General features: G+C 59.2%; 74 protein-coding genes, 1 tRNA gene and 3 pseudogenes. 50 read left to right on the top strand and 28 right to left on the bottom strand.

What is annotated here, in order from left to right; translation table 11 throughout:
- The 5 genes from KHQ28_RS16255 to gsiD form a co-directional block, all read left to right on the top strand.
- Positions 1-233, top strand: a 233-nt coding sequence (locus tag KHQ28_RS16255) for an isoaspartyl peptidase/L-asparaginase (protein ID WP_211777636.1), incomplete at its 5' end; no start/stop codon positions are given.
- Between the two features lie 17 nt (positions 234-250).
- Positions 251-2,110, top strand: a complete 1,860-nt coding sequence (gene gsiA, locus KHQ28_RS16250; RefSeq protein WP_004151710.1) for a glutathione ABC transporter ATP-binding protein GsiA — start codon at positions 251-253, stop codon at positions 2,108-2,110.
- A gap of 32 nt (positions 2,111-2,142) precedes the next feature.
- The gene (gene gsiB, locus KHQ28_RS16245; protein ID WP_012737705.1) at positions 2,143-3,684 is read left to right on the top strand and encodes a glutathione ABC transporter substrate-binding protein GsiB; all 1,542 of its coding nucleotides are present in this window, start codon (positions 2,143-2,145) and stop codon (positions 3,682-3,684) included.
- 46 nt (positions 3,685-3,730) lie between these two features.
- On the top strand, positions 3,731-4,651 hold the full coding sequence (gene gsiC / locus KHQ28_RS16240) for a glutathione ABC transporter permease GsiC (protein ID WP_002892997.1): 921 nt from the start codon (positions 3,731-3,733) through the stop codon (positions 4,649-4,651).
- A 1-nt stretch (position 4,652) separates the two neighbouring features.
- Complete coding sequence (gene gsiD / locus KHQ28_RS16235) at positions 4,653-5,564, top strand: glutathione ABC transporter permease GsiD (protein WP_032419152.1); 912 nt, start codon at positions 4,653-4,655, stop codon at positions 5,562-5,564.
- A gap of 681 nt (positions 5,565-6,245) precedes the next feature.
- Here gsiD and rimO read toward each other — a convergent pair.
- Positions 6,246-7,571 carry a 30S ribosomal protein S12 methylthiotransferase RimO gene (gene rimO, locus KHQ28_RS16230; RefSeq protein WP_032419151.1) on the bottom strand — a complete coding sequence of 442 codons (1,326 nt, stop codon included), beginning with the start codon at positions 7,569-7,571 and terminating at the stop codon, positions 6,246-6,248.
- A 232-nt stretch (positions 7,572-7,803) separates the two neighbouring features.
- Complete coding sequence (locus tag KHQ28_RS16225; RefSeq protein WP_023316603.1) at positions 7,804-9,045, bottom strand: oligosaccharide MFS transporter; 1,242 nt, start codon at positions 9,043-9,045, stop codon at positions 7,804-7,806.
- Between the two features lie 377 nt (positions 9,046-9,422).
- On the opposite strand from KHQ28_RS16225, the gene bssR reads away from it, so the two are divergent.
- Positions 9,423-9,806 (top strand): biofilm formation regulator BssR, encoded by a 384-nt coding sequence (gene bssR, locus KHQ28_RS16220; RefSeq protein WP_032419150.1) that lies wholly within the window; start codon positions 9,423-9,425, stop codon positions 9,804-9,806.
- Between the two features lie 115 nt (positions 9,807-9,921).
- A pseudogene (locus KHQ28_RS16215) lies at positions 9,922-11,038 on the top strand (PQQ-dependent sugar dehydrogenase).
- Between the two features lie 2 nt (positions 11,039-11,040).
- On the opposite strand, the gene KHQ28_RS16210 reads toward KHQ28_RS16215, so the two are convergent.
- Positions 11,041-11,667, bottom strand: coding sequence for a glutathione S-transferase family protein (locus tag KHQ28_RS16210; RefSeq protein ID WP_009485545.1), 627 nt, complete (start codon positions 11,665-11,667; stop codon positions 11,041-11,043).
- A gap of 1,532 nt (positions 11,668-13,199) precedes the next feature.
- Between KHQ28_RS16210 and KHQ28_RS16205 the strand changes: the two genes are divergently transcribed.
- The 3 genes and pseudogenes from KHQ28_RS16205 to yiaA all read left to right on the top strand — a co-directional run bounded on the left by KHQ28_RS16205 (position 13,200) and on the right by yiaA (position 14,599).
- Positions 13,200-13,328: a hypothetical protein gene (locus tag KHQ28_RS16205; RefSeq protein ID WP_020806119.1), complete on the top strand. Its 129-nt coding sequence runs from the start codon at positions 13,200-13,202 to the stop codon at positions 13,326-13,328.
- 589 nt (positions 13,329-13,917) lie between these two features.
- A pseudogene (locus tag KHQ28_RS16200) lies at positions 13,918-14,121 on the top strand (YiaA/YiaB family inner membrane protein); the annotation flags it as partial.
- A 31-nt stretch (positions 14,122-14,152) separates the two neighbouring features.
- Positions 14,153-14,599: an inner membrane protein YiaA gene (yiaA, locus tag KHQ28_RS16195; RefSeq protein ID WP_004188180.1), complete on the top strand. Its 447-nt coding sequence runs from the start codon at positions 14,153-14,155 to the stop codon at positions 14,597-14,599.
- Positions 14,600-14,625: 26 nt separating this feature from the next.
- Here yiaA and KHQ28_RS16190 read toward each other — a convergent pair whose 3' ends face one another.
- Positions 14,626-15,621 (bottom strand): acyltransferase, encoded by a 996-nt coding sequence (locus KHQ28_RS16190; RefSeq protein WP_004889304.1) that lies wholly within the window; start codon positions 15,619-15,621, stop codon positions 14,626-14,628.
- A gap of 179 nt (positions 15,622-15,800) precedes the next feature.
- Between KHQ28_RS16190 and KHQ28_RS16185 the strand changes: the two genes are divergently transcribed.
- The 5 genes from KHQ28_RS16185 (at position 15,801) to KHQ28_RS16165 (ending at position 21,617) form a co-directional block, all read left to right on the top strand.
- On the top strand, positions 15,801-16,100 hold the full coding sequence (locus KHQ28_RS16185; RefSeq protein ID WP_002922129.1) for a YsaB family lipoprotein: 300 nt from the start codon (positions 15,801-15,803) through the stop codon (positions 16,098-16,100).
- A gap of 127 nt (positions 16,101-16,227) precedes the next feature.
- Entirely contained in the window at positions 16,228-17,139 is a 912-nt protein-coding gene (gene glyQ, locus KHQ28_RS16180) for a glycine--tRNA ligase subunit alpha (protein WP_002922128.1), read from the top strand.
- Positions 17,140-17,148: 9 nt separating this feature from the next.
- Entirely contained in the window at positions 17,149-19,218 is a 2,070-nt protein-coding gene (glyS, locus tag KHQ28_RS16175; protein WP_002922127.1) for a glycine--tRNA ligase subunit beta, read from the top strand.
- Between the two features lie 325 nt (positions 19,219-19,543).
- Positions 19,544-19,696 (top strand): type I toxin-antitoxin system toxin HokA, encoded by a 153-nt coding sequence (gene hokA, locus KHQ28_RS16170; RefSeq protein ID WP_032418275.1) that lies wholly within the window; start codon positions 19,544-19,546, stop codon positions 19,694-19,696.
- 301 nt (positions 19,697-19,997) lie between these two features.
- The gene (locus KHQ28_RS16165; protein WP_032418276.1) at positions 19,998-21,617 is read left to right on the top strand and encodes an ATP-binding cassette domain-containing protein; all 1,620 of its coding nucleotides are present in this window, start codon (positions 19,998-20,000) and stop codon (positions 21,615-21,617) included.
- Positions 21,618-21,715: 98 nt separating this feature from the next.
- On the opposite strand, the gene cspA is transcribed toward KHQ28_RS16165, so the two are convergent.
- The 3 genes from cspA to KHQ28_RS16150 form a co-directional block, all read right to left on the bottom strand.
- A complete protein-coding gene (cspA, locus tag KHQ28_RS16160) occupies positions 21,716-21,928 on the bottom strand; it encodes an RNA chaperone/antiterminator CspA (protein WP_000014594.1) in 213 nt (70 codons plus the stop codon).
- Positions 21,929-22,180: 252 nt separating this feature from the next.
- A complete protein-coding gene (locus KHQ28_RS16155) occupies positions 22,181-22,471 on the bottom strand; it encodes an HTH-type transcriptional regulator (protein ID WP_002921931.1) in 291 nt (96 codons plus the stop codon).
- 245 nt (positions 22,472-22,716) lie between these two features.
- On the bottom strand, positions 22,717-24,072 hold the full coding sequence (locus KHQ28_RS16150) for an aromatic acid/H+ symport family MFS transporter (protein WP_004181511.1): 1,356 nt from the start codon (positions 24,070-24,072) through the stop codon (positions 22,717-22,719).
- Between the two features lie 440 nt (positions 24,073-24,512).
- On the opposite strand from KHQ28_RS16150, the gene KHQ28_RS16145 reads away from it, so the two are divergent.
- A complete protein-coding gene (locus KHQ28_RS16145) occupies positions 24,513-25,223 on the top strand; it encodes a DUF3053 domain-containing protein (protein WP_002921929.1) in 711 nt (236 codons plus the stop codon).
- A 108-nt stretch (positions 25,224-25,331) separates the two neighbouring features.
- On the opposite strand, the gene ghrB is transcribed toward KHQ28_RS16145, so the two are convergent.
- The 6 genes from ghrB to KHQ28_RS16115 all read right to left on the bottom strand — a co-directional run bounded on the left by ghrB (position 25,332) and on the right by KHQ28_RS16115 (position 31,295).
- Entirely contained in the window at positions 25,332-26,303 is a 972-nt protein-coding gene (ghrB, locus tag KHQ28_RS16140) for a glyoxylate/hydroxypyruvate reductase GhrB (protein ID WP_032418277.1), read from the bottom strand.
- 24 nt (positions 26,304-26,327) lie between these two features.
- Complete coding sequence (locus KHQ28_RS16135; protein WP_002921927.1) at positions 26,328-27,608, bottom strand: MFS transporter; 1,281 nt, start codon at positions 27,606-27,608, stop codon at positions 26,328-26,330.
- A gap of 104 nt (positions 27,609-27,712) precedes the next feature.
- A complete protein-coding gene (locus tag KHQ28_RS16130) occupies positions 27,713-28,648 on the bottom strand; it encodes a sugar kinase (protein ID WP_002921921.1) in 936 nt (311 codons plus the stop codon).
- Between the two features lie 3 nt (positions 28,649-28,651).
- Entirely contained in the window at positions 28,652-29,401 is a 750-nt protein-coding gene (locus KHQ28_RS16125; RefSeq protein ID WP_002921919.1) for a sugar phosphate isomerase/epimerase, read from the bottom strand.
- Between the two features lie 111 nt (positions 29,402-29,512).
- Positions 29,513-30,529 carry a LacI family DNA-binding transcriptional regulator gene (locus tag KHQ28_RS16120; protein WP_002921918.1) on the bottom strand — a complete coding sequence of 339 codons (1,017 nt, stop codon included), beginning with the start codon at positions 30,527-30,529 and terminating at the stop codon, positions 29,513-29,515.
- Between the two features lie 103 nt (positions 30,530-30,632).
- Entirely contained in the window at positions 30,633-31,295 is a 663-nt protein-coding gene (locus KHQ28_RS16115; protein ID WP_002921917.1) for an OmpA family lipoprotein, read from the bottom strand.
- A 167-nt stretch (positions 31,296-31,462) separates the two neighbouring features.
- On the opposite strand from KHQ28_RS16115, the gene KHQ28_RS16110 reads away from it, so the two are divergent.
- Positions 31,463-33,793, top strand: a complete 2,331-nt coding sequence (locus tag KHQ28_RS16110; RefSeq protein ID WP_060578937.1) for a molybdopterin guanine dinucleotide-containing S/N-oxide reductase — start codon at positions 31,463-31,465, stop codon at positions 33,791-33,793.
- Here the strand turns inward: KHQ28_RS16110 and KHQ28_RS16105 are convergent.
- Together KHQ28_RS16105 and tag are read right to left on the bottom strand one after the other, a co-directional pair.
- Entirely contained in the window at positions 33,762-34,202 is a 441-nt protein-coding gene (locus tag KHQ28_RS16105) for an N-acetyltransferase (RefSeq protein WP_032418279.1), read from the bottom strand. The genes KHQ28_RS16110 and KHQ28_RS16105 overlap by 32 nt on opposite strands.
- Positions 34,180-34,761, bottom strand: a complete 582-nt coding sequence (gene tag, locus KHQ28_RS16100) for a DNA-3-methyladenine glycosylase I (protein WP_004145213.1) — start codon at positions 34,759-34,761, stop codon at positions 34,180-34,182. The genes KHQ28_RS16105 and tag overlap by 23 nt, the downstream gene beginning before the upstream one ends.
- A 205-nt stretch (positions 34,762-34,966) precedes the next feature.
- Here tag and KHQ28_RS16095 point away from each other — a divergent pair, with 205 nt between their 5' ends.
- The 18 genes and pseudogenes from KHQ28_RS16095 to KHQ28_RS16010 all read left to right on the top strand — a co-directional run bounded on the left by KHQ28_RS16095 (position 34,967) and on the right by KHQ28_RS16010 (position 59,028).
- Positions 34,967-35,548, top strand: a complete 582-nt coding sequence (locus KHQ28_RS16095) for an autotransporter outer membrane beta-barrel domain-containing protein (protein WP_072198332.1) — start codon at positions 34,967-34,969, stop codon at positions 35,546-35,548.
- Positions 35,549-35,789: 241 nt separating this feature from the next.
- On the top strand, positions 35,790-36,995 hold the full coding sequence (locus KHQ28_RS16090) for an MFS transporter (protein ID WP_002921907.1): 1,206 nt from the start codon (positions 35,790-35,792) through the stop codon (positions 36,993-36,995).
- 242 nt (positions 36,996-37,237) lie between these two features.
- Positions 37,238-38,911, top strand: coding sequence for a kdo(2)-lipid A phosphoethanolamine 7''-transferase (gene eptB, locus KHQ28_RS16085; protein ID WP_004152427.1), 1,674 nt, complete (start codon positions 37,238-37,240; stop codon positions 38,909-38,911).
- A gap of 191 nt (positions 38,912-39,102) precedes the next feature.
- Entirely contained in the window at positions 39,103-40,497 is a 1,395-nt protein-coding gene (locus tag KHQ28_RS16080) for an ankyrin repeat domain-containing protein (RefSeq protein ID WP_004188216.1), read from the top strand.
- Positions 40,498-40,616: 119 nt separating this feature from the next.
- A tRNA-Pro gene (locus tag KHQ28_RS16075) sits at positions 40,617-40,693 on the top strand.
- 716 nt (positions 40,694-41,409) lie between these two features.
- Positions 41,410-43,017 carry a dipeptide ABC transporter periplasmic-binding protein DppA gene (gene dppA, locus KHQ28_RS16070; RefSeq protein WP_002921789.1) on the top strand — a complete coding sequence of 536 codons (1,608 nt, stop codon included), beginning with the start codon at positions 41,410-41,412 and terminating at the stop codon, positions 43,015-43,017.
- A 134-nt stretch (positions 43,018-43,151) separates the two neighbouring features.
- Positions 43,152-44,171: a dipeptide ABC transporter permease DppB gene (gene dppB / locus KHQ28_RS16065; RefSeq protein WP_002921786.1), complete on the top strand. Its 1,020-nt coding sequence runs from the start codon at positions 43,152-43,154 to the stop codon at positions 44,169-44,171.
- A 9-nt stretch (positions 44,172-44,180) separates the two neighbouring features.
- Positions 44,181-45,083 (top strand): dipeptide ABC transporter permease DppC, encoded by a 903-nt coding sequence (dppC, locus tag KHQ28_RS16060; protein ID WP_004145207.1) that lies wholly within the window; start codon positions 44,181-44,183, stop codon positions 45,081-45,083.
- Between the two features lie 10 nt (positions 45,084-45,093).
- On the top strand, positions 45,094-46,077 hold the full coding sequence (gene dppD / locus KHQ28_RS16055; RefSeq protein ID WP_002921785.1) for a dipeptide ABC transporter ATP-binding protein: 984 nt from the start codon (positions 45,094-45,096) through the stop codon (positions 46,075-46,077).
- Entirely contained in the window at positions 46,074-47,087 is a 1,014-nt protein-coding gene (gene dppF / locus KHQ28_RS16050; protein WP_032418281.1) for a dipeptide ABC transporter ATP-binding subunit DppF, read from the top strand. Before dppD ends, dppF begins: the two co-directional genes overlap by 4 nt.
- Before the next feature lie 18 nt (positions 47,088-47,105).
- A complete protein-coding gene (locus KHQ28_RS16045; RefSeq protein WP_032418282.1) occupies positions 47,106-47,285 on the top strand; it encodes a hypothetical protein in 180 nt (59 codons plus the stop codon).
- A gap of 317 nt (positions 47,286-47,602) precedes the next feature.
- The gene (locus tag KHQ28_RS16040) at positions 47,603-48,142 is read left to right on the top strand and encodes a cellulose biosynthesis protein BcsO (RefSeq protein ID WP_032418283.1); all 540 of its coding nucleotides are present in this window, start codon (positions 47,603-47,605) and stop codon (positions 48,140-48,142) included.
- Position 48,143: 1 nt separating this feature from the next.
- A pseudogene (locus KHQ28_RS16035) lies at positions 48,144-48,936 on the top strand (cellulose synthase operon protein YhjQ/BcsQ).
- A gap of 19 nt (positions 48,937-48,955) precedes the next feature.
- Positions 48,956-51,067 (top strand): UDP-forming cellulose synthase catalytic subunit, encoded by a 2,112-nt coding sequence (gene bcsA, locus KHQ28_RS16030; protein ID WP_004186066.1) that lies wholly within the window; start codon positions 48,956-48,958, stop codon positions 51,065-51,067.
- Entirely contained in the window at positions 51,064-53,490 is a 2,427-nt protein-coding gene (gene bcsB, locus KHQ28_RS16025; protein ID WP_032418284.1) for a cellulose biosynthesis cyclic di-GMP-binding regulatory protein BcsB, read from the top strand. Before bcsA (KHQ28_RS16030) ends, bcsB (KHQ28_RS16025) begins: the two co-directional genes overlap by 4 nt.
- Positions 53,487-57,539 carry a cellulose biosynthesis protein BcsC gene (locus KHQ28_RS16020; RefSeq protein ID WP_032418285.1) on the top strand — a complete coding sequence of 1,351 codons (4,053 nt, stop codon included), beginning with the start codon at positions 53,487-53,489 and terminating at the stop codon, positions 57,537-57,539. Before bcsB (KHQ28_RS16025) ends, KHQ28_RS16020 begins: the two co-directional genes overlap by 4 nt.
- Positions 57,539-58,015, top strand: coding sequence for a cellulose biosynthesis protein BcsD (bcsD, locus tag KHQ28_RS16015; RefSeq protein WP_002921529.1), 477 nt, complete (start codon positions 57,539-57,541; stop codon positions 58,013-58,015). Before KHQ28_RS16020 ends, bcsD begins: the two co-directional genes overlap by 1 nt.
- Positions 58,016-58,026: 11 nt before the next feature.
- Positions 58,027-59,028 carry a glycosyl hydrolase family 8 gene (locus KHQ28_RS16010; protein WP_004181503.1) on the top strand — a complete coding sequence of 334 codons (1,002 nt, stop codon included), beginning with the start codon at positions 58,027-58,029 and terminating at the stop codon, positions 59,026-59,028.
- A 107-nt stretch (positions 59,029-59,135) separates the two neighbouring features.
- On the opposite strand, the gene bcsG is transcribed toward KHQ28_RS16010, so the two are convergent.
- Genes bcsG through bcsE form a run of 3 tightly spaced genes read right to left on the bottom strand, consistent with a single transcriptional unit; the run spans position 59,136 to position 62,562 of the window.
- Positions 59,136-60,815, bottom strand: a complete 1,680-nt coding sequence (gene bcsG / locus KHQ28_RS16005; RefSeq protein WP_004173944.1) for a cellulose biosynthesis protein BcsG — start codon at positions 60,813-60,815, stop codon at positions 59,136-59,138.
- Positions 60,812-61,009, bottom strand: a complete 198-nt coding sequence (gene bcsF / locus KHQ28_RS16000) for a cellulose biosynthesis protein BcsF (protein ID WP_002921518.1) — start codon at positions 61,007-61,009, stop codon at positions 60,812-60,814. The genes bcsG and bcsF overlap by 4 nt, the downstream gene beginning before the upstream one ends.
- The gene (gene bcsE / locus KHQ28_RS15995) at positions 61,009-62,562 is read right to left on the bottom strand and encodes a cellulose biosynthesis protein BcsE (protein ID WP_017879901.1); all 1,554 of its coding nucleotides are present in this window, start codon (positions 62,560-62,562) and stop codon (positions 61,009-61,011) included. Before bcsE ends, bcsF begins: the two co-directional genes overlap by 1 nt.
- A 168-nt stretch (positions 62,563-62,730) precedes the next feature.
- On the opposite strand from bcsE, the gene bcsR reads away from it, so the two are divergent.
- From bcsR to KHQ28_RS15950, 9 genes are all read left to right on the top strand, one after another.
- A complete protein-coding gene (gene bcsR, locus KHQ28_RS15990; protein WP_002921513.1) occupies positions 62,731-62,919 on the top strand; it encodes a cellulose biosynthesis protein BcsR in 189 nt (62 codons plus the stop codon).
- A gap of 11 nt (positions 62,920-62,930) precedes the next feature.
- Positions 62,931-63,662, top strand: a complete 732-nt coding sequence (gene bcsQ / locus KHQ28_RS15985) for a cellulose biosynthesis protein BcsQ (RefSeq protein ID WP_023342307.1) — start codon at positions 62,931-62,933, stop codon at positions 63,660-63,662.
- Entirely contained in the window at positions 63,659-66,277 is a 2,619-nt protein-coding gene (gene bcsA, locus KHQ28_RS15980) for a UDP-forming cellulose synthase catalytic subunit (protein ID WP_032418287.1), read from the top strand. Before bcsQ ends, bcsA (KHQ28_RS15980) begins: the two co-directional genes overlap by 4 nt.
- Before the next feature lie 10 nt (positions 66,278-66,287).
- Positions 66,288-68,633, top strand: coding sequence for a cellulose biosynthesis cyclic di-GMP-binding regulatory protein BcsB (bcsB, locus tag KHQ28_RS15975; protein ID WP_004901208.1), 2,346 nt, complete (start codon positions 66,288-66,290; stop codon positions 68,631-68,633).
- Positions 68,634-68,636: 3 nt separating this feature from the next.
- Positions 68,637-69,746, top strand: a complete 1,110-nt coding sequence (gene bcsZ, locus KHQ28_RS15970) for a cellulose synthase complex periplasmic endoglucanase BcsZ (RefSeq protein ID WP_032413110.1) — start codon at positions 68,637-68,639, stop codon at positions 69,744-69,746.
- On the top strand, positions 69,728-73,207 hold the full coding sequence (bcsC, locus tag KHQ28_RS15965; RefSeq protein WP_032418288.1) for a cellulose synthase complex outer membrane protein BcsC: 3,480 nt from the start codon (positions 69,728-69,730) through the stop codon (positions 73,205-73,207). The genes bcsZ and bcsC overlap by 19 nt, the downstream gene beginning before the upstream one ends.
- Before the next feature lie 242 nt (positions 73,208-73,449).
- Complete coding sequence (gene hmsP / locus KHQ28_RS15960) at positions 73,450-75,456, top strand: biofilm formation regulator HmsP (protein ID WP_004151429.1); 2,007 nt, start codon at positions 73,450-73,452, stop codon at positions 75,454-75,456.
- 156 nt (positions 75,457-75,612) lie between these two features.
- Entirely contained in the window at positions 75,613-76,899 is a 1,287-nt protein-coding gene (locus KHQ28_RS15955; protein WP_002921438.1) for a dicarboxylate/amino acid:cation symporter, read from the top strand.
- A gap of 219 nt (positions 76,900-77,118) precedes the next feature.
- Complete coding sequence (locus KHQ28_RS15950) at positions 77,119-78,621, top strand: pitrilysin family protein (RefSeq protein ID WP_002921436.1); 1,503 nt, start codon at positions 77,119-77,121, stop codon at positions 78,619-78,621.
- Positions 78,622-78,675: 54 nt separating this feature from the next.
- Here KHQ28_RS15950 and KHQ28_RS15945 read toward each other — a convergent pair whose 3' ends face one another.
- The gene (locus KHQ28_RS15945; protein WP_002921434.1) at positions 78,676-79,605 is read right to left on the bottom strand and encodes a sugar kinase; all 930 of its coding nucleotides are present in this window, start codon (positions 79,603-79,605) and stop codon (positions 78,676-78,678) included.
- Positions 79,606-79,799: 194 nt separating this feature from the next.
- Here KHQ28_RS15945 and KHQ28_RS15940 point away from each other — a divergent pair, with 194 nt between their 5' ends.
- Complete coding sequence (locus tag KHQ28_RS15940) at positions 79,800-81,851, top strand: AsmA family protein (RefSeq protein ID WP_004901194.1); 2,052 nt, start codon at positions 79,800-79,802, stop codon at positions 81,849-81,851.
- A 37-nt stretch (positions 81,852-81,888) separates the two neighbouring features.
- Here KHQ28_RS15940 and KHQ28_RS15935 read toward each other — a convergent pair whose 3' ends face one another.
- The 3 genes from KHQ28_RS15935 to KHQ28_RS15925 form a co-directional block, all read right to left on the bottom strand.
- On the bottom strand, positions 81,889-83,211 hold the full coding sequence (locus KHQ28_RS15935) for an MFS transporter (protein WP_004150118.1): 1,323 nt from the start codon (positions 83,209-83,211) through the stop codon (positions 81,889-81,891).
- A gap of 271 nt (positions 83,212-83,482) precedes the next feature.
- A complete protein-coding gene (gene yhjD / locus KHQ28_RS15930; RefSeq protein WP_002921337.1) occupies positions 83,483-84,514 on the bottom strand; it encodes an inner membrane protein YhjD in 1,032 nt (343 codons plus the stop codon).
- A gap of 106 nt (positions 84,515-84,620) precedes the next feature.
- Positions 84,621-85,520, bottom strand: a complete 900-nt coding sequence (locus KHQ28_RS15925; RefSeq protein ID WP_004145179.1) for a LysR family transcriptional regulator — start codon at positions 85,518-85,520, stop codon at positions 84,621-84,623.
- A gap of 119 nt (positions 85,521-85,639) precedes the next feature.
- Here KHQ28_RS15925 and KHQ28_RS15920 point away from each other — a divergent pair, with 119 nt between their 5' ends.
- Positions 85,640-86,398 (top strand): SDR family NAD(P)-dependent oxidoreductase, encoded by a 759-nt coding sequence (locus tag KHQ28_RS15920; RefSeq protein ID WP_160904639.1) that lies wholly within the window; start codon positions 85,640-85,642, stop codon positions 86,396-86,398.
- A 34-nt stretch (positions 86,399-86,432) separates the two neighbouring features.
- Here the strand turns inward: KHQ28_RS15920 and KHQ28_RS15915 are convergent, their stop codons facing one another.
- From KHQ28_RS15915 to KHQ28_RS15905, 3 genes are all read right to left on the bottom strand, one after another.
- Complete coding sequence (locus KHQ28_RS15915) at positions 86,433-86,966, bottom strand: GNAT family N-acetyltransferase (protein WP_002921333.1); 534 nt, start codon at positions 86,964-86,966, stop codon at positions 86,433-86,435.
- 66 nt (positions 86,967-87,032) lie between these two features.
- On the bottom strand, positions 87,033-88,685 hold the full coding sequence (locus tag KHQ28_RS15910) for an alpha,alpha-trehalase (protein ID WP_004150117.1): 1,653 nt from the start codon (positions 88,683-88,685) through the stop codon (positions 87,033-87,035).
- Between the two features lie 239 nt (positions 88,686-88,924).
- Positions 88,925-90,073, bottom strand: coding sequence for an iron-containing alcohol dehydrogenase (locus KHQ28_RS15905; RefSeq protein ID WP_032418290.1), 1,149 nt, complete (start codon positions 90,071-90,073; stop codon positions 88,925-88,927).
- A gap of 126 nt (positions 90,074-90,199) precedes the next feature.
- Here KHQ28_RS15905 and KHQ28_RS15900 point away from each other — a divergent pair, with 126 nt between their 5' ends.
- Positions 90,200-90,823, top strand: coding sequence for a glutathione S-transferase family protein (locus tag KHQ28_RS15900; protein ID WP_002921273.1), 624 nt, complete (start codon positions 90,200-90,202; stop codon positions 90,821-90,823).
- Positions 90,824-90,876: 53 nt separating this feature from the next.
- On the opposite strand, the gene gorA is transcribed toward KHQ28_RS15900, so the two are convergent.
- The gene (gene gorA, locus KHQ28_RS15895) at positions 90,877-92,229 is read right to left on the bottom strand and encodes a glutathione-disulfide reductase (RefSeq protein ID WP_002921271.1); all 1,353 of its coding nucleotides are present in this window, start codon (positions 92,227-92,229) and stop codon (positions 90,877-90,879) included.
- Between the two features lie 72 nt (positions 92,230-92,301).
- Entirely contained in the window at positions 92,302-93,144 is an 843-nt protein-coding gene (locus tag KHQ28_RS15890; RefSeq protein ID WP_002921269.1) for a 23S rRNA (adenine(2030)-N(6))-methyltransferase RlmJ, read from the bottom strand.
- Positions 93,145-93,337: 193 nt separating this feature from the next.
- Here KHQ28_RS15890 and KHQ28_RS15885 point away from each other — a divergent pair, with 193 nt between their 5' ends.
- The 3 genes from KHQ28_RS15885 (at position 93,338) to rsmJ (ending at position 97,594) form a co-directional block, all read left to right on the top strand.
- Positions 93,338-94,609 (top strand): phosphatase PAP2 family protein, encoded by a 1,272-nt coding sequence (locus tag KHQ28_RS15885; protein ID WP_032418291.1) that lies wholly within the window; start codon positions 93,338-93,340, stop codon positions 94,607-94,609.
- Positions 94,610-94,791: 182 nt separating this feature from the next.
- The gene (gene prlC / locus KHQ28_RS15880; protein ID WP_032418292.1) at positions 94,792-96,834 is read left to right on the top strand and encodes an oligopeptidase A; all 2,043 of its coding nucleotides are present in this window, start codon (positions 94,792-94,794) and stop codon (positions 96,832-96,834) included.
- A 7-nt stretch (positions 96,835-96,841) separates the two neighbouring features.
- Positions 96,842-97,594 carry a 16S rRNA (guanine(1516)-N(2))-methyltransferase RsmJ gene (gene rsmJ, locus KHQ28_RS15875; protein ID WP_032418293.1) on the top strand — a complete coding sequence of 251 codons (753 nt, stop codon included), beginning with the start codon at positions 96,842-96,844 and terminating at the stop codon, positions 97,592-97,594.
- 127 nt (positions 97,595-97,721) lie between these two features.
- Here the strand turns inward: rsmJ and KHQ28_RS15870 are convergent.
- A partial coding sequence (locus KHQ28_RS15870; RefSeq protein ID WP_211777635.1) for an oligopeptide:H+ symporter occupies positions 97,722-98,327 on the bottom strand: 606 nt, incomplete at its 5' end.

Genomic DNA, 98,327 nt, shown 5'->3' with positions numbered 1-98,327 from the left:
TGCGCACCCTGGCGGCCTACGATATCGCCGCCCTGATGGAGTATGGGCAGCTCAGTCTCTATTCCGCCTGCGAGCGGGTGGTGATGGAGAAACTGCCGGCTCTCGGCGGCAGCGGCGGGCTGATAGCCGTCGATCGCGAAGGCAACGTCGTTTTACCGTTTAACAGTGAAGGCATGTACCGCGCCTGGTGCTATGCCGGCGATACGCCGACCATTGGCATTTATCGCGAATAGAACAAGGGAGAGGGCGAGTGTCGCAAACTCACGAAACCGATACCTGCGAAGTGCTGGTGGTGCGCAACCTGAACGTGGCGTTCCGCCAGCAGGATGCGCCGGAGGTGCAGGCCGTGCGTCAGCTTTCCTTCAGCCTGCGCCGCGGCGAGACGCTGGCGATAGTGGGTGAGTCCGGTTCGGGAAAATCGGTGACCGCGCTGGCGCTGATGCGTCTGCTAGACGCGGCCAGCAGCGAGGTGAACAGCGAGGGGCTGTGGTTGCGGCGGCGTAACCGGCAGGTGATCGCGCTCAATGAGCAAACGGACGCTGAGATGCGCCGGGTGCGCGGCGCGGATCTGGCCATGATTTTTCAGGAGCCGATGACCTCGCTGAATCCGGTTTTTACCATCGGCGAGCAGATTGCCGAATCCCTGCGCCTGCACCAGGGGCTGGGGCGCGAAGAGGCGCTGCGCGCGGCGAAAAAGATGCTCGATCAGGTGCGTATTCCCCAGGCGGAAGAGATGCTCTCGCGCTATCCGCACCAGCTCTCCGGCGGCATGCGCCAGAGGGTGATGATCGCCATGGCGCTCTCCTGTCGGCCGGCGGTGTTGATAGCCGATGAGCCAACCACGGCGCTGGATGTCACCATCCAGGCGCAAATTCTGCAACTCATTGCCGTTCTGCAAAAGGAGATGGCGATGGGGGTGATCTTTATCACCCACGATATGGGCGTCGTGGCCGATATCGCCGATCGGGTGCTGGTGATGTATCGCGGTGAGGCGGTAGAGACCGGCAGCGTTGAGGAGATCTTTCGTTCGCCGCAGCACCCGTATACGCAGTCGCTGCTGGCGGCGGTCCCGCGGCTGGGGGAGATGCGTGGCCAGGATCTGCCGCGCCGTTTTCCGCTGCCGGGCCAGCCGCTGGCGGAGAGCGAAACGCCCGATACGGTAGTCGCCGGCGAGCCGATCCTGCAGGTGCGTGACCTGGTGGCCCGTTTTCCGGTGCGCGGCGGGCTGCTCAATCGCGTGACGCGCGAAGTGCATGCGGTGGAGAAGGTCAGTTTTGATCTCTGGCCGGGAGAGACCCTGTCGCTGGTGGGCGAGTCCGGCTGCGGCAAGTCGACCACCGGCCGGGCGCTGCTGAGGCTGGTAGAGACCCAGGGAGGCACCATTACCTTCGACGGTCAGCGGATCGATACCCTCGCCGGCGGCAAGCTGCAGGCTCTGCGGCGCAATATTCAGTTTATTTTTCAGGATCCTTACGCCTCGCTTGATCCGCGTCAGACGGTCGGCGATTCGATTATGGAGCCGCTGCGGGTGCATGGCCTGCTGCGTGGGGAAGCAGCGCGTGAGCGGGTCGCCTGGCTGCTGAAGCGCGTGGGGTTGCAGCCGGAGCATGCCTGGCGCTATCCCCATGCCTTTTCCGGCGGCCAGCGGCAGCGGATCTGCATTGCCCGCGCGCTGGCGCTGAATCCGAAGGTGGTGATAGCCGACGAGTCGGTGTCGGCCCTGGATGTCTCCATTCGGGCGCAGATTATCAATCTGATGCTCGACCTGCAGCGCGAGATGGGCATCGCGTTTCTGTTTATTTCCCATGATATGGCGGTGGTGGAGCGCATCAGCCACCGCGTAGCGGTGATGTATCGCGGTCGCATTGTCGAAATAGGCCCGCGCCGCGCGGTGTTTGAAAACCCGCAGCACCCCTATACCCGTAAGCTCATGGCCGCCGTACCGGTGGCCGACCCGGGCCACCGTCATCCGCAGCGGGTCCTGCTGTCTGATGACGTCCCGGGCAATATTTATAAGCGGGGCGAGGAGATCGCCAGCGTGCCGTTGCAGCAGGTTGGGCCGGGCCACTTCGTCGCCCGCGAATCCGCCGATGTGCTGGGCAGAACATAACAACACATAACGCATCTTTTCAGGAGAACACGATGACACAACCTGTTTCACGCAAATGGTGGCTGGCGCTGAGTATCGCGGCAGCCCTGGCGAGCGCTCCCGCCTTTGCCGCCAAAGATGTGGTGGTGGCGGTCGGGTCTAACTTCACGACCCTCGACCCCTATGATGCCAACGATACCCTGTCGCAGGCGGTGGCGAAGTCCTTTTATCAAGGCCTGTTCGGCCTTGATAAAGAGATGAAGCTGCAAAACGTTCTTGCTGAGAGCTATACCGTGTCACCGGACGGCCTGGTGTACACCGTTAAGCTGCACAGCGGGGTGAAATTCCAGGATGGCACTGACTTTAACGCCGAGGCGGTAAAGGCTAACCTCGATCGCGCGAGTAACCCGGATAACCATCTCAAGCGCTATAACCTGTATAAAAATATTGCCAGTACCGAGGCGGTCGATCCGACTACGGTCAAAATTACCCTGAAGCAGCCCTTCTCGGCGTTTATTAACATTCTCGCCCATCCGGCGACAGCGATGATTTCGCCGGCGGCGCTGAAAAAATATGGTAAGGATATCGGCTTCCACCCGGTGGGCACCGGGCCGTATAAGCTCGACACCTGGAACCAGACGGATTTTGTGAAGGTCAGCAAGTTCGATGGGTACTGGCAGCCGGGGCTGCCAAAGCTGGATTCTATCACCTGGCGTCCGGTGGTGGATAACAATACCCGGGCGGCGATGCTGCAGACCGGCGAGGCGCAGTTCGCCTTCCCGATCCCTTACGAACAGGCGCCGCTGCTGGCGAAAAACAGCAAACTGGAGCTGGTGGCCAGCCCGTCGATCATGCAGCGCTACATCAGCATGAACGTGACGCAGAAGCCGTTCGATAATCCGAAGGTACGGGAAGCCATCAACTATGCGATTAACCGTCAGGCGCTGGTGAAGGTAGCGTTCGCCGGCTACGCCACCCCGGCGACCGGAGTGGTGCCGCCGTCGATCGCCTATGCCCAGACCTACCCCGCCTGGCCATACGATCCGGCGAAAGCGCGCCAGCTGCTGAAAGAGGCGGGCTACCCTAACGGTTTCAGCACCACGCTGTGGTCATCACATAATCACAGCACCGCGCAGAAAGTACTGCAGTTCACCCAGCAGCAGCTGGCGCAGGTGGGGATTAAGGCGCAGGTGACGGCGATGGACGCTGGTCAGCGGGCGGCGGAAGTGGAAGGTAAAGGGCAGAAAGAGAGCGGGGTACGGATGTTCTATACCGGCTGGTCCGCCTCCACCGGTGAAGCCGACTGGGCGCTGTCGCCGCTGTTCGCCTCGCAAAATTGGCCGCCGACGCTGTTTAATACCGCGTTTTACAGCAACCCGCAGGTGGATAACGCGCTGAGCGAGGCGCTGAAAACCACCGATCCGCAACAGAAAACCAAACTCTATAAAGAGGCGCAGGATATTATCTGGAAAGAGTCGCCGTGGGTGCCGCTGGTGGTCGAGAAACTGGTCTCCGCCCACAGCAAGAACCTCACCGGTTTCTATATCCAGCCGGATACCGGCTTTAGCTTCGAACAGGCGGACCTGACGCCGTGATCATGTTCATCTCCATGCGTCCTCTCTCCCGGAATGGGAGGGAGCGATGCTGAATTATGTGATTAAGCGCCTGCTGGGCCTGATCCCCACTCTGCTTATCGTCGCGGTGCTGGTGTTTCTGTTCGTCCATATGCTGCCCGGTGACCCGGCGCGGCTGATTGCCGGACCTGAGGCCGATGCCCAGGTGGTGGCGATGGTGCGCCAGCAGCTGGGGCTTGACCAGCCGCTGCATGTCCAGTTCTGGCACTATATCACCAACGTGCTGCGCGGCGATTTTGGCATTTCCATGGCCTCGCGGCGTCCCGTTGCCAGTGAGATTGCCAGTCGCTTTATGCCCACGCTGTGGCTGACGCTGGCCAGCATGAGCTGGGCGGTACTGTTCGGGATGGCGGCGGGGATTGCGGCCGCGGTGTGGCGCAATCGCTGGCCCGACCGTCTGGGAATGGCGCTGGCGGTGAGCGGCATTTCGTTTCCGGCTTTTGCCCTTGGTATGCTGCTGATGCAGGTGTTTTCGGTTGAGCTGGGCTGGCTGCCGACGGTGGGGGCCGACAGCTGGCGGCACTATATTTTGCCGTCGTTGACCCTTGGCGCGGCGGTGGCGGCGGTCATGGCGCGCTTTACCCGCGCGTCATTCGTCGATGTGCTGCATGAAGACTATATGCGTACCGCCCGGGCGAAGGGGGTGAGCGAAACGCGGGTGGTGCTCAAGCATGGTCTGCGCAATGCGATGATCCCGGTGGTGACCATGATGGGGCTGCAGTTCGGCTTTCTGCTCGGCGGGTCGATCGTTGTGGAGAAGGTGTTTAACTGGCCGGGGCTTGGGCGCTTGCTGGTCGATTCGGTGGAGATGCGCGATTACCCGGTGATTCAGGCGGAAGTGCTGCTCTTTTCGCTGGAGTTTATTCTTATCAATTTAGTGGTGGATGTGCTGTACGCGGCCATAAACCCGGCTATCAGGTATAAGTAAGGTGCGATTGCTTAACTGGAGAAGGCAGGCGGCGCTGAACGCCATGCCGGGCATCAGACCCGGCGAGATCCATACCCCCTGGCATGAGTTCTGGCGGCGCTTTCGTCGCCAGCCGGTGGCGATGGGCGCTGGTATTTTCGTGCTGTTGCTGATTGCGGTAGCCATCGTTGCCCCATGGATAGCGCCGTATGATGCGGAAAATTATTTCGACTACGACCGTCTGAACGAGGGACCTTCGCTGGTGCACTGGTTCGGAGTCGACTCCCTGGGACGGGATATTTTCAGCCGGGTGCTGGTCGGGGCGCAGATCTCGCTGGCCGCCGGGGTACTGGCGGTGCTGATTGGCGCGGCCATCGGCACGGTGCTTGGGCTGCTGGCTGGCTACTATGAGGGCTGGTGGGACCGGCTCATTATGCGACTTTGCGACGTGTTGTTCGCCTTTCCGGGGATCCTGCTGGCGATCGCGGTGGTCGCCGTCATGGGCAGCGGGATGACCAACGTGATCATCGCCGTGGCGATCTTCTCGATCCCGGCGTTTGCTCGTCTGGTGCGCGGCAATACGCTGGTTCTGAAGCAGCAGACCTTTATTGAATCGGCGCGCAGCATCGGCGCCAGCGACGCCACCATTCTGTTCAACCATATTCTGCCGGGGACGGTGTCATCGATCGTGGTTTATTTCACGATGCGCATTGGGGTATCGATTATTTCGGCGGCCAGTCTGTCGTTTCTTGGCCTCGGCGCGCAGCCGCCCACCCCGGAGTGGGGCGCGATGCTCAACGAAGCGCGGGCGGATATGGTGATGTCTCCGCACGTGGCGCTCTTTCCGGCGGTGGCGATTTTCGTGACCGTGCTGGCGTTTAATCTGCTGGGAGATGGCCTGCGCGATGCGCTGGATCCGAAGTTAAAGGGGTAGGATGAGGGAAAGCTCCGCCGGGAGTCCTTTATGTTATCTGCGGCTTCAGCGCACATTGCGCTTCCGGATAATTTTCTGCGTTAGGTCTCTCATGGCGCAGGGAGCGGTGTGAGGCGGAAACGACCGCCGGACGGTTCCCTCTCCTCCCGGGAGAGGGCCAGGGTGAGGCGAAGCATCGCTGGAAAGTCCTTTATGTTATCTGTGGCTTCAGCGTAGTTTGCGCTCCCGGTTAATCGTCTGCGTTATGTCTCTTATGGCGCAGGGAGCGCACAGGGGGCGGCCAGTCGCCGCCGCCCCCTGTACCCCCGGGCTCCGGCCAGCAACATCGCCACTGCGTGGTGCCTTCGACTTATCCCTGCAGGCTTCGGGTCGGGCCGAGGCAGCGCCCCTGCAAAACACGGCCCTCAGCCCGCATCCATGCGGGCTGCCCCGGCCTTCCGGGAACGTCTCAGCGATGTTGAGGCCGCCAGCACCGGCAGTTTCAGCAACAATGGTGAATAAATTAACGGCAGGCCGCACGAACTGTAGGCCGGGTAAGGCGTTAGCCGCCACCCGGCAATATGAAGGCATGATGACTGATAAATTACCCGGCGGCGCTGCGCTTGCGCGGACCTGGGGGTGAGCCTACGGGAGGACTCCGTAGGCCGTGGAATGCGCTAAGCCGCTATCCGGGAAGCTGGACTAGACCCGGGTACCCCACAGGTCGTATTCGTCGGCATGCTCGACTTTCACCCGCAACACGTCGCCCGGCTTAACGCGGGTTTCGCCGTTCAGGTACACCGCGCCGTCGATTTCCGGAGCGTCGGCCATGCTGCGTCCGATAGCGCCTTCTTCATCAACTTCATCTACCAGCACCAGGATTTCGCGCCCCACTTTCTCCTGCAGACGCTCGGCAGAGATCTGTTGCTGCAGCTGCATAAAGCGGTTCCAGCGCTCTTCTTTCACCTCTTCCGGCACCTGGTCCGCCAGCTCGTTGGCGGTAGCGCCTTCAACCGGGCTGTACTTGAAGCAGCCGACGCGGTCGAGACGCGCCTCTTTCAGGAAGTCGAGCAGCATCTGGAAATCTTCTTCCATTTCGCCCGGGAAGCCCACAATAAAAGTGGAGCGCAGGGTCAGATCCGGGCAAATTTCACGCCACTGCTTAATGCGCGCCAGCTGACGGTCCGCAGAACCTGGACGCTTCATCAGCTTCAGAATACGCGGGCTGGCGTGCTGCAGCGGAATATCGAGGTACGGCAGAATCTTGCCTTCCGCCATCAGCGGGATCACATCGTCAACGTGCGGGTACGGGTAGACATAGTGCAGGCGTACCCAGATGCCGAGCTTCGCCAGCTCTTCGCACAGACTGACCATGCTGGTCTTCACCGGCATACCGTTGTGGAAGCCGGTGCGGTGCTTGACGTCGACGCCGTAGGCGGAGGTGTCCTGCGAAATCACCAGCAGCTCTTTCACGCCGGCGTCAGCGAGGCGTTTGGCTTCGGCCAGCACTTCGCCAATCGGACGGCTCACCAGATCGCCACGCATGGACGGGATGATGCAGAAGGTGCAGCGATGGTTGCAGCCTTCAGAAATTTTTAAGTAGGCGTAGTGGCGCGGCGTCAGCTTAACCCCCTGTTCCGGCACCAGGCTCAGGAACGGGTTGTGCTTCGGCTTCGGCGTATAATGGTGGACATGCTCCAGCACCTGCTCATAGCTGTGCGGACCGGTGATCTCCAGCACCTTCGGATGCACTTCGCGGATCTGATCCTCTTTCGCGCCGAGACAGCCGGTGACGATTACCTTGCCGTTCTCTTTCAACGCTTCGCCGATCGCTTCCAGCGATTCCTGCACAGCGCTATCAATAAAGCCGCAGGTGTTAACGATCACCATATCGGCGTTGTCGTAGGTCGGTACGACGTCATAACCTTCGGTGCGCAGTTCGGTCAGGATACGCTCTGAGTCCACGAGGTTTTTCGGGCAGCCCAGGGAGACGAAGCCGATTTTCGGCTGATGCGTGACATTGCTCATAGCTTAAAAAGTGTTCAATTATTGGAGTGGTCAGGGCAGGAATTCTACAGATCTTTGCGAAAAAGAGTATAGCTCCGTCGCGGTTAATGGTGAAAAAGCGCCCCCGACCTGTCTTTTACGCCCCCGACCGCCAGAGCGGATCCCACACGCCCCGGAGCAGAGGGGCGGGACACGCTTCTGACAAGCCGCGCGCGCAGGTGGCTCAAGCCCGGCGTGGCTGCCGGGCAGAGACTTATTGCGCCGGGTTAATGGCCGCGGAGGGGGTGGCGCCGGGTTTTTTCGGCTCGCGCTTATCCTGCAGCGTGAAAATAGAGATCAGGGTAAAGAGCCCGGCGACGCTGCCGAGAATCAGATAGGTGTTGGCGAAGCCAATGGTATCGTACAGATAGCCTGCCAGCGGAGAGTAAATAGCGGTGGCGATCGAGGCGACGAACAGCACCAGCAAATAGACCGTCGAAGAGAGCTTGTGGTCGAAGTTGGCGGCGATGAATTTAAAGACCGATACCAGAATCAACGGCTTCTCCAGAGCATGCATCATTTTCACCGCACCAATCCACACCGGGCCGAGGGGCACGGCTGAGCCGACAATACGTACCGACATGATCAGCCCGGCGATGATCAGCGCCCATTTGGCGCCGGTCCGGTTAACAAACCATGGCATCAGGCAGAGGAACAGGGTTTCACCGCAGACCTGAATAGACGCGAGGATCCCGTACCAGCGGTTGCCTTCCTCCGGCGTCGGGAACTGTAGCGAGAAGTACTGGGCAAACTGCTGATCGTAGGTGTCGTAAATCTGCGTGACGAACAGGGTAAAGAGCAGCAGCATCCAGAACTGACCATTCTTCGCCAGCTCAAGGGCATGAGAGACCTTCAGCGATTCGCTTCGCGCCACATCGGCGTCGGTTAATTCAATTTTGGTTAGCATAAAGCAGATGGCGGCGATGACAATGGCGAGGCTGGCGAGCCAGAAGGCCAGATTAGGATTGCTGTCGATATATTTACCCACAATCCAGGCCGCCGCTGCCCAGCCTAACGAGCCCCACATCCGCACACGACCATATTCGAACTGATAGCGCCGGGAAATCTTATCGATATAAGAGTCGATTACTCCGCAGCCGGAGTTAAAGATGATCCCCAGATAGATCCCTCCCAGCAAGGCGCCAAACCAAAAGTTGTGCACCAGCAGCGGCGCGTAAACGTAGATAAAGAAGGGGCCCACCGGCAGGAGCAGGGCGACCAGCAGCCAGATAAGCCGTTTTTTCAGGCCGAACTTGTCAGAGATAAAGCCGAAGAAAGGCTGCATCAGCAGGGCGATAAAGGCGTTGACCGAGTAAAGCAGCCCGGTCTTCGTGGCGCTGATGCCAAGATGCTGGGTGGTCCAGATAACGAAGAAAGCCATGGTCGACGACCAGGCGAACAGGTAGAGGAAATCGAAAAGACTCAACAGAAAGTAGTTTCTTTTACCGGACGTCATGTTTCAGTTCCTTGCAAATGGGCAGAGAGAATTTCAGCGATTCGCGGGCCGCGTTCGCTGTTTTCCTGACATGTTATACGTATTACATTAATTATTTGTTATGACATCCTAATTGACGATGGTGCAACAGGTCATATGAGGTATTGTGATCATTGCTGCACTAATTTTGTCTCTTATTGCCATTTTCTGTTTATTAATTTCATATTGAAATTAATTGTGATCGTATAACATTTTTTTGTTATACACCCTACAATGCGTTAAAGTTGCCACATTGTAAATGATGTTAAAGAACTGGGGATTATTGACCTGGCGCATCATTTTGCACAAAAAATAACCGTATTATGGAAAGGGTAAAGGACGACAGAGGAGGAACCGTGATGACCGTTGACAGACTATACCGCCACCTTCTGCAGAAGCTTATTAACGCCAATATCGATATTGACACCTATCTGCAACTGCGAAAGGCCAAAGGCTACATGTCAGTCAGCGAAAATGACCATCTGCGTGATAACTTGTTTGAGCTTTGCCGTGAAATGCGTGCGCAGGCGCCGCGCCTGCAGAATGCCATTTCACCGGAGGAGAGGGATGTCCTTCGCCTGGCCGGCGAATCGGTCGCCGCCGCTGCACTATGCCTGATGAGCGGGCATCATGATTGTCCGCTATACATCGCTGTTAACGTAGAGAAGCTAGAACGCTGTCTGACAGGATTGACCTCAAATATTCATAAATTGAATAAATTGGCGCCAATCACTCATGCCTGATCGGCTGAAACCCAGGGGAAGTGAACGCTTCCCCTGTTAAAGGTTATGTAAAAATCCCCGCGCAAATTTCCCCGCTGGCTACCCTTTAGCCCAGAGCTGACGAAAGGAGAATGCCATGCGTCCGATCCCACTGCTGTTGATATTGAGCGCCTTAGCGCTACCAGCCCTGAGCCAGGCCGCGGTGCGGGTGGAGGTATTGCAAAACCGGCTGGCCCAGCCGTGGGGCATGGCCTTTCTGCCTGACGATCAGGGCATACTGATCACCCTGCGCGGCGGCGAGCTCAAGCGCTGGCAGCCGGGTAAAGGTCTGTCGGCGCCGATAGCCGGCGTGCCGCAGGTATGGGCCAACGGCCAGGGTGGCCTACTGGACGTGGCGCTGGCCCCGGATTTCGCCCAGTCGCGGCGGGTGTGGCTGAGCTNNGAGCTATGCGGAAAGCGACGCCAGCGGTAAGGCGGGCACCGCGGTGGGCTATGGGCGGTTGAGCGAGGATGCCACGCAGCTGACGAACTTTACCGTGGTCTTTCGCCAGCAGCCGAAGCTCTCCGTCGGCAATCATTTTGGCGGCAGGCTGGTGTTCGACGGCAAAGGATATTTGTTTATCGGGCTGGGCGAAAATAATCAGCGCGCCACCGCCCAGGATCTCAGCAAGCTGCAGGGGAAAGTGGTCCGCCTGACGGAGACCGGAGGTGTACCGCCGGATAACCCTTTTGTCGGCCGGGCTGACGCCAGGCCGGAGATCTGGGCTTACGGCATCCGTAATCCGCAGGGCATGGCGATGAATCCCTGGAGCGAGGCGCTGTGGCTGAACGAGCATGGCCCGCGTGGCGGAGATGAAATTAATATTCCGCAGGCGGGGAAAAATTACGGCTGGCCGCTGGCGACGCACGGTATTAACTACAGCGGCCTGCCCATTCCGGAAGCAAAAGGCAAAACGGTTCCGGGGACCGAACCTCCCCTGTATGTCTGGCCGGTCTCTCCCGGGGTGAGCGGGATGGCCTTTTATTCGGCGCCGACCTTTCCCCAGTGGCAGCATAAGCTGTTTATCGGCGCGCTGAAGGAGACATCGCTGATTGTCCTGGCGGTGGACGGTAATCAGGTCCGCGAGGAGGGGAGATTACTGGAGGCGCGCGGAAAACGCATCCGCGATGTTCGCGTGGGACCCGACGGCTATCTGTACGTTTTAACCGACGAGTCTAACGGCGAGCTATTGCGGTTGAGTCCCGAGGCTTAGCCTCAGGTCACCGGGATCTGCACTACTTCGCGCCAGGCAGGACGTTGGCTAATCTGCTGATACCAGCGCTGCAGATGGGGCCGCGGTTGCCAGCTGTCGAGGATCGACAACAGATTGTAGACGAAGGGAGCGACGGCAATATCGCCAAGGCCGAACTGCTCGCCGGAGAGCCACGGCATTTTGGCCAGTTCGTCATCCAGCATGGCGAACAGCGCTTCGCAGGCGCTGATCCCCGCGGCGATGGCCGCCGGGTCGCGCTGCTCCGGTGGCGTTCTCACCAGGCCCATTAATACCGGGCGATGGGCGGGTGAGAGGGTGCCGTTGGACCAATCCATCCACTTTTCCCCTTGCGCGCGCTGCGCCGGCGCGGCCAGCCACAGACGGTCAACGCCATACTGGGCCGCCAGGTAGCGAATAATCGTATTTGATTCCCACAATACTACCCCGGTGGCATCGTCCTTTAACAACGGCACCAGCCCGTTCGGGTTCATCGCCAGATATTCCGGGTCATGATTGAGACCAAACTCCAGCCCGGCGAGGATCTGCTGATAAGGCAGATCCAGCTCCTCCAGCACCCAGCGTACTTTCTTCACGTTGGTCGAGTTATTACGTCCCCACAGTGTAATCATTTTCGCTCCTGAGTTTGTTTCACTGCCGTTGCAGCGCGATCGGCGATCATGTTGGGATAAAGTTAAAAATCCGGCAAGCTTTTTTATTTGGCTGTTATTAAAGGTTTTTATGCTTACTCCCTTCAGCCAGGGGCACTCCTGGGTTACAGGGCCCGGAAAGTGTTTTTACTATTTTACAGGAGTAATATCTATAGGGTGTTACGCTACGAAGGAAAGGGCGTGAATATGGTGTATATTATTGATAATTAAAGCTTTAAATCATGCATGCATCTATAAAAACGCTCCCTCTCCGTCTCGGTTAAAATCTCAATGTCGCCTGAGGGTATAATTTGATGCTGATTATTGCATCGCAATCATCTGAGGAACACAGGTTAATATTAATAAATAGAAAGTCAGTGAAAGAATTATATTTTTACAGGGATGAACTGTTGTTTTTATCGATCGGATATACATCTTTTTCATCCCACCCAGAAAAAATAGACCATGAGAGGCGCCGACTGGCTGGAAGATATTCTGAAAAATAGCAAAAAAAACCCAGTGACTGGCACTGGGGAGTAAATTTACTCAGGGTTGCATGCTGTTCTCAAGATAATATTCGAGTCTCGAAGTATGGGTTAACCAAAGGTAACCATCAACTTCCATACAGACTACATGGGAAATATACTGTATTAAATAACCAGGAATCCACCCTTACTTTTGTGCTATTTATCTTACCTGGGTAATCACGGCGGGGGTAAGTGGTATATAATGCAATAATCAGTATTTGAATCTATAGCGTTAAACGAGCAGAGCCTGGTAGAGGACTTTACTTTCCCCGGAAGGATTTGAAAAAGGCGGTTAAAATGAATGACTGATAAGGATGGCCAGCATACTATCGCGGTGCTATCAAAACATCCCTGCAAAACGAAATAGGGATAAAAGAAGCACTGGCGAACTGCAGTCTGGAAGAGCGAGTCGTAGAGCTCGATATGGCATCGGACGAGAAGGGTAGGAGATTACCCGGGAAGAGATGTTAACCTTTTCATCAAACCGGCGTGATTAATAACGGGCAACAGAATCAGAGCGGCCCGGGGTTTTGAGAGCAATACTTCTGTAAAGGCCACGGCTGTGGATGCGCTGTTATGAATGTATTTGTAAAATTTATCACCATCCAGAGTCGCCTTGAAAAAAAAAGCCCAGCGACAGGCTGGGGTGTAATTACACGCATAAAGGGATATGCCATTTTCAACACAATATGCGAATCTTAATTTATGGAATAACTGCGGGTGAGCTACCCGCTTCCATAAAGATTGCAGGGGAAACTATACTGTATTTAATGACCAGGAATCCATCCTTATCGATGTGCTATTTTTCTTACTTGTGTAATACGGAAAGGGAAAATAGCCCGATAAACTATCTTTTACCGATATGCCGACTAAAACAGGAAAGCCGTCTGCCTGCTTATCCAGTGGGCGAATAATTCATATCATTAGCGGGAGGCTCTCCCTTCCTGACCTCAATTCCTGATGGTGGCGTATAGAGGGGATAGCTGATTGATATCCTTTATCAAGGAGATTGCGCCTCCATCGGCGGAATGCTATGGCAATCGAAGCCCTGCTGAACATGGCGATCAGGCAGGCCCGATGGAGAGAAAAGTGCGGGCGTTGTTGCTAATTTCCTGAGACGGGCGTAATGACCGTCTCAAGCATAGCCCGGGAGTTCTCAACTGCATTTCAGGCGTAAATACGGCCTACAGAACCTTCAGGTTTATATTTAAGCGTCTGAGACTTCTACAGCAGCAAGCCAGATGTGGTTATTGTGAGTTCGGAAGTTGAACTGGGCCTCATGGAATGCAACCGGGCCGACATTTTGAGTTTTGTGAAGGGTATCAGCAGTAACAACCATCCCCGGTTCTCAGGTGAAGGGGGTAGGGGCGACGCGACTGGATATCACTGGCCAGGCTTTCGCTTACCCCACACGGCCCCGCCATAATGTGAATCTATGACCAGGCAAACCACAATGAAAGACACGCTTGCGACGTCTCTTTAGTAGCATTTTCCCCGAAGAGAAGTGAGCTATGTCATTGAAATTTCGGTGACTAATTGGTTTTGAAAGGCGATTTTTTTCTTGCCATAATAAAGTTAACATTAAGGCGATTACGATCAAAAAAATTGTTCTGATTAAAGCACAGCGGCATGTTATTGCGTAAACTTTAAAAACTTTACCAACTCGCTGTTTCTTTAAGGTCATTTGTACGCTTTACTCACCGGGCAGGAACAGGACGACGGTTTTATTGCCTTATGCCGGCTGGTGCTGCTGCTATCGGTCGGCCTGCTGCTGGTCGGCGCCTGGTATGTACCGGCAGACTGGCATGAAAAAGCCGTCTATATCGCGGCATGGTTTGTCTGCTTATATGGCGCATCGGCAACCCCCGAACGGACCCGCATCGCCCGCGCGATGCAAAAAACGGAATAAGCGCCGCCCCGAGGCGCGTAAAAGGTAAAAAGTGATGGAAAACAAGCACGCGACGTATTCTCCTGCGTTTCATTTGATCTCCTGGATTGCCCTGATCGGCGGCATCGTCACCTATCTGGTGGGGCTGTGGAATGCCGATATGCAGTTGAATGAGAAAGGCTATTATTTTGCCGTCCTGGTACTGGGGCTGTTTGCCGCGGCATCTTATCAAAAGACGGTGCGCGATAAGTATGAAGCCATTCCGACCACCGCGCTGTACTACACCACCTGTCTGGTGGTCTTCGTTATCGCTGTAGGTCTGCTGGTTATCGGACTGTGGAATGCCACTCTGCTGCTCAGCGAGAAAGGGTTCTATGGGCTGGCGTATTTTTTGAGCCTGTTTGGCGCTGTTGCGGTACAGAAAAACGTGCGTGATGTCTGGGACCCGACGCGCTTACGGGAACCTCTCAGCGTGACGGAAGAGGGGCCTGAGACGTAAGTCGGGCCCCTCCGGGCGGCGGACCGTTAGCTGACCAGCCGGCGGCTATCAATCCGCTGCACCAGGCCTGACAGCAGCAGGCTGCCGAGCAGGGCGGCGCTAAATATCCACACAATATCCAGCAGCGGCCAGCGGGATAGCTCCAGATGGCTGGCGCGCAGCGCATGCACTATCAGGGCATGAAAGCCGTAGATCCCCAGCGAATGTCGCGCAATGCAGGCGATACCGGGCAGGGGACGCGCGTTAAGCCAGTTTTTGGCCAGCGTCAGCAGGGTGACCGCGCAAACAAACACCGCCGGTCCGCAGTAGAGATACCAGGTGTCGCCGAAGTCTCCGCGCCAGCGCAGCTCATGCAGCGTGCCGCGGGAAATGACCCACACGGCGGCGATGAACAGCGCGGCGCAGAGCGGTGTTAGCCATTTTTTATCGGTGTCCAGGGCGCCAATGGCTCTGCCCAGCACGCCGTAGAGCACGTAGTAGAAGGTGTCGCCGTTGATATAGAGGTTGACTGGCAGCCACTCAATCCCGGCGGCTTTAACGCTGACCATATTGGGGTTGGCCAGAATGCCGAGGATCGCCATCAGCGCCAGCAGCATTGTGCTACTGGTGGACTTAACCTGAAGCAGCGGCGAGAGCAGGTAGATGACGGTGATAGCAAAGAAAAACCACAGATGGTAGAAGACGGGCTTCTGCAGCAAATTCTTTAACGACAGCTCGACGTTGATATGGGTAAACAGCGTGATATACAGCAGAGATAGCGCGCTATAGAACGCAATGCACAGGCCAATCCGCCAGAAATGGCGCGGCTGGGCGCTGCGTTCCCCAAAAAAGAGGTAGCCCGAGATCATAAAAAACAGCGGCACGCTGACGCGGGAGGCGGAATTGAGCAGATTGGCGATATCCCATTGCAGCAGGGTAATCGCATGGGGGTGAGTGATATACCAGCTGGTGCTGTGGATCATCACCACCATCATGCAGGCGATGCCGCGCAGGTTGGTGATCCAGTGTATCTTTTCTTGCATCAGTCCCTCAATGTCTGCTGGCGAAATAAGATATGACCTGCCCGGTTTCCCGGTGTCGCAATAGATTAGTCTGAGTTTTCGGTCACAGACTTGTCGCAGTTTCATGATATTCGCAAAATACCTGTAATACTGAATCTTTAAGATAACAACTTGCTAACAAGGCGGTGGAGGAGAACGTGGTGAAAGGTGTTGTTTCCGTCATGCTGGTGCTGCTCCTCGCGGGCTGCAGCGAGACCGTCTCCCCGCCGACGCAAAAAGCGCAGCGCGCTCGTATTACGCCGCAAACCACGCTCAATATGGCGCAGCTTTGCAAGGATCAGGCGGCTATCCGCTATAACACGCAAACGCAGCTCGTTGACGTGAACCACTTTGAACAATTCCAGGCGAGCTATGAGCTTTCTGGCCGTACCGGCAAGAATGAGCGTTTCATCTGTTCCTTTGACCCGGACGGCCAGTTTATGCATCTTTCGATGCGCTGAATCGACCCCGCCTGGCGTAAATTTCGTCCGTTTTCCTGAAACAACGCCGTTTCGTACTGTATATCTCGCAGCCAGCGGGTATACTGACTCCTTCCTTTAAATCCACACGTATCCAGCACGAAATCATATGCAAAAGTTTGATACCAGGACCTTCCAGGGCCTGATCCTGACCTTACAGGATTACTGGGCTCGTCAGGGCTGCACCATTGTTCAACCACTGGACATGGAAGTCGGCGCCGGCACCTCTCACCCGATGACCTGCCTGCGCGCGTTAGGACCGGAGCCGATGGCGACCGCCTACGTGCAGCCTTCCCGTCGTCCAACCGATGGCCGCTATGGCGAAAACCCGAACCGTTTACAGCACTACTATCAGTTCCAGGTGGTGATTAAACCCTCTCCGGACAACATCCAGGAGCTGTACCTCGGGTCGCTGAAAGAGCTGGGTATGGACCCGACTATCCACGACATTCGCTTTGTCGAAGACAACTGGGAAAACCCGACGCTGGGCGCCTGGGGTCTGGGCTGGGAAGTGTGGCTCAACGGCATGGAAGTGACGCAGTTCACCTACTTCCAGCAGGTCGGCGGCCTCGAGTGTAAGCCGGTGACCGGCGAGATCACCTACGGTCTGGAGCGTCTGGCGATGTACATCCAGGGTGTGGACAGCGTCTATGACCTGGTCTGGAGCGATGGCCCGCTGGGGAAAACCACCTATGGCGACGTGTTCCACCAGAACGAAGTGGAGCAGTCCACCTATAACTTCGAATATGCCGACGTCGACTTCCTGTTCACCTGCTTCGAACAGTATGAGAAAGAGGCCCAGCAGCTGCTGGCGCTGGAGACCCCGCTGCCGCTGCCGGCCTACGAGCGTATTCTGAAAGCGGCTCACAGCTTCAACCTGCTGGATGCGCGTAAAGCCATCTCCGTCACCGAGCGTCAGCGCTATATCCTGCGCATTCGCACCCTGACTAAAGCAGTGGCGGAAGCGTACTACGCTTCCCGTGAAGCGCTCGGCTTCCCGATGTGCAACAAGAATAAATAAGAGGCGGCCATGTCTGAGAATACTTTTCTGGTGGAAATCGGCACTGAAGAGCTGCCACCAAAAGCGCTGCGCAGCCTGGCGGAATCTTTTGCTGCGAATGTGACCGCGGAGCTGGATAACGCTGGCCTTGCGCACGGTAAAGTGGAATGGTTTGCCGCCCCGCGTCGTCTGGCGCTGAAGGTGGCCAACCTGGCGGCGGCGCAAGCCGATCGCGAAGTGGAAAAACGCGGCCCGGCTATTGCCCAGGCGTTCGATGCCGAAGGCAAGCCAAGCAAAGCGGCCGAAGGCTGGGCGCGCGGCTGCGGTATCACCGTCGATCAGGCCGAACGTCTGACCACGGACAAAGGCGAGTGGTTGCTGTATCGCGCCCATGTGAAGGGCGAAAGCACCGAAGCGCTGCTGCCGAACATGATTGCCAGCTCGCTGGCGAAGCTACCGATCCCGAAACTGATGCGCTGGGGCGCGTCTGACGTCCACTTCGTGCGTCCGGTACACACGGTGACTTTGCTGCTGGGTGACAAAGTGATCCCGGCCACTATCCTCGGTATTCCGTCCGATCGCGTGATTCGCGGGCATCGCTTTATGGGCGAGCCGGAGTTCACCATCGACCATGCCGACCAGTACCCGCAGATCCTGCTGGAGCGCGGTAAAGTCATCGCCGATTACGAACAGCGTAAAGCCAAAATCAAAGCTGATGCGCAAGAGGCGGCGCGTAAGATTGGCGGTCAAGCCGATCTGAGCGAAAGCCTGCTGGAAGAGGTCACCTCGCTGGTGGAATGGCCGGTGGTGCTGACGGCGAAGTTCGAAGAAAAATTCCTCGCGGTGCCGTCTGAAGCGCTGGTTTACACCATGAAGGGCGACCAGAAGTACTTCCCGGTCTACGACAACGCCGGCAAACTGCTGCCGAACTTTATCTTCGTGGCCAACATCGAGTCCAAAGATCCGCAGCAGATCATCTCCGGTAACGAGAAGGTGGTCCGTCCGCGTCTGGCCGATGCCGAGTTCTTCTTCAATACCGACCGTAAAAAACGTCTGGAAGATAACCTGCCGCGTCTGGAAACCGTGCTGTTCCAGCAGCAGCTGGGCACCCTGCGCGACAAGACCGATCGCATCCAGGCGCTGGCGGGCTGGATTGCCGAACAGATTGGCGCTGACGTGAACCACGCAACCCGCGCGGGCCTGCTGTCCAAGTGCGACCTGATGACCAACATGGTCTTCGAGTTCACCGACACCCAGGGCGTGATGGGGATGCACTACGCGCGCCATGACGGCGAAGCGGAAGACGTGGCCGTGGCGCTGAACGAGCAGTATCAGCCGCGATTTGCTGGCGACGCGCTGCCGTCTAATCCGGTGGCCTGCGCGGTAGCGATTGCCGATAAGATGGACACCCTGGCGGGTATCTTTGGTATCGGTCAGCATCCGAAAGGCGATAAAGACCCGTTTGCGCTGCGTCGCGCCGCGCTGGGCGTGCTGCGTATCATCGTTGAGAAGAACCTGGATCTCGATCTGCAGACGCTGACCGAAGAAGCGGTTCGTCTGTACGGTGAGAAGCTGACCAACGCCAACGTGGTTGATGATGTGATCGACTTTATGCTGGGCCGCTTCCGTGCCTGGTATCAGGACGAAGGCTACGGCGTCGACACGATCCAGGCGGTACTGGCGCGTCGTCCAACCCGCCCGGCGGATTTCGATGCGCGTATGAAGGCGGTATCGCACTTCCGTACTCTGGAAGAGTCCTCCGCGTTGGCGGCGGCAAACAAACGTGTCTCTAACATCCTCGCGAAATCCGATGAGACGCTGAACGACATCGTTCACGCTTCAGTGCTGAAAGAAGCGGCGGAAATCAAGCTGGCGGGTAATCTGGTGGTGCTGCGCGACAAGCTGCAGCCGTATTTCGCCGCAGGCCGTTATCAGGATGCGCTGATTGAGCTGGCCGCGCTGCGCGAGCCGGTGGATGAGTTCTTCGAGAACGTGATGGTTAACGCTGAAGACAAAGATGTTCGCATCAACCGTCTGACGCTGCTGTCCAAACTGCGTGAACTGTTCCTGCAAGTGGCGGATATTTCTCTGCTGCAGTAAGCGTATCGGTAATAATAAAGACCTGCCTCAGGGCAGGTTTTTTTATACGTGAAATATAAATAGGTGAACCGTTAATAATTCTGTCATTGATATCTTCATTATTTGCATTCATCGATGAGAAATGTTTTAGGAATATATAAACATAATTCCGAGAGGTATTTACGCTAGAATGGCGGCGGGTGCTTGAGACTGTGTGTCTCAGGTATTCAGCGGGAGACAGACAGAGAAAAGCCCCACCTGATAGTAATCAAAGTGAGGCTCCCCTATGCATGAACACCATAAGAGTAGCCTCTTACTTGTTGAAAATCAACACTGGAGGTGAGGAATGCCGCAAAAGTATCTGTTGTTTGGCTTAGTAGTGATTTGCTTCACTATTTTATTATTGACCTGGATGGTTCGTGATTCGCTATGTGAATTACAGCGCAGGCAGGAAAATATTGAGCTGTTGGCATTCTTAGCCTGTGATATTAAACAGTAAGAGCATCCGGTGGGGATCTATCCCCACCATGCTTGCGGTGTCAGGCATTCTCAATGCACCCTTTCATTGTTCACCAAATAAATCCTTTGCCTCCTGATATCAGGAGGCCTTTTTATTTTTACAAGATCGTTGAATAAAACAGGCTTGCAACGCATACCGGAGTGTGGCTATCCTATGTCCCGACGAATCCCTCGTCTCACCGGAGCGCGCCCCACAAATGAACAAACACGACTGATGAATTTCACGCCTTACCTCGCAGACCTTGCGGGTAGGGGAGTATTGATTTCATTCAGGAGTGCTTATGGCTCATTGCGCCCACATCCCCGCTTTTGTTTTACATCAGGTCACCTGTCAGTTTGCGACGGGGCAGACCCTGTTTGGTCCGCTCAGCGTCTCGCTGGAACCGTCCCTTTGCGGCCTGGTCGGCCGGAACGGCGTCGGCAAGACGCGTCTGCTGCGTCTGCTGGCGGGCCTTGATTCTCCTGCCGGCGGCCATATTGAGCGCGCCGCCGCCGTTGCCTGGGTAGCGCAGCAGCCGACGCTCACGCCGGAGACCACCCTCGCTACGCTGCTGGGCTATGCGTCGGTTTTTGCCGCCTTGTCTCGCCTTGAACAGGGCCAAGGGCTGGCCGACGATTTCGATCTGTTAGATGGTCACTGGGATCTCACCGATCGCTTGAGTTTAGCGTTCCGTGAAGCCGATCTCCCGCCGTTCTCTGCCGATCGCCCCGCGTTTTCACTCAGCGGCGGCGAGCGGATGAAGGCTCTGCTGTGCGGCGCCTTCGTCTCGGGCGCCGATTATCTGCTGCTGGATGAGCCTACCAACCATCTGGACCGCCAGGGGCGGGAGTGGCTCTATCACCAACTGGAAAGCTGGCAGGGCGGGGCTCTGATCGCCAGCCACGACCGCGAGCTGCTGACGCGGATGCCGAGGATTATTGAGCTGACGCCGACGGCGCTGCGCAGCTACGGCGGCAACTATGCTGAATATCAGCGCCAGCGTATGGCGGAGCAGCAGGCCGCGCGCGCGGCGCTGGAGCATGCCGTGACCGACCGACGGCGCACCCGCGCGCGAATGCAAAAGGAGCATGACGCCGCCCAGCGGCGCTCGGCTCAGACGCTGCGTACCGTTGATACGCTAAATATCGCCTCCTTCGAACGCGTGAAGTACAAAGGCGCGGCAAAAGAGCGCCCGGGAGCGCTGCGCCGTCAGCATCGTGAACAGAACAGCAGTCTGAATGCCGCCGTGCAGCAGGCGCGGGAGCGGGTTGAGGAAGAGACCCCAGTGATGTTTACCCTGCCGGGTAGCGAAGTGGCCGCCGGCAAGCAGGTGCTGGTGGTGGAGTCATTACAGCTCGACCATGCGCCGGCTGCGCCGCTGAACTGGCGTATCGATGGTCCGATGCGCATCGCGCTAAAGGGGCCAAACGGCTGTGGCAAAACCACTTTGCTGAAAACGCTGTTGGGGCTGGAGCAGGCCGCGTCAGGCGATGTCCGGCTTTCGGTGAGCGCCGCTTACCTCGATCAACATCTGACGCAGCTGGATTTATCCCTGTCGGTAATGGCGCACCTGAGCCTGGAAGATACCCCGTTGGATGAGGGCCTCCTGCGCACCCGCCTGGCGCAGCTCCAGCTGGGCGCGGATAAGGTCACTCTGCCGCTGTCGGCGCTCAGCGGCGGCGAGCGCCTGAAAGCGGCGCTGGCGTGCGTGCTCTGGCGACGCGAGCCTGCCCAGCTGCTTTTGTTGGATGAGCCGACCAACCATCTCGATTTAGCATCGACGCAGGCTATTGAAAGCGCGCTGGCGGCGTTTCCCGGCGCGATGCTGGTGGTGTCGCATGATGAGGCGTTTTTACAAGGTCTGAAGCTGACCCATAGCCTGGCGTGGCGGGAGACGGGCTGGCACTTTTCCCTGCTCTGAATGCCCGGTAGCCGCCATCTTATGCTGGCGGCTACTGGCGACAGATAAAAAAAATCCCCGCCATCAGGCAGGGATTCTCGATTCTTAGCGGCTTGAACTTACAGAGAAGTTACGTTGCCAGCTGCCGGGCCTTTAGCGCCGCTTTCGATGGTGAAGGATACTTTCTGACCTTCGTCCAGGGATTTGTAGCCATCGTTCTGGATAGCAGAGAAGTGTACGAACACGTCTTTAGAGCCATCGTCAGGAGTGATGAAGCCGAAGCCTTTGTCAGCGTTGAACCATTTTACGATACCAGTCATTTTACCGGACATAGTGAATTACCTTTAAAAAAATAAGTGAGCCTTGCGGCGTAGGGGTCTGGACTACAGATTTAAAGCGATAAAGGGAAAGTTCACTACGGGGGTATCTTTGGATAACCTTAGAAGGACTGCTCTATTCGACTGCTCTGTGGTCTGTACATCAAACCTGCGAGCATTAACGCACGTTCAGCACCTGATAGCAAACTTTTTTTTACGGTGCAGCGGCAAAAGCTCCCTTACTGGCCTTTGCCGCTGCGCGCGAGATTAATCGAGTAATTGTCGTGAAAGCTGTGGATTGGCCTGAATCAGGCGCATCAATTTCAGCTCGGTGGGAGACGGTCTGACCCGTCTCGACTCCCACTCTCTTACCATGGCGACGCTCACGCCCATGACGTTGGCAAAGTCGTCAATCTTAAGTCCAGTGCCTTTACGCAGTTGCTCAAATTCACTAAACACAGTGGACTTACGGTTTGAGGTAAGTTTCTGATTATCATCCTTAAAAACGATGTGTTCCAGGCTGCTCAGCAGTTCAAACACGGGATCTTTATATTCCATTGAGAACTCCTTTTATCACACAGCGGAAAAGATTTTTCTATAGCTCATTAAGAATAGTCAGAAAATGGCGCAAGGGATGGTAACGTCGGTGATTATTTGCCAACAGGCTATCGAATCTGCCCCGACAGCCAAACGGCAGCGTAGCCTAAAAGAATGATTATTAACGCGATGAGGTGGCTTCGAAAATTTTTGTAAACGGATAAGAAAAAAGCGGCAAAGCCGGCGCGGGGCGCCGGCTTATAGGGTTAGGCTTTCTGCAGGCTTCTCGCCTCATCTGTCGTCGCCGGCACGGATTTACTGACCCGGTACTTGATCAGCAGCGCAATGGCTGACAGGAACGCCGGGATGGCCAGCAGGGTGAAAATGGTCTCAAAGGAGAGCTGAGCCTGCATCAGGAAGGCGCCGCTGAACGCGCCGAGGATGCCGCCGAAGCGGCCGATACCCAGCATCCAGGCGACGCCGGTGGCGCGCCCCTGCGTCGGATAGAAGCCAGCCGCCAGCGCCGGCATCGACGACTGCGCGCCGTTCATAATGCTGCCGGCGATAAAGACCATCACTCCCATTAGCGCCAGGCTGCTGGTGGAGAACCCCACCAGGCAGACAAAAACGCCGGTCAGCAGCCAGCCGACGGCCACCACTTTATTGGGGTTGATCTTGTCCATCAGGGCGCCGAGGATCAGCACGCCAATCCCGCCGCCGAGCGGGAACAGGGCGGTGATAATTGAGGCCTGACTCATCGAGGCGCCGGTTTCACGGATGAGCAGCGGCAGCCAGCTGGTCAGCAGATAGAAAATCAGCAGACCCATAAAGTAGGTCAGGCACAGCATCACGGTACCCACCGCGTAGCGAGGAGAGAAAATGACGCCGATCGCGGATTTCTCTTTCACCTGGCCTGCTTCGCGTAGTACAAATTCCACTGTCTTCGGCAGCGGCGCGATATGGCGCAGAATAGCAGCAATGCGCTGCGCCGGGTGCTGCTTCACTACCAGATAGCGGACGGACTCTGGCAGCAGGAATATTAATGCCACCGCCAGCAGGAGGGGCATCACGCCGCCCAGCACCAGCACGCTCTGCCAGCCATAGTGCGGGATCATCCAGGCGGATAAAAAGCCGCCCAGCGAAGATCCCATCGGAAAGCCGACAAACATCAGGTTCACCAGCAGCGCCCGACGGCGCTCCGGCGCATATTCACTCATTAGCGTCGCGGCATTCGGCATCGCCGCGCCAAGGCCCAGACCGGTCAGGAAGCGCAGCAGCGTCAGCTGATTAAGGCTGGTGGCGAAGGCGGTGAGCAGGCTGAATCCGCCGAACACCACGATCGACATGATCAGCACTTTTTTGCGGCCGATGCGGTCAGCCAGCGGCCCTGCGGTTAAGGCGCCGACCGCCAGGCCCACCAGCGCGGCGCTCATCACCGGGCCGAGGGCCGATTTTTCCACGCCCCACTCTTGCACCAGGTCGGAGGCGATGAACCCGATAATTGCGGTATCGAACCCGTCCATCGCGACGGTGATAAAGCAGAGCGCAAGGATCATCCACTGGTAGCGGGTGAAGGGGTGCTCGTTGATAAAGGCCTGAATGTCGATGGTTGTCTTAGTCATACGGCTTTCCTGGCAGACTGAGCGAGGGACAGAGGTTTATTATTATCGTCGCCTTCGCGTCGTTGAGTTTGATTTGTGCGATAATCGAACATGTCGCCGTTAATCGCTCATTCATCAAATCATTGAAGTGCGAGGCAGGCAATCCAGACGCGTGCCAAAGCGTGCGATTATCGTCCGCTTTAAGGCGCAGTGCCGGGTTGTGGCTTTTTATTTATATTAATATCAATGGCTTATGAGATTCTGGCCCACCTGTTCTTAAGACCATATTTGTGATGCGCATAACAGACGTTCTACAGCGCGACGATGGCGTGCAAAATGGTGTTTTTCCCGCGTAAGATTAGCAGGAAAGGGTATCCTGCGAGGCCGAGCTGGACTATCCTTGTCAGCGTCTGGCACGTGTGTGCCGTTGTGCGCTTTTTTTGGCTGAAAGGAGTAAAAAAATGGCGACAGGAAAGTCCTGCTCTCGCTGGTTTGCGGCTATGGCGGCCTTATTGATGGTGGTTAGCCTGAGTGGGTGTTTTGATAAAGAGGGCGATCAGCGCAAAGCGTTTATCGACTTCCTGCAGAATACGGCGATGCGTAGCGGTGAACGTCTGCCGACGCTGACCGCCGATCAGAAAAAACAGTTTGGGCCTTTTGTCTCTGACTACGCGGTGATCTACGGTTACTCGCAGCAGGTGAGCCAGGCGATGGACGCTGGTCTGCGCCCGGTGGTGGACAGCGTCAATGCGATCCGCGTCCCGCAGGATTATATGACCCAGCGTGAGCCGCTGCGTCAGGCGAACGGCGCGCTGGGCGTGCTCAGCCAGCAGCTGCAGAATGCGAAAATGCAGGCCGATGCCGCGCATGGCGCGCTGAAGCAGGCTGACGATCTCAAGCCGGTCTTCGATCAGGTTTACGCCAAGGTGGTGACGGCGCCAGCCGACGCGCTGCAGCCGCTGATCCCGGCCGCGCAGATCTTTACCCAGCAGCTGGTTCAGGTTGGGGATTTTGTCGCTCAGCAGGGGACGCAGGTGAGCTTTGTCGCCAACGGCATTCAGTTCCCAACCTCCCAGCAGGCCAGCCAGTACAATGCGCTGATTGGGCCGCTGGCGGCGCAGCATCAGGCGTTTAATCAGGCATGGACGGCGGCGGTGAACGCCACCCGTTAATGCTTCATCTGGCTGACGTTGGCTGCGGCGAACGGGCAGGATGATGGACAGGATGCAAAAAGAACCCGGGGAGGGCGGTTGCCGCCGTTACCCGGGTTTTTTTATGGCTTATTTTACCTGCGGATTGACGCAGTTTTTCTCTACGTTGCCGTTCAGGGCGTCGATCAGGTTGTCCACCGCACAGGCCGCCATGTTGTAGCGCGTCTCATGGGTGGCGGAGCCGATATGCGGCAGCGCGACGACGTTCGGCAGGCTCAGCAGCGGTGAGTCCTTGGCCAGCGGTTCGTGTTCGAACACATCGAGACCGGCAGCGTGGATCTCACCGTTCTGCAGGGCGGCGATCAGCGCCTGCTCGTCCACTACCGGGCCACGCCCGGCGTTAATGAAGATGGCGGAAGATTTCATTTTGGCAAACTGCGCCTGACCGAACAGATGGTGAGTCTCTTCGCTCAGGGGCAGGATCAGGCAGACAAAGTCAGCCTCCTGCAGCATGGTATCGAGATCGCAATAGCGGGCATTGAAGCGTTCTTCCGCCTGCGGATGCTGGCGACGCGCGTTATACAGGATCGGCATGCCGAACCCGAAGTGGGCGCGCTGCGCCAGCGCCATACCGATGCGGCCCATGCCGACGATGCCTAAGGTTTTATGGTGAACATCCGTGCCGAACCAGTCCGGACCAATGCTCTTCGTCCATTCACCCGCTTTGACGCGCTCCGCCACTTCCACTACCCGACGCGCGGTACTCAGCACCAGCGCCATGACCGTATCGGCGACGGTCTCGGTCAGCACGGTCGGGGTATGCATCAGCAGCACCCGGCGGGCGTTCAGCGCCTCGACGTCGAAGTTGTCATAGCCAACGGAAACGGTGGAGGTCGCACGCAGCTTCGGCATCTTCTCCAGCAGCGCGGCGTCAACCTTTTCGCTGGAGCCCAGCAGGCCTTCAGCCTGGGCGAAGGCCTCAGCGTGCTGCGAAACGGTCTCCGGCCGCAGGTTTTTCACCTGAGTGACGGAAAAGTGCTCCTCCAGACGCTGTAGCAGGTCGTCGGGAAGCGTTTTATAGAGAATGACAGACGGCTTCATGCGAATCTCCGTAGTATGAGTCGTTCAGGCGTGATGAGCGCCAAGTGGAAGGTTTTGATTATTAGCAGGCTTAACAATCAAAGTCAGCCATACTGAGGCGAAAAGCGCTACCCCCATAAAAATATAGGACGCTGCGGGGCTGCCGGTGGCGCCGTTCAGGTAGCCGACAAACCACGAGCCGCAGAAGGAGCCCAGCGCGCCCATGCTGTTGATCAGCGCCATGGCGCCCCCGGCGACGTTGCGCGGCAGCATTTCCGGAATAATGGCGAAGAAGGGGCCGTAAGGCGCATACATTGCCGCCCCGGCCACCACCAGCAGGGTGTAGGAGACCCAGAAGTGGTTGGCGCCGACCGCCCAGGAACCGATGAAGGCCAGTCCGCCAATCAGCAGCAGCGGCCAGACGAACAGCTTACGGTTTTGCAGTTTATCCGAGGCCCAGGAGACGACGATCATGGCGATGGTGGCCGCCAGGTACGGGACAGAAGAGAGCCAGCCCACTTCCACCATCCCCATATTTTCACCGCCGCTGCGGATAATCGACGGCAGCCACAGTACAAAGCCGTATACGCCGATACTCCAGGCAAAATACTGCGCGCAGAGCAGGATCACGTTGCGGGAGCGGAAGGCTTCGCCATAGTTACGCACCGCTTTGATGCCTTGCTGTTCACGATCCAGTTGTTCCTGCAGCGCCGCTTTTTCACTCTCCGCCAGCCAGGACACCTGCGACGGCTTATCTTTCACCAGCACCCACCAGCAGAAGGCCCAGATCACCGCCGGCACCCCTTCGATGATGAACATTTCCCGCCAGCCGAAGGCCTGAATCAGGTAGCCGGAGACTACCGACATCCACAGGACCGTCACCGGGTTACCGAGGATCAGGAAGGTGTTGGCGCGAGAGCGCTCTGATTTGGTGAACCAGTTGCTGATATAGATAAGCATCGCCGGCATCACCGCGGCTTCGACGACGCCGAGGATAAAGCGGATCGCCGCCAGCGCCGGGATATTATGCACAATACCGGTCAGGGAGGCGCAACCGCCCCACAGGATCAGGCAGATAAAGATCAGTTTGCGAACGCTGCGGCGCTCCGCATAGATAGCGCCGGGGATCTGGAAGAAGAAGTAGCCGAGGAAGAACAGCGCCCCCAGCAGGGAGGAGATCCCCTTGGTGATGCCCAGGTCTTCGGTAATGCCTGCCGCGGAGGCGAAGCTGAAGTTGGCGCGGTCGAGGTACGCCAGGCTATACGTGATAAACACGATAGGCATGATGTACCACCAGCGTTTCGTTGCATTTGTTGAGCTATTCATAGGCTTGCCTCTGTCAATGAGGAGACATACGTCCGTCGAAACGGACGCTGCTGTGCCGCGCTGCAGGTAGGGTACAGGACGGCTGTTATCGTTGCGTAGAAAAGTTACTCGCCCAGCGCGTCGCGAGTGGGCAGCCCCTCGCTGTCGCCCTGGACCTGAATCGCCAGCGAACCGATTTTATTGCCGCGGTTCACCGCCTGAAGCAGGGTTTTGCCTTCCAGCAGGGCGCTAATCACCCCGACGGCAAAGCCGTCGCCGGCGCCGACGGTATCGACGACGTTATCGACTTTAATGGCATCGACCGTTCCCTGTTCGCCGCTGGCGCTCTTGAACCAGGCGCCGTCGCAGCCGGTTTTAATGACTACCGCCTTGACGCCGCGGGAGAGATAGAAATCGGCAATCCCTTCCGGGGTCTGCTGGCCGGTAAGAATCACGCCCTCTTTTAAGCCTGGCAAAACCCAGTCAGCCTGGAAGGCGAGACGGTTGAGTTTCTCCACCATCTCGGCTTCGCTTTTCCACAGCACCGGGCGCAGATTGGGGTCGAAAGAGAGGGTTTTTCCTTCGGCTTTCATTACCTTCGCCGCATGCTCCAGCAACGCGTAAGAGCTCTCAGAAAGGGCCGCCGCGACGCCGCTCAGGTGCAGATGGCGGGCGCTTGTGAAGTAGTCGGCGCGAAAATCGTCCGGCGAAAGATGGCTGGCTGCGGATCCTTTGCGGAAATACTCCACAATGGGATCGGTTCCATTTTCGACTTTCGATTTCATCTGGAAACCGGTAGCGAAGCGGTTGTCGATGGCCACAGCGTGGCTATCGATCCCCTCTTTCGCCAGCGATTGCAGTACGAAGCGGCCAAAGCTGTCGTTGCCGACGCGGCTCACCCAGCCGACTTTCAGACCCAGGCGCGCCAGGCCGGTGGCGACGTTCAGCTCGGCGCCGGCGACACGTTTCATGAAATGCTCCACCTCGGCCAGATCCCCGGTTTCGGTAGCGACAAACATGGCCATAGCTTCGCCGATGGTGATGACATCTAAATTTTCCACGACTTAATCCTCGCGTAACAGGTTGACGTAGCGGCGGGTCACGGCCGTCAGGTCATGGCCAGTCAGCGGAAACTCGATTCCACGCGGCGCGTCGGCGGGAAGATTATCGAGCAGGGCCAGCCAGCGTTCGGCGGCCTGATCCGGCGGTACAGCGCGGAATTTCTCATGATGAGGCTCCGCCGCTTTAACATGAATATAGCTGACCGCCGGCGCAAGATGACGTGCCGCCTCTTCCGGCGAATCGCCAACCCACAGCCAGTTGCCCATATCAAATGTTAAGGTGATCGGCAGCTGATGGACCCGGCAGGCGGCTTTGAAGCGCTGCATCGGCGCCAGCTGGCCGCAGTCGGTCTGGTCATTCTCTACCACCAACGCCATGCCGCTGTCGCTGAGGATATCGCGCAGCTCATCCAACTGCTGATTGTGGAGGAAATGGCCAAGGGAGAGCTTCAGCCACAGAGCGTTCAGGGTTTGCGCTTCCGCGAGCAGCGTCGGGAGATCCGGGTTAAGCTCGCCGTTGTCGGTGAACAGCGCCTGCGGCGCGGAGTAGCAGGCCAGCAGGCCGTGGCGCTCAATAGTGGCCGCCAGCGAGGGCAGAGCGTTGAGTTCTTCCGCGCTGCACAGCTCGCGGCGGATTTCGACGCCGTCCGCGCCGGCGTTGGCGATAAACGGCAGGACGGCGGCCTGCCCGCCTAAGGATTTAACATGATCATTACCATACGCAGCGGTAACGACAATAATTTTTCTGGCCATCGCGCTCTTACTCCCGGCGTTTGTTGCTTAATCTCCTTAATACGCTAGATGGTATCGGTTCCATAAGAAAGGGCGAGATGTTTAATTTATGATCGGCATCACGAAGGATCGTTAACGGGAGGTTGATCCGCGGACGATAAGCTCGCCGGAAAAGACCCGTTCGCGGATGGGGTCGTTAGTGCCGGCAATGCGCCGAATAACCTGTTCGACCGCCGCGTAGCCGATCTGCCACGTCGGCTGTTTGAGGGTGGTAATACCGACGCCGGCCAGCTCCGCCCACTCCAGTTCGTCGAAGCCCAGCAGGCCGATATCGCTCCCCCAGATCAGGCCGACGCGCTTCAGGGCGCGGGCTACCTGCAGCGTCAGCGCGCCGTTGGCGGAGATGACCGCTTTGCGCATCCCGCGGTGGCGGGCATGGAACTGACGCAGGACGTTGTCCAGCATCGCGCCGTCGTTAAGCTGCACCTCGGCGTTTTCGGCCACCACGCCGTGGTGGCGGGCAAGCGTGGCGCGAAAGGCGCTCAGGCGCTCGCGACGGGTATTCACCGAGCCCAGCGGTTCGCTGAGAAACAGGATGGCCTCGAATCCTTTTTCCACCAGATGTTCGGTGGCGGTGGTGGCGGCCTGGGCGTTATCAAGCCCGACCACATCGCAGGCGAAGTCGGGGATTTTACGGTCGATCAGCACCATCGGCAGGGCCGACTGCTGCAGGCGGTTCAGGCCATCCTCCCGCATACCGACTGCGTTGACCACGATGCCTTCCACCTGGTAGCTGCGCAGCAGGTCCAGGTAGTGCAGCTCCTGATCGAGCTCGTTATTGGTATTACACACCAGCAGGGTGAAGCCCTTTTCCCGGCAGGCTGCTTCAATGCCGCTCATGACGTTGACCGAGTAGGGATTGGTGATATCGGCGATGATCAGGCCGATGAGGCGGGTTCGGCCGTGTTTGAGGCCGCGGGCCATCAGGCTGGGGCGGTAGTCGAGTTCGGCAATGGCTTTTTCAATACGTGATAACAGGTCGTCGGAAAGCAGATGCTTCTCGCCGTTAAGATAACGTGAAATGCTGGTTTTGCCGGTCTTTGCGGCTTTCGCCACATCGCTAATAGTTGCACGCGCCGCTTTCGCCATGGTGGCTTCCTTTGCTGAAAATCTGCCAACACCTTAGCGCGAAAAATAGCGATATCAAGCATTTTGCCCGGCAGAGCGGCTGCCGGGCGACATGAGGTTGCGCTTACTGCAGCGGGCTGAGGGTAATTTCTACGCGACGGTTCTGCGCTTTGCCTTCCGCCGTGCTGTTGCTGGCGATCGGGTTCGCCGGGCCCATGCCGGTGGTGCGAATGCGATTGGCCGCCACGCCCTGGGTGATGAGCGCGCTGGCGACGCTGTCTGCACGCTGTTGCGACAGACGCATATTCAGATCCTTGCTGCCGGTGCTGTCGGTGTAGCCGACCACGTTAACGGCGGTTTTCTCATACTCTTTCAGCACCATGGCCACGCCGGTCAGGGTGTTGGCGCCGGCCGGCTTCAGGTTGGCGCTATTGCTGTCGAAGGTGACGTTATTCGGCATGTTCAGCACGATATTGTCGCCATTTCGCGTCACGCTGACCCCGGTTCCCTGCATTTTGTCGCGCAGCTTCGCTTCCTGCACGTCCATGTAGTAACCAATGCCGCCGCCGAGCGCCGCGCCTGCCGCTGCGCCAATCAGCGCGCCTTTGCCGCGGTCATGTTTGGAAGAGGAGAGCGCGCCGACGCCAGCGCCCACTAAGGAGCCAATACCTGCGCCAATACCGGATTTGCCTGCTTCACGTTCACCGGTATAGGGGTTGGTGGTGCAGCCAGAAATGGCCAGAGTGCCGCTGACCAGCGCCGCAATCATAAGTACGCGTTTTTTCATTTAATATCCTTAATCCTTTTTATTCTTTGTCACAGCGAACGTGACGGTTGATTATGACGCGCGATTACGGAGAAAATTCCCCGGATACCATCTCTTTTTGTAAATAACATTGAACGGTTGCCCATCACGCCGTCATGACACCTGCATTCGCTGACCAGGAGCCGCCCTTGCCAACCTCATCTGCAACCAAAACCATCTTAACCGCCGCCCACTGGGGACCGATGCTGGTGGAAACGGACGGGGAAAACGTCCTCTCTTCCCGCGGCGCGCTGGCGACACCGTTTGCCAACTCGCTGCAAACGGCAGTGCGCGATCAGGTGCACAGCAAAACCCGCGTGCGCTATCCAATGGTGCGTAAAGGCTTCCTTGCTTCACCGGACAAGCCCCAGGGGGTCCGCGGTCAGGATGAATTCGTTCGGGTGAGCTGGGAGCAGGCGCTGGATCTGATCGATGCCCAGCATCGGCGGATCCGCGACAGCTACGGTCCGGCCTCCATTTTTGCCGGCTCCTACGGCTGGCGCTCTAACGGCGTATTGCATAAGGCGGCGACGCTGCTGCAGCGCTATATGAGCCTGGCGGGCGGCTATACCGGCCATCTTGGCGATTACTCCACCGGCGCGGCGCAGGCGATCATGCTTTACGTCGTTGGCGGCAATGAGGTGTATCAGCAGCAGACCAGTTGGCCGCTGGTGCTCGAGCACAGCGAAGTGGTGGTGCTGTGGAGCGCCAACCCGCTGAACACGCTGAAAATTGCCTGGAATGCCTCCGACGAGCAAGGGATCCCGTGGTTTGATCGGCTGCGCCAGAGCGGTAAGCGGCTGATCTGCATCGATCCGATGCGATCGGAAACCGTCGATTTCTTTGGCGATTCGATGGAGTGGATCGCGCCGCATATGGGCACCGACGTCGCGTTGATGCTGGGGATCGCCCATACGCTGGTGGAAAATGACTGGCAGGATGATGCGTTTCTTACCCGCTGCACCAGCGGCTACGATATTTTTGCCCGCTATCTGACCGGCGAAAGCGACGGCGTAGCGAAAACCGCTGAGTGGGCAGCAGCGATCTGCGGCGTTAAAGCAGATAAAATCCGCGAACTGGCGCAACTTTTCCACGAAAATACCACTATGCTGATGGCCGGCTGGGGCATGCAGCGTCAGCAGTATGGCGAGCAGAAACACTGGATGCTGGTCACTCTGGCCGCCATGCTGGGACAGATCGGCACCCCCGGTGGCGGGTTTGGTCTTTCCTATCATTTTGCCAACGGCGGCAACCCGACACGCCGCGCGGCGGTGCTGGGCTCGATGCAGGGGAGCGTGGCCGGAGGCGTGGACGCGGTGGAGAAGATCCCGGTCGCACGAATTGTCGAGGCGCTGGAGAATCCGGGGGCGGAGTATCAGCACAACGGCATGGCGCGGCGCTTTCCCGATATTCGCTTTATCTGGTGGGCCGGCGGCGCCAACTTTACTCATCATCAGGACACCAACCGACTGATTCAGGCGTGGCAGAAACCGGAGCTTATCGTCATTTCCGAATGCTTCTGGACCGCCGCCGCGCGCCATGCCGATATCGTCCTGCCGGCGACCACCTCGTTTGAGCGCAACGATCTGACCATGACCGGGGACTACAGTAACCAGCATCTGGTGCCGATGAAGCAGGTGGTTGCCCCGCGAGATGAAGCGCGCGACGATTTCGCGGTCTTTGCCGACCTCAGCGAACGCTGGGAGGCGGGTGGCCGCGAACGCTTCACCGAAGGGAAGAGTGATTTGCAGTGGCTGGAGACTTTCTATCAGATGGCCGCCCGGCGCGGCGCCCAGCAGCAGGTGACGCTGCCGCCATTTGCCGAATTCTGGCAGGCTAACCAGCTGATTGAGATGCCGGAGGAGCCGGAAAATGCCCGTTTTGCGCGTTTCGCCGCCTTCCGCGCCGATCCCCAGGCCAACCCGCTGAAAACGGCGAGCGGTAAAATAGAGATCCACTCGCCGACCATCGCCGCTTTTGGTTACGCCGACTGTCCGCCGCATCCGATGTGGCTGGAGCCCGACGAGTGGCATGGCAACGCAGAGGCGGGGCAGCTGCAGCTGCTGTCGGCCCATCCGGCCCACCGTCTGCACAGTCAACTGAACCACACCGCGCTGCGCGAGCGCTATGCCGTCGCCGGGCGCGAACCGGTGACTATTCATCCGCAGGATGCGCAGGCGCGCGGGATTGTCGATGGCGATTTGGTGCGGGTATGGAACGCCCGCGGTCAGGTGCTGGCCGGCGCCGTGGTGACGGAGGGGATCCGCTCGGGGGTGATTTGCCTGCATGAAGGAGCGTGGCCCGACCTGGATCCGCAGGTCGGCATCTGCAAAAACGGGGCGGTGAACGTCTTAACCAAAGATATTCCGACATCCCGGCTGGGCAACGGCTGTGCCGGGAACACCGCCCTGGCGTGGCTGGAGAAATATACCGGCCCGGCGCTGCCGCTTACGGCATTTGATCCGCCGGCCAACGCATAATCCACGTCGGGTGCTGAGTATCGTCCTGCCATGCGCAGTCTTCAATCCGGAAGCCCTGCGCATGGTAGAAACTGACCGCCCATTCGTTCTTCTGATAAACCTCAAGGCTCAGCCAGGCGTAGTGCCGTTTGACTTCATCCAGCAGCGCCCGGCCAATGCCCTGGCGGGTGGCGCCCGGCGCGACAAACAGCGCGCCGACGAAACGGGAGTCCAGCACGCTGACAAAGCCTTTTAACTCGCCATCCTGCTCCCAGACCCAGGTGCTGGCGGCGGGAAGATAGACATCCCGTACTACCGCGACGCTGTCGCGCCAGTAGCTTTCGCTGATAAAAGGATGGGCATGAATCGTGCTGTCCAGCCACAGCGCCAGCAGCGGCGCGGTATCTTCAGTGTCCCACTTGCGGATCATCCTGACCTCCAGGGTGACAGAAGCAGCCGGTGACATGGTCGTTGACCAGCCCACAGGCCTGCATAAAGGAATAACAGATTGTCGAGCCGACAAACTTAAAGCCGCGTTTTTTCAATGCCTTCGACAGCGCATCGGAGGCCGGCGTCGTGGCGGGAATTTCCGCCAGCGTCGCAGCGCGGGTCACCTGTGGCGCATTGTCGACGAAGGACCAGACAAAATCAGTGAACGACTCGCCATTTTCTTCCATCGCCAGATAGGCGCGGGCGTTGCCGATAATGGCCTGGATTTTTCCCCGATGGCGAATGATGCCGGTATCCTGCAGGAGTCGCTCGATATCGTCATCTCCCATCGCCGCCACGCGCACCGGATCGAACTGGTGAAAAGCCTGGCGGTAGTTCTGCCGTTTTTTTAACACCGTGATCCACGATAAACCGGCCTGCTGGCCCTCAAGGCAGATCATTTCAAACAGCTGGCGACCCTCTTTTTGCGCCACACCCCATTCGGTATCGTGATACTCGATGTATAACGGATCCTGACTCACCCATCCGCAACGCTGCATAGCTGTTTCTCCCTCTGCGCTAAAAAAGTGGACGCCCGCCTTGACGGCTGAAAGATAAAGATAATAGTTAATACAGGGAAATCGTATCCCCACTAAAAACACAGCAATATTGCCGATTCGGCTCTTTTCTGGAGTCGCATTAATGATAATAAAGAAATGCAATGGCCTCCGGGGGTTCTTGATCCCGGCGAGCGTATCCGTCTGGGTGTCATGTGTCTCTGGAGCGAATGCCTGGCAACAGGAATATATCGCTATCGATACAAAAAGTAATACGTCGGAACGCTATACATGGGATAGCGATCACCAACCACGTTATGAAGATATTCTCGCCGAGCGGCTGAAGTCCTCTGAGACGCCCGGCGGGCTGGCGTTAAACCAGGGGCTGGCGCCGCCGGACAGCGGCCGTGGCCTGAGCGTTGGCTGGAATTACCCGCTAGCAAACGGCGTAACCTCCGGGCCGGTGGCCAGCCTGCGCAGCGACGTCACCGCGCCGACGGTGAGAAGCGCAGGCGAGGCGGGCTACGTTAACACGCTCGGCTGGCGCATGGATTATCAGGCGCTGTGGGGCGTGCATCCCTGGGCGCAGGTGAGCTATAACCAGTCGCTCGCCAGCGATGTCTGGGCGCCGATGACCCGTGCCAGGGAGGGAGGCTGGAGCGATGTCACCCTGGGCGCTGATATGCGGTTGGGATCCCACGTGGCGGCATGGGCAACGCTGTCGCAGGCGGATAACCTGCCGTCAGGGGAAAATACGCTCTATTTGATGGGGGTCAGCGCCAATTTTTAATCGGGAATTGTTACGCATTTGAAACGATGTGGTTATTGTTAAAACTCAGCAATGGCGCATTTCTGTGAGATAGCGCACACTAACTTTTTGCCTGTAATTTACGGAATGAATGTTATGCAATGCCATTCATTCCAACATTAATGCATTTCATTCCCCGCTGATGGCAGTTCATGCCTTTTTCCCCCACTGGATGAGGGGCCTTCGCTATTGTGGCGGCAGTTAATTTATCAGGACAACTGCTATGAACGCTGCAAACCGTCAATCGACCCGCTGGCTGACACTGATCGGCACCATCATCACCCAATTCGCTCTCGGTTCGGTTTATACCTGGAGCCTGTTTAACAGTTCGCTGTCTGACAAACTGGGCGAGCCGGTCAGTCAGGTGGCTTTTTCCTTTGGTCTGCTGAGCCTCGGGCTGGCGCTCTCTTCGTCGGTCGCCGGCAAGCTGCAGGAGCGCTTTGGCGTGAAGCGCGTCACCATGGCCTCCGGGATCCTGCTCGGCCTGGGCTTCTTCCTGACCGCGCACTCCAGCAGCCTGATGATGCTGTGGCTGAGCGCGGGCGTGCTGGTGGGGCTGGCGGACGGCGCCGGTTACCTGCTGACCCTGTCGAACTGCGTGAAATGGTTCCCGGAGCGTAAAGGGCTGATCTCCGCCTTCTCCATTGGCTCCTATGGTCTCGGCAGCCTGGGGTTCAAATTCATTGATTCCCACCTGCTGGCCACCGTTGGCCTGGAAAAAACCTTCGTTATCTGGGGCGCTATCGTGCTGGTGATGATCGTCTTTGGCGCGACCCTGATGAAAGATGCGCCAAATCACCCGGCAGCCACCGCGGCCAACGGCGTCGTGGAAAACGACTTCACCCTCGCCGAATCGATGCGTAAACCGCAGTACTGGATGCTGGCGGTGATGTTCCTGACGGCCTGCATGAGCGGTCTGTACGTAATTGGCGTAGCGAAAGATATTGCCCAGGGAATGGTCCACCTGGATGTCGCCACGGCGGCCAACGCGGTAACGGTTATCTCGATTGCGAACCTCAGCGGTCGCCTGGTGTTAGGTATCCTGTCTGATAAAATCTCCCGCATTCGCGTGATTACCATCGGTCAGGTCGTGTCGCTGGTGGGGATGGCCGCGCTGCTGTTCGCCCCGCTGAATGCCTTGACCTTCTTCGCCGCCATCGCCTGCGTCGCCTTTAACTTCGGCGGCACCATTACCGTCTTCCCGTCGCTGGTGAGTGAGTTCTTTGGTCTGAACAATCTGGCGAAAAACTATGGCGTGATTTATCTGGGCTTCGGTATCGGCAGCATCTGCGGCTCTCTCATCGCTTCGCTGTTCGGCGGTTTCTACGTGACCTTCTGCGTGATCTTCGCCCTGCTGATCCTCTCGCTGGCGTTATCCACCACCATTCGTCAGCCGAAAAGCACGGTATATAACGAGGCGCACGCCTGAAACCTGCGGCGTGAAACGTGCCCCTGGTTATTTCCCTAAGCAAATAGTGCCAATCCAGCCAAATGTTTTGTAAATGTTTGGCTGGATCACATTCCCTCCTGATACTTTTCTCGTTCCCTGTGGTCTACTTATCGCGGTTTGTAGAGGTTTCTGATAACCAACCCTAACGCACCCTATTAGCCTACTGACTCGTGCCACAGCGTCAGGCGGTGTTTTATTCTTCTTTTTCCAGGTTTGCTTGCATGAAATATATTAGAACGATGACGCAGCAGAAGCTTAGTTTTTGGCTGGCGCTGTACATCGGCTGGTTTATGAACGTCGCCGTTTTTTTCCGGCGTTTCGATGGTTATGCTCAAGAGTTCACTTTCTGGAAAGGGCTTTCCGGTGTTGTTGAACTGGTTGCCACGGTATTTGTCACCTTCTTCCTGTTACGTCTTCTGTCGCTGTTCGGCCGCCGTATCTGGCGCATTCTGGCGACGCTGATTGTCCTGTTTTCCGCCGCGGCGAGTTACTACATGACGTTCCTCAATGTGGTGATTGGCTACGGGATTATCGCTTCGGTGATGACCACCGATATCGACCTGTCGAAAGAGGTCATCGGCTGGCACCTGATCCTCTGGCTGGTGGCGGTGAGCGCGCCGCCGTTGCTGTTCATCTGGAGCAACCGCTGCCGCCATACGCTGCTGCGCCAGCTGCGCACCCCGGGCCAGCGGGTTAAAAACGTGCTGATCGTGGTGCTGGCCGGACTGATTGTCTGGGGACCCATCCGCCTGCTAGAGCTGCGCCAGCATGATGTGGAGCGCCATTCGGAAGTGGATATGCCGAGCTATGGCGGGGTGATCGCCAACTCTTACCTGCCGTCGAACTGGTTGTCGGCGCTGGGACTGTACGCCTGGGCGCAGGTGGATGAATCCTCAGACAACAAATCGCTGATTAACCCGGCGAAGAAGTTCACCTACGTCGCGCCGGAAGGTCTGGATGATACCTACGTGGTGTTTATCATTGGCGAAACGACCCGCTGGGACCATATGGGCATCCTCGGCTATAGCCGCAATACCACGCCAGAGCTGGAGAAAGAGAAGAATCTCGTCGCCTTCCGCGGTTACTCGTGCGATACCGCTACCAAACTGTCGTTACGCTGCATGTTTGTGCGCGAGGGCGGGGCGGAAGATAACCCCCAGCGGACGCTCAAAGAGCAGAATGTCTTTGCCGTGCTGCATCAGCTGGGCTTCAGCGGCAATCTGTACGCCATGCAGAGCGAGATGTGGTTCTACAGCAACACGATGGCCAACAATATCGCCTACCGCGAGCAGATTGGCGCCGAGCCGCGCAACCGCGGTAAGAGCGTTGACGATATGCTGCTGGTGGATGAGATGAAGCGCGGTATGGCGCAGGGCAACGCCTCCGGTAAGCATCTGATCATTCTCCACACCAAAGGCTCCCACTTTAACTACACCCAACGCTACCCGCGCAGCTTCGCCCAGTGGAAACCGGAGTGCGTCGGCGTCGACAACAAGTGCTCGAAAGCGGAACTGATCAATTCCTACGACAATAGCGTGACCTATGTCGATCACTTTATCGTCAGCGTCCTCGACCAGCTGCGGGATAAGAAAGCGATTGTGTTCTATGCCGCCGACCACGGGGAGTCGATTAACGAGCGTGAACACCTGCACGGTACGCCGCGCAAGATGGCGCCGCCTGAGCAGTTCCGCGTGCCGATGATGGTGTGGATGTCGGATAAGTACCTGGAAAATCCCGATCACGCCGCCGCGTTTGCCCATCTGCAGCAGCAGGCTGCGATGAAGGTGCCGCGCCGTCACGTCGAGCTGTACGACACCATTATGGGCTGCCTCGGCTATACCTCGCCGGATGGCGGGATCAATGAGAACAACAACTGGTGCCGGTGGAAAAAGTAAGGCCCGATAGTTTTCAGATTCTCGGGTCTGTTTTCCTTTCCTGAGCCCAGGATAAGCTAATCCCTCGCCGGCCGACGCCGCGCGAGGGATTTTTTTCGCACAGTGGACGTGTCTGGCAGGTGACCTCTTCTTCTTTGATTACCCCTGTTTCCTCGCTTCCCCTGTGCATGAACTTTTCATGGAGAGAAAGGATGAAGGTGATAAAGGGGTTGGTCCTACTGTGCCTGATGATGCTCGCGGGCTGCCAGTCTGAGGAAGAGACCAGCCAGTTCCTGCTGGCCTGTAAATACGATGCGCCAGCGACGATCGCAGCCATGCTGGATAACGGCATTGATGTGGATGGTCAGGATAAAACCGGCTTAAGCGGCCTGATGGTCGCTGCTGCGGAAAATCGACGCGATGTGGTGGAATTGCTGCTTAAGCGTCGGGCGAAGCCGAACCTCCAGACGCGCCAGGGCGTCACGGCGCTGATGCTGGCGGCGGCGCGTGGCAGCGATACCGCGATTATCGGCGATCTTCTCCAGGCGGGAGCGTCGGTGAATCAGACCTCCATCGACAAGAGTACGGCATTGATGTCCGCCATCTCCGACGGCGGGGACGTCAGAAACGACTATCAGCATATTCTGGCGATGAAAAAGCCCGATGCGCCTGTCGAAGAGGAGAGTACGCTGGACAAGATAGTTGGCGCAACGGCGGCGAAATCGCTGGCGACGGGCAATCGCGCGCTGATGACCGAAGACATGGCGTTACAACTGGCGCCCGGCGCGTTTAAGAAGAACGTCGACGAGATAGTGGCGCTGCTCCTCAAGCACGGCGCGGACGTGAAGGCCGTCAACGCGTCCGGGGAATCGGCCTTTTTCCTCGCTGTCGATCACGCGCGATCGGCGGAAACCATCACGACGTTGGCCAACGCCGGGGCGGACACCAGCCTGGCGGATAAATCCGGCACCACACCGCTGATGCTGGCGGCGGCGGGGGATGATCCCGATCTGGTGCTGGCGCTGTCGGCCTCCGGGGTGGAAGTGGATAAGCCGAACCGTGAAGGACTCACGGCGCTGCAGGTGGCGGCGGGGCAGGGGGCGCCTGCGGTGATCGCGGCGCTGGTGCAGCGCGGCGCAAAGGTGGACCAGCTTTCCGCCAACGATCTCAGCCCGCTGATGCTGGCGGTCAAAATGAATAATAAAGCCAATGTCGAGGCGCTGCTTGCGGCTGGCGCCAGCGTCAACCTCAGCAATAAGGCCGGCTATACGGCGATTGGCTACAGCCGGGCCGGCGAGGTTCGCCAGCTGCTGCTGGCACAGCATGCCGAGCTGAAGGGGCAGGCCGCGCATATGGCGCAAAGCGAACTGCAGTTTTGTGCTAATGCCTTTGCTGACAAGCTGGCATACAGCGACATCGCCCGGGCGGTGAATAACGATACCCGCCCGGATATTATGCGTCATCAGCAATCCTGCCCGGAGCTGGGGGAGCTGACGATGCTACTGGGAGAGTTTACATTCACCCCGGCGGGCGCGACCTATCTCGGCGAGCCGGTGACATGTAAGGTATCCGAGTATCGCAAAACGTTTGAGGTGAACTGCCGCTAAAAACGTTGAGCAACCGGCGATTCGCTGCTCAGGCTGCTGAGTTTCTCGCCGGTTGAGCGATTTTTTGAAAATAAGGCATTGACGGGTAGGCATCCCAGCAGTAAGATGCGCCCCGCATTCGGTGATTGGCGCAGCCTGGTAGCGCACTTCGTTCGGGACGAAGGGGTCGGAGGTTCGAATCCTCTATCACCGACCAAATTCGAAAAGCCTGCTCAATGAGCAGGCTTTTTTGCATCTGGGGCCTGTGAGGATGAGAACCTCCGGGGGCAGGAGGTTCGACTCGCGTTTCGTAGGCCCGCGCAAGCGCAGCGCCGCCGGGCATCATCAGTGCACAACTGGCCAAAAATACCACCAAAATCACAATAAACGTCTTTACTCAGGTTTTCAGCCGGCTATTCGCTATTTTGTGACATCTTCCATTGCATTTTTTTATCGATGAACAGATCTTTTTTCGCGAAGCTTATGGCTGAATGCAGCATTTTCCGCTGTGCGTTTTAACGTTCACGCTATTAATCGCTCACATATTGGTCACACAGCAAGAAATTTTTCTCATTTGCTGGCATTGTTTCCCACTGGGTGTTGCAAATTAATAAGGTCTTTATTCTGCTGAATTGCCAGTAGCATAAATTTCTCTGCTGAAAATAGCGTCCTGAAGTTTTTTTAATCTTTGCCTGCCGTTTCTCACGCTGGATGTAAAACCCGGCTGGCTGTATTGACGTTTCCCCATTCTGTTGACAGATTGTAGGGCATGAGGGGCATTTCATGGAGAATCCGTACTGCAACTCAGTCGTTTTTGCGAAAGGAATCCCCATCTCTCTCTACGCCTTCGGGCACCACCGACCGGACCGGGTAAAAAATAAATAAAGGTCCGGCGGATATATGCAAACAACATCACAATTTTGGAGCAGAATAATGAGTATTTCCTTGAAGAAATCAGGGATGCTGAAGCTTGGTCTGAGCCTGGTCGCCATGACCGTCGCCGCCAGCGTGCAAGCGAAAACCCTGGTTTATTGTTCTGAAGGCTCGCCGGAAGGATTTAACCCACAGCTCTTCACCTCTGGCACCACCTATGATGCCAGCTCCGTACCGATCTATAACCGCCTGGTCGAATTTAAAACCGGTACGACGGAAGTTATTCCAGGACTTGCTGAGAAATGGGAAGTTAGTGCGGATGGCAAAACCTATACTTTCCACCTCCGTCAGGGTGTGAAGTGGCAGGATAATAAAGACTTTAAACCAACCCGTGACCTGAACGCCGATGACGTGGTGTTCTCCTTCGATCGCCAGAAGAATACTAATAACCCGTACCATAAAGTTTCTGGCGGCAGCTATGAATACTTTGAAGGGATGGGCTTACCGGACCTGATTAGCGAAGTGAAGAAAGTGGACGATAATACCGTCCAGTTCGTCCTGACCCGTCCGGAAGCGCCGTTCCTCGCTGATCTGGCCATGGACTTCGCCTCCATTCTTTCGAAAGAGTATGCTGACAACATGCTGAAAGCCGGCACGCCGGAAAAAGTGGATCTCAATCCTATCGGTACCGGCCCATTCCAGCTGCTGCAATACCAGAAAGATTCCCGCATTCTGTATAAAGCCTTCCCGGGCTACTGGGGTACCAAGCCGAAGATCGATCGTCTGGTCTTCTCCATCACCCCGGACGCTTCCGTGCGCTATGCCAAGCTGCAGAAAAACGAGTGCCAGGTGATGCCGTACCCGAACCCGGCGGACATCGCGCGCATGAAGGAAGATAAGAACATTACCCTGCTGGAACAGCCGGGTCTGAACGTTGGTTATCTCTCCTTTAACACCGAGAAGAAACCGCTGGACGACGTCAAAGTACGTCAGGCGCTGACCTACGCGGTCAACAAAGAAGCGATCATCAAAGCGGTTTACCAGGGCGCAGGCCAGGCGGCGAAGAACCTGATCCCGCCGACCATGTGGGGCTATAACGACGACGTTAAGGACTACACCTACGATCCGGAGAAGGCGAAGCAGCTGCTGAAAGAAGCGGGCCTGGAAAAAGGCTTCACCATCGATCTGTGGGCGATGCCGGTACAGCGTCCGTACAACCCGAACGCCCGCCGCATGGCGGAGATGATTCAGGCTGACTGGGCCAAGATTGGCGTCCAGGCCAAGATCGTCACCTACGAGTGGGGCGAGTATCTGAAGCGGGCGAAAGCGGGCGAGCACCAGAGCGTGATGATGGGCTGGACCGGCGACAACGGGGATCCGGATAACTTCTTCGCGACCCTGTTCAGCTGCGCCGCGGCGAAAGACGGCTCCAACTACTCGCGCTGGTGCTATAAGCCGTTTGAAGATCTTATTCAGCCGGCCCGCGCTACCGACGACCACAACAAGCGTATTGAACTGTACAAACAGGCTCAGGTAGTGATGCATGACCAGGCTCCGGCGCTGATCATTGCTCACTCCACCGTCTATGAGCCGGTGCGTAAAGAAGTCAAAGGCTATGTGGTGGACCCGCTGGGCAAACACCACTTCGATAACGTCTCTGTCGAATAATAAGCACGATGCCTGACCCCCTCTCCCCGCGTGGGAGAGGCGGGGGGCGTATTCCCGCTATTCCGGGGAATGCTTTTGTGAGCAATACAGACGCCCTGTCGCCAGGCGGGGCGTCACTAGAGAGAATCCGGGTTATGTTGCAGTTTATTCTCCGACGTCTGGGACTAGTCATCCCGACATTTATCGGTATCACCCTTCTCACCTTTGCTTTCGTCCATATGATCCCCGGCGATCCGGTGATGATTATGGCGGGCGAACGTGGTATTTCCCCCGAACGTCACGCGCAGCTGCTGGCCGAAATGGGCCTTGATAAGCCGCTGTGGCAGCAATATGCCCACTATATCTGGGGCGTGCTGCACGGCGATTTAGGCATCTCGCTGAAAAGCCGCATTCCCGTGTGGCAGGAGTTTGTCCCACGCTTTAAAGCCACCCTTGAGCTGGGCGTCTGCGCGATGATCTTCGCCGTCGCCGTCGGCATTCCGGTGGGCGTGCTGGCTGCGGTAAAACGCGGCTCCATCTTTGACCACACCGCGGTGGGCCTGGCGCTGACCGGCTACTCAATGCCTATCTTCTGGTGGGGCATGATGCTGATTATGCTGGTTTCGGTGCAGCTAAACCTGACGCCGGTCTCCGGGCGCATCAGCGATACGGTGTTCCTTGACGATACCCTGCCGCTGACCGGCTTTATGCTGATCGACACCGCCATCTGGGGCGAGCAGGGCGACTTTATTGACGCCTTAATGCATATGATCCTGCCCGCTATCGTGCTGGGCACCATCCCGCTGGCGGTGATCGTGCGTATGACCCGTTCGTCGATGCTGGAAGTGCTTGGCGAAGACTATATCCGTACCGCGCGCGCCAAAGGCCTGACCCGGATGCGGGTGATCGTGATCCACGCGCTGCGTAACGCGATGCTGCCGGTGGTCACGGTGATTGGTCTGCAGGTGGGCACCCTGCTGGCGGGCGCCATCCTGACGGAAACCATTTTCTCATGGCCTGGTTTAGGTCGCTGGCTGATCGACGCGCTGCAGCGTCGCGATTATCCGGTGGTGCAGGGCGGGGTGCTGCTGGTGGCGACGATGATTATCCTCGTTAACCTGCTGGTCGACCTGCTGTACGGCGTGGTGAACCCGCGTATCCGGCATAAGAAGTAAGGGGCCATCATGTCACAAGTTACTGAAAATAAAGTTATCGCTGCGCCGGTACCCATGACTCCGCTGCAGGAGTTCTGGCACTATTTCAAACGCAACAAAGGGGCGGTCGTCGGGCTGGTATACGTGGTGGTGATGATCGTCATCGCGGTATTCGCCAACTTCCTCGCCCCCTATAACCCGGCGGATCAGTTCCGTGATTCGCTGCTGGCGCCGCCGTTCTGGCAGGACGGCGGCAGCATGGCGCATCTGCTCGGCACCGACGACGTGGGCCGCGATATTCTGTCGCGCCTGATGTACGGCGCCCGCCTGTCGCTGCTGGTGGGCTGCCTGGTGGTGGTTCTGTCGCTGATCCTCGGCGTGGTGCTCGGCCTGGTGGCGGGCTATTTCGGCGGAGTGGTGGACTCAATCATCATGCGCGTCGTCGATATTATGCTGGCGCTGCCGAGTCTGCTGCTGGCGCTGGTGCTGGTGGCTATCTTCGGGCCCTCCATCGTCAACGCCTCGCTGGCGCTAACCTTCGTGGCGCTCCCGCACTATGTGCGTCTGACGCGCGCCGCGGTGCTGGTGGAGGTCAACCGTGACTACGTGACCGCCTCCCGCGTAGCGGGCGCCGGCGCGATGCGCCAGATGTTCGTTAATATTCTCCCTAACTGTCTCGCGCCGCTGATCGTTCAGGCGTCGCTGGGCTTTTCCAACGCCATTCTCGACATGGCAGCGCTGGGGTTCCTCGGCATGGGCGCGCAGCCGCCGACGCCTGAGTGGGGCACCATGCTTTCCGACGTGTTGCAGTTCGCGCAAAGCGCCTGGTGGGTAGTCACCTTCCCGGGCGTGGCGATCCTGCTGACGGTGCTGGCATTTAACCTGATGGGTGACGGTCTGCGTGACGCGCTCGATCCCAAACTGAAGCAGTAAGAGGTTCGAGATGGCGTTATTGAATGTAGATAAATTATCGGTGCATTTCGGCGATGAAAACGCGCCGTTCCGCGCCGTAGACCGCATCAGCTATAGCGTGAAGCAGGGTGAAGTGGTCGGTATCGTCGGAGAGTCCGGCTCCGGTAAATCCGTCAGCTCGCTGGCGATTATGGGGCTGATTGACTATCCCGGCCGGGTGATGGCGGACAAACTGGAATTTAACGGCCGCGATCTGCAGCGCATCTCTGAAAAAGAGCGGCGCCAGCTGGTGGGGGCGGAAGTGGCGATGATCTTCCAGGATCCAATGACCAGCCTCAACCCGTGCTTCACCGTCGGCTACCAGATTATGGAAGCGATTAAGGTCCATCAGGGTGGTAATAAGCAAACCCGCCGCCAGCGGGCCATCGACCTGCTGAACCTGGTGGGCATTCCCGATCCGGCCTCGCGGCTGGACGTCTATCCGCATCAGCTTTCCGGCGGCATGAGCCAGCGCGTGATGATCGCGATGGCGATTGCCTGTCGGCCAAAACTACTGATTGCCGATGAACCGACCACCGCGCTGGACGTGACCATTCAGGCGCAAATCATTGAGCTACTGCTGGATCTGCAGCAGCAGGAGAATATGGCGCTGGTGCTGATCACCCACGACCTGGCGCTGGTGGCGGAAGCCGCGCATAAAATTATCGTTATGTACGCGGGTCAGGTGGTGGAGACCGGTGACGCGAAAGATATCTTCCGCGCGCCGCGCCATCCTTATACCCAGGCGCTGCTGCGCGCGCTGCCGGAATTCGCCCAGGATAAAGCGCGTCTGGCCTCGCTGCCGGGCGTGGTGCCGGGGAAATATGACCGTCCCAACGGCTGCCTGCTTAATCCGCGCTGCCCCTATGCCACGGATAAATGCCGTAGCGAAGAGCCGGCGCTCGCGGATCTGACCGGCGGCCGCCAGTCTAAATGTCACTACCCACTCGATGATGCCGGGAGGCCTGGATTATGAGTACGCAAAAGGCCGCCACGCCACAACCGCTGTTGCAGGCCATTGATCTGAAAAAACACTATCCGGTGAAGAAGGGGTTATTCGCCCCGGAACGGCTGGTGAAGGCGCTGGACGGCGTCTCCTTTACCCTTGAGCGCGGTAAAACGCTGGCGGTAGTGGGGGAGTCGGGCTGCGGCAAATCGACCCTCGGTCGTCTGCTGACGATGATTGAGATCCCCACCGGCGGCGAGCTCTATTATCAGGGGCAGGATCTGCTTAAGCACGACCCGCAGGCGCAGAAGCTGCGGCGGCAAAAAATCCAGATTGTGTTCCAGAACCCGTTTGGTTCGCTGAACCCGCGTAAAAAAGTGGGGCAGATTCTGGAGGAGCCGCTGCTGATTAACAGCAGCCTGAGCAAAGAGCAGCGGCGTGAAAAAGCGCTGGCGATGATGGCGAAAGTGGGCCTGAAAACCGAGCATTACGATCGCTACCCGCATATGTTCTCCGGCGGTCAGCGTCAGCGTATCGCTATTGCTCGCGGGCTGATGCTGGATCCAGATGTGGTGATTGCCGATGAGCCGGTCTCCGCGCTGGACGTTTCGGTACGCGCCCAGGTGCTGAACCTGATGATGGATCTGCAGCAGGATTTAGGGCTGTCCTACGTGTTTATCTCCCACGACCTGTCGGTCGTCGAGCACATCGCCGATGAAGTGATGGTGATGTATCTCGGCCGCTGCGTGGAGAAGGGCACCAAAGACCAGATCTTCAACAATCCGCGTCATCCGTACACCCAGGCGCTGCTGTCGGCGACGCCGCGTCTGAACCCAGACGACCGGCGCGAGCGGATCAAGCTGACCGGCGAACTGCCGAGCCCGCTAAATCCGCCACCGGGCTGCGCCTTTAACGCGCGCTGTCGCCGTCGCTTTGGCCCCTGCACTCAGCTCCAGCCGCAGCTGAAGGATTACGGCGGCCAGCTGGTGGCCTGCTTTGCCGTCGACCAGGATGAGAATCCGCAAAAGTCCCACGCCTGATGGCGCGCTCCCGGTCCCATGGCCGGGAGCTTCTCTCCCGCCGTGGATAAAACCTGGCGCTTATGCATATTGCCGCAGTTTATGTCACGCTCTCAGAGCATTCTTCGTAGATTATCCGAAAAAATAAGCCTTTCAGTCCATTTTTATAGAATTAAAGAGAAATTAAAATGGTTCAGGTTTATTCTTTCGCTGATCTGACGCTATGATTTCATCATGACCTAATACTTTTATATAAAAACGACTGGGAAGCGTGGTGATTGCGGGAAGTTAAGGATGTACGCATACCTAAAAAATGGGGCTACCCTTCTGCAAGGGAAATGTTAGTGTAGCGATACTTCTGCCGTGGAATCATCCCGAAAATCAAATTCTAAACTATTATAACCCTGTCAATCGTGTGTATTGGTACGTCACCATCGGCGCGTTATCTGACATCCCAGAAGCGTCACGATATTTTTAATATACCCAGAAAATAACAACAAACTTAATATGAAATTTTTAAAATCATGAGGTTATCAATGAACCATTATGATGATCTGCAGCGCTTTCAAGAAAAAACGCGGACGCAAAACCTCAACTTTCAGGATCTTTCTTCGCAAGCCGCCACGCGGGAACACGGCGATTGGGCGATCCTCAATCAGCTAAATCCCGGCGCCGAGAAACCCTCTTCTCTGGCGCTGGGAGGCTCGGTCTCCGCGCCGTTGCCGCAGTCGGTGCCCGCGGATCTGTTCCGCCAGGTAGAGGCGGCCGTAGCAGCGGCGCCAACCTCTGATCCTGTTGTGTCTGCCGCTTCGGTCGCGCCTGCTACCTCCCAGCCGGTCGTGGAGACCGCCGCAGCCGCACCGGATCCGGTCAGGCAGGAGCCTGCGCTGACCCCTGCGCCTTCAATTCCGGCGTCGGAACCGGCCATGGCGCCGCCGCCGAGAATGGCCCCCCGACCCGCGCCCGCCGCTGAGAACTATGCCCACCTGTTCGCCGCGAAAAGCGCGGAGCCGGTGGCGAAAAATAAAGACCAGCCTTTGAAATCACTTCTGGAAAGGATCGCGACATGCCGTTGATTTGCGTCTGTTCACCGAAAGGCGGCGTAGGGAAAACGACCCTGGCGGCCAATTTAGCCTATTCGCTGGCGCGGACGGGCAGCAAAGTTCTGGCGCTGGATTTTGATGTCCAGAACGCGCTGCGTTTGCATTTTGGCGTACCGCTGAACGATGAGCGGGGCTATGTGGCGAAGGCGCTGGAGCTGCACGACTGGAGCCAGTGCGTGTTGAGCGCCGGCAGTAATATTTTCGTCCTGCCATATGGCGAAGTGAGTGAGGCGCAGCGTCAGGCGTTTGATGAGCAACTGACCCATAATGACCATTTCCTCCAGCGCGGTCTGTCCGCGCTGCTTAATTATCCCGGGCTTATCACCATCGCCGATATGCCCCCTGGACCTTCGCCCGCGCTAAAGGCGCTGACGGGGCTGGCGGACCTGCATCTTATCCCGCTGCTGGCGGATACCGCCTCGATGTCGACCCTGGCGCACGTAGAAAAGCAGCGCCTGACCGGCGCGGCGCTGAATCATAAGCACGGGCACTATTTCGTCATTAACCAAAGCGATAGCCGTCGCCAGGTCAGCCGGGACGTCACCAGCCTGATGGAAGAGAAACTGGGCGAGCGACTGCTTGGCGTGATCCATCGTGATGAAAGCGTGGTGGAGGCCAATGCCTCGCAGAAGTCGATCCTGGACTTTAACGCTTCCTCGGCAGCGGCCTTCGATATTGAAATCATGGCTAAAAAAATATCTTCGCTGTTGGGTATTCATATTGGCGATGGCACGGTGCACAGCCAGCCACGCATGTCAGGGCGTTAACTTTTTGCAGGGCTGCTGCATGAAAAAATCTCTTTTTTGGTTGCTGGCGCTGGTGCTGTCACCCGTCGCCGTGCTGGTGGTGATCACGCCGATGGACAGCCAAAAGCAGTATATTTTTGGTCTGTTAAGTATCGGTATTCTCTTTCTGATGGGCTTCAGCAAGCGCCGCAGCGTATCGGTCATTATGGTCGTCACGTCGCTGCTGATGTCCACCCGTTACATGTATTTTCGCCTCACGCAGACCCTGCACTTCAACTCGTCCATTGAAGCTATTCTCGGCATGGGACTCTTTCTGGCGGAAGTCTATATCTGGGTGATGCTACTGCTTAACTATCTGCAGACGGTCTGGCCGCTGAAGCGCGGCATTGTTCCGCTGCCGGATGATATGAGTAAGTGGCCGACGGTCGATATCTATATTCCGAGCTATAACGAACCGCTGGAGGTGGTGCGCGATACCGTCCTGGCGGCACAATGCATTGATTATCCAAAAGATAAAATGAAAATCTATCTTCTGGATGACGGTAAGCGCAGCGAGTTTGCCGTCTTCGCCGCCGACGTTGGGGTGGGTTATATCACCCGCAATGACAACAAGCACGCCAAAGCGGGGAACCTTAACCATGCGCTGACCCTGACTCAGGGGGAGCTTATCTGCGTTTTCGACTGCGACCACGTCGCCACGCGCGTGTTCCTGCAGGCCACCGTCGGCGGCTTCCTGAAAGACCCGATGCTGGCTCTGGTGCAGACGCCGCACTACTTCTATTCCCCGGATCCATTTGAACGTAACCTCTCCGTCGGACGCAACATTCCCAACGAAGGGATGTTGTTCTATGGCCCGATTCAGCAGGGGAACGACAACTGGAACGCCACCTTTTTCTGCGGCTCCTGCGCGGTGATCCGTCGCGAGGCGCTGGCGCAGATCGGCGGTTTCGCCGTCGAAACGGTGACCGAAGATGCTCATACGGCGCTGAAGTTTCAGCGTCTGGGGTGGAAGTCGGCCTTTCTCGATATCCCACTGGCCGCAGGCCTCGCTACTGAACGCCTGGTGGTGCACGTCATCCAGCGTACCCGCTGGGCGCGCGGGATGACGCAGATTTTCCGCGTCGATAATCCGCTGTTTGGCCGCGGGCTGACTTTTCAGCAGCGCTTGTGCTATCTCAGCGCCATGCTCTACTACCAGTTCGCGCTGCCCAGGGTGGTGTTTGTCACCGCCCCGCTGGCTTACCTGCTGTTTAACCTCAATATTATTTACTCGTCGGCGAGCCTGATCGTCTCCTATGCCCTGCCGCACCTGTTCCTCGCTATTTACGTCGGTTCGCGAATGAACGGCCGCTATCGCTACAGCTTCTGGGGGGAGATCTACGATATTGTGCTGGCCTTCCACCTGGTGCTGCCGACCCTGGTGACGATGATTTTCCCCAAACGCGGCAAGTTCAACGTCACCGATAAGGGGGGGCTGCTTGACGTCGGCTACTTCGATTTCACCGTGGTGCGCCCGCACCTGGTGGTGGCCTGCCTGCTGGCCCTGGGGGTGATCGTCGGCATCGTCCGGGCGATTGGCCATGACTATTTTGGCTCGGATCCCAACGTTATCGCCCTCAACGTCGGGTGGGGGATCTACAGTCTGATCTTCCTGCTGGCGGCGATTGCCGTGGCGCGCGAAACGCGGCAGGTGCGAAAAACCATTCGTATCGATGTCGATATTCCGGTGGTGATCCATTACGCCAGCGGCATCGTCTCGCGCAGCCATACCGCGGACCTGTCGATGGGCGGCTGCCGCGTGGTCGCGCCTGATAATCGCCATCTGGAGGATGACATCGAAGAGATTGAGCTGATCCTGCAGTCCGGGGCTATCTCGATCCCGGCCCAGCTGGTCACCTCTGACGAGCGCTTCCTGCGCCTCAAGTTTGATGAAGATATTCCGCTTTCGCGCCGCCGTGAACTGGTGCGCGTGGTGCTGGCCCGCGCGGATGCGTGGATTAATCCGCCGCGCCCGCAGGATAACCCGTTCCGCTCCTTCTTCACCATTTTACGCTGCGTGTTCGAACTGTTCTGGCTGACGTGGAAAACCCGTCGCAGCCAGCGCAATCGGGCAACAGTGGCGAAAACGGCGCAGGAGGATGGGACGTTATGAAGCGATTAACCACGCTGGCGCTGCTGGCAGGGATGCTCTCTGCGCCTGCGCTACACAGTGAAGAACCGGGCTCCGGCTCCGCTGCCCCGCTGAGCTTCCCGCAGCTCAACGACGCGGCGGACAGCGAGCCAGGCGACGAACCTCCGGCTGCCTCGCCGGAGGAGGGCGCCTCTCCGGCAGCCGCCGGCGATGCGGCGGCGACGGCCCCTGCGCCGGTTATGCCGGACTTACCCCCGCCGGTGAGCGGCACGGCCGCGACGGAGGTCATTCCTGTCGCTCCGGTCTGGGGAGGCGATCTGAATCTGGCGCAGATGGGGATGCCGGACGGGATTATCCTCAGCGGCGGCCAGCGACAGGGTGGGGTCAGCTTTACCCTGCCTGCCGATCAGGTGGTGATCCATTCGCAGCTCAGCCTTGCCGTTCGCGTATCGCCGGAGATGGCGAGCCGCAACGCCACCCTGCAGCTGATGCTCAACGGTCAACCGCTCGGCACGCTGCCGCTGGGCGCCGATGGCGAGGATGTCTCCCATTATCAGCTGGATATTCCGCCCGCGCTGATGGTTTCCAGCAATAACCTGAGCGTGAAGATCAATGATGGCGATACCCTGCAGTGCCAGCGTGACATTCATGATACGTCGCGGGTGACGGTGCTGCCCACGTCGCATTTCAGCTGGGAAAGCCAGCAGCTGAACATCAGCGACGACCTGAGCCACTTCCCGCGGCCCTTCTTTGACAGCATGCAGATGACCCCGGCGGACATTGCGGTCGCCTATGGGGCCAAGCCGTCGGCGGACGTCTTCAGCGCCGCGGCGCTGATCTCCTCCTGGCTGGGTATCCAGGCGGACTATCGCGGCATCGCCTTCAGCGCTCTGCGCGACCGCCTGCCGGAACGCCACGGCATCGTGATTGGCCATCCGGGGGAGCAGGTGGGCGGCATGATGCTGCCGGAAACCGATAAGCCGCTGCTGCGCATCATCGCCAACCCCGCCAATCCGGCCTATAAACTGCTGCTGATTGTCGGCAAAAACGATACGGCGCTGCGCATGGCCGCCTGGCGGTTAACCCGCGGCAACTTTGCGCCGCAAACCGCGACGCTGGATGTCGAACCGCAGACCATCCCGGTTGGCAAAGCATATGATGCCCCGCGCTGGATCCCCACCGATCGTCCGGTCAAGCTCAGCGAGCTGCTGCGTAAGGATCAAAGCCCGACCGTCAGCGGCGTCTGGCACGAACCTTTACGTATCGCCTTCCGCGCCGCGCCCGATCTCTATCTGTGGGATGGAGAGACCATTCCGCTACAGGTTGGCTACCGCTTCCCGTCGGAAAGCTGGATTAATGAGGACAAGTCCTTGCTGAGCGTCACGCTCAACGGCACCTTCCTCAACAACCTGCCGATGAACAAGCAGGGGCCGCTGGAGAAAGTCTGGCGCTACCTCGGGGGCGATGCGCGCCAGGAGCGCTTTACCATTCCGCTGGCGCCCTACCTGATTTACGGCGATAACCAGCTGTCGATGTACTTCAATGTGGTGCCAAAGGACGATGTTCCGTGTTCGGTGCTGCTGAATAACAATATCAAGAGCCGGATCACTGACGACTCCTGGATCGATTTGAGCAAGACGCGTCACTTCTCGCTGTTGCCCAATCTCTCCTACTTTGTCGGCGCCTCGTTCCCCTTCTCGCGGCTGGCTGACTATTCGCAGACGACTCTTCTGCTGCCGGCGGACCCGTCTGAAACCCAGGTGGCGACCCTGCTGAATCTGGCGGCACGCTCCGGGAACGCGACCGGCACCGCGCTGGCGAATAACCGCGTCGTGCTCGGGATGCCCACCGGCGGGGGGGATTTGCAGTCGCTGCGTGAACGTGACGTGCTGGCGGTCACCGCTCTCGATCAGCAGGCCTTTAACCAGAGCCTGCTGGCCGACTCACCCTATCGCCCGGTAGATAATGTGCTGAGCGTCCGCGAGCCAGACCTGTGGCAAAAAGTCCAGCGCCGGCTCACCGGCGACTGGACTTCCGCCAGCCTCGACGCCGATCGCTACTTTTCGTCGAGCAGCGCCTGGCGCGGGTTCATCAGCTATCGCTCGCCGTGGAATTCCACCCGCCTGGTGGTGGTGGCGCTGGCCAGCAATGATGACCAGCTGGCGCGACTGAAGACCGATCTGGAATCGCCGCGCATTAACGCCGGGATCCGCGGCGATACCGCGGTGATCACCAGCGATAACGGGGTGCGCAGCTTCCAGGTGAGTACGCCGTTCCCCAGCGGTCAGATGCCGTGGTACATGATGGCGGTCTGGTATGCAAGCCAGCACTCAGGTTTCCTGGCGGTGCTGGGGCTGATTGCCACCTCGATAATGGGACTGGCGCTGACCGCGATGTTTAAACGTCACGCCCGTAAGCGTCTGGGTTCGGGGGATAACCAATGAAAAGAAAAATAATAATAACGATGAAGACCTCCCGTCGGCTTACCACGTTCTGCCTCACCGGCGCGTTGACTCTCGCTGCCTCGGGCGGCGCGCTGGCGGCGGGGAACGACGCGGCGCTACAGGCGCTGTTCGCTCAGGCCAACTACTGGCATGAGAAATCTCATGACGAGCTGGCGATGGAGTCCCTGCAGAAGGTGCTCTCGGTGGATGCCAACAACACCCAGGCGCTGTATCTGATGGCGCTCTGGTCGCAGCAGGGCGGCGATATGCAGGCGGCGGCGCAGTGGCGCGCGCGGCTGGCGAAAGCGGCCCCTGACAGCCCGGGATTACAGGATCTGGACAACGCCAAAAAGATGTCGCAGGTGCCGCAGGGCCAGCTCAGCCTGGCCCGCCAGCAGGCGCGCGGAGGCAATATCCCCGGGGCGCTGGCGACCTGGCGCAGCATGTTCAATGGCAATACGCCGCCTGCCGGGCTGGCGGCGGAATATTACCTGACCATGGCCAGCGACAAATCGCTCTATCCGCAGGCTATCAGCGAGCTGCGCCAGTACGTGGCGCAGCATCCGCAGGAGAACGCCCCGCGGGTGGCGTTGGGCAAAGCGTTAACCTGGCGGGAAGAGACTCGCCGGGAAGGGATCGCCCTGCTCGAGCCGATGGCCAGCGGCAATAAAGAGGCGGACAGCGGCTTGCGCCAGGCGCTGCTCTGGCTGGGCCCGCAGGCCGGGGATGAGCAGTATTACGACACCTGGATGCAGCGGCATCCCCAGGACAGCGAAGTTCAGAATTACTTTCGCGAACGGCGCAGCGGTCAGGCGCGCGGCCAGGGCTACGCCAACCTCAACAGCGGCAATACCGCCGCCGCGAAGCAGCAGTTTGAAGAGGTATTGCAGACTAACCCCCAGGATGCCGATGCGCTGGCGGGCATGGGCTATATCGCCCAGCGCAGCGGCGACTACCAGGCCGCGTCGCAGTATCTGAGCCGGGCCGCGGACCTCGGCGGCGACGCCTCGGCGACCCGTCGTCAGCAGGCGGCCGATGCGCTGTTCTACGGCCAGCTGGCGCAGGCCCAGCAGGCCTATAAGCAGGGCAATATCAGCCAGGCGCTGGCGCTCTCCGCGCCGTTGGCGCAGCAGAGCGGGGCGCAGGGCGCCTCGGCGAAGCTGTTCCGCGCCGATGTGCTGCGGCACAACAAAGATTTGCCCCAGGCGGAGCAAACGCTGCGCTCACTGTTAAATGACGATCCGCAGAACGCGGCGGCGCGGGAAAACCTCTATTACGTGCTGCGCGAGCAGAATAAATCCGCCGAGGCGCAGGCGATGCTGCAGACGCTCCCGCAGAGCCTGCGGCAAAAACTGCAGCCGCGGGTGGTGGCCGGTATGCCGGGCGATGCCCTGCGCCGTCAGGCCCAGGCGCAGGTCAGCAGCGGTAACCCAGCCGGCGCCATTGCCACCCTGCGCGAAGGCGTCGCCCGCTATCCGGACGATCCCTGGCTGCGCCTCGACCTGGCCCGGCTGCTGCAAAAATCGGGTAACGGCAGCGAGGCCTCTTCGCTGATGTCGGCGGCCTATCGCCCCGGCGCCAGCAACAGTGCGCTGTATGCCGCCGCCCTGTTTGCCAGCGAAAACGGCGCCTGGCAGCAGGCGCAGACGCTGCTGGCGCGCATTCCCGGCGGCAGCCAGACCAGCGACATGCGCGATTTGCGCCAGCGGGTGAACTACAACCTGCAGTTGGTGACGGCCGAAAACTACCTGGCGCAGGGCAATACCATCGCCGCCAGCAATACCCTGCGGGCGATGGCCTCCACGCCGCCAAAAGCCCCGGCGGACGCCGGCAAGCTGGCGCGTCTGCTGGCCGAGAGCGGCGACCTGACCACCGCGGTCTCGCTGGTGCGCAACAATATCAGCAGCGGCGTATCCGGCAATGCCGGGGATTACGCCGATCAGATCGCTGTCCTGAATCAGGCCGGGCTGACCGGCGAGGCGCAGAACCTGATCAGCAATCCGCAGCTGCAGGCCAGCAGTACGCCGACGCAGCTGGCGAGCATTCGCAATGGCTATGTGATCAACGAAGCCGACCGCCTGCGCGAGCAGGGCAATTACGCTGCGGCGTATGACAAGCTGATCCGCGCTATGCAAAGCGATCCGCAAAATACCGATCTGATGTTCGCCATGGCGCGGCTGTACCAGAGCGGCAAAATGAACAAAGAGGCCGGGGTGGTCTATGACTACCTGATGACGCGCGATACGCCGAACCAGGATGCGCGCGCCGGGGCCATCGACGTGGCGCTGTCGGCGGGGAACAACGATCGCGCTGAACAGCTGGCCGGCGGTTTGCGCCAGGATAACTCCCCGGATCGCCTGCTGCTGCTGGCGAGAGTGGCGGAGGCCCAGGGACATCATCAGCAGGCGATGACCTATCTGCGCAGCGCCCGCGGCAAACTGCTGGGCATGCAAAGCACCAACAGTAGCGAAACGCCGACCGTCGGCGGGGTGCTGGCGGCGGATAACCCCTTTATCGGCGTGTCGCAAACGTCGGCGCCGACGCGGACGGCCTCCGCCTACGGGCAGTACATGCCGTGGCAGGTTGCCCAGTCGGCCGCCGCGCCTGGTTCCACGCTGCCGGGGATCCAGCGCACCGATCTGCCGGTGGACACCGCCCAGACGCGGATGCTGCGTCAGGTGGACACCATGATGGAGTCGCTGCAGGAGAAAACCGGCAGCTGGCTGCAGGGGGGAATGGACGTGCGTGGACGCGACGGCGAATCGGGCACCAGCAAGCTGACGGAGCTCCGGACGCCGCTGACCTGGTCATCCTCGCCGTTTGGCGACTCGCGCTTTGACTTTACCGTCACCCCGGTGTCGTTGAACGCCGGGACCGCCAGCGGCGACGCCTGGCGTCGCTACGGCGCCAACCCGCTGGCTAACGCGGTCTCCAACATGGTGAGTACCGCCACCAGCGAGCAGGCGGCGATCGCCTCGATGACCGAGGCGGAGCGGACGGCCTATTTCGCCAGCAATCCAGGGGCCGAGGCGTTAAGCGGCCTCGGCACCCTGAACGCGGCAGATTTCAATCCGACCACCAACAGCGGGATGGAAAACCTGGCGAAGCTCGGGAGCTATGATGCGGGGCAGGTGGCCAGCTATCTCTCTTCGTCCAGCCGCAAGCCGAACGTTGACCAGACCAGCGGCTCGACCGATTCGCAGAAGGCCAACGGCGTCGAACTGGCGCTGGCGTTAAGCGGTGACGATTACCGGGTCGATATCGGCAGCACGCCGTTGGGCCAGGATCTTAATACCGTAGTCGGCGGGGTGAAATGGTCGCCCAAGCTGACCAACTATCTGTCGCTGATCCTCACCGGCGAACGCCGCTCGCTAACCGACAGCCTGCTTTCCTACGTGGGTCTGAAAGACGCCTATTCCGGGAAAACCTGGGGGCAGGTGACGAAAAACGGCGGCACCCTGCAGCTGAGCTATGACGACGGCGACGCGGGCTTCTATGTCGGCGGCGGTGGATACAGCTATCTGGGGCAGAACGTCGCCAGCAACACCAGTATCAACGCCAATGCCGGGGTCTATCTTCGTCCCTACCATGACGAATACCGCCAGCTGCAGGCCGGGTTGAGCATGAGCTATATGGATTACTCCAAAAACCTCAGCTACTTCACCTATGGTCAGGGGGGCTACTTTAGTCCGCAAAACTACGTCAGCGTATCGCTGCCGGTCAGTCTGACGGAGAAATATGATAACTGGACCATGAAGCTCGGCGGCTCGGTGGGCTATCAGTCTTACAGTCAGGATAAGAGCGCCTATTTCCCGACCAATTCGGAGTGGCAACAGACCCTGGAGACGGCGGTGAGCAATGGGTTTGCCAAGGAAGCCTACTACTCCGCGACCTCGAAGAGCGGCATAGGGTATACCCTGCGCGCCGGGGCGGATTACAAGGTCAACAAACAAATGACCCTGGGGGGCCAGATTGGCTATGACACCTTCGGGGATTATAACGAAAGCACCGCTGGGCTCTATATTCGCTATATGTTAGGAGATCATTGATGATGACGGAGAACAATAACCCGGTGGTGATGACCTGGTTTCAGCAGCAGCAGACGCCTGCCGGATGGTTCGATCTGTTGATTATTATGATCGAAGGTATGCTAAATAATGCCGGCGAGCTGGAAAGCCAGCCCTTCCTGCGTCAGATGGGCGCCTCGCTGGCGGAGACCCATCCGCTGCCGGCGTCGGAGACGGTGGGGGATCTGGAGGCCAATATCAACCGGCTGCTGACTCATTTTCACTGGGGCGTGGTGACCATCGATGTCGGTGAGGACGGCCTGCGCCTGCGCCATCAGGCGTTGCCGGTCAGCCGCGACGAAGCGGGGCGCGTGCGCTGGTGCAACGCGTTCTGTGCCATACTCGAGGGGTTATATTCTCGCTGGCTGCAGAGTCAGGGAGGCAGTGCCCACGTGATACTGCAGCGTGAGCGGGTGTTCTCCGTCTCTGACGTTCAGTTTCTCTACTACCATCCATAAAGAGTGAATTTATGCCCCTGCGTGCTTTAGTGGCGGTGATAGTGACGACGGTAGTGATGCTGGTGCCCAGGGCGTGGGCGGATACGGCCTGGGAGCGCTATAAGGCCCGTTTTATGATGCCGGATGGTCGTATCATTGATACCGCCAATGGCAATGTGTCGCATACGGAAGGTCAGGGCTTCGCCATGCTTCTGGCGGTGGCGAATAACGATCGTCCGGCGTTCGACAAGCTGTGGCAGTGGACGGACAACACCCTGCGCAACAAGTCTAACGGGCTGTTTTACTGGCGCTATAACCCGGTGGCGCCGGACCCTATCGCCGATAAAAACAACGCCTCCGATGGCGATACCCTGATCGCCTGGGCGCTGCTGCGCGCGCAAAAGCAGTGGCAGGATAAGCGCTATGCGATTGCCTCTGACGCCATCACCGCCGCCCTGCTGAAGTCTACGGTGGTGTCTTTCGCCGGTCGCCAGGTAATGCTCCCGGGCGTGAAAGGGTTCAACCTCAATGATCACCTGAACCTTAACCCTTCCTATTTCATCTTCCCGGCCTGGCGCGCCTTCGCGGAGCGGACGCATCTCACCGCCTGGCGGACATTGCAGAGCGACGGACAGGCGCTGCTGGGGCAGATGGGCTGGGGGAAATCACATCTACCCAGCGACTGGGTGGCGCTGCGGGCGGATGGCAAGATGCTGCCAGCCAAAGAGTGGCCGCCGCGGATGAGTTTCGATGCGATCCGTATCCCGCTGTATCTCTCGTGGGCCGATCCGCATAGCGCCTTGCTCGCGCCCTGGAAGGCCTGGATGCAGAGTTACCCGCGCCTGCAAACCCCGGCGTGGATCAACGTCAGCACCAACGAGGTGGCTCCCTGGTATATGGCCGGCGGCCTGCTGGCGGTGCGCGATCTGACGCTGGGTGAACCGCAGGAGGCGCCGCAGATTGACGACAAGGATGATTATTACTCTGCCAGCCTCAAGCTGTTGGTCTGGCTGGCGAAACAGGATCAGCGCTAAATACGGTGATTGATTTGCCGCCTTCCCCGCCCGTATGCCTGCGGGCTGAGAAGGTAGAATGGGAACGTCTCACGATGTAAGGCCGCCAACATAGGCGGCCTTGTCGCTTATTGCGGATAAGGCACCCAGCTACCGCCATTCAGCTGGACATAAGGCTTGCCCTGATACTGGATGACGATGGCGTTGGCGTTCTCGGACACCGCCGCGCTCTGCGGCAGGTTGGCGACATACTGCTGCCAGTTGACGCTGTCCTCGCTGAACATTTTGCCGTCGAGGGCGCGCACCACCAGCTCCGACACCGCCAGATAACTGCTGGGCTGATCGATGATAATCGGCGCCCCTTCATGCGGCGCCTTCATACCGAAGAATTTCACCGCCGTCGGGACGTTAGTGATCGACGGGCTTGGAATATCGCGCAGGCCAGATACCTGCATCTTATCGCCCTTCAGCGCGCCGCCGTGTTCCGGCACCACCACCACCATCACTTTCCGCCCCGATTTCTCCAGCTCGGTGAAGAAGTTATCCAGGTCATCAAACAGCTTCTGCGCCCGCACTTTGTAGTCTGCGGTTTTGCTTTGTCCCGGGAAGTGGTTGCCGTCATGCAGCGGCAGGGTGTTATAGAAGGTGGCGTTCCGCGGATTGCTGCTGGCCTCTTCGGTCTTCAGCCAGCGGTTGAGGACCGCCAGATCCTCATACACCGGGGAGCCGTCAAACGCCTGCAGGCTGACCGGCAGGCCGGTCTGGTCCATCAGCGGACTCTGCATACCGCCCAGCGAACGCAGCTCTTTCAGGAAGTCGCCGAACAGACCGTTATGGCCGAGCATCAGCTGCTGGTTGAAGCCGAGCTTTGCCAGGTTTTCAAACAGGTAGCAGTCGGCGCCGGACGGCTGATACAGATTAGTATGCGACAGCTGGCCGCAGCTGGCGCGCAGCAGGCGCACCGCCGCCGGGCCGCTGTAGGAGGTCGCGGAGTTAAAGTTTTTGAAGACAATATCAAAGTGCTTCCATAGCGGATGATCCATCAGACCGGCGGCTTCAATATCCGACCAGGAGAGGGAGCAGATGTTGATCACCAGCAGGTCAAACGGCTGCGCATCCGCCGGCAGCTGGTCCGGGAACGGCGTCTTGCGCTTCTGCTCGGCGGCATAGAAAGCGTTCAGCCAGTTGGTCAGGTTGGCTGAGGTCGGCGGCTCGGTCTGCGGCGGAATATCGCTGTTGGCGGGGCTGGACGCGGCGCCAGCGGCGGCGTTGGCCCCGGTATTGGCCTGTGCGGTCGTGGCGGCGGCCGTGGTGGGCTGACCGGAGGGCCATAGGGTAAAGGCCGGCAGCAGCGGGCTGACCGCCAGCCAGACGACCATTGCCGAGACAAACACGGTGACGCGCAGCCACTGGCTGATAAACAACCATAGCACCAGCAAAACAAAGAAGGCGCCAACCATGCTCCAGTTGATAAAGCGGACAATCAGATCCCAGATATAGCTGGCGCTGAAGCCGGCGATTTGCGACCCCTGGCTAAAAATCGACTCTGGCCCGGGCAGCCAGGTATCGTGCCAGAACAGCGCGAATCCCAGCGGAATAGCGATCCAGTGGCGGATACGGTGTAGCTTTTCGCGCGGGATCGGCACCAGCAGAAAGGCGAGAAATACCAGGTTCAGCATCGGATGGAAATTGAGATACCCGGCCCACAGCAGGGCAAACTTGACCAGAAAGTAGAAGTTCCAGCCGCCAAGGCCGCGCCAGTACTGCCAGAGCGGAAGCGGTGCCGCGGTCGTTTTTTTATTTGTCATTTGTTCGCTTTGCCTTGCTTAACCGTTGTTCCCCGGCGTAATACCCCTGCCGGTTTCACGTAACGGGGTTTAAAGAACATCAGTCTTAACGTCGTGCGGATCCGGCGCTGATAGTGGCGCGTCAGGTAGCCCAGCGGAAAAAACAGCAGGGCGCAGAGCACCACCAGTTGCAGAATATCGGCGAGAGACATCATCAGGCTTGCTCCTCGCGGGTGGTTAACCGGTGTGGTTCGGGGTAGCGTCGCCAGTGGCGTCCATCGTGGGTGGCGTTAATGGTCTCGTTTTTACCGACCGAGAGAGGCAGCGGCGTGTTCCAGCGCGCCGGCTCGACGCCGCGCATGATTACGATTTCCGAGAGGATTTGCTTGTCTTCAAACCACACCATACGGTTAGAAAAAATATCGCCGGTCGGCAGCGGGAAAATGTGGTTTAGCGCGGTATCGAGGTCATTGATCCGGCAAAACGACAAAAACAGCACCAGCCGGTTATTGCCGATGGTCATGATGTCGCCCATCCGGTTAGGTTTGCATAACGTCAGCGCCTGCTCAACGCGCAGCCCCGGCGCCGGGCGCAGGGCCACCATCACGCCTTTGCTGTCGGGTGGAAGCAGGGTATTGGTCATCACGTTGTGCACCGCTTCGCAGAAGGCATCCCACTTCTGGTAGCCGCGCAGCTTTAACGGCTGGCTCCAGGTCAGCAGGGTGGCAAAATCTTCCGGGATATGGCGGGAGAACTTTTGGTTCTGTACGCTTTCGATTAGCGTCAGGCAGCGGGAGAGCGATGCGCTGCTGGGGATCACCAGGCTGGCGCCGCTGCTGAGCAGTAGCCGCTCATCGGTCGCGCGCAGGCTCGGGGTTTGTTCACGGACGATGATTTTCAGCGCCGTACCGCGCTGGCGACGCAGGGTATGAATATAGCGGCCCAGCTGTTCAATTTGCGTATTTTGGGTAATGGAGAAGAGGATCGTCGCCGCTTGCGCGGTGCGCCCGGCGTTGAAGACCTCGTCGTTGGTGTCAAACAGCGTCCAGTATTCCGACAGCGGCGGGGCGCCTTCCAGCACGCGCACATGGCTGAGGATCGCTTTTTCGTCGCTGCGCGGCTGCACGCTGGTTTCAGCGTCCTGCGCTAATCGCCAGCCAGCGTCATCATGTTGCACCATCAGCTGCTGTTGGGCGCTGATACCCTTATCGCTTCCCCACCAGGCAATATCAAAGATATGCCGGTCGCCCTGGTAACGAATACTTGCCAGTCCGGAAAGGGAGCGGTACTCACGTAATAAGGGAGTCAGCTGCCGATCGATTTCCTGCGCGGAATTGATCGCTAAGAACGCGCAACGGTGATATTGCGCCCAGCGGCTGGTCTTTTCTACCCAGGCGCATAACTTTTCATTATTTATATTTTGCCAGGCATTTTCAGCGCATAGCAGAATAAACAAATAATTGCCAGGTTCGAGGGAGCAGACTAAATCGCGGTGTATTTCCTCCAGCGCCTGCGGGCGATTCGGCAGGGTGAATAGCGCGATATTATCCGGACCGTGAATATGATCTAATGAAATGATATCCTTGGGTTTGTTTCCCATAACCAGCGCGGCAACGTGGCTGTTTTTCGCCTGCGCGGCCAGTGTCTGATTAAACAGGCTGACGGCATCGGCATAACGGTCGACGTTGAGCCACCATACTCCGCCGACCGGCATATGGCACACTTCATCCCATAATGATGAAATACCCAAAGTAAATACATTATCCACGGCATCCCTCGTGCGCCCTGATTGACACTGAATAAGTTTACTAGCGAAACCGACAGAGTAAACCTAACATTGAAATTAAAGGTCATCAGTTTTAGCATGTACACCTGCTTTTAAGGATGAGCTGTATACGTCCTCTGGTTTAATAATAAATTTCGAACGGACAGAGATATGCCAGCAAAAGATCCTGCGGTACCCACGGACGCCACGCTGGGGTACACCTTTCAAAATGATTTTCTGGCGCTTAGCCGGGCATTTTCCCTGCCGGATATTGATTATCATGATATTTCCAGGCGCGAACAGCTGAACGCGGCGCTGAAGCGCTGGCCGCTGCTGGCAGAGTTTGCAGAGAAAAAATAAGGAAGCCGGAGATGGCTATTCTGGGATTACAGGGCGTGCGCGGGGGAACTGGCGTCACGTCCATTACGGCTGCACTCGCCTGGGCCCTGCAATTGCTCGGTGAAAGCGTGCTGGCGATCGACGCCAGCCCGGATAATATGCTGCGCTTTTTCTTTAATACCGATATCCATCATCAGGACGGCTGGGCGCGGGCGCTGCTCGACGGCCGGGACTGGCGTGACGCGGGCTTGCGCTATACGCAGCATATCGATCTACTGCCGTTTGGCCAGCTCAGCGCCGGCGAAAGAGAAAATGTCGACCAGCTGCAGCCCACCCTGGGGGCGATAGCGGAGGCAGTACAGCAGCTACAGGGCCAGTACCGCTGGCTGCTGCTGGATCTGCCGGCGGGTTATTCGCCGTTGACCCGCGAGCTGCTGACGCTTTGCGATCGCTCGCTGGTGGTGGTTCATCCCGACGCCAATAGCCATATCCGTCTACACCAGCAGCCCCTCCCGGCCAACAGCGATATTCTGATTAACGATCTGCGGGTCGGCAGCCAGCTGCAGGAAGATCTCTACCAGCTGTGGCTGGAGAGCCAGCCGCGCATCCTGCCGGTGACGATTCACCGCGACGAGGCGATGGCCGAGTGCCTGGCGGCGAAACAACCTCTTGGGGAGTATCGTCAGGATTCGCTGGCGGCGGAAGAGGTGCTGACCCTGGCGAACTGGTGCCTGATCCACTATTCCGCCGGGAGAGCGGCATGATCCGCCTCAGTACGCTGCTGCTGGCCCCGCCGGTGGGGGAGCGGCTGCGTGCGCGCTATGATGACTATCGGCAGCACGGCGCTTCGTGGCTGTCGGCGTCGCTTGGCTGTCTGTGGGCGTCGCTGGTCTGGGCGCTGATGCCGCTGGAGACGCCGCGCTGGCAGGCGATTCTGGCCCGCCATGAAACCTATTTTCCCCACATAAATCCGCATCGCCCGCGTCCGCTGGATCCGCTGCGCTACCTGCTGCAATCCCTGTGGTTACTGACGACGCGCGTGCCGGAGCCGGAGAAAAAGGTCAACTGGCGTTCGCTGGCGGCGCTGGAAGGGGTGCACGGTCGCTATACGCAGTGGCTGGAAAAATTGCCTGAGCAGATGAACGCCCGCACCGGCCATCTGGATAAACAGAAAGAGCTGGCGCACCTCAATCCTAAACTGCGCCGGGCGATCCTTGGGGGGGTGACCTTCTGCTCGCTGGTGCTGGCGCTGATGTGTATTACGCAGCCCTTTAACCCGCTGTCGCAGGTTATCTTCCTGATGCTGCTGTGGGGCGTGGCGCTGCTGGTGCGACGCATCCCGGGCCGTTTCTCGGCGCTGATGCTGATCGTGCTGTCGCTGACGGTGTCGTGCCGCTATATCTGGTGGCGCTATACCTCGACGCTGAACTGGAACGACCCGGTAAGTCTGGTGTGCGGGATCATTCTGCTGTTCGCAGAGACCTACGCCTGGGTGGTGCTGGTGCTGGGCTACTTCCAGGTGGTCTGGCCGCTGAATCGCCAGCCGGTGCCGCTGCCGGAGGACATGGATTTGTGGCCAACTGTGGACATCTTCGTCCCCACCTATAACGAAGATCTCAACGTGGTGAAAAACACCATTTACGCCTCGCAGGGCATCGACTGGCCGAAGGACAAGCTGAACATCTGGATCCTCGACGACGGCGGACGGGAAGCGTTTCGCCAGTTTGCCAAAGATGTTGGGGTGCACTATATCGCCCGCACCAGCCACGAACACGCCAAGGCCGGCAACATCAATAATGCGCTGAAATATGCCAAAGGGGAGTTCGTCTCGATCTTTGACTGCGACCATGTGCCGACGCGCTCGTTTCTGCAGATGACCATGGGCTGGTTTCTGAAAGAGAAAGAGCTGGCGATGATGCAGACCCCGCACCACTTCTTCTCGCCCGATCCCTTTGAGCGCAATCTTGGTCGTTTTCGCAAAACGCCGAACGAAGGGACGCTATTCTACGGCCTGGTGCAGGACGGGAACGACATGTGGGACGCCACCTTCTTCTGCGGCTCCTGCGCCGTTATCCGCCGCGGCCCGCTGGATGAAATTGGCGGGATAGCCGTCGAAACGGTGACCGAAGATGCCCACACCTCGCTGCGTCTGCACCGGCGGGGATATACCTCCGCCTATATGCGTATTCCGCAGGCGGCGGGGCTGGCGACGGAGAGTTTATCCGCGCATATCGGCCAGCGCATCCGCTGGGCGCGCGGAATGGTGCAGATATTCCGCCTCGATAATCCGCTGTTTGGCAAAGGCCTGAAGCTGGTGCAGCGCGTCTGCTACGCCAACGCCATGCTTCACTTTCTCTCCGGTATTCCGCGCCTCATCTTCCTCACGGCGCCGCTGGCCTTTTTGCTGCTCCATGCCTATATCATTTATGCGCCAGCGCTGATGATCGCGCTATTCGTGTTGCCGCACATGATCCACGCCAGCCTGACCAACTCGAAGATTCAGGGCAAATATCGCCATTCGTTCTGGAGTGAAATTTACGAGACGGTGCTGGCCTGGTATATCGCGCCGCCCACTTTTGTGGCGCTGATCAACCCGCATAAAGGCAAGTTCAACGTCACCGCGAAGGGCGGGCTGGTGGAAGAGGAGTATGTCGACTGGGTGATCTCCCGGCCCTATATCTACCTGGTGCTGCTCAATCTGGTCGGCGTCGCGGTGGGGATCTGGCGCTTCATGTACGGCCCGGAAAATGAAATCCTCACCGTCTGGGTGAGTATTGTCTGGGTATTCTACAACCTGATTATTCTTGGCGGCGCGGTGGCGGTCTCGGTTGAAAGCAAGCAGGTTCGCCGTTCGCACCGTGTCGAAATGAGCATGCCGGCGGCTATCGCCCGCGAAGATGGCCACCTGTTCTCCTGCACCGTCCACGACTATTCCGACGGCGGACTGGGGATCAAAATTAACGGCGACGCGCAGGTGCTGGAAGGCCAGAACGCCAGGCTGCTGCTCAAACGGGGACAGCAGGAGTATGCCTTCCCGGTCAGGGTCGCGCGGGTCAACGGCAGCGAAGTGGGGCTCCAGCTGCTGCCGTTAACCAACCAGCAGCATATCGATTTTGTGCAGTGTACGTTTGCCCGCGCTGATACGTGGGCGCTTTGGCAGGATAGCTTCCCGGAAGATAAGCCGATGGAAAGCCTGCTGGATATCCTCAAGCTGGGCTTTCGTGGCTATCGTCACCTGGCGGAGTTTTCGCCGCCGTCGGTGAAGGTGGTTTTCCGCGCGCTCACTTCGCTGGTGGCCTGGATAGCGTCGTTTGTACCCCGACGCCCTGAACGCGCCGCGCCGACGCTCTCCGCAGACCCGGCAATGGCTCAACAATGATGATAATGCGATGAAAAGAAAACTTTCCTGGATGTGTGCAGTAGCGGTGGGCATGTGCAGCTGGTATCCACTGGCCTCTTACGCGGCGCCGGCCGCGGTGGCGAACGCTGCCCCTGGCGTTCAGCCGCAGGCCGCGACCCCGGCTGCGCCGATCGTGGTGGGCGAGCCGACGGCGACCCTCGCCGAACCGACCGCTCCGGCGGCGCTGGCCGAGAACGTGCCGCAGCGGGAGGTGAAGCTGAGCTTTGCCACCATCGCGCCGCCGCCCGGCAGCATCGTGCTGCGCGGCTCACGGCCTGACGCGTCGGTCGAATTCGGCATGCGCAGCGATGAGCTGGTCGCCAACGCGCTGCTCAATCTGGAATACACCCCATCGCCCTCGCTGCTGCCCGTGCAGTCGCAGTTGAAGGTCTATCTTAACGATGAGCTGATGGGCGTCCTGCCCGTCACCAAAGAGCAGCTGGGGAAAAAGATCCGCGCGCAGCTGCCGATTGACCCGCTGTACATCACCGACTTCAACCGCGTACGGCTGGAGTTTGTCGGCCACTACCGCGACGTCTGCGAAAACCCGGCCAGCAGTACGCTGTGGCTGGACGTCGGACGCGAAAGCTATCTGGATCTCACCTACCAGTCGCTGAAGGTAAATAACGATCTGTCACACTTCCCGGTGCCGTTCTATGATCCGCGCGATAACCGTCCGCTGAAGCTGCCGATGATTTTCCCGGGCTCGCCAGCGGTCACCCAGCAGCAGGCGGCGGCGATAGTCGCCTCCTGGTTCGGCAGCAAGGCCGGCTGGCGCGGCCAGCAGTTCCCGGTCTATTTCAATGAACTGCCGGATCGTAACGCCATTGTCTTCGCCACCAACGACAAGCGTCCGGACTTCCTGCGCGATCATCCGCCGGTCAAGGCGCCGACCATCGAAATGATCGACAACCCGAACGATCCCTACGTCAAGCTGCTGGTGATTTTCGGCCGCGATGATAACGACCTGCTGCTGGCGGCGAAGGGGATTGCTCAGGGCAATATTCTGTTCCGCGGCAGCAGCGTCACCGTGGACGGCATCAAAACCCTGCAGCCGCGTCAGCCTTACGACGCGCCGAACTGGGTGCGCACCGACCGTTCGGTCACCTTTGCTGAGCTGAAAACCTATGAGCAACAGCTGCAGTCCAGCGGCCTGGTGCCGGATGCCATCACCGTGGCGCTTAACCTGCCGCCGGATCTCTATCTGCTGCGGGCCAACGGCATCGATATGGATCTGAAATACCGCTACACCATGCCGCCGGTGAAGGACAGCTCGCGGATGGATATCAGCCTCAACGACCAGTTCCTGCAGTCGTTCAGCCTTAACAGCTCCCAGGACGTGAACAAACTGATCCTGCGCCTGCCGGTGCTGCAGGGGCTGCTGGACGGCAAATCGGAGGTCACCATCCCCGCGCTGCGTCTTGGGGCGGTCAACCAGCTGCGCTTTGACTTCCAGTATATGAACCCGATGCCCGGCGGCTCCATCGACAACTGTATTACCTTCCAGCCGGTGCAGAACCACGTGGTGATTGGCGACGATTCGACCATCGACTTCTCGAAGTATTATCACTTTATCGCCTTGCCGGACCTGCGCGTCTTCGCCAATGCGGGCTTCCCTTACAGCCGTATGGCGGACCTTTCCGACACGCTGGTGGTGGTGCCGAAGGCGCCGACCCAGGGCCAGGTGGCGACGCTGCTGCAGGCGCTGGGGGGCATCGGTTCGCAGACCGGTCTGGCGGCGATTAATCTGCAAATGACCGACGATGGCAACCAGATCAAGAATAAAGACGCGGATCTGCTGCTGATCGGCGCGATCCCGTCGTCGCTCAAGGACGACACCAAAATCAACCTGCTGGTCGAGGCGACCAAAAGCTGGGTGAAAATGCCGATGCGCCACTATGACCTGGCGAGCATTTATCCCGACGATGAGGCCCGCACGCCCAATACCCGCACCGACATTACCTCTTCCGGGCCGATGGCGGCGGTGATTGGCTTCCAGTCGCCGTATAACGATCAGCGCAGCGTGGTGGCCCTGCTGGCCGACAGCCCGCGCGGTAATGAACTGCTGACCAACGCCCTCAACGACAGCGGTAAGCGGGCGGCGATGTTTGGCTCGGTGGCGGTGATCCGCGAATCCGGCGTCAACAGCCTGCGGGTGGGGGATATTTACTACGTGGGTCATCTGCCCTGGTTCGAGCGCATCTGGTTCGCGCTCTCTAACCACCCGATACTGCTGGCGATCTTCGCCGCCATCAGCATTGTGCTGCTGGCATGGGTGCTGTGGCGCATGCTGCGCATCATCAGCCGCCGCCGTCTTAGCCTGGATGATGAGTAAACCATGATGAAAGTACTTTGTGGCGCGGTGCTCTCGGCGCTGCTGCTGGCGGCGGGCCAGGTGGGCGCCGCCTGCCAGTGGCCCGCCTGGGAGCAGTTTAAACAAGCGTACGTCAGCCCCGAGGGACGGGTGATTGACCCCAGCGATGCGCGCAAAATCTCCACCTCCGAAGGGCAGAGCTATGGCCTGTTTTTCGCCCTGGCGGCCAACGATCGCGCGGGGTTCGACAAACTGCTGACCTGGACGCAGAACAACCTGGCGGAAGGCGATCTGAAACAACATTTGCCGGGCTGGCTGTGGGGCAAAAAGGACGATGAGCAGTGGACCCTGCTGGACAGCAACTCGGCGTCCGACTCGGATCTGTGGATAGCCTGGGCGCTGCTGGAGGCGGGGCGCCTGTGGCAACAGCCGCAGTACACCGAGACCGGAAAAGCCCTGCTGGCGCGGATTGTCGCTGAAGAGACGGTGGCGGTGCCAGGCCTCGGCACGATGCTGCTGCCGGGAAAAGTCGGTTTTGCCGATGACAGCGGCTGGCGGTTTAACCCCAGCTATCTTCCGCCGCAGCTGGCCACCTACTTTGTGCGTTTTGGCGCGCCGTGGCCCGCTCTGCGCGACAGTAACCTGCGCCTGCTGCTGGAGACCGCGCCGAAAGGCTTTACCCCGGACTGGGTGCGCTATGAGAAAGGGAAAGGCTGGCAGCTGAAAACCGAAAAGCCGCCGATCGGCAGCTATGACGCGATTCGCGTCTACCTGTGGGTGGGCATGCTCCATGATGGCGATAAGCAGAAAGCGCGTCTGCTGCAACGCTTCGCGCCGATGGCGGCGCAGACCACGGAGCAGGGGATACCCCCGGAGAAAGTGAATATCGCCACCGGCAAAACCAGCGGCCAGGGGCCAGTGGGCTTCTCCGCGGCAATGCTGCCGTTTTTACAGGACGACGAGGCCCGGTCGGTGCAACGCCAGCGCGTCGCCGATAACTATCCCGGCGCGGATGCCTACTACAGCGCAGTTCTGACGCTGTTCGGCCAGGGTTGGGATCAACACCGTTTTCGTTTCACGGCGAGTGGTGAATTACAACCTGACTGGAACCAGGAATGCGCAAGCTCACACTAAGTTTACTCATGCTGTCCCTCGGCGTTGCGCTGCTGCCGTTAGCGCAGGCGACGACGACGCCTGCCCAGGAGCATCTGCTGGAGCAGGTGCGCCTCGGCGAGGCCAGCAATCGTGAAGACCTGGTGCGCCAGTCGCTGTACCGTCTGGAGCTGATTGATCCCAACAACCCGGAGCTGATTGCCGCGCGGATGCGCTATCTGCTGCGTCAGGGGGATGCCGCCGGGGCGCAAAAAGAGCTGGAACGACTGACGAAGCTGGCGCCGGACTCCCCGGAGCTGAAGGCGTCGCGCAATGAGATGAAAAGCAACACCGGCGAGGGCCGCCAGGCGCTGCAGCAGGCGCGACTGCTGGGCGTGGCCGGGAAGGTCGATGAAGCCATCGCCGCCTATGAAAAACTGTACGGCGGGGTGCCGGATGACGTTGACGTCGCCATTGAATACTGGACGCTGGTGGCGCGCCTGCCGTCCCGCCATAGCGAAGGCGTCAGCCAGTTGAAAAAACTGAACGCCAGCGCGCCGGGCAACGTCAGCCTGCTGACTTCGCTGGCGAAGCAGATGTTCGCCGATAACAAACCGCAGGAGGGGTTCGCCTATCTGGCGGAGATGGCCCGATCGGCCTCGGGACGCGGTATCGCCGCCGATATGTGGTTCAGTGAGGTGAAAAGTATGCCGGTGAGTAAGGCCAGCGTGCAGGCGTTGCAGCAATTTCTTCTGCAGTTTCCCACCGGCTCGGTGGCGGCGAACGCCCGCGTTCTGCTCGACCAACAGCAGGCGCAGCTGCAGGATCCGACTTTCCGCGCCCGCTCGGAAGGGCTGGCGGCGGTCAAGTCCGGGAATACCACGCAGGCGGTCGCGGATCTGCAGAAAGCCGTTCAGGCCGACAGCCGCGACAGCGACGCGGTGGGCGCTCTCGGCCAGGCCTATTCCCAGCGCGGCGACCGCGCGCGGGCAGTGGCGCAGCTCAGTAAAGCGATTGCCATGGACCCTGACAGCCCGAACCGCGGCAAGTGGGACAGCCTGCTGCAAACTAACCGCTACTGGCTGCTGATAAAGCAGGGGGATAACGCCCTGAAAGCCGGCCAGCTTTCGCAGGCGCAGAACTATTATGCCCAGGCGCAGCGGGTCGATCGCACCGACAGCTATGCCGTGCTGGGGCTGGGGGACGTCGCGGCGGCGCGCAAAGAGGCGGCGGCGGCGGAGCGCTATTACCAGCAGGCGTTGCGCCTGGATCGCGGCAATAACCTGGCGGTGCGCGGCCTGGCCAACCTCTATCGCGCCGAATCGCCGGAGAAAGCCAGCGCCTGGATCGCCGGCCTCCCTCCCGCTCAGCGGCGCAGTATCGATGATATTGAGCGCAGCCTGACTAACGACCGGCTGGAGAAACAGGCGCAGGCTCTGGAGAGCCAGGGCAACTGGGCGCAGGCGGCGGAAGTTCAGCGTCGGCGCCTGGCGCTGGATCCGGACAGCGTCTGGATAACCTACCGTCTGGCGCGGGATCTGGTCAGCGCCGGCGAACGCCAGGAGGCCGACGCGCTGATGCGGACGATGGTCAACCGCCAGCCGCAGGACGCCGAACGGGTCTACGCCTCGGGACTCTACCTGTCGGGGAACGACCAGGACGATCTGGCTCTGGCGCAAATCGCCGCTCTGCCGCGCAGCGCGTGGACGGATAACATTCGTGAACTCGAAGCGCGTCTGCAAAGCGACCGGGTGCTGCGCCAGGCCAACCAGCTGCGCGACAGCGGCGACGAAGCGCAGGCGATCGCCCTCATCAAACGGCAGCCCGCCTCGGTGCGCTATGATCTGACGCTGGCCGACTGGGCGCAGCAGCGCGGAGACAGCCAGACGGCGATTGCCGACTATCAGCGGGTGCTGCGTCAGGAGGCCGACAACGGCGATGCGCGCCTCGGCCTTGCGGAAGTCTACCTGGCCGAGGGCGATAAACCGGCCGCCCGGGCGCAGGTCATGCAGCTGAAAGGCGCAGAGACCGAATCCATGAACATGCAGCGGCGGGTGGCGCTGGCGCGAGCTGGCCTTGGCGATACCGCTGACGCGCAACGGATTTTTAATCAGATTGTGCCGCAGGCGAAGGCGCAGCCGCCCTCGATGGAGAGCGCGCTGGTGCTGCGCGATGCCGCGCGCTTTGCCACCCAGAGCGGGGCGCCGCAGCAGGCGCTGACGCACTACCGGGAAGCGATGGTGGCCTCCGGCATTACCCCCGCGCAGCCGCAGGATAACGATACTTTTACGCGGCTGACGCGCAACGACAGCCATGATGACTGGCTGAAGCGCGGGATCCGCAGCGATGCCGCCGACCTTTATCGTCAGCAGGATCTGAACGTCACCCTGGAACATGACTTCTGGGGTTCCAGCGGCACCGGCGGCTATTCCGACCTGAAGGCGCATACCACCATGCTGCAGGTGGATGCTCCGCTGGCGGATGGCCGGATGTTCTTCCGCACCGACCTGGTCAATATGGATGCCGGCAGCTTTTCCACCCACAGCGACGGGAGCTACTCGCCCAGCTGGGGCACCTGCGGGGAGATCGCCTGTACCAGCGGCAGTAAAAATCAGACCGACAGCGGGGCCAGCGTGGCGGTCGGCTGGAAGAATGACACCTGGAGCGGGGATATCGGCACCACGCCGATGGGCTTCAATGTCGTCGATGTGGTGGGGGGGCTGAGCTACAGCAGCGACGTCGGGCCGGTGGGGTACACGGTCAACGTCCACCGGCGGCCTATCTCCAGCTCGCTGCTCTCCTTTGGCGGGCAGAAGGACAGCAGTAGCCATACCGGCGCCACCTGGGGCGGCGTCCGCGCCGACGGCGGCGGCCTGAGCCTGAGCTACGATCGCGGGGAGGCTCACGGCATCTGGTCCTCGCTGGGCGCCGACTCGCTGACCGGTAAAAACGTGGCGGATAACTGGCGCGTGCGCTGGATGACCGGGTACTACTACAAGGTCATCAACGAGAATAATCGTCGCCTCACCGTCGGCCTCAACAATATGATCTGGCACTACGACAAAGATCTCAGCGGCTACACCCTCGGCCAGGGCGGCTATTACAGCCCACAGGAGTATCTCTCGTTCGCCGTGCCGGTGACCTGGCGTCAGCGCACCGAGAACTGGTCCTGGGAGCTCGGCGGGTCGGTGTCATGGTCCCATTCGCGCACCCAGACGCAAGCCCGCTATCCGCTGCTGAACCTGATCCCGTCCGACTACCGGCAGCGCGCCAGCGAGCTGACGGAGGAGGGGAGCAGCAGCCATGGATTCGGTTACACCGCCAGAGCGCTGGTGGAGCGGCGGGTGACCAGCAACTGGTTCGTCGGCGCCGCGGTCGATATTCAGCAGGCGAAGGATTACACCCCGAGCCATGCGCTGCTTTACGTCCGCTACTCGGCGGCCGGCTGGCAGGGGGATCTGGATATGCCGCCCCAGCCGCTGGTGCCCTACGCCGACTGGTAGCAGAATAGGCTGAATTACGTTACAGAGCGCCACTCCGCGACGCGCTTCGCGTATACTCGTGAGGCGTTGCCCACCGTTGGCCGTCGGGGATGTATCCCGGCGTCCGCGCCACCGCGCGGAAATATCCCGTCACTTCATCCCTCGCGGGCGTGGGCGAAGGATTTAAGTATATAATCAGCCTGAAACGACCGGGATTGAAGGATTGATACCGGGTATGTATTCAGTATCAGTGGAGAACACCGTTGCGCGTCAGCCGTTCACTTACAATCAAACAGATGGCGATGGTCGCGAGCGTGTCCATGGCCTTTGTATTGGTTTTTTGCACTATTTTGCTGTTTCACTTTGTGCAACAGAGTCGCTTTACCACGGCCACGCAGTTAGAAAGTATCGCGCGATCCGTTCGCGAACCGCTGTCTGCGGCTATTCTGAAAGCCGATATTCCGGAAGCGGAAGCCATTTTAAGCCGTATCCAGCCTGCTGGCATCGTCAGCCGGGCGGATGTGGTATTGCCGAACCAGTTCCAGGCGCTGCGGATGCGATTTATCCCCGAGCGGCCGGTGCCGGTAACCGTCACCCGGCTGTTTGAGCTGCCGGTGCAGATTTCGCTGCCCATTTATTCGCTGGAGCGACCGGCCAACCCGCAGCCGCTGGCCTATCTGGTGCTGCAGGCCGACTCCTATCGCATGTATAAATTCGTCATGAGCGCCCTTGCCACGTTAGTGACTGCTTACTTACTTCTGGTGCTGATGCTGACGGTGGCGCTCACCTGGTGCATCAACCGGCTGATGGTTCGCCCTCTGCGGCGTATCGCCCGCGAGCTGAACGATCTCTCCCAGCAGGAGCGTCTTGGCCATCAGCTGACCCTCCCGCGCCTGCACCATGACGACGAGATCGGTATGCTGGTGCGCAGCTATAACCGCAACCAGCAGAGCCTGGTCCGCCAGCATGATGAGCTGTCCATCCAGTCGACCCGCTTCCCGGTCTCCGAGCTGCCGAATAAAGCCTTTTTGCTGGCGATGCTGGAGCAGACGGTGGCCCGCCCGCAGAGCGCCGCGCTGATCGTCGTCGCCTGTGAAACCCTGCAGGACGCCGCCGGGGTCCTCAAGGAGAGTCAGCGCGAAATGCTGCTCCTGACGCTGGTGGAGAAGCTGCGGGCCGCGATCCCGCCGCAGATGGTGCTGGCTCAGGTGAGCGGGTATGACTTCGCGATTCTCGCCGATGGCCTCGCCGAACCGTGGCAGGCGGTAACGTTAAGTAAGCAAGTGCTCACTATTATTAATGAGCGTTTACCGCTGCATGGGCTGCAGCTGCGCCCCTACGCCAGCGTCGGGATCGCCATGTTCCATGCCGGGCTCAGCGCCGAGCAGTTTTACCGGCGCGCGGTGTCGGCCGCCGTCACTGCACGACGTAAAGGCAAAAACCAGATCGAGTTCTTCGATCCCGAGCAGATGGAAAAGGCTCAGCGCCGCCTGATGGAAGAGCACGACATTATGACCGCGCTCGATAACCAGCAGTTCGCGATCTGGCTGCAGCCGCAGGTGGCCTGCGCCAGCGGCGAGATCTGCGGCGCCGAGGTACTGCTGCGCCAGCGGCAGGCGGATGGCAGCTGGTCGCTACCGCCGGCGCTGATTGAGCGCATTGAGTCCTGCGGGCTGATTATCCCGGTCGGCTACTGGGTGATGGAAGAGGCCTGCCGCCAGCTGGCGGCCTGGCAAAGCCAGGGGATTATGCTGCCGCTGTCGGTCAATGTTTCCCTGCTCCAGCTGCTGGAACACGACCGCGGCGAGGAGATGCTAAAGCTGATCGCCCGCTACCGCATCGCCCCGGGCACCCTCATCCTCGAGGTGACGGAGAGCTGCCGGATGGACGATCCGCAGGATGTGATGGCGCGGTTGCGACCGCTGCGCGAGGCCGGGGTACAGATTGCGCTGGATGATTTTGGCATGGGTTATGCCGGGTTGCACCAGCTGCAGCAGATGAAAGCTCTGCCGGTGGATATTCTGAAAATCGATAAAGTATTCATCGATATGCTGCCGGAGGATGTCAGCATGGTGCCGGCGATGATCCAGCTCGCGCGCGGCCTGTCGCTGCGTATCGTGGCGGAAGGGGTGGAGAACGACGCCCAGCGCCGCTGGTTGCAAGCCGCCGGCGTCGAGGTGCTCCAGGGCCATCTGTTCGGTTGCGCTTTGCCGCAGGAGGCATTCAGCGCGCGCTATCTCTCCCCGGTTCGGGAGGATGAAAATTTGTAAATGTTTTGTTGACTTGTGCGAGTCAGCTCAAAGATTTTAACAATTGCGTTGCACTTTCGGCGTTAGTTATTTCTGAAATGTTTCCAGGGTGTTATTTTTAAGCCACAGACGTCAAATATCCCTTCTTGCTCTGTGGTTATTCCCAAAGGACACCCTATGAAAACCTCTATCTTTAAAAGCCTCTATGTCCAGGTGCTGACGGCCATAGCGATCGGTATTCTGCTGGGCCATTTTTACCCGGAACTGGGCGCGCAAATGAAACCCTTTGGCGACGCCTTCGTTAAGCTGATTAAAATGGTGATTGCTCCGGTTATCTTCTGTACCGTCGTGACGGGGATCGCCGGGATGGAAAGCATGAAAGCCGTTGGCCGTACCGGGGCGGTGGCGTTGCTCTATTTCGAAGTGGTCAGCACCATCGCGCTGATTATCGGTCTGATTATCGTCAACGTGGTGCAGCCGGGCGCCGGGATGAACGTCGACCCGTCGACGCTCGATGCGAAAGCGGTGGCGGTGTACGCTGAGCAGGCTAAAGATCAAGGGGTAGTGGCCTTTTTACTGGATGTGATCCCGGGCAGCGTCATTGGCGCCTTCGCCAGCGGCAACATTCTGCAGGTTCTGCTGTTCGCCGTCCTGTTTGGTTTTGCCCTGCACCGTCTGGGCAGCAAGGGCCAGCTGATTTTCAACGTCATTGAAAGCTTCTCCCAGGTTATCTTCGGCATCATCAATATGATCATGCGCCTGGCGCCGATCGGCGCCTTCGGAGCCATGGCCTTTACCATCGGTAAATATGGCGTCGGCACCCTGGTGCAGCTGGGGCAGCTGATTATCTGCTTCTATATCACTTGTATCCTGTTCGTGGTGGTGGTGCTGGGGAGCATCGCCCGGGCCACCGGCTTCAGCATCTTCAAATTTATCCGCTATATCCGGGAAGAGCTGCTGATTGTGCTGGGGACCTCCTCATCAGAATCGGCGCTGCCGAGAATGCTCGACAAGATGGAGAAGCTGGGCTGCCGTAAATCGGTGGTGGGCCTGGTGATCCCGACCGGCTATTCGTTCAACCTCGATGGCACCTCTATCTATCTGACGATGGCCGCAGTCTTTATCGCCCAGGCGACCAACAGCCATATGGATATTTTCCATCAGATCACCCTGCTGGTGGTGCTGCTGCTCTCCTCGAAAGGGGCGGCAGGGGTGACCGGCAGCGGCTTCATCGTGCTGGCGGCGACCATCTCGGCCGTCGGTCATTTACCGGTGGCTGGCCTGGCGCTGATCCTCGGTATCGACCGCTTTATGTCCGAAGCCCGCGCGCTGACTAACCTGGTGGGTAACGGCGTTGCCACGGTGGTGGTGGCGAAATGGGTGAAAGAACTGGATGCCAAACAGATGGATGACGTTCTGAATAACCGTGTTCCGGCGAACAAAACGCACGAATTATCCTCTTAAATCCTCCTCTTAGGCCCGTACTCCCTTGCTGGAGTACGGCCTCCTGCGCATAATTAGAGGTCATTCCCGCCCGGCGGGAATGACACGAAATGATTATTTTACGTTGTCATGCGACATTTTCGTCTCCGTGTGGTCTAACCGACGTATTTCACTCTCACTTTTTTCGGCAGCCCGTCAGTGGGGTGCTGTTGTAACCAGGAATGTTCATCAGGGGTTCACATGCAGGGCACAACAATTAAACTCTTAACGGGCGGTTTGCTGATGGTAGCGGCGGCCGGTTATGTGCAGGCAGAAGCGCTCCAGCCTGATCCGGCCTGGCAACAAGGGACCTTAGCGAATGGTTTGTCGTGGCAGGTATTGGCCACGCCGCAACGTCCCAGCGACCGTATCGAAGTCCGTTTGTCCGTCAATATTGGCTCTCTGAGCGAAAGCACTCAGCAGAGCGGTTTCAGCCGCTTTATTCCCCGCCTGGCGTTGACGCAAAGCGGCAGCCTGCCGACGATGCAGGCGCGCTCTTTATGGCAGCAGAGTATTGACCCGAAGCGTCCTCTGCCGCCGGCCATCGTCTCCTACGATTACACGATGTTTAATCTCAGCCTGCCCAATAACCGCAACGATCTGTTGAAAGAGGCGCTGAGCTGGCTGGCGGACGCCAGCGGTAAACTGGCCATTACGCCTGAATCGATCAATCATGCGCTGCAGGGCAGCGACATGGTGGCGACCTGGCCACTGGATACCAAAGAGGGTTGGTGGCGCTATCGCCTGAAAGGGTCCACCATGCTGGGCCATGACCCCGCCGCGCCGCTGAAGCAGCCGATCGACGTGGCGCAGCTGAAAGACTTTTATCAAAAATGGTACACCCCCGACGCCATGACGCTGATCGTGGTGGGGAATGTCGACAGCCGCAGCGTTGCCGAGCAAATCAATAAGACCTTTGGCGATCTGAAGGGCAAGCGGGAAACCCCCGCAGCGGTGCCGACCTTATCGCCGCTGCCTACCGTGCCGGTCAGCATCATGACCAACGCGGTGCGTCAGGACAAACTGTCCATCATGTGGGATGCGCCATGGCAGCCGATCCGCGACTCCGCGGCGCTGCAGCGCTACTGGCGTGACGATCTCGCCCGTGAAGCGCTGTTCTGGCACGTGCAGCAGAGTCTGAGCAAAAATAACGTGAAGGATATTGGCCTTGGCTTTGACTGCCGGGTGCTATATCAGCGTGCGCAGTGCGCCATCAACATCGATTCACCGGGCGAGCGCCTGAACAACAACCTGAGCGTGGTTTCGCGCGAGCTGGCGAAAGTGCGGGACAACGGCCTGCCGCAGGAGGAGTTTGACGCGCTTATCGCCCAGAAAAGCCTCGAGCTGCAGAAGCTGTTTGCCACCTATGCGCGCACTGACACCGACATTCTGATGAGCCAGCGCATGCGCTCCCTGCAGAATCAGGTGGTGGACATCGCGCCGGAGCAGTACCAGAAGCTGCGTCAGGAGTTCCTCAACTCCCTGACGGTGGACATGCTGAACCAGTATCTGCGCCAGCAGCTCTCGCAGGACATGGCGCTGGTGCTGCAACAGCCGAAGGGCGAACCGGAATACAATATGAAGGAACTGCAGGCCACCTGGGAAAAACTGATGGCGCCGAATCCGGCGGCCACGGCGGCTAGCGGCAGCGCCGATACGGTTGACGCCCACAGCGAGGCCAGCGACATCCCGCCGGGGCAGTAACCTAACGCCTCTCCGGCGCGCCAGCGGCGGCCGGAGAGCGCTTTGTGCGGAGAATTACTGCGGCATCGCTTCCCGCGGGATGATCGCCCCGCGATACTGGATCACCGTGCTGGCGGTCAGGTGTCCGCGTCTGGCGGCGGATTCGGCATCGCCGCCGGTCAGGCGAACGGCCAGGTAGCCGGCGCTGAAGGAGTCTCCGGCGGCGGTGGTATCCACCACCTTCTCTTTGGCCAGCCTGACGGCCGGCACTTCCCGCAGCGGTTGCCCGCTAACCGAGACCAGGCAGGCATCCGCGCCGCGCTTCACCACCACCTCTTCCACGCCGGCGGCGTGGGTGCGGGCGATCACCTCAGCAACCGGTTTTTCTCCCCACAGCGCGTCTTCATCATCGAGGGTCAGAAACGCGATATCGGTGCAGGCGAGCATCTCCTGATAGACCTGCTGCGTTTCCGCCTGGCTGGCCCACAGGCGCGGACGATAGTTGTTGTCGAAGATCACCTTGCCGCCGTTGGCGCGGCACTCACGCAGCAGCGTGAACAGCTTGTCGCGGCTGGCCGGGCTGAGAATGGCGAGACTGATGCCGCTCAGATAGAGATAGTCGAAAGTGGCCAGCTCTTCGCAAATCGCCGCCGCGCGATCGCTCTCCAGCCAGAACTTTGCCGCCGCCTCGTTGCGCCAGTAGTAGAAGGTGCGCTCGCCGGTGTCATCGGTTTCAATGTAATACAGCCCCGGCAGGCGGTCGGCCATCCGCTGGATAAGATCGGTGTTGACGTTTTCCTGTTGCCAGCTGTCGAGCATCTGCTGGCTGAACGCATCGGTTCCCAGGGCGGTGACGTAGTGGACGCTTAATGCGCTGGCATCCGTCTGCCGCGCGATATAGACCGAGGTGTTTAAGGTATCGCCGCCAAAGCCGCGGTTAACGGCCCCGTTTTTCTCTGACAGCTCAATCATGCATTCGCCAATAACGGCAATTTTTTTAGACATAGCCAGAACCTGCAATGGAATCGATATAAGCGCTAGTGTGCGCTGCGCTGTTTTGCTGGTCAATCATATTAAAACATCGTTCCATTATTTTTTTGACCTGACGCGCGTAATGTGACGAAAAGCGCATTTCCAGGATAAACGCCGCTTTTTGACTATATTCAGGACTGACGTGATGCAAAAGGAGCGGAGTAGGGATGAGCAGAACCCGTAAAACGTTGGTTATCATCACAGGAACGATACTATTGCTGATCGTTCTTTTCTTTATCGTGCTGGCCACCTTTGACTGGAACCGGCTGAAGCCGACGATCAATCAGAAAGTGTCCGCCGAACTTAACCGCCCGTTCGCCATCCGCGGCGATCTCGGCGTGGTCTGGGAGCGGCAGCCGGACGAGCGCGGCTGGCGCAGCTGGATCCCGTGGCCCCACGTACACGCGGAGGATATCGTGCTGGGCAACCCGCCGGCCATTCCCCAGGTGACCATGATCCATCTGCCGCGGGTGGAGGCGACCCTTGCCCCGCTGGCGCTGCTGAGCAAAACGGTGTACCTGCCGTGGATCAAGCTGGAGCAGCCCGACGTACGGTTGATCCGCCTGGCGGAAGACAACAATAACTGGACCTTTCAGCTGGCAGGCGATAAGCGTACTTCGGGCGACAGCGCGCCCTCCAGCTGGTCCTTTCGCCTCGATAATATTCTCTTTGATCGCGGGACTATCGCCATTGACGACAAGATCACCCGCAGCGATATCACCATCCTCGTCGATCCCCTCGGCAAACCGCTGCCGTTCAGCGAAGTGACCGGCACAAAGGATCGCCATAGCGCGGCGAAACCAGGCGACTATGTCTTTGGTCTGTCGCTGAAGGGCCGCTACAAGGGCCAGCCGGTCACCGGCAACGGGAAAATCGGCGGCATGTTGGCCCTGCGCAGCGCAAGCGCCCCCTTCCCATTGCAGGGCGACTTCCACTCCGGTAACACCCGGGTAGCGTTCAGCGGCACGGTCAGCGACCCGCTCAACGTCGGCGGCATTGACCTGCGGCTAAAATTCGCCGGTGACTCGCTGCGCGATCTCTACGACCTGACCGGCGTGCTGCTGCCGGAGACGCCGTCATTCTCCACCGACGGCCGCCTGCGCGCCGACTTTACGCAAAAAAACCGCATGCGCTTTAACTATCAGAATTTTAACGGCCGAATCGGCGATAGCGACATTCATGGCTCCCTGACCTACACCACCGGCAAGCCGCGGCCGAAACTCAGCGGCGATATGGAGTCGAAGCAGCTGCGTCTGGCGGATCTCGGGCCATTAATCGGCGTTGATTCCGGCAAAGGAACGAAGAAAAGCGCTTCGCGCCAGGCGGGTGACCGGCCGCAGCCGGCGGGTAAAGTGCTGCCGGCGGACCGCTTTGAAACCGACAAGTGGCAGGTGATGGATGCCGATGTGCGCTTCAAGGGCCGGAGAATTGAGCACGGCGGCACCCTGCCGATCAGCGATCTGTCGACCCATGTGATTCTGGAGGATGGTGACCTGCGCCTACAGCCGGTGCGCTTTGGCCTGGCCAACGGGTCGATTGCCGGCAGCGTACACCTGCAGGGCGATAAAAAGCCGCTGCAGGGTGAGGCCAATCTGCAGGCGCGACGCCTGAAGCTGAAGGCGCTGATGCCAAACGTCGAGATGATGCAGAAAACCCTCGGCGAGATGAATGGCGACGTCCAGCTGCGCGGCAGCGGCAACTCGGTGGCGGCCCTGCTCGGCAACAGCAACGGTAACCTGAAGCTGCTGATGAACGACGGGCTGATCAGTCGCAACCTGATGGAAATCCTCGGTCTTAACGTCGGTAACTACCTGATCGGCCAGATTTTTGGCGATGAGGAGGTTCGGGTGAACTGCGCCGCGGCCAATATCGACGTAACCAACGGCGTCGCCCGGCCGCAGATTTTTGCCTTCGATACAGAAAACGCGCTGATCAATGTGACCGGGACCGCCAGCTTCGCCTCCGAGCAGCTGGACCTGACCATCGATCCGGAAAGCAAAGGCTTTCGGGTGATTACCCTGCGTTCCCCGCTGTATGTCCGGGGCACCTTTAAATCGCCGCAGGCGGGGGTGAAGGCCGGGCCGCTGATTGTCCGCGGCGCGGTAGCGGCGGCGCTGGCAACCCTGGTGACGCCGGCCGCCGCGCTGCTGGCGCTGATCTCCCCGGCGGAGGGCGATAGCAACCAGTGTCGGACCATTTTGTCGCAGATGAAAAAGTAGAGGAGAGCCCTGACGCCGGGGGCGTCAGGGCGAAGGATCACAACGACTGGTGGCGGGTCTCGTGGGTCAGCAGCAGGGCGATCAGCGTCAGCGCCGCCATCGCCGCCAGATAGGTGCCGACCGCCGCGAGACCGTAGTTACCCTGCAGCCAGGCGGCAATGTACGGCGCGACCGAGGCGCCGAGGATCGACGACACGTTATAGGAGAACGACGCGCCGGTGTAGCGCACTTCCGTCGGGAACAGCTCCGGGAGCAGCGCGCCCATCGGGCCAAAGGTCAATCCCATCAGGCTTAAGCCCAGCAGCAGGAAGGCGAAGACCAGCAGCGGATTGCCGGAGCCCAGCAGCGGTTTAAAGGCGAACAGGGCGAACAAAATAATCATCGTGGTGATGATAATCATGCTCTTGCGACGACCAAAAGCGTCCGCCAGCAGGCCGGCGACAGGCACCATTACGCCAAAGCCAATCACCGCCATCATCAGCATCCACAGCACTTCGTTACGCGGCAGACCCAGGCCATTCGGCGCCGCGCCGGTGCTGAAGGTCATCGAGTAGACGGTCATGATGTAGAACAGGGTATAGGTGGCCAGCATGATGAAGGTGCCCAGCACCGTCACCCGGACGTGTTTGGTCAACAGGGTACCCAGCGGGATTTTGACCTGTTTTTTCGCCGCCGCCACTTTGGCGAAGACCGGGGTCTCATGCAGCGAGACGCGAACATACAGACCGATGATCACCAGCACCGCGGAGAAGATAAACGGCACGCGCCAGCCCCACTCCATAAACTGCTGGTCGGTCAGCAGCCAGGAGAGCAGCAGGAAGGTGCCGTTGGCGAAGAAGAAGCCGATCGGCGCGCCCAGCTGCGGGAAGGAGCCGTACAGGGCGCGCTTGCGCGCCGGGGCGTTTTCCGTAGCCAGCAGCGCTGCGCCGCCCCATTCCCCGCCGAGGCCAAGGCCCTGACCGAAACGCGCCAGCGCCAGCAGCATCGGCGCGACAATGCCAATGCTTTCATAGCCGGGCAGCAGGCCGATCACCACGGTGGAGATCCCCATGGTTAACAGCGAGGCCACGAGGGTGACCTTCCGGCCGACGCGATCGCCGAAGTGGCCAAACAGCGCGGAGCCGATCGGCCGGGCGACGAAGGCGATGGCGAAGGTGGCCAGCGACTGCAGGGTAGCCGCAGCGGCATCGCCCTGCGGGAAAAAGATATGCGGGAAGACGATGACCGCGGCGGTGGCATAGATGTAGAAGTCGAAAAACTCAATGGCGGTGCCAATGAGCGAGGCGACAACAACCTTGTTGCGTGAGTTGACCGGGGCGGTTTCCTGCGTGTTTTCGAGAGTGGTGGCTGTGGCTTGCATAGATCTTTCTTATTTTTGCGCGAACGAAAAGCCATATAGCCACAGCCACAGGGACATTTCAATCTGTAACAAACGCGGAAAATGGGCAAAAAAGAGGCAAAAAGCGGATAATTTTTACACCAGTAAAAATAGTTCTATGAAATGCTTCACACAATTAAAAAGATAGAGAATAAAACCAGTTTTGAGTTAAATAAAAGTTACATGCTGGATTTATCTGCTGAAATCAAGCGCGAGGATGAATTTTGCCTCTTTTATTCATCCTCGCAATACCTCAGCGGTGGGTTTTGCCCGGCATCCGCCGGTCGTCTTTATACTCCGCGGTGGCGATCCACGCGGCGCAGAATAGCGTCAGGCGGGCGAAGAAATAGAAAAAGGCCATCAGCCCCAGCACCGATCCGAACGCCGCCCCGGAGGGGGATTTCACCAGCGCCGGCAGCGTCCAGGTCATGACGATTTTTATGATTTCAAAGCCAATCGCCGCGATAAGCGTGCCGCGAAACAGGGCCTTGCGCCGCGGACGATGGCGCGGCAGGCGCCAGAAAATCCAGAAAAAGAGCAGATAGTTGGCAAAAATCGAGATGGCGAGGCCGATTAGCCGCCAGGCGGGTTTCAGCCATTCAATGTTGTCGAGATACAGCGCGGAGATAATCATCTGCTGGGCGGAGCCGGCGACGGAGGTGATGGACAGCGTAATAATCAGCGCCACCAGCAGACCGATCAGCGAGATAAGATCGCGGAAGTACTTTACCCAGATTTTCTCCTCGTCCTGCGGCCGGCGCTCCCAGACGTCGCGCGATTGAGCGCGAATCGCTTCGCGCAGGTTGCCCATCCAGTTAATACCGGAATAGAGGGCGACCAGCAGCCCGACCAGACCGACGGCGGTGCGCTGTTGCACCGCGGTGTTGATGGTGTTTTTCAACGTTGCCGCCAGCGTTGGGTCGCTGACGTTTTGCAGAATTTTGTCGAAAATGTCCTGCAGCAGGGTTGGGTGCCAGGCCAGCACGAAGCCGGCGGCGGCAAAGGAGACCATCAGGATCGGGATCATCGACAGGAACGAGAAATAGGTGATAGCTGCCCCAAACTGATTGCCGAGCCGGTCATTGAAGCGCTCTGCGGCGCGCAACAGATGAGCGATCACCGGGTTGCGCTGCACTTTGGCCGCCGTTCCGGTGACGGTCTTCAGCGCCTGGCTGGCTTTTTGCCCGACGGCGGTGTCATTGAGGGCCTCGAGCGTGCTTTTGCTTTTCTCCGGCTGCGTATCCGGTTCCTGTGGCGGGCGTCGATCGTCGTTTTCCGGCGTCATACGTAATTTCTTCCTTTTTTACAGCGAGATTCAGCAAAAAGTATACCTTAAATGCCGTATCCTGCAGGAATGCCTCTCCCCGCCGCCCGTTTTCCGGCCGCGCCGCTCAATCGACATACGCTTTCATCAGTCCGCCCAGCCACTCCATAAACAGATTTACCCGGCGGGAGAGATTGCGCCGGTGCGGGTAGATCAGCGAGACCGGCAGCGGCTCGGCGCGGTACTGGGGCAGGATCTCAATCAGGTCGCCGGCGCGTAACGCCTCGCGCACGCCGGTGCGTGGCACCTGAATAATCCCCAGCCCGGCGATACAGGCTGCCTGATAGGTTTCCGTACTGTTGACCGTCAATATGCCGCCGGTTTTTACCCAGCGCACCGCGCCGTCGATCATTACCTCAAAGCCGGGGGGACGGACCCCGAGGGTGCTGGCGTAGTGGATCAGGGCATGATCCGCCAGATCCTCCAGGGATTGCGGATAGCCAAAACGCGCCAGATAGTCCGGGCTGGCGCAGTTAATTTGCGTCAGCTTGCCCAGCGGCCGGGCAATCAGCCCTGAGTCTTTGAGCGCGCCGACGCGCACCACGCAGTCAAACCCCTCGCGGATCACGTCCACCAGCCGATCGCTGCTGCTCAGCTCCAGTTCGATGCCCGGATATTGCTGTAAAAAAGTCGGCAGATGCGGGATCACCATTTTTTTAGCAAAACCGACCGGCATATCCACCCGCAGCCGGCCGCTGATGCTCGCCGGATCGTGCTGGAACATGCCGTCCAGTTCGTCGAGGTTGCTCAGCAGATCTTTCGCCCGCTCGTAGTAGACCATCCCATCCTGGGTGAGCTGGACCCGGCGGGTGGTGCGGTGCAGGAGCCGCACGCCAAGATGGCTTTCCAGGGCCTGAATCTGTCGCGAGACGCTACCCTTAGGTAGCGCCAGGGTCTCGGCGGCGCGGGAGAAGCTCTCCAGATCCGCTACGCGAATGAATAACTGCATTGCATGAATTTTATCCATGCCGATCGCCTATTGTTGTTGTTACTGAAACAGTAAAACGCAATATAGCGTATTTATTGTTGCATGAGCAGTTAATAAGCTACAACACAATCACAACGCAACCTGAAAGGGGTCTTCTGATGACACAACGTATCGCTTTAGTGACCGGCGGCAGCCGCGGTCTGGGTAAAAACGCCGCGTTGAAGCTGGCGGCAAAGGGAACCGATATTCTTTTGACCTATCACAGCAACCGCAAGGCGGCCCTCGACGTGGTGGCGGAAATAGAGCAAAAAGGGGTCAAAGCGGCAGCATTAGCGCTGAACGTCGGCGATTCCACAACATTTGACGCATTCGCCAGCGAGGTGGCGCAGGTGCTGGCGCAGAAGTGGGTACGCACAACCTTTGATTATTTACTGAACAATGCCGGGATCGGACTCAACGCGCCCTTCGCCGAGACCAGCGAAGCGCAGTTTGACGAGCTGATGAATATCCAGTTCAAAGGGCCGTTTTTCCTGACCCAGCGTCTGCTGCCTCTCCTGCAGGATGGGGGGCGTATCCTTAATGTCTCCAGCGGCCTGGCGCGCTTTGCCCTGCCGGGCTATGCGGCCTACGCCGCGATGAAGGGGGCGATGGAGGTTCTGACCCGCTATCAGGCGAAAGAGCTGGGCGGACGGGGGATATCGGTGAACATCATCGCGCCGGGTGCCATTGAGACTGACTTTGGCGGCGGGGAGGTGCGCGATAACGCCGAGGTGAATCGGCATATCGCCGCCCAGACTGCGCTGGGGCGCGTTGGGCTGCCGGATGATATCGGCGACGCCATCGCCGCCCTGCTCAGCGATGAGCTGGCGTGGATGAACGCGCAGCGTGTGGAAGTCTCGGGCGGGATGTTCCTCTGATCCTGACTGCCCCCAGCCTGTGACCGGCGGTGCGCTACGGCGCATCGCCCTCCCCACGCAGCCGACCGAACAGCCAGTCGTTGTGCCAGCGTCCGTTGAGCCAGTAGTTTTCCCGCAGCTCTCCCTCCAGCCGGAAGCCGGCTTTGAGCAGTAACTGCTTAGACGCCTCGTTGCCGGCGGTGACGCTGGCGGTCAGGCGGCGGACGCCGCCGGTGGTAAAGGCGTAGTCGCACAGCGCGCGCAGCGATTCGTAGCCGTAGCCCCGGCCCTGCGCCGCCGGGGCGAAGAGAAAGCCAACCTCGGCAATGTCGCGCTGATGATGCTGGTAACCGGTCAGGCCGAGCGGGGTATGGGTCAGCCTGTCGCGCACCACCAGGCACAGCCAGTGTTCATCCCCGGGCGTCCACGGCGGCAGCCGCGAATCGAACGCCTCGCGGATGGCCGCCTGCGGTCGGGGATCGGCGACGTAGAGCATGACCTGCGGATCCTGCTGCAGGGAAAGAAAAAACGACCAGTCGTCCAGCTGCAGCGGTGAGCAGCGCAGGCGCGGCGTCAGAAGTTCAGGCATAAGCGTCGTTCCGGGCAGGGCGAATCCTCTGAACATAGCAGGAGAAAGCCGCCGGGAACAGCCCGACTAGGTTGGCTCACCGTACAGGCCAATCAGTCGGCGCACCACGCCGTTGGTCCAGCCAAAGCCATCCTGCAGGGGATACTCCCCGCCGCCGCCCTCATGGGGGACGCCGGTGGCAATATGGTATTTTTCAATCAGCTTGTGATGCTGCTTGTAAAAGTGGTTGACCGTCTGCAGCCAGCTCCAGGCAATCTCATCTCCCAGCGGATCCTGGCCGTAACGTTTAAATCCCTGGATCGCCATCCACTGCAGCGGCGCCCAGCCGTTGGGTTTATCCCACTGCTCACCGCTTTCGTATTCGGTGGCCATGATCCCCCCGGGGGTGAGCAGGCGGGCCCGCACCGCATCGGCAAGGCGTTCTGCCTGTTCGTGGGTCGCCAGGCCGACGTAAAGGGTGACGATACTGGCTGCGGAAAACAGCGCCAGCTGTTCACGGCGCCAGTCATAATCGCGGAAACAGCCGTTCTCATCATCCCACAGATAGCGGTTGACCGCCGCCCGCCGATCCTGGGCCTTCTGGCGGAAGGCCGTCTCCGTCTCGCGATCGCCCTTCAGGCCGGAGAGGTTGGCAATGGTCGTCTCCAGCTTGAACAGGAAGGCGTTCAGGTCGATGGGGATAAACTGCGTCGTGCGGATGCTAGCCAGCCGCGTGATATCCCGCAGCCAGCGGCTGGAGTAGTCCCAGCCGGACGCGGCGCCCGCCCGCAGGTCGCGGTATACTTCATTGGCGGGCCGCCCGGAGTGTCGGGCGGTCTCGACGTCTTCGCGCCACGACTCATCCCGCGGCGTGTCACGGTCGTCCCAGTAGCGATTGAGCAGGGAGCCATCCGGCATACGCACCACGTGGCGATACGCCTGGTGCGGGATCAACGACTCGGCGCCGTCCATCCAGAAGGCGTGCTCCATCTTCAGATGGTCCAGATAGCGCTTCGCGCCGCGCACGCCATCCTCTTCAAAGAGTTCGACCATCAGGGCGAACACCGGCGGCTGCGAGCGGCTGAGGTAGTAGGTGCGGTTGCCGTTCGGAATGTGGCCGTAGGTTTCAATCAGCCAGGCAAAGTTATCGGCCATGCATTTCAGCAAATCTTCCCGGCCGCTCTCCGCCAGCCCCAGCATGGTGAAATAAGAGTCCCAGTAATAGGTTTCGCTAAAGCGACCGCCGGGCACGATGTAGGCCTGCGGCAGCGCCAGTAGCGATGACCACGGGATATGATCCTGAGGCTCGCGGGTCAGCACCGGCCACAGCTTGTCGATGTGTTCTTTCAGGGTCAGGCTGGGGTCGGAGATATAGATGTCGCTCTGGCTCTCCGGCAGCCAGAAGTTGTCCTCAACGAACTGCCGCAGATCGAAGTCGGGCTGGCGTTTGACCTTGCGGTAGTTCCGCAGGATGTCCAGCGGATCGTGTTTCGGCGCGCAGTCGGGGAAGGTTTTGCTGTCCGCGAAAATGCGTGATTTCTGCACGTTGGTAAACAGCTCAAGATAGCGATCCGCCGGGGTGAGGGCATCGGACGCCGGAAGCCCCTCGATCACCTCAGGCTCCGGTTCAGCGTCTATCATCTCATCCAGCTTTAATTCGTACGGATCGGCTTCGTAGCAGGGATCGATGTCGATCCTTAACTCGTCGTCTTCAACGTGGCGTAATTTCTGGCTGAACATAGCGATACGGACCTCCGGATAGCGTGAGTTCGGGGCCGGGCATACCCGGCCTTGTCTATTAAGCGTAGACAGTCGCTTCGGTGAGTGTGAAGCAAACTGTGCGTGAGATCACGCTTTTCCGCCGAGAAGAAAAGCTGCCATTTCAAGGTACGCTGTTGATAAGTAATTAAAAATTGTACATCCTGGCGCAGATGAAATTCGGAGCATTCATTATGCAACAAAATTTTATCCCGGGGCGCTCACTCCCACGCCGCCTCCAGCATCTCCAGCAGCTGTTCGCCGCTCAGGCTGACCGGGTTGGCCTTCATCGATGAGGAGGTGCTGGCGGCCAGCGCCGCCGGTTCCAGCGCATCGCGCGCTACGCCGAGGTCGCGCAGGGTGCCAAGGCCAGCGCGATGGCTCCATTCCCGCAGACTGTCCCAGACCTGATCCACAGGGACGTCCAGCCCGTCGGCCAGCCAGCGGCGGACATCGTTAACGCGCTGGCGCAGGCCAGGGTCGTTGATCTGCGACTCATTGAGCGCCAGGCCAAACGGCAACAAACTGCCGCATAGGGCGCCGTGCGAGGCGCGGCTCAGGCCGCCCAGCGGGCCGGCGAGGCCGTGGATCACCCCCAGCCCGGCGTTCGCCAGCGCCAGTCCGCCGCACAGGCTGACCCAGGCCATCTCGTCGCGGCTGGTCGGACACTCTTGTTCCATCAGGATTTTTAGCGCGCGAATTCCCCGCGGGATCGCCTGCTGGCAGAGAGCATCGGTGAAGGGAGTGGCCCGGCTACAGAGCCAGGGCTCGATCACCTGGGTCAGGGCGTCGAGGCCGGAGCTCAGGGTGATGCTCCGCGGCGCGTTGTCGGTTAGCGCCGGGTCGACAATCGCCAGGTCAGGCAGCATTCGGTCGTCGCGCAGGCTCACTTTCCGCTGCTGTTCCGGAACGTTGATCACCGCATTTTTGGTGACCTCCGCGCCCGTGCCAGCGGTGGTGGGGATCGCCACGAACGGCAGGGGACTGGCTTCCAGCTGACGGCCCGTTCCCACCACCTCCAGATAGTCGATCACCGGGCCGGCGGCGGGGACCAGCGCCGCAATCGCCTTACCGGCGTCAATCACCGCGCCGCCGCCGAGGCTGACCACCGCTCTGATCCCTTTCTCGCGCGCCAGCTGGACGCCCTGCTCGATATCGCTAAGCCAGGGTTCGCGACTTATCGCCAGCGTCGTGACCGCAAGCTGCAGCGCCTCCAGCTGCTGGCGGAGAAACGCCGCCCGCTGCGGGCTGGCGCCATGCACCAGCAGAATTGGGCCGCCCTGTTGCGCCAGCCAGGGGGCGGCGCTCTCGGCCTGACCACGGCCAAAACGAATATTTGCAGGCATCAAAACGGTAAAAGGGGTCAACATGTCGGGTTCCTTTTCGGCAAACAGGCTGGAATCAACTATACACATTATCCAGCGCTCTGCCTTGTTGCTGGCTGGCAATAGAGTAGAGTGAATGAACTGTCTTTTATGGCTGAGGAATCGCTGACGATGCTAACAATTCTGGGTAAACGCTCTTCAATCAATGTACGGAAAGTGCTGTGGACCTGCGAGGAAGCCGGGCTGGCGTACCAGCAGGAAGATTACGGCAGCGGATTTAAGCCCCTGGATACGCCTGAGTTTCAGCGTCTGAATCCTAACAGCCTGGTGCCGGTGCTACTGGACGATGACTTCGTGCTCTGGGAGTCGAACAGTATCTGCCGCTATCTGGCGCGCAAAGCGGAGCGCTGGGATCTGCTGCCCGCCGAACCGCAGCCCGCCGCCGAGGTGGAGCACTGGATGGACTGGCAGGCGACCGAGTTCAATACTGCCTGGCGCCATGCTTTTATGGGGCTGGTGCGTAAAGATCCGCGCTTTCAGGATCCGGTGGCGATTAAAGAGAGTATTGCCGCCTGGACCCACTGCGTGCGCATTGTTGAAGCGCAGCTGCAGCGTACCGGGGCGTGGATAGCCGGCGAGCGCTTCACCCTGGCCGATATCGTGCTGGGGCTGTCGGTGCATCGCTGGAAAATGACCCCTTTCGCCCATCCGGAGATGCCAGCCGTGGAGCGCTGGTATATGGCGCTCAATCAGCGCCCGGCGTTTATGCGCCATGGCAATAACGGCGTGGCCTGAGCATAAAAAAAGAAGCCCCCGGGGGCTTCTTTTTATCATCCGGTGATCGCGTCTTAGCGCATGGTGACGAACTCTTCTGCCGCCGTCGGGTGAATGGCGACGGTGTTGTCGAAGTCTTTTTTGGTGGCGCCCATCTTCAGGGCCACCGCAAAGCCCTGCAGCATCTCATCCATCCCGAAGCCGATGCCGTGGATGCCGACAATCTTCTCTTCCGGGCCGACGCACACCAGCTTCATGCGGCACGGCTGACGGTGAGAGGTCACGGCGGTATACATCGCGGTGAAGGAAGATTTGTAGACCTTCACGGCGTCGTCGCCGTACTGCTCGCGCGCCTGCGGCTCGGTTAAGCCGACGGTGCCGATTGGCGGATGGCTGAAGACCACGGTCGGGATGTTGCTGTAGTCCAGATGCTCTTCCGGTTTGTTGTTAAACAGGCGTTCGGAGAGACGACGGCCTGCGGCCACGGCGACCGGCGTCAGCTCTACGGCGCCGGTATTATCGCCCACCGCGTAGATGCCCGGCACGTTGGTGTTCTGGAATTTATCAACGATGATGTAGCCTTTATCGTTGGTTTTAACGCCCGTTGCCGCCAGATTGAAGTTGTCGGTCGCCGGTTCGCGGCCAATCGCCCAGATCAGGCAGTCAACGGTCTGGCTGCGGCCATCTTCCAGCTCCAGCGTCAGGCTGCCGTCGGCATTCTTCACCACCGCTTTCGGGATCGCATTGGTATGCAGCTGCGGGCCTTCGGCGTTCATCACTTCCACCAGGGTCTCAACGATCAGCGGATCGAAACTGCGCAGCGGCGCGTGTTTGCGCACGAACAGGTGGGTTTCGGCGCCGAGGCCGTTAATCACCCCCGCCAGCTCAACGGCGATATAGCCTGCGCCGACCACCGCCACGCGCTTCGGCAGCGCCGGCAGTTCGAAGAAACCGTCGGAATCAATACCGTATTCGACGCCCGGAATATCCGGGTGGCTCGGCCGGCCGCCGGTGGCGATCAGGATATGGTCAGCGGTGATGATCTCGCCGTTGACTTCCACGGTGTGGGCATCGACAAAGCGCGCGAAGCCTTTGATCACGTCGACTTTATTCTTACCCAGTACGTTGTCGTAAGAGGTATGAATACGGTCGATATAGGCGCTACGGCTGGCGACCAGCTTCTCCCAGTCAAAATGGTTGATGGTGGTATCGAAACCGTAGTCCGGGCCGTAAAGATGAATCGCTTCGCGGATCTGCGCCGCATGCCACATCACCTTTTTCGGCACGCAGCCGACGTTGACGCAGGTGCCGCCCAGCTCTTTGGCTTCAATCAGCGCGCACTTCTGGCCGTACATGGCCGCGCGGTTAATTGAGGCGATACCGCCGCTACCGCCGCCGATGGCGAGGTAATCATAATGTTTGCTCATGCCCATATGTCCTTAATCGTTGATTGCCGCGATTGTAGCGCGAGGCTTAAAAGGTTCCACCGATGGTTGCGATTACTCCGGTACGATCCAGCTGACGGTGGCGTGGCCGGTGCCGGTCGGAACCAGTTTGCTGTGCAGCCACGGCAGCACGTTATTCATCTGCTGCTCCAGCTTCCACGGCGGGTTGATGACGATCATCCCGGAGGCGGTCATGCCGCGCTGGTCGCTGTCCGGACGCACCGCCAGCTCAATCTGCAGGATTTTGCGGATGCCGGTGGCTTCTAACTCTTTGATCATGCGTTTGATTTGCGCGCGCAGCACCACCGGGTACCACAGGGCGTAGGTGCCGGTGGCGAAGCGTTTGTAGCCTTCGTTAATCCCGGTGACCACCGCCTGATAGTCGGTTTTAATTTCGTACGGCGGGTCGATCAGAATCAAACCGCGGCGCGATACCGGCGGCAGCTTGGCTTTCAGCTGCTGGTAGCCATCGGCTTTATCGACGCGCGCGCGGCTGTCTTTCTGGAATTCAGCGCGCAGCAGCGGGAAGTCGCTCGGGTGCAGCTCGGTCATCTGCAGGCTGTCCTGCTCGCGCAGCAGCTGGCGGGCAATCAGCGGCGAGCCCGGGTAGTAGCGCAGCTGGCCGTTACGGTTGAAGTGTTCTACGACCGAAATATACGGCTCCAGCTCTGCCGGCAGGTCGTCCTGCTGCCAGATGCGGGCGATGCCTTCAAGATACTCGCCGGTACGTTCGGCGTGCTCGCCGCTCAGCTGATAGCGGCCCGCGCCGGCGTGAGTGTCCAGGTAGAGAAACGGTTTTTCTTTCTCTTTCAGTGATTCAATGATCAGGCTCTGAACGGTGTGTTTGAGGACGTCGGCGTGGTTGCCTGCGTGAAAGCTGTGGCGATAACTGAGCATGGATGCAGAGATTCCGGGAAGTAAACAAGTTAACCGATAGTCTACCGCAGATCGGCCGAGATTACCGCTGCGCCGCCGCGCTGTTTCATTTCTGCCAAAAGCGTTGCAAAACATAACGCTGTCATAAAAACGTCAAACGGCCGCGCTAGCGTCGGATACAGGCAAGGTAATTATTTGAATAAAAGGAAAAATAATGAAAAGGCAACTCTCGCTGCTGGCCGTCGCGCTGCTGCTGGCGCAACCGGTTCTGGCTAAAGACATCCCGCTGAACAGGGCGGCGGCCCTCGCCAATAGCGTGACGCCGGCTGCCTCCAGCCAGGCGTATGACGATCTTGAGCAACAGGCGCTGGCGCAGCTACGCCACGCTCTGCAGGGGAATGCCGCCACGCTGACCCGCGATCGGCTGGCGCGCACCAAACAAAACCAAACTCAGGCCGATACCGCCTGGCTGAAGGCCAGCGGCTATGACTTCCAGACCCGGGCCAACCAGCAGGCGGGCATTGCGCTGCTGTCGGCGTTCAGCACCCTGCCGGAGACCGTCGTGAAGCAGAATCTGGCGACGGTGACCGCCATCAATCGCGACGCCGTGCAGACCACGCGCCGTCAGGCGCTGGCCGATGCGGAAGGCATTAGCTACCTCTACTTCCTCAGCGATGCGCTGGGGCCACGCCTTGGCAAAGCGTTTCTGACCGCCTATGACCAGGGCGCGCTGGGGAAAGCGGCAGCGTTGATCAAAGCCTCGGAGGTCAGCACCGGCGAGGCGAAAAAGCACTTCAATAATCCGCGGCCGTTTCTGGTGCAGGGCAACACCATTCACCTGGTGCCTGACGATGTGGTGGTGAAAGATAACCAGCCCTACACCGCCGACGGCGGCTCGTTCCCCAGCGGCCACACCAACACCGGCTATACCGATGCGCTGCTGCTGGCGGCGATGATCCCGGAGCGCTACGACGCGCTGGTGGCGCGCGGCGCCCGCTATGGCTACTCGCGCATCGTGCTGGGCGTCCACTACCCGCTGGACGTGATCGGCTCGCGAATGGTGGCCGAGCGCAACGTGGCCCACTATCTTAACGATCCGCACTACCGGGTATTATTTAACGAAGCCCGCGATCAGCTGCGCGCCGCGCTGGCGAAGGCCTGCGGCACATCGCTTGCCGAGTGCGCGAAGAGCAGCGTGAAAGACGATCCCTGGCGCGATCCGGCGATGCGTGATTTCTCTCGCTTCACCATGACCTACGATCTGCCGCAGCAGAAGGGTCCGCAGCCGCGTTTACAGGTGCCGGAGGGGGCGGAAGTGCTGCTGGAAGATGCCCTGCCGCATCTGTCAGCGGCTCAGCGTCGAACGTTGATGGTCAACACCGCGCTGCCGGCGGGTTACCCGCTATCCGGCACCGCCCCCGAACAGCAATTCTGGCAGCGGTTGAATCTGTCGGCGGCCTGGGAGATGGCGCAAAAAAGGCAGTAATGTGGTTTCCGGCACGCTGCACTGCGTGTCGCGCTTTTCCGGCAACGGGCGGACTTATCGCAGCAATACCCAGGCTGACGCACCGCCCGTCATTGAAATTCCCCCAACTATCCCCCATTCTAGATCTCATGCATAAGCGCCGGACGCGCGCTTCATTCACCCTTTTCAACAGGACAGCGCATATGACCAATCCATTATTGACGCCTTTCTCCCTGCCGCCTTTTTCTGCGATCAAACCAGAGCACGTGGTCCCTGCGGTCACCAAAGCGCTGGAGGGTTGCCGGGCCGCGGTGGAAAGCGCGGTGGCGCATGGCGCGCCGTATAGCTGGGAAAATCTTTGCCAGCCGCTGGCGGAAGTGGACGATGTGCTGGGACGCATCTTCTCGCCTGTCAGCCATCTGAATTCGGTTAAAAACAGCCCTGAACTGCGTGAGGCCTACGAACAGACGCTGCCGCTGCTCTCCGAGTACAGCACCTGGGTCGGCCAGCATGAAGGCCTGTATAAAGCCTATCGCGACCTGCGCGATGGCGATAACTACGCCACGCTGAATACCGCGCAGAAAAAAGCGGTTGATAACGCGCTGCGCGATTTTGAATTATCCGGGATTGGCCTGCCGCCGGAGGCGCAGAAACGCTACGGTGAAATCGCCGCGCGCCTCTCTGAGCTGGGCAACCAGTACAGCAACAACGTCCTCGACGCCACCATGGGCTGGAACAAGCTGGTGACCGATGTCGCCGATCTGGTCGGCATGCCGGAAAGCGCGCTGGCCGCCGCTCAGGCTCAGGCGCAGGCCAAAGAGCAGGAAGGGTATCTGCTGACCCTGGATATTCCGAGCTATCTGCCGGTGATGACCTACTGCGATAACCAGGCGCTGCGCGAAGAGATGTATCGCGCCTATTCCACCCGCGCCTCCGATCAGGGCCCGAACGCCGGGAAATGGGATAACAGCCCGGTGATGGCGGAGATCCTCGCCCTGCGTCACGAGCTGGCGCAGCTGTTGGGCTTTGACAGCTATGCGTATAAATCCCTCGCCACCAAAATGGCGAAGGATCCGCAGCAGGTGCTCGATTTCCTCACCGACCTGGCAAAACGCGCCCGTCCGCAGGGCGAAAAAGAGCTGGCCCAGCTGCGCGCCTTCGCCAAAGCCGAGTTTGGCGTCGATGAGCTGCAGCCGTGGGACATTGCCTACTACAGCGAAAAACAGAAGCAGCACCTCTACAGCATTAGCGATGAGCAGCTGCGCCCCTATTTCCCGGAAAACAAAGCCGTTAGCGGCCTGTTTGAAGTGGTTAAGCGCATTTACGGTATTACCGCTAAAGAGCGTACCGATGTCGATGTGTGGCATCCGGAAGTGCGCTTCTTCGAGCTGTATGACGAACACAACGAGCTGCGCGGTAGCTTCTATCTCGACCTGTATGCCCGCGAGCATAAGCGCGGCGGGGCGTGGATGGACGACTGCGTCGGCCAGATGCGTAAACTGGATGGTTCCCTGCAGAAGCCGGTCGCCTACCTGACCTGTAACTTCAACCGCCCGGTCAACGGCAAGCCGGCGCTGTTCACCCATGACGAAGTGATCACCCTGTTCCACGAGTTCGGCCACGGTCTGCACCATATGCTGACCCGCATCGACACCGCCGGGGTTTCCGGCATCAGCGGGGTGCCGTGGGATGCGGTCGAGCTGCCGAGCCAGTTTATGGAGAACTGGTGCTGGGAGCCGGAAGCGCTGGCGTTTATCTCCGGCCATTATGAAACCGGTGAACCGCTGCCGCAGGAGCTGCTGGAGAAAATGCTGGCGGCGAAAAACTACCAGGCGGCGATGTTTATTCTGCGCCAGCTGGAGTTCGGCCTGTTCGATTTCCGCCTGCATGCGGAGTACAAACCGGAGCAGGGGGCGAAAATCCTTGAGACCCTGGCCGAGATTAAAAAGCAGGTCGCCGTGGTGCCGGGGCCGACCTGGGGCCGCTTCCCGCACGCCTTCAGCCACATCTTCGCTGGCGGCTATGCGGCAGGTTACTACAGCTACCTGTGGGCCGACGTGCTGGCGGCAGACGCCTTCTCACGCTTCGAAGAAGAGGGGATTTTCAACCGTGAAACCGGTCAGTCGTTCCTCGACAATATCCTGAGCCGCGGCGGTTCCGAAGAGCCGATGGAGCTGTTCAAACGCTTCCGCGGGCGCGAGCCGCAGCTGGACGCGATGCTGGAGCATTACGGGATCAAAGGCTGATTGCTACGTGAAGATCTGCTTAATTGATGAAACAGGCGCCGGTGACGGCGCCTTATCTGTTTTAGCCGCCCGCTGGGGGCTGGAGCAGGATGACGATAACCCGATGGCGCTGGTGCTGACGACGGAGCATCTGGAGCTACGCAAGCGCGATGAGCCCAAGCTTGGCGGCATCTTCGTCGATTTCGTCGGCGGGGCGATGGCCCACCGGCGCAAGTTTGGCGGCGGCCGCGGCGAAGCGGTGGCTAAAGCGGTGGGTATTAAAGGCGATTACCTGCCGGATGTCGTCGATGCGACGGCCGGGCTGGGACGCGATGCCTTTGTGCTGGCGTCGGTCGGCTGTCACGTGCGGATGCTGGAGCGTAATCCGGTGGTCGCCGCGCTGCTCGATGATGGCCTGGCGCGCGGTTATGCTGACGCGGAAATCGGCGGCTGGCTGCAGGAGCGGCTGCAGTTGATCCACGCCTCCAGCCTGACGGCGTTAACCGATATCACCCCGCGCCCGCAGGTGGTGTACCTCGATCCGATGTTCCCGCATAAGCAGAAAAGCGCGCTGGTGAAGAAAGAGATGCGCGTCTTTCAGTCGCTGGTGGGGCCGGATTTAGACGCCGATGGCCTGTTGGCGCCAGCGCGTCAGTTGGCGACCAAACGAGTGGTGGTCAAGCGCCCGGATTACGCGCCGCCGCTGGCGGATGTCGCCACGCCGAACGCGGTGGTGACCAAAGGACATCGGTTTGATATTTACGCCGGTACGCCGGCGTAATTTTTCGCCGTTGTGATATCACCCGGATAGCGGGCAAAGCGCCTTATCCGGGCTACCAAATTGTAGCGCGAGCCGGGAACCGCAATATTTAAACAAACGGCGCCAGCGGATCGGCCATCTCAAACGGTTATTCGGCGCTGGCCGGGGTATTAATCATCCGGTTCAGCCACGGCACCATCAGCGCCATTACCACCGTGACGCCCAGCGTCACCAGGCCAATTTTACTGAACACATTGGTGTAGACCGGCAGGGTCTGCAGCGGGTCGGTGATGTTTTCCGGCACCGCGGTAAAGGTCGCCACATAGCCGCCCAGCAGGAAAGCGGCGGCCTGGGTCAGAAACCACATCCCCAGAATAAAGCCCATCAGATGCTGCGGCACCAGCGCGGCAACCATCGCCAGCCCCAGAGCGCTGATTAACAGTTCGCCCAGACTCTGGAACAGATAAACCAGCACAATAAACCACGGCGAGGTTAACCCCTGGGCGTCGGCGAACCACATCCCGGCCGCCGCGGCGGTCAGGAAGCCCAGCGCGCAGAGGAACATCCCGAGGGTAAATTTCACCGGCATGGTCAGGTCTTTACCCTTATGACCGAGATGGGTGTAGATCGCCGCCAGCACCGGGCTGGCGACCACTACCCAGAAGGGATTCAGCGCCTGGAAGCTGACCGGGTTGATGGTAAAGCCAAGGATCTCATGATGGACGTTGTTGATGGCGAAGAAGTTCAGCGAGGT

This window comes from Klebsiella sp. 28 (assembly GCF_018223905.1).
GTDB lineage: Bacteria > Pseudomonadota > Gammaproteobacteria > Enterobacterales > Enterobacteriaceae > Klebsiella > Klebsiella pneumoniae.
This window is presented reverse-complemented; position numbering and strand designations above follow the sequence as displayed.

Coding starts and splice junctions, on each gene's coding strand:
- gsiB (WP_012737705.1), top strand. CDS start 2,143: ATGACACAACCTGTTTCACGCAAATGGTGGCTGGCGCTGAGTATCGCG.
- gsiC (WP_002892997.1), top strand. CDS start 3,731: ATGCTGAATTATGTGATTAAGCGCCTGCTGGGCCTGATCCCCACTCTG.
- rimO (WP_032419151.1), bottom strand. CDS start 7,571: ATGAGCAATGTCACGCATCAGCCGAAAATCGGCTTCGTCTCCCTGGGC.
- KHQ28_RS16225 (WP_023316603.1), bottom strand. CDS start 9,045: ATGACGTCCGGTAAAAGAAACTACTTTCTGTTGAGTCTTTTCGATTTC.
- bssR (WP_032419150.1), top strand. CDS start 9,423: ATGACCGTTGACAGACTATACCGCCACCTTCTGCAGAAGCTTATTAAC.
- KHQ28_RS16210 (WP_009485545.1), bottom strand. CDS start 11,667: ATGATTACACTGTGGGGACGTAATAACTCGACCAACGTGAAGAAAGTA.
- KHQ28_RS16190 (WP_004889304.1), bottom strand. CDS start 15,621: ATGCAAGAAAAGATACACTGGATCACCAACCTGCGCGGCATCGCCTGC.
- glyQ (WP_002922128.1), top strand. CDS start 16,228: ATGCAAAAGTTTGATACCAGGACCTTCCAGGGCCTGATCCTGACCTTA.
- glyS (WP_002922127.1), top strand. CDS start 17,149: ATGTCTGAGAATACTTTTCTGGTGGAAATCGGCACTGAAGAGCTGCCA.
- hokA (WP_032418275.1), top strand. CDS start 19,544: ATGCCGCAAAAGTATCTGTTGTTTGGCTTAGTAGTGATTTGCTTCACT.
- KHQ28_RS16165 (WP_032418276.1), top strand. CDS start 19,998: ATGGCTCATTGCGCCCACATCCCCGCTTTTGTTTTACATCAGGTCACC.
- cspA (WP_000014594.1), bottom strand. CDS start 21,928: ATGTCCGGTAAAATGACTGGTATCGTAAAATGGTTCAACGCTGACAAA.
- KHQ28_RS16155 (WP_002921931.1), bottom strand. CDS start 22,471: ATGGAATATAAAGATCCCGTGTTTGAACTGCTGAGCAGCCTGGAACAC.
- KHQ28_RS16150 (WP_004181511.1), bottom strand. CDS start 24,072: ATGACTAAGACAACCATCGACATTCAGGCCTTTATCAACGAGCACCCC.
- KHQ28_RS16145 (WP_002921929.1), top strand. CDS start 24,513: ATGGCGACAGGAAAGTCCTGCTCTCGCTGGTTTGCGGCTATGGCGGCC.
- ghrB (WP_032418277.1), bottom strand. CDS start 26,303: ATGAAGCCGTCTGTCATTCTCTATAAAACGCTTCCCGACGACCTGCTA.
- KHQ28_RS16135 (WP_002921927.1), bottom strand. CDS start 27,608: ATGAATAGCTCAACAAATGCAACGAAACGCTGGTGGTACATCATGCCT.
- KHQ28_RS16125 (WP_002921919.1), bottom strand. CDS start 29,401: ATGGCCAGAAAAATTATTGTCGTTACCGCTGCGTATGGTAATGATCAT.
- KHQ28_RS16120 (WP_002921918.1), bottom strand. CDS start 30,529: ATGGCGAAAGCGGCGCGTGCAACTATTAGCGATGTGGCGAAAGCCGCA.
- KHQ28_RS16115 (WP_002921917.1), bottom strand. CDS start 31,295: ATGAAAAAACGCGTACTTATGATTGCGGCGCTGGTCAGCGGCACTCTG.
- KHQ28_RS16105 (WP_032418279.1), bottom strand. CDS start 34,202: ATGATCCGCAAGTGGGACACTGAAGATACCGCGCCGCTGCTGGCGCTG.
- tag (WP_004145213.1), bottom strand. CDS start 34,761: ATGCAGCGTTGCGGATGGGTGAGTCAGGATCCGTTATACATCGAGTAT.
- KHQ28_RS16090 (WP_002921907.1), top strand. CDS start 35,790: ATGAACGCTGCAAACCGTCAATCGACCCGCTGGCTGACACTGATCGGC.
- eptB (WP_004152427.1), top strand. CDS start 37,238: ATGAAATATATTAGAACGATGACGCAGCAGAAGCTTAGTTTTTGGCTG.
- KHQ28_RS16080 (WP_004188216.1), top strand. CDS start 39,103: ATGAAGGTGATAAAGGGGTTGGTCCTACTGTGCCTGATGATGCTCGCG.
- dppA (WP_002921789.1), top strand. CDS start 41,410: ATGAGTATTTCCTTGAAGAAATCAGGGATGCTGAAGCTTGGTCTGAGC.
- dppB (WP_002921786.1), top strand. CDS start 43,152: ATGTTGCAGTTTATTCTCCGACGTCTGGGACTAGTCATCCCGACATTT.
- dppC (WP_004145207.1), top strand. CDS start 44,181: ATGTCACAAGTTACTGAAAATAAAGTTATCGCTGCGCCGGTACCCATG.
- dppD (WP_002921785.1), top strand. CDS start 45,094: ATGGCGTTATTGAATGTAGATAAATTATCGGTGCATTTCGGCGATGAA.
- dppF (WP_032418281.1), top strand. CDS start 46,074: ATGAGTACGCAAAAGGCCGCCACGCCACAACCGCTGTTGCAGGCCATT.
- KHQ28_RS16045 (WP_032418282.1), top strand. CDS start 47,106: ATGGCCGGGAGCTTCTCTCCCGCCGTGGATAAAACCTGGCGCTTATGC.
- KHQ28_RS16040 (WP_032418283.1), top strand. CDS start 47,603: ATGAACCATTATGATGATCTGCAGCGCTTTCAAGAAAAAACGCGGACG.
- bcsA (WP_004186066.1), top strand. CDS start 48,956: ATGAAAAAATCTCTTTTTTGGTTGCTGGCGCTGGTGCTGTCACCCGTC.
- bcsB (WP_032418284.1), top strand. CDS start 51,064: ATGAAGCGATTAACCACGCTGGCGCTGCTGGCAGGGATGCTCTCTGCG.
- KHQ28_RS16020 (WP_032418285.1), top strand. CDS start 53,487: ATGAAAAGAAAAATAATAATAACGATGAAGACCTCCCGTCGGCTTACC.
- bcsD (WP_002921529.1), top strand. CDS start 57,539: ATGATGACGGAGAACAATAACCCGGTGGTGATGACCTGGTTTCAGCAG.
- KHQ28_RS16010 (WP_004181503.1), top strand. CDS start 58,027: ATGCCCCTGCGTGCTTTAGTGGCGGTGATAGTGACGACGGTAGTGATG.
- bcsG (WP_004173944.1), bottom strand. CDS start 60,815: ATGACAAATAAAAAAACGACCGCGGCACCGCTTCCGCTCTGGCAGTAC.
- bcsF (WP_002921518.1), bottom strand. CDS start 61,009: ATGATGTCTCTCGCCGATATTCTGCAACTGGTGGTGCTCTGCGCCCTG.
- bcsR (WP_002921513.1), top strand. CDS start 62,731: ATGCCAGCAAAAGATCCTGCGGTACCCACGGACGCCACGCTGGGGTAC.
- bcsQ (WP_023342307.1), top strand. CDS start 62,931: ATGGCTATTCTGGGATTACAGGGCGTGCGCGGGGGAACTGGCGTCACG.
- bcsA (WP_032418287.1), top strand. CDS start 63,659: ATGATCCGCCTCAGTACGCTGCTGCTGGCCCCGCCGGTGGGGGAGCGG.
- bcsB (WP_004901208.1), top strand. CDS start 66,288: ATGAAAAGAAAACTTTCCTGGATGTGTGCAGTAGCGGTGGGCATGTGC.
- bcsZ (WP_032413110.1), top strand. CDS start 68,637: ATGATGAAAGTACTTTGTGGCGCGGTGCTCTCGGCGCTGCTGCTGGCG.
- bcsC (WP_032418288.1), top strand. CDS start 69,728: ATGCGCAAGCTCACACTAAGTTTACTCATGCTGTCCCTCGGCGTTGCG.
- KHQ28_RS15955 (WP_002921438.1), top strand. CDS start 75,613: ATGAAAACCTCTATCTTTAAAAGCCTCTATGTCCAGGTGCTGACGGCC.
- KHQ28_RS15950 (WP_002921436.1), top strand. CDS start 77,119: ATGCAGGGCACAACAATTAAACTCTTAACGGGCGGTTTGCTGATGGTA.
- KHQ28_RS15945 (WP_002921434.1), bottom strand. CDS start 79,605: ATGTCTAAAAAAATTGCCGTTATTGGCGAATGCATGATTGAGCTGTCA.
- KHQ28_RS15940 (WP_004901194.1), top strand. CDS start 79,800: ATGAGCAGAACCCGTAAAACGTTGGTTATCATCACAGGAACGATACTA.
- KHQ28_RS15935 (WP_004150118.1), bottom strand. CDS start 83,211: ATGCAAGCCACAGCCACCACTCTCGAAAACACGCAGGAAACCGCCCCG.
- yhjD (WP_002921337.1), bottom strand. CDS start 84,514: ATGACGCCGGAAAACGACGATCGACGCCCGCCACAGGAACCGGATACG.
- KHQ28_RS15925 (WP_004145179.1), bottom strand. CDS start 85,520: ATGGATAAAATTCATGCAATGCAGTTATTCATTCGCGTAGCGGATCTG.
- KHQ28_RS15920 (WP_160904639.1), top strand. CDS start 85,640: ATGACACAACGTATCGCTTTAGTGACCGGCGGCAGCCGCGGTCTGGGT.
- KHQ28_RS15915 (WP_002921333.1), bottom strand. CDS start 86,966: ATGCCTGAACTTCTGACGCCGCGCCTGCGCTGCTCACCGCTGCAGCTG.
- KHQ28_RS15910 (WP_004150117.1), bottom strand. CDS start 88,685: ATGTTCAGCCAGAAATTACGCCACGTTGAAGACGACGAGTTAAGGATC.
- KHQ28_RS15905 (WP_032418290.1), bottom strand. CDS start 90,073: ATGTTGACCCCTTTTACCGTTTTGATGCCTGCAAATATTCGTTTTGGC.
- KHQ28_RS15900 (WP_002921273.1), top strand. CDS start 90,200: ATGCTAACAATTCTGGGTAAACGCTCTTCAATCAATGTACGGAAAGTG.
- gorA (WP_002921271.1), bottom strand. CDS start 92,229: ATGAGCAAACATTATGATTACCTCGCCATCGGCGGCGGTAGCGGCGGT.
- KHQ28_RS15890 (WP_002921269.1), bottom strand. CDS start 93,144: ATGCTCAGTTATCGCCACAGCTTTCACGCAGGCAACCACGCCGACGTC.
- KHQ28_RS15885 (WP_032418291.1), top strand. CDS start 93,338: ATGAAAAGGCAACTCTCGCTGCTGGCCGTCGCGCTGCTGCTGGCGCAA.
- prlC (WP_032418292.1), top strand. CDS start 94,792: ATGACCAATCCATTATTGACGCCTTTCTCCCTGCCGCCTTTTTCTGCG.